Source organism: uncultured Desulfovibrio sp. (assembly GCF_949282365.1).
In the GTDB taxonomy this organism is placed as follows: domain Bacteria; phylum Desulfobacterota; class Desulfovibrionia; order Desulfovibrionales; family Desulfovibrionaceae; genus Desulfovibrio.
In genome coordinates this window covers 1-115,343 of record NZ_CASDOY010000003.1, presented here as the reverse complement: position 1 = coordinate 115,343, position 115,343 = coordinate 1, and the positions used below count along the sequence as shown (strand labels likewise).

Below are 115,343 nucleotides of genomic sequence, written 5' to 3'. Positions count from 1 at the left end.
CCGACGCCTCACTGACGGCACGCATGGAGCGCCTCTGCGCTCCCGGCGGCAGCGGCGGCGTGTTCCCCCGCCTGCGCCAATGGGCGGAACGCATGGCGCGGCTGGCGGGCCTGAAAGCAGACGAAGACCGCCCCGGCAGCGCGCTGGAGCAGGACAGCCTGCTGCGCGCGGCCCGGCAGCAGCTGCCGCATCTGGGTGAAGCCGTGGCCCTGGCCTTTCCCGAACGCCTGGCCCTGCGCAACGGCGAGAACAACGGCATGGCCCAGTATCTCCTGCGCAACGGCAAGGCCGCCATCCTGCCTCTGACGGACGGCCTGGCCCGGCATGAACTGCTGGCCGTGGCGGCCGTGGATGCCGGTACACGCGGACGCATCCGCCTGGCCGCGCCCCTGGAGCGGGACGCGCTGGAAGAGCTTTTCCGGTCGCAGATCACGACCACGGAAACCATGAACGTCAGCCCGGAGGGCCAGATCTGCGCCCGCCGCCAGCGCCGTCTGGACGCCCTGCTGCTGGACGAGACCCCCCTGCCCCGTCCCGATGCCGACCAGTGCGCCCTGGCCCTGTGCGCCTGCATCCGCCGTCAGGGCCTGCGCCTCCTGCCCTGGACGGAAGATCTGCACCAGTGGCTGGCCCGCGTCCGCCTGCTGCGCCGGACATGGGGCGAGCCCTGGCCCGACCTGTCCGAAGACCGGCTGCTGGAGGAGCTGGAAAACTGGCTGGCTCCCCACCTCGGCGACTGCACCGACCTGCGCCAGTGGCCCCCTGCCCGGCTGGCCGACGCCCTGCACGGCCTGCTGGCCCATCCCCTGCCGCGGCAGCTGGAGCGGCTGGCCCCCAGCCACTGGCGCGCGCCTTCGGGACGTCTGCACGCCATCGTCTATGACGGCGAAGGCGGCCCCTTCGTGGCCGCCAAGCTGCAGGAATTCTTCGGCTGTGAGGATACGCCCATGCTCGCCGGCGGGCGCGTGCCCCTGACCCTGCACCTGCTCTCGCCCGCTGGCCGTCCGCTGCAGATCACGCGCGACCTCGGCCACTTCTGGCGCAACGGCTACCCGCAGGTGCGCGCCGAGATGCGCGGCCGCTATCCCCGCCACCCCTGGCCCGACGATCCGCTGACCGCCGAGGCCACGGCCCGCACCAAGCGCCAGCTGGCCCGCGGCAAATAAATCGTTTTTGGGGGAGGGGGGAACCTCTTTGACCAGTGCATGAAGGGATCCCACCTCCCCAAGCCCTTCCCTGAACGCGCGTTATCCGGGAGCATGGAGGCCGCGGACGGACAAGGGCATCCCTCCGCCCACAGTCCCCCGACACAGCGTCCAAAAGACAACGGCAAAAAAACGTGCGTCCGCAAACCACGGCGCTGCAAAACGTGTCTGCTTCAACAGTCAAGGAAGCGCGACCGCCCGTGCGTCCGCATCAAAAGGCCCCCGGTCGCCCCGGGAGCGCACCCCGCCTGCGCGCAGCAGCGTCTCCTGCCGGGGCCTCCTCCGACCGCAGCGCTTCCGGGGAGACCGGCCTGCAAAAACATCCCTGCACCACCTCCATCATGCCACCGGGGGGGACCGGCAACGACGGCTGCCCGACGCATCCTGAGGCCCTGTCCAGCGATCAGAAAAGCGTTTTTGGGGAGGATGGGGGAGTTTGGGGGAAGGCCCTTTTCCCCGCCAGAAAAAGGACCTTCCCCCTCAAATCCATCCCGCCTCTCCCCGGACTCACCACAGGGAACGCACGAAATCGCGTATCCGCACTTCGCTGTAGTAGTCCCTGCCAGATTGGGCAAAACCCACATGCCCGCCGTGCGGGGCCACCTCCAGGCGCAGGACCGCGCTTTTTTCCGCGATGGCAACAGGGTAGCAGGAAGGTGAGCAGAAGGGATCATCCTTGGCCAGCAGCATGTAAAGCGGCAGACGGACGGACGACAACCAGGGCAGCGAACTGTTGCTGCGCCAGTAGTCCAGAGCGCTGGCATAGCCGTAGAGGGGGGCGGTGAAGCGGCCGTCGAATTCCGCGAAGGTACGGAACTTCTCGATGCCTTCCACCGAGGGGTAGTTGGGGAATCGGGCCGCCTTCTCGCGCACCTTGGGGCACATGGTATGCAGGAAATAGCGCAGATAGATGCGGCAGGCGGGCCCGTCCATGACCCGGGCCGCGCCCACGAGATCGCAGGGCACGGAGACCACGGCGGCCGCGCGCACCAGCGGCGGGACCTGTTCCCTGGCCAGATACATGCACGTCTGGTTGCCGCCCATGCTGAAACCGGCCAGCAGGATGGGCCTGTCCCACTGTTCCGCGTAGCGCACCACCACAGCCAGATCTCCGGTCACGCCCATGTGGTACAGGCGGTCCGTGCGGTTGGGCTCGCCGGAGCAGCCGCGCATGTTCCAGGCCAGCACTCGGAAGCCTTCTTCCAGCAGCACGCGGGCCAGACCGAGGATGTATTTGCGGCGGCTGTGTCCTTCCAGACCGTGCGAAAGGATGGCGACCCCGCGCTCCGGCAGGCCCGGCGGAGGCGTATGCACGTCCACGTCCAGAAAATCCCCGTCAGGCGTGTCCAGACGCACGCGACGGCAGCGGGCCTCCTGCGCCGCATCGGGAAAACCCAGATGCCGGAACTTGGCGGACCAGATGGTGTTGACATGGGCATTGCGCAGCCAGAGCGGCGCGCGGTAGCGGCTGGGCAGTATTGGCATGACGGCAGGCCTCGTGTAAGAACCGTGGGATGCAAGCAAACTTCCATCCTAGACCTGTCAGAAAGGCCCTGTCAAACATCGGCTCCCGGAAAACGGACGTCCTCATCCTGGGCGCTGGCGCGGCGGGCCTGATGTGCGCCCGCGAAGCCTCGGCCCACGGTCTGGACGTGACCCTGCTGGAACGCGCGGCCTCTCCGGGGCGCAAGCTCTGCATCAGCGGCGGCGGCAAGGCCAATTTCACCAATCGCCGTCTGGCGGCCCACCACTACGCCGGGGACGATCCCGCCTTTTGCGAGCCCGCCCTGGACGCCTTCACGCCGCAGGACATGGAAGCCCTGGTCCATGCCTGGGGCCTGCCGGTGGAGGAACGCGCCCACGGCCAGCTCTTCCTGGCCGTCCCGGCCAGGCGCCTGCTGGACGCCCTGTGGCAGGACTGCCGCCGGCAGGGCTGCGCGCTGCACTGCCGCACCGATGTGGCAGGGGTGACGCCCCTGCCACACGGTGCGGGCTTCAGTGTCGCCACCTCGCAGGGGCTCTGGCGCTGCCGCCGTCTGGTACTGGCCCTGGGCAGCCCGGCCTGGCCGCAGTGCGGGGCCACGGGCAGCGGCTTCCGGCTGGCGCAGGCCCTGGGGCATCGCCTTGTGGAGCACGCCCCCGCCCTGACGCCCCTGCGCATGGCTCCCGGCTGGCTGGACGACGATCTGTCGGGCATCAGCCTGCCGGTGCGCATCGGCCTGCCGCGGGCCGGGCTTTGCCCCGCGCTGGCCGCGGATGCTGTCTGGCAGGATGACCTGCTCTTCACCCATGACGGCATCAGCGGACCGGCCGCCCTCAAGGCTTCCCTGTTCTGGCGGCCGGGGCAGGAGATCGCCCTGGACTTCCTGCCCGGACATGATCTGGCCGCCCTGCTGGACGGCCCCGGCCAGGGCAGGCAGACCCCACGCGGCCTGCTGCGCCGCCTGCTGCCCCAGCGCCTGGCGGACGTCCTGCTGCCGCCGGAAAGCGCGAACCGCAAGATAGCCGAGCTTTCCCGCGCCGCGCGGCAGCGGATCTGCGCCCGCGTCCACGACTTCCGCGCGCTGCCCGCCGGTCTTGCCGGGCTGAAAAAGGCCGAAGCCTGCCGCGGCGGCGTGGACACCCGGCAGGTGGATCCCTACAGCCTGCAGAGCACGGTGCAGGAACAGCTCTGGATCGTGGGAGAACTGCTGGATGTCACCGGCCTGCTGGGCGGCTACAACCTGCACTGGGCCTGGGCCAGTGGCGTGGCCGCCGGCCGGGCCCTGGCCCTGTTCGCTGGCCGGTAGGGAGCAGTCCCGGCCTCAGGGACTGCCGGGGAACGCAAGCTGCCGGCCCGTGACAGGCTCGTGCCGGGGATGTCCCCGTTCGGTGATCGCCGGGGAGCGGGCGAAAGCTGCCTCTTGTGTGAAGGGAAGGACGCTCCCGGGACAGTGGGCCTCCGCCGCGACCATCCCCGGAGCGTCGTCCCGGGACCGGCGGTTCCCCGCCGCAGGTTCGCGGCAGGCCATCTCCTGCCTGCCGGGGCGGAGCGGGCCCCAAAGCCGCCGCAAGGCGGCCCGACGCTCCGCGATCCCTGCCGGGGCCGTCTCGTGAGGCAGAAAAAGACGCGCCCAGAAGCTCAGGCCTTTTCGGCATGACGGCCTGTCTCCGCGAGACGGGGAAAAACGTGGGGAGGACAGACGATGACGGTGCCGGAGGTCTCCGTGACGCGGGAAAGAACGGCAGCCTTTCCCCCGGACATCCGGTGCGGCACAGGCGCCGGCCACGCGGGACAAGCACGGTGTCCACATCCATTTTCCGCTTGCCCGAGGCATATGCCGCGACCGCGCGGGGCAGACCGACAAAAAAGCCCCGCCGAAGCAGGGCAGGCAACACACACGACAGGGTGGCACGAACAGGCAAGAAATCGCCATGATCGTCGCTTTCCGCCTCCGTCCTCCATGTTTATACAGGAGCTGCAGCCAAGGGCTGACGGAGGTACATCATGAACAGCACACACGGATCCCTGCTTGCACGTCGCCGTTTTCTCACCGGAGGGCTGGCCGTCGGCGCGGCCGCCCTGCTGGGCGCTCCCCTGCACGACATGGCCTGTGCCGCGGCCACGCGACCCTCTTTCGCCGGGGAGGGACAGCGCCGGGCCGATGCCATGCCGCAACGCCGTCTGGGCGCGCTGGAAGTTTCCGCCATCGGCCTGGGCTGTCTGCCCATGGTGGGCTACTATGGCGGCAGCTATGCCAAAAAAGACATGATCGCCCTCATCCGCCGGGCATTTGACAGCGGCGTGACCTTTTTCGATACCGCCGAGGTCTACGGGCCCTATACCAGCGAGGAATGGGTGGGCGAGGCTCTGGCCCCTGTCCGCCATCAGGTCACGATCGCCACCAAGTTCGGTTTCGGCGTCGAAGAAGGCCAGCCCACGGCCCTCAACAGCAGGCCGGACCATATCCGGCGGGCCGTGGAAGGCTCCCTGCGCCGCCTGCGCACCGATCATATCGACCTGCTCTACCAGCACCGTGTCGATCCCAAGGTCCCCATGGAAGACGTGGCCGGTACGGTGCAAGACCTCATCCGGGAAGGCAAGGTCCTGCATTTCGGTCTTTCCGAAGCCAGCGCCCGTTCCATCCGCCGCGCCCACGCCGTGCAGCCGGTCAGCGCCGTCCAGAGCGAATACTCCCTGCTCTGGCGCGAACCGGAGACCAAGATTTTCCCCACCCTGCAGGAACTGGGCATCGGCCTGGTGCCCTACTGCCCCCTGGGGCGTGGCTTCCTGACCGGCGCCATCGACGAACACAGCCGCTTCAGCACGGGGCGCCTCGCCACCCTGCCCCAGTTCACCCCGGAAGCCCTGAAGCACAACATGCCCCTGCCGCACCTGATCCGTGCCTGGGCCGAGCGCAAGCACTGCACCATGTCCCAGTTCGCCATCGCCTGGCTCCTGGCCCAGGCGCCCTGGATCGCGCCCATCCCGGGGACCACGAACCCGGCCCATCTCGACGACTTCCTCGGCGCCGCCGGCGTCAGCCTGACGGCGGAGGAATTGCAGGCCTTCGAGCGGGAGTATGCCCGGATCGAGCTCATGGGGCATCGCGCCGATGCCTTCACGGAAAGCCAGATCGACAAATAAGTCCCCGTCTGCCGGGATCACGGGCGGCAGTAGCGACACCGCCCGGAGACGGCCGCAAGCCTGTGCCCGTAAGCTGGCGTCCGCCCCGCTCACGCCCGGCGCCGTTCAGGAGACGGCAGGGCCTCTGTCCGCGTGCCATGCCGCAGACGGCCGCTCCCGACCGCTGCCGGCCCATCTGCTGGCATGGACGCAAAAAAGGAGCTCCCGCACAGCAGGCAGGAGCTCCTTTTGTTCAGCACAGTGTCCGGGACAGCCTAGCCGCCCAGATAAGCCTCGCGTACGCTGGCATCGGCCAGCAGGCTGGCGGCCGTGTTCTCCATGGCCACGTTGCCCACTTCCAGCACATAACCGCGCGTGGCCAGCTTGAGGGCGGCGCGGGCGTTCTGCTCCACCAGCAGTACGGTCACGCCCTTCTGGTTGATGGCACGCACGGTCTCGAAGATGGAGCGCACCAAGAGCGGTGCCAAGCCTAGCGAAGGTTCATCCAGCAACAGCAGCCGGGGCTCGGCCATGAGCGCACGCCCGATGGCCAGCATCTGCTGCTCGCCGCCGGAAAGCGTGCCCGCCAGCTGCTGCTTGCGCTCGAACAGACGCGGGAAGAGCTCGAAGATCCACTCCAGCGTGCGTTCGCTGCGCGCCTGCTCGCGGATGCAGAACGCGCCCAGGCGCAGGTTCTCCAGTACGGTCATGGCACCGAAGACGCGACGGCCTTCGGGAGACTGGGCGATGCCCATGTTCACCACCTCGTGGCTGGGATACTTGAGCAGGGGCTTGCCGTCGAAGATGATCTCCCCTTCACAGGGCCGCACCAGTCCGCTGATGGACAGCAGGGTCGTGCTCTTGCCCGCGCCATTGGCGCCCAGGATGGTCACGATCTCCCCTTCGTCCACGTGCAGGTCGATACCGTGCAGCACTTCCACGCTGCCGTAACGGACATGTATGTTGGAAAGCGTCAGCAGTGCCATATTACCACGTCTCGGAATCGTCGGAACCCAGGTAGGCCTCGATGACCGCGGGATGGTTGCGGACATGGTCGGGCGTGCCCTGGGCGATGAGGGTGCCGTTTTCCAGCACCACGATATGTTCACAGATCTGCATGACCAGGCGCATGTCGTGTTCGATGAGCAGCACGGTGATGCCCCGGTCGCGGATGGCCGCGATGGTGTCCACCAGGGCCACGGTCTCCTGGTCGTTCATGCCCCCGGCAGGCTCGTCCAGGATCAGCAGGCGCGGATCGGAGGCCAGGGCGCGGGCGATCTCCAGCAGGCGCTGGTTGCCGTAGGAAAGGCTGCTGGCGGCCTCGGCGTAATGGTCGGCCAGGCCCACGAAATCCAGTTCTTCCATGCAGCGTGCCACGGCGGCGCGCTCCTCGCGGCGCTGCCAGGGAGTGTGCAGCATGGAGGACAGCAGGCCGGACTTCAGGCGGCAGTGGCGCCCGGCCAGGACGTTTTCCAGCGCGGGCAGCTTGCCGAACAGGCGGATGCTCTGGAAGGTGCGGGCGATGCCCAGTTCCACGATATTGTGCGGGCGCTTGCCGGTAATGTCCCGGCCGCCGAAATGCACGCTGCCGTGTTCGGGCCGGTAGTTGCCCGTGATGCAGTTGAAGACCGTGGTCTTGCCCGCGCCGTTGGGACCGATGAGCCCCACCACGCTGCCCTGCTCCACCGAGAAGGAAAGCTCGTTGATGGCGATCAGGCCGCCGAAGATCTTGCTGATCTCATGCAGTTCCAGCAGGCTCATGCGCGGCCTCCTTCCTTCTCCCCGGCCCGGACGCTCTCCGTCAGGCGGGCGACGTCGCTGCCGGCGGCGGCGCAGGCACGGGCCTTGATGGCCTCGAGCAGGGCCGCCACGCCGTAGCGGCGGCTCCCGGGCGGCATGAGGCCCTGGGGACGCCAGATCATCATCAGCATCATGGCCAGGCCGAAGATGAGCATGCGCGCGCCGGAGAACTCGCGCAGCAGTTCGGGCAGGCCGATGAACAGGAAGGCGCTCACCAGCACGCCCAGCTGGCTGCCGCCGGAGAGGATGACCACGGCGAAGATGATGACGGATTCCATGAAGTTGAAGGATTCCGGGGCGATGGTGGTCATCTTGGCGGCATAGAGGGTGCCGGCCATACCGGCCCAGAAGGCCCCCAGCACGAAGGCCATGAGCTTGTAATGGGTCACATTGACGCCGCAGCCTTCGGCAGCCACGTCATCTTCCTTGATGTAGTTGAGGGCACGGCCGATGCGCGAGCGCCACAGGCCGTAGAACAGCAGCAGGCTGACGCCCACCATGCCCCAGACCAGATAGTAGAAATGCAGGGGCTTGAAGACGCGGAAACCGAAGATCACGGGACGGCCGATGCCGAAGATGCCGTTGGAACCACCGGTCAGGCCGCCCACGTCATTGATGAGGGCGATGCGCACGATCTCCACGATGCCGATGGTGACGATGAGCAGGTAGTCGCCGCGCAGGTGGATGATGGGCCGGGCCACCACCATGGCGAACAGGGCCGCCGCGCAACCCGCCACAGGCATGGTCAGGAAGATGGGCCACTGGTACATGGTGTTCAGGATGGCCGTGGTGTAGGCGCCCACGGCGAAGAAGGCCGCATGGCCCATATGGAAGATGCCGGCCTGGCCCAGGATGACATTGAGCGAAAGGGCCAGCAGGGCGTAGAGGCCGATGCTGACGCAGACGTCGGTCCAGTAGGGATTGGCGAACAGGGGCAGGGCCAGCAGGACCGCCGCCAGCGCGACGATGACGATGGTGCGCTTCATAATTTGTCGGCCGTCCTTTCGCCCAGGATGCCCGTAGGACGGATGATCAGGATGAGGATCAGCACGGTGAAGGCGATGGCGTCCTTCCAGGCGATGGCGATGTAGCCAGCGGCCAGGGCCTCGATGACGCCCAGCAGCAGGCCGCCCAGCATGGCGCCGGGGATGTTGCCGATACCGCCCAGGATGGCGGCGGTGAAGGCCTTGAGGCCGTAGGACCAGCCCATGGTGAAGTCGATCTGCCCGTAATAGATGCCCACCATGAGGCCGGCGGCACCGCCCAGGCCGGGACCGATGAAGAAAACCAGGGAGATGATGCGGTCCACATTGATGCCCATGAGGCGGGCGGCCCCCTGGTCGATGGCCACGGCGCGCACGGCCGCGCCGATGCGCGTGCGCTGGATGAAGGCCCACAGGGCCAGCATCAGGATCACGCTGGCGGCGATGACCATCAGGCGCACGCCGGGCACGGCGATGCCGAAGATGTCAACGGTGAAGTCCGGGCGCAGCCAGTCTGGATAGACGTAGAAGCGCGCACCGTAGACCAGCATGACGGCGTTCTGGAAAAAGATGGAGGCCCCCAGGGCGGACACCACGGCCGAAAGGCGTCCGGCCTTGCGCAGGGGACGGTAGGCCGTGCGTTCGAGCAGGCAGCCGATGATGGCCACCAGCACGCCCACCATGAGGAAGACCGCCAGCACGGCCACCACAGGCGGCAGCACGCCCGCCAGGTTGCAGCTCACCAGCAGGGTCAGGCCCAGATAGGCGCCGATGGTGAACAAGTCACCATGCGCGAAGTTGATGAGCTTGAGCACACCATAGACCATGGTGTAGCCCAGGGCCACCAGCGCGTAGATGCCGCCTACGGCAAGACCGTTCAGAAGTTGCTGAAAAAATTGTTCCATGTCTCGGTCGTGCGCCACAAGGCGCAGTTTACGGGGCGGGGGCCCTTGCCCGCCGCCCCGCTTCTTGATGACTGTTTATCGGGCCTGGAGCTCGAACTTGCCCGCGTTGTCCACCTTGTAGATACGGTAGAAGTCGCCCACGCGGTCGCCCTTCGCGTCAAAGCCCATCTTGCCGGACAGGGTCGGCAGGTCCTTGAGCTGCTTGAGCCAGGCGGCGATCTTTTCGGGATCGTCGTTGCCCTGGGCGATGGCGGCCTCCAGCACCTTGTAGGCATCGCCGGCCAGCACGGCCCACACGGAAACGGGCACGGTCTGGTAGCGCTCCTTGAAGGCCTTGAGGAAGTTCCTGGCTTCGGCGGTGTCCATGTCCTGGGGCAGGGGCGGGCTCACGAAGAAGTAGCCCGCGGCGGCCTCGGGACCGGCGATCTTGACCAGGTCCTGATGGTTGGCGGCGTCACCGCCCATCATGGGCACGTTCCAGCCCATTTCCTTCTTCTGGCGCAGCAGCATGCCCGTTTCAGGATAATAGCCGGTGAAGAAGATCAGGTCGGGATCGGCGGCCTTCAGCTTGGTCAGGATGGCGGTATAGTCGCGTTCGCCGGGGGTCAGGGCGTCATAGAAGATGATCTTCACGCCGGCCTTTTCCAGGGCCGACTGGCTTTCCTGGGCCAGGCCCTTGGCGTAGGAGGAATTGTCGTGCAGCAGGGCCACACGCTTGTAACCGCCCTTGATGATGGCGGCGGCAGCGGCCTTGCCCTGGGCATCGTCACGCGGACAGGTGCGGAAGAAGAGCGGCAGGCCCTTCTCGGTCAGGCGCACGCTGGTGGAACCGGTGCCGATCTGCACCAGCTCGGACTCGGCCAGGATGTTCTGGGTGGCCTCGGTCACGGCGGAGCCGTAGGTACCGATGACCGCCAGGACACCGGCGGAGGCCAGTTTCTGGGCGGCCAGGGCGGCCGTGCGCGGATCACCGGCATCGTCTTCCACCACCAGGGCCACCTTGTTGCCGTTGATGCCTCCCCTGGCGTTGGTCTCATCCACGAGCAAGGTCACGATATTCTTCATGTCCTGCCCTTCGGAGGCCCATTTGCCCGTCAGCGGGCACATCAGACCGATCTTGATCTCGCCCGCCAGGACCAGAGAAGGCACAAGCAAGGCTACCACTCCCAGCAAAAGCCCGAGCTTTTTCATAAGCTACTCTCCCAAAGATACGAGTTGTTGCAAGCGGACAGCTTATCCCAAAACACACAAAAGAAAAAGCCCTTTCCTTGTGCCCCGCCCGGGGCGGAAAGGGCCTTCCGCGACAGTTGCAAGAGTGGGAAAAAAAGGGCTTTTTTCCGCCTTTCCCCTTCGCCGGGGACGGGACGGGCGGAAAAAAACATGTACCTATTGCGCAGCCACCGTCGCCATGGCCACCAGGGTATCCGTGGTGACGCTGTCGAAACGATGCAGGACCATCGTGGTGTCCGCACCGGCCTTGATGGCCATCTCAAGCTCCAGCGCGACGGCGGCCAGAGCCTTGCCGCCCAGTTCTGCGGCGGCTTCGCGCGTGGCATGGACCATGGCACGGGCTTCTTCCTGCTGTCCGTTCTTCAACGCTACCGAAACCTTGACGGGGGTATCCCGTTCCGTCTCGATGAAGTTCCGCAGCAGCTTCACATAGCGCCCGTGCGTGGTGTCCACGCGCGTCATGGCTTCCTTCCAGTCAAGGATTGCTTCGCTCATAACCTTTCCTGTTCTTGCTCGTTCTTGATGATTCTGTTGGGGATGAAGCGCAACTGTCGCAGAGGACCGGCAGGGATGCCGGGCCGAAAACGCATGGGGATCAGAGGGAAAGCGACGCGGGCAGCACGCTGGTCACCGCCCTGCTCCCGGGCGTCAGGCTGCCGTATCCTGTCAGGCCCAGCGCCGCGGCCCCGTTCACAGTGAGGCAACGTATCAGGGCCTGCGGGGCAACGTCCAGCTTTTCCCGCAAAAAAACGGCTTCCTGCCGCACATCCAGATCCGTGTTGGAGCTGAGGCCGTCCGTGCCCAGGCAGCACAGCAGGTCCGATGCCAGCAGCGCCGGCACCGGTGCGGTGCCCACGGCCAGACAGGCATTGGAGCGGGGGCAGAGGCAGAGGGCGCTGCCGCTGGCCGCCAGGTCCGCCACCTCGGCGGCTTCCAGCTGTACCCCGTGCACGGCCAGGGTCCCGGGCCCCAGCAGGCCCAGCCGCCGTGCATAGGCCAGGGGGCGCAGATGCGGCACGGGCCAGTCCTCGGGCAGCACCATGCCCCGGTAGCAGTCCCACAACGGGCCTTCGCCGTGGAGCAACAGGCGCGTCTCGTCCTCGGATTCCGCCAGATGCAGGGCAAAGACACGGCCGTGCAGGCGGCACCACTGGCGGGCATCCTGCAGCACGCGGGCATCGGTGGAGTACAGGGCGTGGCCTGCCGGTGCGCAGCGGGCGGCCAGCCCGGGGCGCTGTTCCAGCAGCGGACGGCAACGCGGCGGCCAGGGGCGCTCCCCGTCGATGAAGGGGGCCCGGCCGCCGAACCATTCGCAAAAATGGCTCACAGACAGGCCCGCGGCCCGGGCTGCGGCATCCACGTCCAGCAGGCCGTCCCCGGCATAATCCCCCACATGGGCGGTGCCTGCGGCGGCCATGTCCCGGCAGGCCCGCGTCAGGGCCGTAGCGTCATGGGGCTCGCGCAACAGGGCGATGAGGCTGCGCAGCCAGGCCGTGAAGCCCGCACCGAAGAGCGTCCGGCCCGCCGTATGCGAAAGCTGCAGATGGCAGTGGGCATTGATGCAGCCGGGCATCAGGGTCACGTCGCCCATGTCCGTCACCGGGGTCCCGGCGGGCAGGCGCACGCTCTTCCAGGGCAGCACGTCCAGCACCAGGTCGCCGCGCACCAGCAGGGCCGCGTTGTCCAGGCCCCGCAAGGGGCGCAGCAGGTCCCGGCCCGTGGCGGGACGCTCGCCGAGCATGTCCAGGATGGTCCGGGCGCGGATGACGCGGAGCCGGTCGTCGTGCTGGTCAGGCATGGTCCTCACCCCCGGCGCGAGAACTGGCCGCCGGACACATAAAAGGTGTTCTCCACCACGAACAGGGCCTTGGGATCCACCATGAAGACCAGATTCTCCAGGCGCTTGAGCGCCACATTGTTGGTCACGGTGAGCAGGATCTCCCTGTCGCCACCGGAATAGGCGCCCTTGCCCCGGATCAGGGTCACGCCGAAGCGCTCGCTGACCAGGATGGCCTCGCTGATCTCCTCGCCATGATCGGAAATGATCATCACCAGCTTGCGGTGGTTGAACAGGCCCACCACATATTCCAGCGTGTTGGCCGAGATGAACATCATGATGGTGGAAGCGATGATGATGTCCAGCGACAGGCGGAACGCGCCCGCCAGGAAGATACAGATATTGACCGCGAAACTGAACTGCCCGATGGGGATGTTCCAGCGCTGTTTCAGGGCCACGGCGATGATGTCCGTCCCGCCGCTGCTGCCCAGGGTGCGCAGCATCATGCCCACACCGGCGCCGTGCAGCACGCCGGCCGCCACGGCCGCGTACACTTCGTTGTTGATGGGGATCTGGAAGTTGACGAACATGCCGAAAATGGTGGTGCAGATGGTGCCGTAGGCCGTATACAGCAGGAAACGGCGCCCCACGAAGAACCAGCCCCAGACCCAGATGGGGATAGAGAGCAGCAGGTACCAGACCAGTGGCGTCAGCAGGTCGGTGCTGTAGAACACCAGCAGGGCCATGCCCAGGACGCCGCCCGAGAGCATGGAGTGCTGGGCCACCACGCTCGAGATGCATACCGTGACAAAAAAGGCGCCGATGGTCAGCCAGAGCAGGTTCCACCAGACGGATTCCGCCAGCCTGCTGTTGTAGGTCTTCAGTTTCATGGCTCTCCCGGATCGGAGGGTTTACGGGACGGACCTCGTGCCCGGCCGCAAAAAAACAGCCGGAAGGGCCCGCCTGCCGCCGCGCTCCAGGGGGGCGGCAGGCACAGGAGCGCCTTCCGGCAAAACAGCGTTAGAACAGGCCCGCCAGCATGCGCAGGGCCACGATGATCAGGAAGACGGCAAAGCCTTTCTTGAGCTTGGCCGTGGGCAGGGAGTGGGACAGGCGCGCCCCGATGGGCGCCGTCAGGAAGCTGGCGGCGGCGATGCCGAAGAAGGCCGTGAGGTTCACGAAGCCCAGACAGCCAGCCGGCAGGCCGGGCTCGCCCCAGCCGCCCACGATATAGCCCAGGGTGCCGGCCACGGCGATGGGGAAGCCGATGGCCGCCGAGGTGCCCACGGCATGGTGCAGGGGCACGTTGCAGAAGCTCATGAAGGGCACGGAGAGCGTGCCCCCGCCGATGCCCACGAAGCTGGAGACGAGGCCGATGACGCCGCCCACGCCGGCGGTGCCCAGGGCGCCGGGCATCTCGCGGCTGGCCGGAGGACGGTAGTTGGACAGCATCTGGGCGGAGACGAAGCCCAGGAAGCAGATGAAAAAGACCTTCAGGAACAGGGTCGGCATCTGGGTGGCCACCAGACCGCCCAGGAAGGTGCCGAGCAGGATGCCGGGCGTGATGTTGCGGAAGATGTCCCAGTGGACCGCGCCGCGTTTGTGGTGGGCCCGGCTGCTGGAGATGGACGTGATGATGATGCTGGCCAGGGACGTGCCCAGGGCCAGCTGCTGCACATATCCGGCGGGTACGCCCTGGCTGGGAAAGACCGCCACCAGCATGGGCACGATGACGATGCCGCCGCCCACGCCCAGCAGACCGGCCAGCACACCGGCCACGGCGCCGCAGCACAGATAGACAATGATGGAAACGAACATGGCGACCTTCCTCCATGGAAACAGCGCCGGACATGCCGTGACACGCACGCGGCGCGATCCGGCAGGGAAAGAAAAAAGGCGGCCGGCCCCGAGCCCCCCCGCCTTTCGGGAAAGCACCGGACACCCGCCGTCCGCCCGGCGCAATGCCCACAAAAGGTAGACAAAGGCCCCCAAGGCGTCAACAGACTTTTTCCTTTACAAAGCGTCCGGCAGCGTCTAGGTTTTCCCCCATGCAATGTCTGGCAACGTACCGCGGAAATCTGCGCCCTGAGAACGCCATTCGCAGGGGGTCTGCCCGGTTTCCCTTTTTGTCCCGCTTTTGAGCGGGCTTTTTTTTAATCTGCAACCACCACGACGCCATGACTACAGATACTCCGTACCGCTGGCCGCACAAAGACCTGCTGGACGTCACCCAGCTCGACGCACAGGACGTGCGCCATCTGCTGAACGTGGCCGCCAGCTTCCAGGAAATCAACCTGAGACCCGTCAAGAAGGTGCCCACCCTCAAGGGCAAGACCGTGGTGCTCTTCTTCGTGGAGAACAGCACGCGCACCAAGACGTCGTTCGATGTGGCCGGCAAACGCCTGTCGGCGGACACCTACTCCCTGGCCAAGTCCGGTTCCAGCCTCAACAAGGGCGAGAGCCTCAAGGACACGGCCCTGACCCTGCAGGCCATGGGGCCGGACGTCATCGTCATCCGCCATCCCAGCAGCGGCGCGGCCCAGTTCCTGGCCGAGCGCGTCTCCTGCGGCATCGTCAATGGCGGCGACGGCTGGCATGCCCATCCCACCCAGGCCCTGCTGGACAGCTTCGCCCTGCGGCAGGTCTGGGGCGACGCCTTTGCCGGCAAGCAGGTGCTCATCCTGGGCGACATCGCCCACAGCCGCGTGGCCCGCTCCAATGTCCACCTGCTCACCATGCTGGGGGCCAGGGTGCGCCTGTGCGCGCCGCGCACCCTGCTGCCCGCCGGGGTGGAGTCCTGGCCCGTGGACGTGTACGGCGATCTGGACCGGGCCGTGCGCGATACCGACGCCGTCATGTGCCTGCGCCTGCAGCTGGAACGCCAGCAGGCCGGCCTGCTGCCCGACCTCGCCGAATATTCCCGCCGTTTCTGCCTGACCGAACGTCATCTGGAACTCACCCACCCCGGCGTCAAGGTCCTGCATCCCGGCCCCATGAACCGCGGGCTGGAAATTTCCAATGATGTGGCCGACGACCCGCGCAGCCTGGTGCTCGACCAGGTGGCCTCCGGCGTGGCCACCCGCATGGCCGTCCTGTATCTGCTGGCCACCCGCAACGATGGAGGTTGCTAAATGACCCTGTGCATCAAGAACGCCCGTCATCTGGACGCTCCCGTGGACCTGCTGGTGCAGGACGGCAAGATCGTGACCATGACCCCCGCCGGTCATCACGCCGCCCCGGAAGGCAGCCGGATCGTGGACGCCCGCGGCCTGATCCTCATGCCCAGCCTGGTGGATGCCCATGTGCATCTGCGCGAGCCCGGCTTCGAATACAAGGAAGACATCGACACCGGTCTGGAAGCCGCCGCGCACGGCGGGTTCGGCTCGGTCATGTGCATGGCCAACACCAGGCCCGTCAACGACACTGCCAGCGTCACCCGCTTCATGCTGGACCGCGCGGCCCGGACCCATCCCCACGGTCCGCGCCTTTGCCCCATCGCCGCCGCCACCGTGGGCCTGGCCGGGGAGGAGATGGCCCCCCTGCAGGAACTCAAGGAAGCCGGCTGCGTGGCCATCTCCAATGACGGCCGCCCCATGCCCGGCACCGAGCTGCTGCGCCGCGTCATGGAATACGGCGCCGACCTGGGCCTGACCTTCATCGACCATTGCGAGGACAGCACTCTGGCCCGCGGCTGGGTCATGAACGAAGGCCCCCTCAGCGGCAGCCTGGGCGTCAAGGGCCAGCCCCCGGTGGGCGAGGCCGTGCAGGCCGCCCGTGACATCATGCTGGCCGAGTATCTGGATCTGCCCGTGCATATCGCCCACGTCTCCAGCGCCCTCACCGTGGACATCATCGCCTGGGGCAAGGCCCGCGGCGTCAAGGTCACGGCCGAGACCTGCCCCCACTACCTGACCCTGGACGAGTCCGCGCTGGACGGCTACAATACCAACGCCAAGGTCAGCCCGCCGCTGCGCCGCCCCGAAGACCGCGAGGCCCTGCGCCGCGCCATCAAGGACGGCACCATCGACATCCTGGCCACCGACCATGCCCCGCATGCCGCCCATGAGAAGGAACGCACCCTGGACGAGGCCCCCTGCGGCTTCACCGGCATGGACCTGGCCCTGAGCCTGACCTGGCAGCTGGTGCGCGAGGGCGTCATCAGCGAGGCCGACCTGCACCGCCTCTGGAGCGTGCGCCCGGCCGAGATCTTCAAGCTGCCCCTCAACCGCTTCGAGCCCGGGGACCCGGCCGACTTCTTCCTCTTCGATCCTGACGAGAAGTGGACCGTCAGCCGCGAGACCCTGTATTCCAAGAGCCATAATACGCCCTTCCTGGGGCAGGAGCTGCAGGGCCGCGTCCGCCATCACTGGCTGGGCGGCGTGCAGCTGTTCTAGGAGCTGGGCGCGCGAGCGCCCGTACCTTTGCGGGCGAGTCCCGGCCCTGCGGCCGCTGCCCGCGACGCCAGCCCCCTCGCCCCCCATACGGGTCTTCTCGCCGGGGCCGGGACACGCGGACCGTGCAACACCGGCCTTGAGCTGCGCCAACGACAGAAAGGCACCTTTGGGACACAAAGGTGCCTTTCTCATGTCCGCATGCGGTGATGGACCATCCGCGTTTGCGCAAGGCAGCGGGACGAGACATGCGCGCACGTCGCTGGGGCCTTCGCCCGACGCACGCCGCATGCCTGCCCGCCGCCCCCGCCCTCCCCGGACGTTTACCCGCGCCCGCTCCCGCCGGGCGGACCGTCTCGGCGACACTGGCCTTTGCCGCCCGGCAGGGCTATGCTTTTCCCAGTCCAGGACCTTTTCAGGAGGATACCGCCATGCATCTTCGCCAGCCCGCTGTCGCAGGCCGTTTTTATACCGACGCTCCGGCCGATTTGCGTGCCGAAGTGGCGTCGTTCCTGAAACAGGGCGCGTCCCTGCCTGCGGCCGCTCTTGATGACGCGGACGCGGCGCAGCTGGCGGGCCTCATGCTGCCCCACGCCGGGCACATCTACAGCGGCCGCGTCATCGGCGCCACCCTGGCCCATGTGCGTCTGCCCCGGACCCTGTTCATCCTCTGCCCCAACCACACCGGCCTGGGCACGCCCCTGTCCGTCTGGCCCGCCGGGGCCTGGCAGACCCCGCTGGGCCCCGTGCCCGTGGACGGCGAGATGGCCCGCCTGCTCTGCGAAGCCGACGAGGATTTCTGCGCCGATGTCACGGGCCATGCCCGTGAACACAGCATCGAGGTCCTGCTGCCCTTCCTCCAGGTCTGCGCGGGGGACGCTCCCTTCCATATGGTGCCGGTCTGCGTGGGCACCCGGCAGGCGCCCGTGCTCAGGACCGCCGGCCAGCGGCTGGCCCGGGTGCTGGAGCGCTGCCGCGTCCGTGACGGGCAGCCCCCCCTGCTGCTGGTCAGCTCGGACATGAACCACTACGAGGACCAGCAGACCACCCTGCGCAAGGACGAGCTGGCCCTGCAGGCCGCCTTCACGGCCGACGGCGATGCCCTGCTGCAGACCGTACACGCCCGGCGCATCAGCATGTGCGGCGCCGCACCGCTGGCCCTGGCCCTGTACGCCCTGCGCGCCTGGCAGCCCCGCCGGCAGACGCGCCTGAGCCTGGTCCTGCACGAGACCTCCGCCGCCATCTCCGGTGATGCGGGCCATGTGGTGGGCTATGCCGGTCTGCGCATTTTCGCCTGCTGACGTTTTCAGGAAAGATGATCGATCTGCTCGGAATCCCTTATTCCAAGCCTGTTTCCCGGACAGCCACGTTGACACGATACACAGGGCTTGATACATCTGTGATATATGCCGTCAGGCATACCCGACTGCCGTTTTTTTTCACTACGCCAACATGAGGAGGCATGCATGAGTCTCAACAGGCGTGATTTCGTCAAACTGTGTACCGGCACAGTGGCGGGCTTCGGCGTGGCGCAGATGTTCCATCCTGCGGTGCGCGAAGCTCTGGCTGGCACGCTGACCGGCGAGCGCCCCCCTGTCATCTGGTTGCAGGGACAGGGCTGTACCGGTTGTTCGGTTTCACTGCTGAACAACGTCAACCCCTCTATCGCGGATGTGCTGCTGAAGATCATCAGCCTTGAGTACCATCCGACCGTCATGGGCGGTGAAGGCCACGACGCCTACACCCACATGATGAACATTGCCCGGAACTTCAAGGGCAAATTCTTCCTGGCCATCGAGGGCTCCATCCCCCTGGCCAAGGACGGCCGTTACTGTGTGGTCGCCGAAGAAGGCCATACGGAGATCACCATGGCCGACCTGGTCAAAAAGCTGGCTCCTGACGCCGCCGCCGTGCTGGCTCTGGGCACCTGCGCCGCGTACGGCGGCATCCCCGCCGCCAAGGGTTCCGTGACGGAAGCCGTGGGCACCGGCGCCCTGCTCAAGCAGGCCGGCATCAAGACCCCCGTGGTCAACATCCCCGGCTGCCCGCCCCAGCCCGACTGGATCGTGGGCACCATCGCCCTGGCCCTCCAGAAGATCAAGGAAAAGGGTCTGGAAGCCGGCCTGGCTGAAGTCGTCTCCCTGCTGGACAGCGAGGGTCGCCCGCTGCCCTTCTACGGTCGCAACGTGCACGAAAACTGCCCCTACCTGCCCAAGTACGATGAAGGCAAGTTCTCCGCCACCTTCACCGACAAGAGCGGCTGCCGCTATGACCTGGGCTGCAAGGGCCCCGGCGCGTACTGCGACTCGTTTGAACGCAAATGGAACGGTGTCAACTGGTGCGTGGCCAACGCCATCTGCATCGGCTGCACCGAGCCCACGTTCCCTGACGGACAGAGCCCCTTCTACAGCAACTAGGTCACCTGGTGCTGCCGGAAGCGGTCTTCGGCTTTTTCCATTTTTTCTGACGTTCAAAGGAGAGCTTTATGGCCAAGGCCACTATCGCCATCGATCCCGTCACCAGAATCGAGGGCCATCTCAAGGCCCAAGTGGTGGTGGAGAACGGCAAGGTTGTGGACGCCCACCTCACCGGCGGGATGTTCCGCGGTTTTGAACAGATCCTCAAAGGGCGCGACCCGCGCGACTCCACCCAGATCGTGCAGCGCATCTGCGGCGTCTGCCCCACTTCCCACGCCATGGCTTCCGCCCTGGCCCAGGACGACGCCTTCAAGATCAAGGTGACCGGCAACGGCCGCCTCACCCGTAACCTGATCCTGGGCGCCAACTACCTGCAGTCGCACATCCTGCACTTCTATCACCTGGCCGCCCTGGACTTCGTGGCCGGTCCCGACACCGCGCCCTTCGTGCCGCGTTTTGCCCAGCCCGACCTGCGCCTGCCCCCCGAAGCCAACAAGGTGGGCGTGGACCAGTATCTGGAAGCCCTGGAAGTGCGCCGCATCGCCCACGAGATGGTCGCCCTCTTCGGCGGCCGCATGCCCCATGTGCAGGGCATCGTGCCCGGCGGCGCCACGGAAATGCCCACCAAGGAAGCCCTGCTGGAATACGCGGCCCGCTTCAAGAAGGTGCGCCAGTTCATCGCTGAAAAATACCTGCCCATCACCTATATCGTGGGCTCTGTGTACAAGGACCTGTTCAAGCAGGGCCAGGGCGTGCGCAGCTGCTCCTGCTTCGGCGTCTTCCCCATGACCGACGACGGCAAGACCCACCTGCTCAAGGCCGGTGTCTACCTCAACGGCCGTGACGTGCCCTTCGATCCCAAGAAGATCACCGAAGACCTCAAGTACTCCTGGTACGACGGCGCCACCAGCGGCAAGGGTGCCGCTGCCGCCGAGACCAAGCCCGATGTGGACAAGAAGGACGCCTACTCCTTCGTCAAGGCCCCCCGCTACGACGGCGAAGTCGTCGAAGTGGGCCCCGCCGCCCGCATGTGGGTGGCCAATCCCCCGCTGTCCGCGGTGGGCGTGAAGATGCTCAAGGAAAAGTTCGGCATCGAAGCCCGCAACATCCGCGATCTGGGCTGGGATACGGTCTTCTCCATCATGGGCCGCCATGTGGCCCGCGCGGAAGAAGCCCTGCTCATCGCCGATGCCATCGAAGGCTGGCTGAAGGAGATCAAGCCCGGCGCCGAGACCTTCACCCCCTTCGAGATCCCGCAGACCGCCGAAGGCTACGGCTGCTCCGAAGCTCCCCGTGGCTCCCTGGTCCACTACATCCGTGTGAAGGACCAGAAGATCGACAGCTACCAGATCATTTCCGCCACCCTGTGGAACTGCTCGCCGCGTGACGACAAGGGCCGCCGTGGTCCTCTGGAAGAAGCCCTCATCGGCGTGGAGATCCCGGACATCAACAACCCCGTCAATGTGGGGCGCACCATCCGCGCCTTTGACCCGTGACTGGGTTGCGCCGTGCACGTGCTGCACGCTGAGACCGGCGAAGAATCCATCGTGAACCTGGGCTAAGTCCCGCACGCGATCCGTCGCTTCGTCCCCCCTGTCCTTTGCGGCAGGGGGGACTTTTCATTTTGGCCGTGCCACCGTATCCTCTATTCCCCGCTCCCGCCCCGCCACCGGTCACGGGCCGGCGTCCCGCGCCGCGAGCGCCGCGCGGCTGTGGCCGTGAGCGGGCCGCAGCCAAAAACGTGGTGCCGTCCGGCCTTATGGCAGTAGGGACGCGGGTCCATCCGCCTTGACAAGGATACGGGGCGCCTGTCGGCCGGCATGCGGCCGCGGGAAAAGACGCGCAAGGAGAGCTTATGAAACGCATCATCGTGGGCGTCAGCGGCGCCAGCGGCATGCCGCTGGCCTTGTGCCTGCTGCGCCATCTGGCCGCCATGCCCGACGTGGAAAGCCACCTCATCCTTTCTTCCGGGGCCCGTGCCGTGCTGGAGGCCGAATGCCGCCTGGCCCCGGAGGTCCTGGGCGATCTGGCCACGGTCAGCCATGACGCGGCCTGCCTGGGCGCTGCTCCGGCCAGCGGCTCCTGGCAGCATGACGGCATGGTGGTCTGCCCCTGCTCCATGAGCAGCCTGGCCGCCATCGCCACGGGCGCGGGCAGCAACCTGCTGCACCGGGCCGCCGATGTCTGCCTGAAAGAAGACCGCCCGCTGATCCTAGTCCCGCGCGAGAGCCCCCTGAGCGCCATCCATCTGCGCAACATGCTCCAGGCCCGCGAGGCGGGGGCCGTCATCATGCCCTTCATGCCCGCCTTCTATACCGGCGCGGACAGTCTGGAAGGGCTCATGAGCCAGTTCTGCGGCCGTATCTTCGACCGTCTGGGCCTCCCCCACCAGCTCTGCACACGCTGGCAGGGAGGCGAGCCGGCCTGAGCGCTGTTTAGCTGCTCCGGCAGGCCATGCCGGATGCGCCGGCGTGGCGGGGCCCTCATCCCACGCTCTCCGGTCATGGCTCTCCAGGCACGGCTCTCCAGGCAGGCCGCGTTGATGAACGGGCATGCCGAAGGCGTAGGCTCTTCCGCCCCATCCCGGGCAATCTTTGCCGGGAAGCCGCGGCAGGGCCGCTGGAACGGCCTCCGTCGTCGCCCGGAGCGGCCTCCATTGAGGATGATTCCCGTTGGACCGCCCTACCCGCGCCGGTGTACGGCGCATCAAGGGGCCGCAAGGGAAAGGAAAAAGCGATAGAGCGAAAACACGCGGGACGGTCTGTCCTGTCCGGGCGATACACGCCCGCTTCGGGCTCCATGAGGACGAATGCCTCGATACCCCTTCCCGACAGGCACGCGCGCCCATACTTCAAGGCCCGGCCGGGCCTCCACCGGGGACGGTCCGCGCCGGGACAGCTCCCCCGCTGCCCCGGGAACGCAAAAAGGCCGCTCCCGAAAGAGCGGCCCTGGTATGCTGTGTCGTCGAGCGGGCTACCAGCCACGATGATAGTGGCGGTCGCGCTCCTGCTGATTGCCTACGATACCGCCGGCCAGCGCGCCCATACCGGCACCGGCCAGAGCGCCCCAGCCCACGGAACCACCGGAAATGGCGGCCACACCGGCACCGCCCAGCGTGCCGAGGGCTGCGCCGCTGGCCACACCCTGCTGGGTGGGGGACATATTGGTGCAGGCCACGCCCGTCGCCATGAAGGCGGCCATCAAAACGATCGCAAACAGTTTTTTCATAGATGTCTCCACAATACGCATGACGTATCAGCTGCGGGCCACTACTGGTTGGCTGCCGCAAGACGCGGCGTGATCAGCTCGAACCAGAGGACCCCCAGAACAGTGCGGTCCAGCTTGTCGGGATGCGCGGCGTACCAGGCATCGACCTCTTCCACGATGGTGGTGCGCTTCACGTCCTTGAAGGCCTTCATCCAGCCCTTTTCGAACTTGGAAAGGGTGGATACGGGCACTTTGCCGTTCTTGGCGGCCAGTTCGGCTTCCCGGCTGTTGACGAAGTATTCCGTGGCGATGACCATATCCATGCCGAACAGGATGCTCAGCTTGTTCTCCAGGGTGGTCTGCTGCCAGACGGTACCCGTCAGTTGCAGCACGGGATTGTTCCCCTTGCCCTCTTCCGCAGCCTGGGCGCTGACAGCCCCAAGCATGAGCGCCGCTGCCAGACAAAGGCTCATGATAGCTTTTTTCACGCCGGACTCCTTTGCTCTGTTGCCCTTGCGGGCAGTTGAAGGCCCGCCCGCCTGCGGCAGATTCGGACCGATATCAGTACGATAGCCCAAGTGCGCAGGGGATGGCAAGCCTGTGAAGGGACCTTGGCACCGGTCGCGTGAGCGAAGCGTCAGCGTGCCGGGGACAAAACGTGTCCCACGTCCCGTGATCTCCGGTCATGTGCCCTCAGCGCCACGCTTCGTGTCCCGGCCCACCGCCGGCGTGGCCTGCGCTGACGCGCGGTGCCGTCCGCCGGACTTTTATGTCGGGCTGTCCCCGGGCACCGGAGGAAGCCTCATGCAACGTCATGCAGAACCGAGCCAAGTCGCCAAATGCCATACGCCGGGGATGGAGACAGCCGCGCAGGGGACGGAGCAGGCTCAAGGCCTGCCGCGCCGCCCGTCAGCCGGGCGGAATGGTGTGGACAGGACGTGTGGGATGCCGCAAAGCGCCGGTCCAGCCCGGGCCGCGTCGCCTGTGGCCAGGCAGAACGGCCGCGGACAGGATCGCCGCCCGGGCGCAATGCTTGCCCAGAAGAATGCCCGCCCAGAAGAAAGTTTGCCCAGGCGGACAGCACAAAAAAACAGGGCCCTCCCTCAAGGGAGAGCCCCGTCAAAGGCTCGGCTGATGTCTCTCGCAGCATGGCATGCGCCGAAGCAAGGAGGGCACGGCAGCGACCCTGGACCGCGCTCCCGGTACTGCCGGGAGCCCTGCGGGATCGGCCTGGCCGCGAACCTCTTTCCGGCCGGACGGACGCCGGCTGCGCGAACAGTCCCTCCTAGGCCAGAGCCGCCTTCATCATCTCGTGGAAGCGGTCGAAGAGGTAGCGCCCGTCATGGGGACCGGCGGCCGCCTCGGGATGGTACTGCACGCTCATGACCGGCAGGGTCTTGTGGCGCAGACCTTCCAGGGTCTGGTCGTTGAGGTTGATGTGGGTGGCTTCCACATCGTCCAGGCCGTCCAGCACCACATGGAAGCCGTGGTTCTGGGACGAGATCTCGATACGGCCCGTGCCCAGATCCTTGACCGGATGGTTGCAGCCGTGGTGGCCGAACTTCAGCTTGGCCGTGGTGCCGCCCAGGGCGTGGCCGATGAGCTGATGGCCCAGGCAGATGCCGGTGACCGGGAATTCCTTGACCAGCTCGCGGATGATGGCGATCTCGTCCTTGAGGGTGGCCGGGTCTCCGGGGCCGTTGGACAGGAACACGCCCCTGGCGCCGCTGGCGCGGGCCTGGTCCAGCGTGAAGGAAGGCGGCACGGCCAGAGGCTCGAAACCGGCTTCGGCCAGCAGACGCAGGATGTTCCATTTGACGCCGAAGTCATAGACCAGCAGCGGGATGCCCGTGCCCTGCCAGGCATAGGCGCCGTCAGCCCCGAACTGCACGTCCCTGGGGCCTTCGGCCGTGAGGACGTAGGGCTTCTTGGCGGCCACGAAGGGCACCAGGTTCTGGCCTTCCATGCTGGGCAGGGCGCAGGCCTTGGCGCGCAGGCTCTCCACATCCAGGTCGCGGGTGGAGATGACGCCGCGCATGGCGCCGTTGATGCGCAGATGACGGGTCAGGGCGCGGGTGTCCAGACCTTCCATGCCGGGCACGTTCCAGCGCTTGAGGAAGTCCGGCAGGGTCTCCTTGGCGCGCCAGTTGGAAGGCTCCTTGCAGCATTCCTTGACCAGCAGGGCGCGCATGTGCACGCGGCCGGACTCCATGTCCTCGGCGGTGATGCCGTAGTTGCCGATGAGCGGGTAGGTCATGCACACCATCTGCCCGTAATAGGAGGGGTCGGTGAGCACTTCCTGATAACCGGTCATGCCTGTATTGAAAATGACTTCCCCGCCGGTCTCGAAATCGCCGGTGAAGGATTTGCCCTGAAGGCAGAAACCGTCTTCAAGTACCAGTAATGCTTTCATAGCTTACCCCCGCGCTTCCCGCGCGTAGTATTCCTGCAGGCTTTCCACATGCGTGTCTTCACGGCGCTTGCCGATGGCGATGGCCGAGGCCTTGGCACCGGCCACGGTGGTGCAGTAGGGCACGCCGTAGCTCACGGCCGTATGCCGGATGGACTTGGAGTCGCGGGCCGTGTTCTTGCCCGAGGCCGTGTTGATGACCAGGGCCACGTCGCCGTTGATCATGCGGTCCACGATATTGGGACGGCCCTCATAGACCTTGAGCACCTCTTCCACTTCCAGGCCCTGCTCGCGCAGGAAGCGGGCCGTGCCGCTGGTGGCCAGCAGATGGAAGCCCAGATCGGCGAACATGGCCGCCACTTCGGGCAGGATGGGCTTGTCGCGGTCATTGACCGAGAGGAAGACGTTGCCGGACTGCGGCAGGTCCTGGCCGGAAGCCAGCTGGCTCTTGTAGTAGGCTTCGGGGAAGTCCCCGCCCATGCCCATGACTTCGCCGGTGGAGTGCATCTCGGGTCCGAGGATGATGTCCACGCCGGGGAAGCGCTGGAAGGGCAGCACGGCTTCCTTGACGCAGGTGAAGCCGCCGCGGCGCATGCTCCAGGGGTCCAGCTCGTCCAGGGTCTTGCCCAGCATGACCTGGGTGGCCATGTAGGGCAGCGGCACGCCGGTGGCCTTGGACACGAAGGGGGCCGTGCGCGAGGCGCGCGGGTTCACTTCCAGGATGTAGAGGTCGTCGCCCTTGATGGCGAACTGGATGTTCATCAGGCCCACCACCTTGAGCTCGCGGGCCAGGGCTTCGGCCTGGGCGGCGATGAGGGCCACATGGTCGTAGGAGAGCGAGAAGGAGGGCAGCACGCAGGCCGAGTCGCCGGAGTGGATGCCGGCTTCTTCGATATGTTCCATGATGCCGGCCACATAGACGTCCTTGCCGTCGGAGAGGGCGTCCACGTCCACTTCCACGGCATGTTCCAGGAACTTGTCGATGAGGATGGGATGCTCGGGCTTTTCGGGCACCTGCTCGCGGAAGTAGTCCACCAGCTCTTCCTTGTCATAGACCACGGCCATGGCGCGGCCGCCCAGCACATAGCTGGGCCGCACCACCACGGGATAGGTGATGCGCTCGGCCACTTCCAGCGCCTGGTCCAGATCCATGGCGGTGCCGTTGGGCGGCTGGAGCAGGCCCAGCTTCTCGATGAGGGCCTGGAAGCGTTCGCGGTCCTCGGCGCGGTCGATGGCGTCGGGCGAGGTGCCCAGGATGGGCACGCCGGCGCGCATCAGCGGCACGGCCAGGTTCAGCGGAGTCTGGCCGCCGAACTGCACGATGACGCCCTCGGGCTTTTCCTTTTCCACGATGTTCATCACATCTTCAAAGGTCAGGGGCTCGAAGTACAGGCGGTCGGAGGTATCGTAGTCCGTGGACACGGTCTCGGGGTTGGAGTTGACCATGATGGCCATGATGCCCGCGTCGCGCAGGGCGAAGGAGGCATGGCAGCAGCAGTAGTCGAACTCGATGCCCTGGCCGATGCGGTTGGGGCCGCCGCCCAGGATCAGCACCTTGCGGCAGTCCCTGGTCTGCACTTCGTCGCCCTTTTCATAGGTGGAATAATAGTAGGGCGTGTAGGCTTCGAATTCCGCGGCGCAGGTATCCACCAGATAGAAGGTGGGCGTGATGCCCATTTCCCTGCGCAGACGGCGGATGTCGGTCTCGGGGCGTTTCCACATCTCGGCCAGCTGACGGTCGGAGAAGCCGTATTCCTTGGCCTCGCGCAGGATCTCGGGCAGCTCGGGGTTCAGGGGCGTCATGTCGTTGGCCAGGCCGAAGTCGCGGATGCGGTTCTCCATGTCCACGATATCGCGCAGCTGGCGGATGAACCAGGGGTCGATGCCGGAGGCGTCGTGGATCTCCTGCACGCTCACGCCGGCCAGCAGGGCCTGGCGCAGGGTGAAGATGCGGCGCGAATGCGGCTTGCGCAGACCGGCCATGATCTCGGGACGGGACGGCAGCTCGCGGCGGAAGTTGAAGCCCAGGCCCGAAGCGCCGATCTCCATGGAACGCAGGCCCTTCTGCAGGGCTTCCTTGAAGGTGCGGCCGATGCTCATGGCTTCGCCCACGCTCTTCATGGAGGTGGTCAGCTCGTCCTTGGCGCCGGGGAATTTCTCAAAGGTAAAGCGCGGGATCTTGACCACGCAGTAGTCGATGGCCGGTTCGAAGCTGGCCGCGGTCTCGCGGGTGATGTCGTTGCGCAGCTCGTCCAGGGTGTAGCCGATGGCCAGCTTGGCGGCCAGTTTGGCGATGGGGAAACCCGTGGCCTTGGAGGCCAGGGCCGAGGAACGCGACACGCGGGGGTTCATCTCGATGACGACCATCTCGCCGTTGTCGGGATTGATGCCGAACTGCACGTTGCTGCCGCCGGTCTCCACGCCGATCTCGCGCATGATGGCGAAGGAGGCGTCGCGCATCATCTGGTATTCCACATCGGTCAGGGTCTGGGCCGGGGCCACGGTGATGGAGTCGCCGGTATGCACGCCCATGGCGTCCACGTTCTCGATGGAGCAGACGATGACGCAGTTGTCGTTCTTGTCGCGCATGACTTCCATCTCGAACTCTTTCCAGCCCAGCACGCTCTGCTCGATCATGACTTCCGAGACGGGGCTGGCCGACAGGCCGTGGGCGGCCACTTCTTCCAGGTCGGCCATATTGTAGGCGATGCCGCCGCCGGTGCCGCCCAGGGTGAAGGCCGGGCGGATGATGAGCGGGAAGGGCAGCACGTCGCCCAGGGCGCGCACCTCGCTCATGTTGTGGGCAATGCCGCTGGCGGGCACCTTGAGGCCGATGTTCTCCATGGCCTGACGGAACAGCTCGCGGCTTTCGGCTTTTTCGATGACTTCGGCACGCGCGCCGATGAGCTCCACGCCGCACTCCGCCAAAACGCCGCTCTTGGCCAGACCAAGAGCGGCGTTGAGCGCCGTCTGTCCGCCAAGGGTGGGCAGCAGGGCATCCGGGCGTTCCTTGCGGATGATGGCCGCCAGGGTCTGCTGCTCGATGGGTTCGATATAGGTGGCGTCGGCCATGTGGGGGTCGGTCATGATGGTGGCGGGATTGGAGTTGACCAGCACCACCTCGTAACCTTCCTCCTTGAGGGCCTTCACGGCCTGGGAGCCGGAATAGTCGAATTCACAGCCCTGGCCGATGACGATGGGACCTGCGCCGATAACCAGAATTTTGTGTAGATCCGTGCGTTTGGGCATTGGATATTCCTGTATGGTTGGGAAAATCGCAGGGGTGCGGCCCTGCCCCTCCGGGCACCTTTCACGCCGCCACATGGCGCATTGCGCAAAAGTCATCCGGTTAAAACGATTTTTTTTATCCGCTCGCGCCGCCTTCGTCAAGATGCCGGGCAGTTTTCCCGGCGGGCGTCCCGGCGGCGCCCTCCCCTGTCCGCTGCCTGTGCCGCCCCGTCCCAGGCGCCCGCCGCCGGGCTTTCCCCCTTTCGCACTTGCCAAGGCGCGGCTTTTGGAGAATACTCTTGCCTCTCAATCCCTTTTACGAGGCCTTACGATGAACAAAGACATCAAAAAAGTTGTGCTCGCCTATTCCGGCGGCCTGGACACCTCCGTCATCCTCAAGTGGCTGATCGAAACCTACAAGTGCGAGGTCATCACCGTCACCGCCGACCTCGGCCAGCCCGAAGACCTGAGCGGCGTGGAAGCCAAAGCCTACAAGACCGGCGCTTCCAAGGCGTATGTGGTGGACCTGCGCGAAGAAATGGCCCGCGACTTCGTCTTCCCCATGATGCGCGGCGCCGCCCGGTACGAAAACCGCTACATGCTGGGCACCTCCATCGCCCGCCCCATCATCACCAAGGCCCTGGTGGACATCGCCCGCAAGGAAGGCGCTGACGCCATCGCCCACGGCGCCACCGGCAAGGGCAACGACCAGGTGCGCTTCGAGTTCGCCGCCAAGGCCCTGGCCCCGGACCTGAAGGTCATCGCCCCCTGGCGCGAATGGGACCTGATGTCCCGCACCGCCCTCAATGCCTTCGCTGAAAAGCACGGCATCCCGATCTCCAAGGAAGCCAAGCGCTACAGCATGGACGCCAACATGATGCACACCAGCTTCGAAGGCAGCGAACTGGAAGACCCGGCCAACGCGCCCCACGAATCCTGCCACGAACGCTGCGTGCCCGTGGAACAGGCCCCCAACGAGCCCGAGATCATCGAAGTGAGCTTCGAGCACGGCGATCCCGTGGCCGTCAACGGCGAAAAGATGTCGCCCTACACCATCATCAAGACCCTGGCCGAACTGGCCGGCAAGCACGGCATCGGCCGTGACGACATGGTGGAGAACCGCTATGTGGGCATGAAATGCCGCGGCGTGTACGAGAACCCCGCCGGCACCCTGCTCTACGCCCTGCACCGCGACCTGGAAGGCCTGTGCATGGACCGCGAACTGCTGCAGCTGCGCGACATGCTGGCCGTGCCCTACTCCCATGCCGTGTACAACGGCTACTGGTTCTCGCCCGAACGCGAAGCCATGCAGGCCTTCATGGACAAGTCGCAGGAGACCGTCACCGGCACCGTGCGCGCCAAGCTCTACAAGGGCGGCGTGTGGCCCCTGGCCCGCACCTCTCCCTTCTCCCTGTTCTCCGAAGACCTGGCCACCTTCGAAGGCGGCAACTACGACCACAAGGACGCCGCCGGTTTCATCCGCCTCAACTGCCTGCGCCTCGGCATGTACGCCGCGGTCCAGAACAAGCTGGGCAAGTAAGTCCTTCCTCACGGCGGACGGGGCAGCCCGTCCGCCCTGTTTTTCCCTCCGGGAGCCCCGTCCGCGCCACAGCCTTGCGGGATCGCGCTCCCGGTCCTTCGTCATCGCGCCTTTTCCGGGCGCAGACCGGCCCCCGCGGGGCGGAGAGATCTTTCCATGAGCACCAATCAGAGCTGGGGCGGCCGCTTTGCCGAAGGCCCCAGGGAGGCCGTGGCGGCCTATACCGATTCCCAGACCTATGACCGCGCCCTCTACGCCCAGGACATCCGCGGCTCCCAGGCCCATGCCCGCATGCTGGGCCGTCAGGGCGTCATCACCCCGGACGAGGCCCAGCAGATCATCAAGGGCCTCGAGGCCGTGAAGCAGGAGATCGAATCCGGCGCCTTCATCTGGAAACCGGCGCTGGAAGACGTGCACATGAACATCGAGGCCCGCCTCACCGAGCTCATCGGCGACGTGGGCAAAAAACTGCATACCGGCCGCAGCCGCAACGACCAGGTGGGCCTGAGCTTCCGCCTGTTCGTGGCCGACCGCCTGAAGGTCTGGCAGCAGCGCGCCGCCCACCTCTGCGCCACCCTGGTGGCCCGCGCCGACGGCCATCAGGACGACATCCTGCCCGGCTGCACCCACATGCAGCCCGCCCAGCCCGTGAGCCTGGCCCATCACCTGCTGGCCTATGCCTGGATGTTCCGCCGCGACTGCCTGCGCCTGGACGATGTGCTCAAGCGCGTGCGCGTCTCGCCCCTGGGCTCCGCCGCCCTGGCCGGGACCACCTATCCGCTGGACCCGCAGAGCGTGGCCGACGAGGTGGGCTTCAACGGCATCTACGGCAATTCCATGGACGCCGTCTCCGACCGTGATTTCGTGCTGGAGGCCCTGTTCGCCGCTTCCTGCATCATGGCCCACCTCTCCCGCCTCTGCGAAGAGATCATCATCTGGGCCAACCCGGCCTTCGGCTTCGTGCAGCTCTCCGACGGCTATTCCACGGGCTCGTCCATCATGCCCCAGAAGAAGAACCCCGACGTGGCCGAACTGATGCGCGGCAAGACCGGCCGCGTCTACGGCGCGCTCATGGGCATGCTGACCATCATGAAAGGTCTGCCCATGACCTACAACCGCGACCTGCAGGAAGACAAGGAAGGCTTCCTGGATACCGACCGCACCGTGGATGCCTCCCTGATGCTCATGGCCGGCATGCTCGACGAGCTGACCTTCCGCACCGAGCGCATGCGCGCCGCCTGCGCCCGCGGCTTCCTCAACGCCACGGAACTGGCCGACTATCTGGTGGGCAAGGGCCTGCCCTTCCGCGAGGCCCACCACGTCACGGGCCATGCCGTGGCCCTGGCCGAAAAGCAGGGCAAGGGCCTGGAAGACCTTTCGCTGGACGACCTGCGGCAGCTGGACGCCCGCATCGACGAAGACGTCTACGCCGTGCTGGACTACGCCGCCGCCGTGCGCCGCCGCGAGACCCCCGGCGGTACCGGGCCCCGTTCCGTGGCCCGCCAGATCGGGCAGCTGCGTGCGTGGCTGCAGGAGCGCGCATGAGCCCCCGGAAAGCCACCGGCTGGAAAGTGCCCCTGATCTTCTGCGCGGTCATGGGCGCGGCCGTGCTGGGCACCTGGCTGTGGCGCCACCTGGACAAACCCGATGTGCCGCCGCTGGAGCCCGGCCTCGTGGCCGTGGCCCAGACCTACCACATCGATCTGGATGCCGACCCCGAAGGCAAGCTGCTGCGGGAATCCATCACCAATGCGTCCACGGGCTTCGCCAGCCACGACAGCAAGGACGCCCGGCTGGCGGCCCTCATCGACAAGGCCCTGGACATGGGCCGCTTCGACGCCGCCTGCGTGGCCGCCGTACTCCTGTTCGACGAGCACAAACGCGAGGGCAAGCTGATGCGCATCGCCCGCAGCGCCGCCGGCGACTGCGCCACCCTGCCCTGGGGCGCCTTCGCCGCCAGGGCCATGAAGGATCCCGGCGTGCAGACCGACGCCCACTTCCTGCTCAATGCCCGCTGGCGGGAATGCTCCCGGCGCTGAACAGGAGACTACAGCCAAGACGGATGCCCCGGGGGAGGGGGAAGACCTCGCCGAACACGGGAGTTTTCCCTTCCCCCGGGCTTTGTTGTGTTCGATGCCCACGGCTTCCTGCGTCACAACGGGCACGGCCCTGACGGGCCGCCCGGGCTCGCGCTCCCCCTTCTCCGGCGACCTTTCTTGGGGAAAGGAGTTTTTGCAGACGGCAACGCAGGCCTGACCCGTATTGCATCATGCCAAAGGATACCCTGGTCCGCCGGCCCGGAACGCAGCGGTGCCCTCGCGGCTCCGGCGCGGCACACATGTTTTTTTACGCGGCCCGTACAGAGCCCATGACTATCCCCGGATAGCGGCACCGCCCCTTCCCGCCTTTTGCCCGGCCTTTCCCCGCCGTCTCCGCTGCCCACGCCATCTTGCCGTCCCTCCCCCGGCCCAGCAGCCTCTTGCCGTCTTGCAGGGCGCTCCCCCGCTCCTGCCTTGCGGCCCAAAAGAGGACGTCTGTCCCGCATCAACAGGCCCTGCCCGCAAAAAACAGAAATCTTCTTGATTTGTGGCAGACCATAGCGCAGGATTTGTCCAGACTGTTCGCTGTGCCGGGCTGCTGCCCGTCTGGCTCCGAAAGTCAGGAGCAAAGGCCCGGCTGTGCGCCCGGCCTTTGCCGCCGCCGTGCGCTGGCGGCACGGGAAGGAACGGCCCTGGTCCTGCCTCCGTCCAAAGCCGCGTGCGCACGGCCGCATGCCTTCCCCGCAGGCTTTCGGGAAGCGCGTTTCCCTGTCAGGGGGGAAGGAGCTGTCTGTACCGCCACAGACATGACGACGATGTGCGGGGAGCGCACGTCCTCCCAGCAGGACACGCCCCTCCACGGTATCCGGGGAGCGGGGCGGGAGGGCTGCCCGGCGCGCCGCGACACAGTCCCACGATCTGAAGAAAAAATTTGGGCAAGGGCGGTGGGGAGCCCGGAGAGGGAGAGCTGACGCTTCTCCAAAAGGTCTCCTTTTCCCCTCCGTCCCCTCCCCTCCGCCTTCAAGTACAGCACAAGGAGTTATCATGGCCCGGCAGATCTTGCGCATCCGTGATCTGGGACAGTCCACCTTCTGGCAACTGGTGCAGATGGAGGGCCGGCCCGCCCCCCTGACCGGCAAGACGGCCCTGCTGCTGGCCGCTGACGGCGCGGACACGCAGGACGTGCTGACCGCCACGGCCGCGGCCCGTCAACTGGGCATGGACGTGGACCTGCTGCCCCCCCGCCTCTGGACGCAGGACATGGCCACCTGTGACCTGCAGGCCCCGCTCTACGCCCACGCCGATCTCTGCCTGACCGCAGGCCTCAGGGGCAATGCCCTGGACTGTCTGGCCGCCGGCCTGCCCGGTGCCGTGGTCAACGCGGGCAACGACAGGGGCGCGCCGGGCCAGTGTCTGGCGGACCTTTTCCTGCTGGCGGCACGGCACGGCGACTGGGAACACCTGCGTCTGTCCTGGCTGGGCGGCGCCCAGTGCGGTCTGGCCTGCGACCTGATCACGGCCGCCATCTACGCGCCCTTCGAACTGTTCATGGCCCTGCCCGAATGGGGCGAGCCCGACCACGGCCTGCTGGACATGGCCCTGCGGGCTGGGGCCAAGATCTTTTTGAGCCGCGACCCCGAACTGGTGCTGGAAAACGCCCATGCCGTGTACATGGGCCACGGACCGGAACAGTGCGCCTCCTCTCCCCTGACCAGCGGCTGGCCCCTGAGCGACGAGCTGCTGGACCTGGCGACGCCCGATGCCGCCGTGCTTTCCTGGCACGCCCTGTCGCCTGCCGACCGGGCTTCGGAAGCCGCCCTGCGCCGCGCCGCAGCCTTCTGGCCGGAACGGCTGGCCGCCCGTCGCCTCATGGAGGCCCGCCTCTGCGCCCTGGCCTGCGACAGCCTGTAGGAGCCTGCGCATGGACAGCATCTGCACGCCCCCCGACTGCGAGGACATCTTCGCGGAAGAAGCCGGCGGTCCCTGCTGGCCCCGCTGGCTGGAAGGCTCCCGGGTGCCGGACGCGCCGCGCGCCGCGGCCTATGAAGCCACGCCCGCGCATCTGCGCGCCGCCGTCAAGACCGCCCTGGCCCTGCATCATGCCCATCACGGTGATACGGACGTCACCGCCTGCCGGGACGAACGCTTCCCCCGCCGGGGCTTCCGCCGCACGTCCGCGGAAGGACCGGCAGCGCACGCCCTGGTGGCCTTCCCTGCCTCGCTGCGTTCGCCTGCCCGTCTGGCGGCGGCCCTCATGCCCGCCATCCTGGCCGGGGTGCCGCTGACGGGCGCCTTCTGTATCGGCGGCGAGCCTTCGCCCGAAGTGCTGGTGACCCTGGAGCTGGCCGGCGTGGAAGACGCCTTTGCCCTCGCCGCTGGCGACTTCGTGCGCCTGACGGACGAGCTGCCCCGCTGCCGCGTGGTCCTGCTGCACGGCCTGGACAGGGCCGCCCTGCCCGGGCGCTCCCGTTTGCCGGGCCGGGTCTGGAGCGAGGACGCCCTGCCCCTGCTCCTGCTGCCGCAGGCGGATGCCGTGGACGCGGAACTGCTGGCCTTTGCCCACGGCCCGGAGATCGTGGCAAACGCCCTGCGCGGCGCAGACGCCCGGGCCGTCCTCGACGGCGGCACAGCCCCCGGCGACCGCCTGCCCGCCGCCCTGCTGGACGGGGAGGGAGCCGCCCGGCTGGCCGTTGCGCCAGGGGACATGCCCGTGGAGCTGCTGCTCACTCCCGGCTGCGAGGCCTTCTGGCTGCATCCGGGCCTGGGACCGGACTTTTTTCGCTGCCATCACCGGGCCTTCAGCCTGCTGTGAGCTGGCCGAACAGGACCGGAGCAGCGCGACATCACAGTCGCCACGGGTCCCTCCGCTTGCGCGCGGCGGCGGGAAAGCGCATACTTGCGCCACCCCGCCGGAATGTCCCGGTCCATACGCTGACGAGACTGCCATGAAGAACATCCGCAATATCGGCATCATCGCCCACATCGACGCGGGCAAGACCACGCTTTCGGAGCGCATGCTCTACTACAGCCGCAAGATCCACCGTCTGGGCGAGGTCCACGACGGCACCGCCACCATGGACTACATGCCCGAGGAGCAGGAACGCGGCATCACCATCATGTCCGCCTGCACCACCTGCCAGTGGAACGACTGCACCATCAACCTCATCGACACGCCCGGCCATGTGGACTTCACCATCGAGGTGGAACGCTCCCTGCGCGTGCTGGACGGCGCGGTGGGCGTCTTCTGCGGTGTGGCCGGCGTGGAGCCGCAGTCCGAGACGGTCTGGCGGCAGTCCGAGAACTTCGGCGTGCCCAAGATCGCCTTCATCAACAAGATGGACCGCCTGGGCGCGGATTTCGCCCGCGTGCTGGAAGGCATGAAAAAACGCCTGGGCGCCAATCCGCTGCCCCTGACCATCCCCAACGGCCAGGGCGAGGCCTTCGACGGCGTGCTGGACCTGCTGGCCCGCGAGCGTCTTGATTTCGACCAGGCCGATCAGGGCCGCACCGTGACCCGCCGCCCCTGGACGGAGGAGGAGGCCGCCGCGGCCGAGCCCTGGCGGGAACAGCTGCTGGAACATCTGGCCGAGGCCGACGAGACCTTCCTGGAACTCTATCTGGGCGGGGAGTACGGCCCGGACGACGTGCGCGCCGCCCTGCGCCGGGCCACCCTGAGCCGGGCCGTGACCCCGGTGCTCTGCGGTTCGGCCCTGCGCAACAGCGGGGTGCAGCCCGTGCTGGACGCCGTCTGCGGGCTCCTGCCCTCGCCGCTGGACGTGCCCGCGCCCGTGGGCCGCGACAGCGACGGCAACGAGGTGCCCGTGCCCCCCGATCCGGCCGCGCCCGCCGTGGTGCTGATCTTCAAGGTGCTCATGGAGAACGGCCGCAAGCTGTCCTTCGCCCGCGTCTACGCCGGCAGCCTGCGCGAAGGCGACGCCCTGAGCAATGCCGGCGGCAAGGGCGAGGACCGCATCAGCCGCATCTACCGCATGCATGCCGACCGCCGCGAGCAGCTGGAAAGCGCCGCCGCCGGCGAGATCGTGACCCTGGTGGGCCTGCGCGGTGCGCATACCGGCGACACCTACTGCCACAAGAGCCGCCTGCTGGCCCTGGAGGCCATAGACTCCTACGCGCCGGTCATCACCCTGGCCCTGGAACCGCGCAACGCCGACGAAGGCAAGGTGCTGGACGAGGCCCTGGCCCGTTACGCCGCCGAGGACCCCACCCTGGAGGTCCGCACCGACGAGGAGACGGCCTGCCGCATGGTCTCCGGCATGGGCGAGCTGCATCTGGACGTGCTGCTGGAACGCATGACGCGCGAATACGGCATCTCGCCCCGCGCCGGACATCCGCAGGTCATCCTGCGCGAGACCGTGCGCAAGGAGGCCGACGGCGACGGCGAATTCGACCGCGAGCTGGGCAAGGAACATCATTTCGGCCATGTGGCCGTGCATGTGCGCCCCCTGCCGCGCGGCACGGGCAATCGGGTGCTGGTGGGCGACTTTTTGCCCGCCGACGAGAACGAGGCGCGCAAGCTGCTGCCCAGGGCCCTGCTGGACGCCGCCCTGGAAGGCGTGCGCGACGCCCTGCAGAGCGGGGCCCTGACCGGCTATCCCGTGGAGGATGTGGAAGTGGCCCTCACCGCCGTGGAACGCCGCGAAGGCCAGACCACCGTGCCCGGCTGCCACATGGCCGCGGGCATGGCCCTGCGCGAGGCCCTGGCCGCCGCCTCTCCCGTGGCCCTGGAACCGCTCATGAAGGTGGAGATCAGCGTGCCCGACGAATTCCTGGGCGCGGCCATCAGCCTGTTCGGCACGGCCGGGGGCCGGGTGGAAGACCTGGAGGACCGCGCCGGGCTCAAGCATGTGCGCGGTCTGGCGCCGCTGCGCAAGCTGTTCGGTTTTTCCACCTCCCTGCGTTCGGCCACCCAGGGCCGCGCCGGGCTCGTGCTCACCTTTGACCGCTTCGACCTGCCCTGATGAACGACCGTACCCAACCCAAGGCCAAGAAGAGCCTGGGCCAGCACTTCCTGCGCCACGAGAGCATCTGCCGCCGTATCGCCTCCCTGCTGCTGCCCCGGGAAACGGACCGCATCATCGAGATCGGCCCCGGCCCCGGCGCCCTGACCCGGGCCATCGAGGAGCAGCCCCATGCCCGGCTGCTGCTGCTGGAAAAGGACAGCCACTGGGCCGCCGAACGCCAGCGTCTGGGCGCGGAGCGTACCCAGGCCGTGCTGACCGACGCCCTGCGCTTCGACTGGAGCCGCATCACGCCCGACAGGCCCTGGAAGATCATCGGCAACCTGCCCTACAACGTGGCTTCGCCCATGATGTGGGACCTGTTCTCCCGCGCCACGGGCCTGGTGCGCGCGGCCTTCATGGTCCAGAAAGAAGTGGGCCAGCGCCTGGCCGCCGCGCCGGGCAGCGGCCATTACGGGGCCCTGTCGGTCTGGGTGCAGAGCTTCGCCCGGCCGCGCATGGAATTCATCGTGGGCCCGGGGGCCTTCAGCCCGCCGCCCAAGGTGGATTCGGCCGTGCTCTCCTTCGAGCCCCTGCCCCTGGAGCAGCGCCCGGCCCGCCCGGACCTGCTGGCCCTGGTCGTCAAGGTCTGCTTTCAGCAGCGGCGCAAGCAGCTGGGCAGCATCGCCCGACGCTGCCCGCTGGCGCCGTGGCTGGCGGCCGCCATCGAGCAGGCGGGCATCACGCCCGCCCTGCGGCCGGAACAGCTCAGCGTGGCGGACTTCCAGGCGCTCAGCCGTCTGGGGGCTTCCTTGCTTGACAACCCCATGAAAAACTGATTGCCTGACACAAGAGTCACGAAACAGCGCCAGTGATGACCGCCCCGGGCGGACACGGCATGTCACTGGCGAGAGAGGAGGATACCCCAATGACCAAGGCTGACCTGGTTGAAATGATTGCCGCCAAGGCCAATCTGACCAAAGCCGCTGCCGAACGCGCCCTCAATGCCTTCCTGGCTTCCGTGGAAGAATCCCTGGCCAAGGAAGACAAACTGACCCTGACCGGTTTCGGCACCTTCGTGGTGGAGACCCGCAAGGAACGCCAGGGCCGCAACCCCCGCACCGGCGAGACCCTGACCATCCCCGCCTGCAAGATGGTGAAATTCCGTCCCGGCAAGATGCTCAAGGACGCCCTGGACTAGCAGGGCCCCTTTTTCCGAAAAGATAAAACAGGCCCCGCCTGTTTTATCTTTTCCCCACGCCCCTCCGGGCCGCCGCCACCGTTCGGGCCGGCCCTCCCGCCGCCGCAAGGATCACGCCCATGGACAGACAATTCTGCTTCGACGCGCTGGCCGCAGAAGGTTTCCAGCCTGAAATAGACGAAGACGGCGATATCTCCTTCCTCGCCGGGGAGATCTCCCTGTCCCTGCTCCTCGATGACGCGGACGAAGGATTCTTCTCCCTGGTCTGCGCCTTTGAAGTGGACGACATGGACCAGCTGGAACTCTTCTACAGCGCCGCTTCCGAAGCCTCCCGCGCCTACAGGGTCGCCAAGGCCTATATCGGCGAGATCGAGGAGGACTGCTTCGAGATCCGCTTCTGCGTGGAGTCCCTGACCTCGCCGGAACTCTTCCGCCGTCACCTGCGCCGCTATGTCGAGCTTCTGCTGGACATGCAGGAAAGCGTCTTCGACGCCTGCCAGGGTGATGACGACGACGCCGAGTAAGGCCGCAAGGGTCGCTGCCGGCAGGGGCCTGCGCCCTTTGCCGTCACTTCCTGCCTGTGCTGAAAAAAGTGCTTGCTTTTTTTCAGATGCGGGTCTAAAAAACTGTTCTTGACCCTGCGCGAGCAGGGTCCGACGACGTCTGCGTCGTCAGGCCCGGTATGGCCGGAGCTTCCGCAGGAGGGGGTGATATTCGTGCCCGGAGTGTTTCTGAACGAAGACGATTATAACTTCGATATCGCGCTGCGCCGCTTCAAGAAGCAGGTGGAAAAGGCCGGTGTGCTTTCCGAAATGAAAAAGCGCCAGCACTACGAAAAGCCCAGCGTGATGCGCAAGAAGAAAAAGGCTGCTGCCCGTAAGCGCCTGATGAAGAAAATCAGAAAGATGAACATGGCCTAGTTTTTCAGGCCCATGCACGTCACCTTTGAACTGCGGAAGGCCCTTGCGGTCTTCCGCAGTTCCTCTTTTCACCCCTACCCCTCCCAACGCCATGAGCCTGTTTGAAAGCATCGAAAAAGATTACGTCCAGGCCTACAAGGCCAAGGATGCCGTGCGCCTGACCGTCCTGCGCCTGCTCAAGACCGCCGTCAAGAACCGCCTGGTGGAGCTCTGCCGCCCCGGCGGGACCCTGGACGACGCCGAAATGCTCGACCTCATCATCAAGGAAGGCAAGCAGCGCCAGGACTCCATCGAGCAGTACACCGCCGCCAACCGCCAGGATCTGGCCGACAAGGAAGCCGCCGAGCTGGCCGTCATCCAGAGCTACCTGCCCAAGCCCCTGAGCGAGGAAGAACTGACCGCCCTCATCGACGCCACCATCGCTGAAGTGGGCGCCACCTCGCCCCGCGAGATGGGCAAGGTCATCTCCGCCATCATGGCCGGCCACAAGGGCCGCGTGGACGGCAAGGCCCTTTCCGCCGCCGTCAAGGCCCGCCTGACCGCCTAGAGTTTCCATGATCCACAGCCGCACCCTCCACGCGCTCGAATTCCCGCAGATCACGGAGCACCTCGCCGGCCTGTGCCTTTCCCCGGCCGGCCGCGAGCGTGCCCTCGAGCTGCGCCCGCTGGAAGACGCCGCCCGCGTCACCCATGCGGCGCGCCTCTATGACGAATCCGCCGTCTGGGCCGCCCGTCCCATGGGCGAGGGCGGTTTCGCCCTGGGCTCTTTCCCCGATGTGGGCGCTTTTTTGCGCGTGGCCGAAAAGCCCGGCCTGCAGCCCGATACCGACGCCTTCTGGGCCCTGCGCGAGATGCTGCGGCTGGCCAAGGCCGCCCATGCCTCCATCGCCGTGCCCGAGGCCGGGGAGCAGTGGCCGCACCTGCTGGCCCTGGCCCAGGAGGCCCCGCTGCCGGTGCAGCTGACCGCGGCCCTCGTGCGCTGCATCTCCGATGACGGCCAAATCCGCGACGAGAGCTCGCCCGAACTCTTCCAGGTGCGCAGCGAGCTGCGCCGCCTGCACCAGAACTGCATGCGCCGCGTCAAGGACTACGCCATGCAGTACAACATGCTGGCCTGGCTGCAGGACGAGTTCATGACCCTGTCCTCGGACCGCTATGTGCTGCCCCTCAAGGCCAACTTCAAGGGCCGCATGCAGGGCATCATCCACGACTGGTCCCAGACCGGCGAGACCTGCTATTTCGAGCCCATGTTCCTGGTGGAGATCAACAACCGCCTCCAGGAGCTGAAACGCGAGGAGCGCGAGGAAGAACACAAGGTGCTGGCCTATCTGCGCGGCCTGCTGCTGGCCGAGCTGCCCGGGGCGCGCGCCGCCCTGGAGCTTTTGGCCGAGCTGGACGTCCTGCAGGCCAAACGCCGCCTGGCCGCCGAATACGACGGCCGCTGCGTACCGCTCGCGCCTGTGGAGGAAGGCATCTGCCTGCTGGAGACGCGCCACCCCCTGCTGGTGCTCTCCGGACTGCGCGCCCGCAAGGACGAACGCGCCAGAGGCGGCGCCCAGCCGGTGCGCCCCCTGGACATCGTGCTGCGCCCCGGCGAGCGGGCCCTGATCATCACCGGCGGCAATGCCGGCGGCAAGACCGTCTGCCTCAAGACCCTGGGCCTGTGCGTGGCCATGACCTTGAGCGGCCTGCCCGTGCCCGCGGCCGCCGGTTCCCATCTGCCTTGGTTCGGCCGCGTGGACGCCTTCATCGGCGACGAGCAGAGCCTGGAGGACAACGTCTCCACCTTCACGGCCCAGATCCGCCATCTGGCCAAGGCCTGGAAGCATCTGGACAGCACGGGCCTGGTGCTGCTGGACGAATTCGGCGCCGGCACCGACCCGGCCCAGGGCGCGGCGCTGGCCCAGGGCGTGCTGGACGGCCTGCTGGACAAGCACACCTTCGTGCTGGCCGCCACCCACTTCCCGGCCCTCAAGACCTACGCCCTGTCGCGCGAAGGCGCCCGGGCCGCTTCGGTGCTCTTCGACCCGCAGAGCAAGAAGCCCTTGTTCAAGCTGGCCTACGATCAGGTGGGCGCCAGCCAGGCCCTGGACGTGGCCCGCGAGCACGGCCTGCCCGAGAGCATCCTGCGCCGCGCGGAGCATTATCTGTTGCAGGACGGGCAGGACACCACCGCCCTGCTGGGCCGCCTCAACGCCCTGGCCTCCGAACGCGAGCAGGAGATCGCCCGCCTGCGGCAGGAACAGGAAAAAGCCCGCCGCGACGTCCAGGCCATGCGCGAGAAGACAGAGAAGGAACGCCTGCGCCTGCACGACGAAGTGCGCGCCAGGGCCGGCGAGCTCATGCGCGCCTGGAAGGAAGGCCGCGCCACGCACAAACAGGCCCTCAAGGAGATGTCGCGCCTGCGCGCCGATCTGGCCGCGCCCGTGGTGCAGGAAGATACCTCGGTGCTGCCGCAGATCGAACATTTCAGCCCCGGCCAGCAAGTCTTCCACACCGTGTTCAACAAACGCGGCGTGGTGACCGACGTGGACGAGCGCCGCAAGCGCGTGCGCGTGGACCTCAACGGCGTGAGCCTCTGGGCCGCCATGAAGGACGTGCGCCAGAGCGGCCAGCCCGCCGCGGCCCCCCGCGCGCCGCAGCGCGTCTCGCCGGTCAAGGCCGCCATCGCCGGGGACGACGCCCCGGCCCTGCGCCTGGACCTGCGCGGCATGCGCGCCGACCAGGCCCAGGCCGAAGTGGAACGCTTCCTGGACAAGGCCCTGCTTTCCGGCTTCAGTGAAGTGGAGATCGTCCACGGTCGCGGTACCGGCGCCCTGCGCCGCCAGATCCATGATTTCCTGCGTTCCTTCCCGGCCGTGGCCCGTTTCGCCACCGCCCCGGAAGATCGCGGCGGCGATGGCATGACCATCGTCAACCTGCGCTAGCGCGGCCGGACGACCGGCGGGGGCAGCCATGCAGTCCAGAGATGCCATCCGCGCCATCAAGGAGCGGCTCAACATCACGGATATCGTGCGTCGCTATGTGGACCTCAAGCGCAACGGTCCGCGCTGGGTGGCGCCCTGCCCCTTCCATCAGGAGACCAAGCCCAGTTTCACGGTCAATGAGGAACAGGGCCTGTTCTACTGTTTCGGCTGCCAGGCCTCCGGGGACATCTTCGATTTCTACGGCCGCATCAACGGCCTGGATTTCCGCGAGACCCTGGAGCAGCTGGCCGCCGAGGCCGGCATCACCCTGGAGCGCGGGCCCGTGGACAGAAAGCGGCAGGAGGAAGACCGGCAGCGGCGTTCCTCACGACAGACCATGCTGCGCATGTACGAGCTGGCGGCGGCCCATTTCGCCGCGGCCCTCAAGAGCCCGGAAGCCGGGGAATGCCGCGCCTATGTGCAGCGGCGGGGCCTGAGCCCGGAAATCGTGGAACGCTTCGGCCTGGGCTGGGCCCGGCGCGACTGGCACTCGCTGGATCTGGCCCTGCAGCGCGCGGGCTACGACATGCGCCTGGCCGCCGAGGCCGGGCTGGTGGGACGCTCGGAACGGGGCTCGGTCTATGACCGTTTCCGGGGCCGCCTCATCTTCCCCATCAAGAACCTTTCCAACCAGATCATCGCCTTTGGCGGGCGCATCATCGCGGACGAGGACGAAGCCAAGTACATCAACAGTTCCGATACGCCCATCTACAAGAAAGGAGAACATCTCTACGGCCTTGCCCAGGCCAGAAAAGGCATTACAGTAAAGGGACGGGCCCTGCTGACCGAAGGCTACATGGACGTGCTGACCCTGCACCAGTTCGGCTACGACAATGCCGTGGGCGTGCTGGGCACCGCCCTGACCCCGGACCAGATCAAGCGCCTTTCGGGCTTCACCTCGCAGCTCACCCTGCTGTTCGACGGGGACCGCGCCGGCCGCAAGGCCGCCCTGCGCTCCTGCGAGATGCTGCTCTCCCGCGGTCTGGCCTGCACTGTGGTCCTGATGCCCGAGGGCGAGGACATCGACAGCCTGCTGCGTACCCGGGGGCCGGAGGCCTTCGAGGCCCTGCAGGCCCGCGCGCCCGACGGCCTGCGCTTCTGCCTGGACGTGCTGCGCGCCCTGGCCCCGCGCGAGACCGTGGACTGGGCCAAGAATTTTTTGCGCCATGTGGAAGTGCCGGAGCTGGTCAGCCCCTATGTTTCGCGGCTGGCCACCCATCTGCAGCTTTCCGAGACCGAATTGCGTCAGGGCCTGGCCGGCGGCAGGCGTCCCGGCCCCGACGGACAGGACGCGCGCCCCAGCCGGGCGCGGCAGAACATGCGCGACCGCCAGATCATGATGTACGCGGTCCGCTACCCCGACAGGCTGGACGATCTGCGGGATCTGGGGGCCGACCTGGCCCTGCAGTCGGGCATCGCCCGCCAGTTGTGGGACAAACTCGAAGAATGGGGCGCCGACGAGGCCCCCTACCATCTGGACCAGCGCGAAAAAAATTTCTGGTCCTTTTGCCGGGGCGCCGAGGCGGCCCCCCGTGACGACGGCGACAGGGAACTGGCAGCCCTGCGCCACGATCTTGATGCCTATTACGCGGCGAACCAGCGCCAGTCCGTGACGGCCGCCCTGCGGCAGAACACCGGCTCCGGCGACTTTGCCGCCGATTTGGAATATCTTCGCGCACTGCAGGAAACCTTGGAGCAGGGACATGAGCAATCTTAAAGATATCCAGCAGATCCAAAGCCTCATCGCCAAGGGCAAGGGCATGGGCTACCTGACCTTCGACGAGGTCAACAAGGCCCTTCCCGTGGAGATGAACACCCCCGAGCAGTTCGAGGAAATCATCGGCATTTTTGAACAGCTGGAAATCGCCATCGTCGATTCCGAAAAGGACGGCAAGAAGATCTCCGCCACGCCCGCCGAGACCGACGACGACACCATGGACGGCTCCCTGGAGCTGACCGAAGACGAGGAATCCGCCGACTATTCCTCGCGCAGCACCGACCCGGTGCGCATGTACCTGCGCGAGATGGGCGCCGTGCCCCTGCTGGACCGCGACGGCGAAGTGGTCATCGCCAAGAAGATCGAGATGGGCGAACAGGACGTACTCTACGCCCTGGTGGAAGTGCCCGTGGCCGTGGAAGAGCTCATCAACGTAGGCGAGGACCTGCGCCAGAACCGCATCAAGCTCAAGGACGTGGTCAAGACCATCGAGGAAGACGACCCCAGCGAAGACGAGCTCAACCAGCGTTCGCGCGTCATCCTGCTCCTGGACGAGATCAAGCAGATCTTCAAGAAAAAACGCAAGATCTACAAGAAGCTGGACGACTGCAACACCCTTGAGCGCAAGGTGACCGCCATCCAGAAGGAGATCATCAGCTACAAGGAAGAGATCGTCACCCGCCTGCGCGACATCAAGCTGGAAAAGACCCTCATCGACCGCATCATCGAGACGGTGGAAGACTATGTGCGCCAGATGCACAACTGCCAGCGCGACCTTTCCGCCTACATCCTGTCCACCGGCCGCACCCAGGCCGAGATCCAGGAGATGTTCACCGGCCTCGAGCAGCGCACCGTCAATCCCAACGACGCCGCCCGCGAGCTCAAGCTGAGCGTGGACGAGCTCTTCTCCTTCAAGGAGATGATCATCGGCAAAATCGAGATCCTGAGCCGCCTGCAGGAAAAATGCTGCCACAACGTCACCGACCTTGAAGAAGTGCTCTGGCGCATCAAGCGCGGCAACACCGCCGCCATGCGCGCCAAGCAGGAGCTCATCCGCTCCAACCTGCGTCTGGTGGTCTCCATCGCCAAGAAGTACACCAACCGCGGCCTGCAGTTCCTCGACCTGATCCAGGAAGGCAACATCGGCCTCATGAAGGCCGTGGACAAATTCGAATACCAGCGCGGCTACAAGTTCTCCACCTACGCCACCTGGTGGATCCGGCAGGCCATCACCCGCGCCATCGCGGACCAGGCCCGCACCATCCGCATCCCGGTGCACATGATCGAGACCATCAACAAGCTCATCCGCACCTCGCGCTACCTGGTGCAGGAACTGGGCCGCGACCCCACGCCCGAAGAGATCGCCGAGCGCATGGAATATCCGGTGGAAAAGGTCAAGAAGGTACTCAAGATCGCCAAGGAGCCCATCTCGCTGGAAACGCCCATCGGCGACGAGGAAGATTCCAGCCTGGGCGATTTCATCGAGGACAAGAAGGCCGTGGCCCCCGCCGAGGAAGTCATCAATACCAAGCTCTCGGAGCAGCTGGCCGCCGTGCTGGCCGACCTGACCCCCCGCGAGGAACAGGTGCTGCGCAAGCGCTTCGGCATCGCCGAAAAGAGCGACCATACCCTGGAGGAAGTGGGCAAGCTCTTCAACGTCACCCGTGAACGCATCCGCCAGATCGAGGCCAAGGCCCTGCGCAAGCTGCGCCACCCCGTACGCAGCCAGCCCCTGCGCTCCTACTACGAAAACTAGCCATGCTGCGTCGCCTCTGCCTGATCCTTTTTCTGTGCTGTGCCCTCGTGTCCGGCCTCCTGCCCGGCACGGGGCACGCCCAGCCCGATGACCAGCCTGCCGCCCGGCCCGGGCCCCAGACGGACGCCCTGTCTGCCGCTCCGGCCACGGTCCTGCCCGACGCCCTGCCCCATCTGAAGCAGATGGCCGTGCGCGGTAAGACCTCGGTGGCCTCCTGCCTGGACGGGGACACCATGCAGCTCACCGACCGCCGTCGCGTGCGTCTGGCCGGTATCGACACCCCCGAGCTGCGCCCCCGCAAGGGCAAGCCGCAGTTCTACGCCCGTGAGGCCCGCGAGCTGCTCAGCAGCCTGGTCCGTGGCCAGGAAGTGCTGCTCTTCGCCGTGGACGCGGAAGGCAAGGACAAGTACGGCCGCATCGTGGCCGATGTGCGTCTTGGGGACGGGCGCTCGCTCAACGGTATCATGGTGCGTGAAGGCGCGGCCTTCTTCTACCCGCACCAGGGGCTCGACACGGCGTACCAGGACTGGCTGCTGGCCCTGCAGGCCGACGCCATCAGGGAGCGGCGCGGCATGTGGGCCGAGGTGCTCTCCCGCCCCGAAGCCCTGAAGAACTACACGGGCAACCGCAATTCCCTGCGCTTCTTCCCGTCCGACTGCCCGGACGCCCGGAAGATCAAGCCCCGTAACCGCCTCCACTTCGGCACGCTCATGGACGCATTCATGGCCGGCTACGCCCCGGCCCGCGTCTGCCCCTTCTGGCCGGAGGAAAAATGATGGCCCATCAGCCTCCCCTGTCCGATCAGGAAGCCCTGGTCATCTTTTCCGGCGGCCAGGATTCGGGCACCTGCCTGGCCTGGGCCCTGACCCGCTTCGCCCGCGTGCGCACCCTGGGCTTCGATTACGGCCAGCGCCATGCCGTGGAGCTGCGCTGCCGCCGCGAGGTCCGCAGTGCCGTCGCCGCCCTCAGGCCGGAATGGCAGGAGCGTCTGGGTCCCGACTGCCTGCTGGACATCAGCCTGTTCCGCCAGCTGGCCGATACGGCCCTGACCTCGGACATGCCCATCCAACAGCATGACGACGGCATCCCCAACACCTTCGTGCCCGGGCGCAACCTGCTCTTCATCATGCACGCCGCGGCCTGGGCCTACGGCAAGGGCATCCGCCATCTGGTGCTGGGCGTATGCGAGAGCGACTCCTCCGGCTACCCGGACTGCCGCGACGACAGCATCAAGGCCATGCAGGTGGCCCTCAACGCGGGCATGGACAGCCATTTTGTCCTGCACACGCCGCTCATGTGGCTGGACAAGGCCGATACCTGGCGTCTGGCCGAGGAGCTGGGCGGCATGGCCCTGGTGGACGTCATCCTGGAGCAGAGCCATACCTGCTATGAGGGCACGCGCGGCGAGCGCCACCCCTGGGGCTACGGCTGCGGCCAGTGCCCGGCCTGCAGGCTGCGCGCCCACGGCTATGAAGTCTACCTTTCCCGCCACCATCAGAAGTGAGGCCGTCATGGCAGCCAAAAAACAGCTGAGCGCCGCCCAGGGCATGGATGCCGCCTGCATCCTCTTCGAGCTCAACAGCAAGCGCGAACATATCGTCAACCTGGCCTTCGGCGCGGAGATCCCTGAAGCCTGCCTCACCGAACCCGGCGCCCTGCCCGACTTCTGCGCCGAATGGCGGGCCTTCGTCCACGCCACGGTCACGGCCGGGCTCATGCAGCACGCCCCCAATACCGTGCTGGTGGGCTATCTGCGCCGTACGGGCGACCTGCTGGCCGCCACGGCCAAAGCCGAAGGCGCCAGCCGCCACGCCAGACCCGCCCCTGTCAGCGAAGACAGCCTCAATGCCTTCGTGGACGGTCCCTTTGCCGCCTACATGCCCCTGCTGGCACAGGAAAAGCAGCACCAGTGCCCCGTGCTCTTCTGCCGCCGCCTGGGCTATGACGAAGACAGCCGCATCACGCCCGGGACCCTGAAGAAGATCCAGGCCCGCCTGGCCGCGGTCATGGCCCTGGTCATCACCGCCATCTGGGACAAGCTGGACCAGTACGAGATCCTGGCCGATTAGACAGGCGGACGGATCATTTTTTTGCACGAGCGGGAAGAAGGGCTTTTTCCAGCGGGAAAAGCCCCTCTTCCCGCTCTCGTGTTCTCCCCTTTTCCTCCAAAGCGCTGTCCGGGCCGATCCCGGTCGGTGTGGCTCCCAGGCCCCTGCCACGCGCACCGGTCCCCCGGCGGCCCCGGGCGAGGGGGAGCCCACCAGCCTGCACACTCGACAGGCTTCCGTCCCTGCACGCCGGAAAACGATCGGCGGTCCTGCACGCCGCAGGAAAAACCTTGCGCCGGCAGCGGCCGGATGAGGGCCCGCAGGGGCCGTGTCCGTGGCGTCGCACGCTGCGCCTGTCACGACACAGGAGAGCATGGCGAAGGCAGCCGGCCAAAATCCCGGCCTGCGCGCTGCCGGCATCCGTCTGCCCGCAGGCCACATGGACCAGATACGAAAGAGGGCCGGCCCCAACGGAGCCGGCCCTTGCCGTCAGACAGATCGCCAACGCGCTAGATGCGCAGGCTGTCGCGGATGTCTTCCAGGCGGTTCTTGGTGAACATCAGGTAGGAGATGATGAGCTCGCCGGAGTTGAAGGACGAGGTGATGTACAGGGGATCATAGGTGCAGATATCGTCCATGAACTGCATGGCGGCGGCCATGTTCTCGGCATTGTTCTTCTGGGCGATCTCGGGATAGAGGTCGTACAGGGCCTTCACGAAATCACGCACCACCAGCACGATGCCCTGCGCTTCGTAGATGCGGTTGTCCAGGGTGTAGAAGGGGATGTCCTGGGCGTCGTTGAGCAGGCCCAGGGCATAGCCCAGCATGTTCTCGCCCACCACCGTGTTCAGCGCCGCATAGAGGTCGTCGGTCCGGCAGTTGTAGGTGCCCTTGCCGCTGTCCAGCGACTTCTTGTAGTCCTCCACCTGCTTCAGGGCCTTCTTGTAGGAGCCTTCCGCCGAAGGGAACATGAAGCTGCGCGGGTCCACGGCAAAGCCGTTGAGGCGGGCCTGATAGAGGAATTCGCTTTCGCGGTCATTGGCGCCCAGCTTGGCGATCTGGGTGGAATACAGGTCCATGAGCACGCGGGTGGCGTGATAGACGCCGTACTGGCGATAGGCGCGGTTGTCCAGCACGAAGCGGTTGAAGATGATGTCGTTCATGGTCCAGCCAAAGGTGGAGCCCATTTCACGGCGCAGTTGGTTGGTGATGGCATCCACCAGCAGCTTGCCCTTATCGTTCTCGCTCAGGTTCGCTGTCTCGCCCACGCTGTAGGACTGGGGGAACTTTTTGCTGTCGATGACGCCGTAGAACGCCTGGCTGCCCCAGACCAGCAGCAGCAGGCCCACAAAGATGCAGACCTGGATGCCCAGGGTCTTGGCCACGAGGCGGGCCTTTTCAAACATATGCATATCCGTCAGTTTCATGTCATCCTCGCAGGATTGGAGATTTCATTCCATTTTGGCAGACCATACTTCCATAAAAGGGAAATATGGTGACCGGCCTTTCCATACCGGCAAGGCCGGTCAGAGGGCGTTGCCCTCCTACGGCCTAGCAGCACAGGCGTCAGCCAGCCGTCAGGATGCTTTTTCAGAAATAAGCCCGCCCGGGCACCGGTCAAGATGGCGGACCCGCCCGGCACGGCAAAAACGCCCTGCCGAAACAAAAGGGGAAGGGTCCCTGGTCACGGCCGGGACCCTTCCCCCGTCTGCAACTCCCTGTCCTCGTTGACCAGGGCCAGTTCTCACGATTTTACAATTTATTTCAAATAAATAGGAACTATCGACTACGCATGCCCAATAAAGGATGTCTGCCGCATGCCCCACGCTCACCTGAAAAGCGCGCTGGGAAAGGAGGGCCTTGGGGGAAGGGAAAACCTCTCGCATGAGCAACGACCGGATGGCGGCCCGCAGGGCCGTGCCCGTTGGCCGCGAGGCCTTACGGGCATCGACAGCAACGCAAAGGGCTCCCTTCCCCCTCAAAACAAAACCTAGTCCAGAGCCTAGGGCAGGAGGGTCACTTCGTACATGCCGTCCACCAGCAGGTACTTGCGGGCCACTTCGCGCAGCTGCTCCGGCGTCACCTGCGCGACCTTCTCCAGCAGCAGCTTCTGGAAGTCCTGGGGCTGGCCCAGCAGGCGTTCGCCGGCGGCTTCATCGGCCCGGGAGCCCAGGCTCTGGCGGCCGCGGTAGTAGCTGCCCTCCAGACGGTTCATGCCCTTGGCCAGCAGGTCGGCGGGCAGGAGATCGGTCTTGATCTGCTTGATGATGCCGCTGAAGCCCTTGCGGGCCACGTCCAGCCTGTCGGCCGTGGTGCCGATGTAGAAAGCCAGGAAACCGGCCTTGGGCAGGCTGCGGTAAAAAGCCGTCACCGTATAGCCCAGGCCCTGCTGGTCACGCAGGCTGTTGAACAGCAGGCCGCTCTGGCCGGAAAGCACGGATTCCAGCAACATGAGCGCCGGCGCGTCGGGATGGTCCAGGGGCACGCCGGGGAAGGCCAGCAGCAGATGGGCCTGCTGACGACCGGGCAGGGAGAGGGGCAGGCGCTTGTCCTTGCCCCAGCGCGGCTGGGGCACGTCCAGAGCGGCCGCCGAGGGCACGGGCAGGCTGCGGGCAAAGGCCAGCACCTTTTCCCGGTCGAAGTCCCCGGCCACGGACAGTATCCAGGGCTGGGCGTTCTGGCGCTGCCAGAAGTCCAGCACGTGCTTGCGGCCGAAGCGCTCCTGATTCTCCACCGTGCCCAGGCCATCGAAACCGTAGGGCTGTCCGCCGGGGAAGAGGAAGCCGTTGATCTTGGAGCCCATGTAGCTCATGGGATTGTCCTGGCGGCGCAGCAGGGCGGCCTTGAGGGTGTCGGCCTGACGGCGCACGTCCTTTTCCGTGAAGCCGGGCTTGTGCAGCAGATCGTCCAGCAGGGCGAAGTAATCGGCGTTGAAGCGCGCCGGGCCGGTCAGCGAGACCGAGAAGCTCTGCACGCCTGCCGAGGCCGTCAGGGAAGCGGCCCGTTCGGCCACAAAGCGTTCCATGGCATCCAGATCGCGCTCGCCGCAGCCGTCGGTCAGGGTCGCGGCCGTGAGCTGGGCCAGGCCCTGATCGGCGGGCTTGAGCAGCGCATTGCCGCCCGGGCGCAGGATCTCCAGCGAAACATAGGGGATGGTACGGTCCGGCTGCAGGATCACGGTGCGGCCCTGGCCCAGCTCGATAATCTCGCGCTGGCCCACCTTTTCCGCAGCGGCGGCGGCCTTCTGCTGCTCCCCGGCAGGGGCGGGCCAGTTGCGCTGCAGGATGGCTTCCAGATCGGGCAGCTGGGCCTTTTCAGGCGCCAGCACGCGCACGCGCACCTGTCCGGGGCGCAGCCAGAGGTCCTGGGCCTGGCGCAGACGCGCGCTGTCCACGGCCGCCAGGGCATGGCGCACATTGGCCTCGCCCTGCGCACCGCCCAGCTCGAACTGCACCGTGGCCTGCCACGAGGTCAGCCCGTCCAGGGTCTCGCGGGCGCGGTCCATGCCGTCCTCATAGTTGAAGCGGGCGCGCTCGATGACGTCGGGCGTGATCTTGCCCGCATCCAGCGCGGCCAGATCGCGGGTGAACTCCTGCCAGAAAGGCTCCACCTTGTCCGCGTCCAGCTGTGCGACCACATAGAACAGGCCGGCGCGCTTGAGGCTCATGTTGCCCACGCTGATGCTGTCCACCAGCTGCTTTTCGTAACGGTACTTGCGGTAGAACTGCGATGTTCCGTCGCCGCCCAGCGCGTAGGCCAGCACGTCCAGATCGATGGAGCGCTGGTCGCCCAGGGCGGGCGCAGGCAGGGCTACGCCCAGATAGACCTTGTTCCACGGGCCGCGCGTCACCTCGACCCGGGGCCCGCCCGCAGCGTCTTCCAGCTGCACGGGCGCGGGTGCGGGCAGGACGGCATCGTTCTTCAGGTCGCCGAACAGCTCCTCGGCATGGGCCAGCACGGCCCCGGGTTCGATGTCCCCGGCCACCAGCAGCATCATGTTCTGGGGCTGGTACCAGGTGCGGATATAGGCGCGCAGATCATCGGCCGTCACGGCGCGGATGGTCTTTTCGAAGCCGATGATGGGCCGCCCGTAGACCGTATGCGCCAGGGCGGCCACCTGGAGGTCCTCGAACAGGCGGCGGGACGGCGTGTCATCGCCGCCCTTGAGCTCGGAAACGATGACCTCCTTTTCCGATTCCAGCTCGGCAGGGTCCAGAGCGGGATGGAAGGCCATGTCCTTGACCACGTCCATGCCCATCTTCCAGTGCCTGGCGGGCATGTCGGTGATGTACCACGTCTTGTCGAAACTGGTGGCCGCGTTGAGGTAGCCGCCCAGGGATTCCACGTCCCGGGCCACCTGGCCCTTGGGGCGCTTCTCCGTGCCCTTGAAGACCATATGCTCCAGCACATGGCTGATACCCGCCTGTTCAGCGGTCTCGTTGGCGGAGCCCGTGCCCACATAGAGGCGCGTGCAGACCAGCGGGAAGCGGCTGTCCCGGATGATGTAGACCGTCAGGCCGTTCTTGAGGCGGACAAGCATGCTTTCGTTACCGGAAGTTGAAGGATTGGCCGGACCTGTCTGCGCCGCCGCGGCAGCGAGCTGCGGCAGGAGCAGGACAGCCAGCAGAAGGGTGAGCAATGCATGGCGATGCAAACGCTGCATGAGTACTCCTTATGAAGGGTTGGGGGTGCCTGCGGCCCCTCCGAAGACACCCGGGAACTGCATGAGCCGGTCCCCCTGCCTGACGGCAGCCCGGCTCCGCATCCTCCGTTGTGCACAGTAATGTCAGAATGCCCGCCTGACAAGGGCGGCGGCCGCATCCGCGCCAAAAGGCGACGACTCACGATGCGGGGGATGCATGCGGCGTGGCGTCCGCATCCGTGCCGGAAGGCACGCACAGGCCGCTCTCCCGCCGGAGCGCGGCCACCAGGAACGTCCGCCGCCCTTGTGGGGCAAAGCCCTTTTCCCGGTGGGAGCCTGCGACGAAAAGAGGGGGCGCTCCCCTGCGGGAACGTCCCCTCCGCTGTGTGCGTCGCTTCGCCTGGGCTAGCCGCCCAGATAGGCTTCCTTGACCTTGGGGTCCTCCAGCAGTTCCTGGCCGGTGCCTTCCAGCACCACCCGGCCCACTTCGAGGATATAGGCGTAATGGGCCACGGAAAGGGCCGCAAAGGCGTTCTGCTCCACCAGGAGCACGGTCATGCCGTCCTCATTGATGCGGCGGATGATGTTGAAGATCTCCCGGACCAGCAGCGGGGCCAGGCCCAGCGAGGGCTCGTCGAGCATGATCATGTCCGGGCGGCTCATGAGCGCGCGGCCCACGGCCAGCATCTGCTGCTCGCCGCCGGAAAGCGTGCCGCCCTTCTGCCAGTGGCGTTCCTTCAGGCGGGGAAAGAGGGTGTAGACGCGCTCGATGTCCTCGTTGATGCCGTCCTTGTCGGTACGGGAGTAGGCCCCCAGGCGCAGATTCTCCACCACGGTCAGATGCGGCAGGATGCGGCGGCCTTCCGGTGAAAGCGAGATGCCGCGCCGTACCATCTCCTCGGGCTTGAGGCCGATGAGGGAGACGGGCTGGTCCCCTTCCCTGCGGGTCAGCGTGATCTCGCCGCTGATGTTCTTGTTCAGGCCGGCGATGGAGCGGATGATGCTGCTCTTGCCCGCGCCGTTGGCGCCCACCAGGGTGACGATGCTGCCGCGCCTGATGTCCAGGCTGACTCCCTGCACGGCCTCGATGCCGCCGTAACGAACGTAAAGATCCCTGATTTTCAGCATACTACACCACGTCCTCACCCAGATAGGCCCGGATGACCTCGGGATTGCTGCGGATGGCGTCCGGGTCGCCGTGCGCGATGAGCGCGCCGTATTCCATCACCCAGATATACTGGCACACGCCCATGACCACCTTCATGTCATGCTCGATGAGCAGGATGGTCAGGTCGAAGTGGTCGCGGATGGCCTGGATGAAATGCATGAGCTCGATGCTCTCCTGCGGGTTCATGCCCGCGGCGGGCTCGTCCAGCAAAAGCAGGCGCGGTTCCGTGGCCAGGGCGCGGGCGATCTCCAGGCGGCGCTGCGCCCCGTAGGGCAGGCTGCCCGCTTTTTCGTCCATGTACTCGGCCAGATGCAGATGTTCCACCAGGTCGCGGGCCTTGTCCGTGATGGCCTGTTCTTCCCTGTAATACACGGGCAGGCCCAGCGGGGCCATCCACCAGGGGCAGCGGCGGCGCACATGGCAGCCCACCATCACGTTCTCCAGCACGCTCATGTGCGGCGAAAGGCGGATGTTCTGGAAGGTACGGGCCATGCCCATGCGGCAGATCTCGAAGGGCTTGCGGCCGCGGATGCTCTTGCCCGCGAAGCGCACGTCGCCTTCCTGCGGCGTGTAGAAGCCGCTCAGCACGTTGAACACGGTGGTCTTGCCCGCGCCGTTGGGCCCGATGACGCCCACGATGCTGCCCTCTTCCACCGTCAGGGAAAGGTCGCTGACGGCCGTCACGCCGCCGAAGCGCATGGTCACGTTTTCAGCCGTCAGGATGGGCTGGACATTGCTTGCAGCACTCATGCCTTGCGCCTCCCCAGCGAAAAGATGGTTTTCCAGGTGATCTCACGGGTGCCCATGATGCCCTCGCGCCGGAACAGGATGATGGCCAGCAGGATGAGCGAGAAGACCACCATGCGCATGCCGGGGATGCCGGGGATCTCGAACAGGCCGAAGTCCATGGGTTCCTCGATGGCGCGCAGCCATTCCAGCAGGATGGTGACGATGGTGGCGCCCAGCAGGCTGCCGGTCAGCGAGCCCAGGCCGCCGGCCACCACGAACATCAGCACGTTGAAGGTCAGCAGGAAGTTGAACATCTTGGGGTCGATGGTGGACAGGTGGCTGGCCAGCAGCGCCCCGCCCACTCCCGCGAAGAAGGCCCCCACGCAGAAGGAGAGCACCTTGTAGCGGAAGACGTTGATGCCCATGACGCCCGCGGCGATCTCGTTGTCGCGTATGCAGCGCAGGACGTTGCCGAAATTGCTGAACACGAGCCGCGCCAGCACCACCAGGGTGATGACCGTCCAGACATAGCAGGTCAGCAGGGTGGCCTCGCCGGGGATGCCCTTGATGCCGAGGGAGCCGTTGGTGATGGATGTGGCATTGACGATGACCACGCGGATGATCTCGGCGAAGCCTAGGGTGGCGATGCCCAGATAGTCATCCCCCAGCCGCAGCACGGGAACGGCGATGATGAAGGCGAAGATCATGGCCACCACACCGCCGGCGATGACCGCCACCCAGAAGGGCGTATGCAGCACCGAGAAGGGCCAGATGATGGGATCCAGGATCCACATGATCTCTTTCTGGTCCGGCAGCAGGGTACACAGGGCCCCCACATAGGCGCCGATGGCCATGAAACCGGCATGGCCCAGGGAGAACAGGCCCGTGAAGCCGTAGATCAGGTTGAGCGACAGGGCCAGGATGGCGTTGATGAAGATCAGCTTGAGGATGTAGATCTGGTAGTCGCCCATATAGACCTCGGCCTGGGTGAGCGCCAGACCGAAGATGACGATGAGCGCGATATTGAGCAGGGTCGTTTGATTGAAGCGCATTAGATCTTCTCCTCCATGCGCTCGCCCAGCAGACCCGTGGGCTTGAACACAAGCACCAGCACCAGCAGGATGAAGGCGAAGGCATCACGGAAGCCCGAAAGCTCCGGCATGAAGGCCACGGTCATGATTTCCACAAAGCCCAGGGCCACGCCGCCGATGACGGCGCCGGGGATGGAACCGATACCGCCGAACACGGCCGCGATGAAGGCCTTGAGGCCGGGCATGATGCCCATGTAGGGATGCACCTGCGGGTAGCGCAGGGCCCACATGATGCCCGAGGCCGCGGCCAGGGCCGAACCGATGAAGAAGGTGAAGGCGATGATGTTGTCCACCCGCACCCCCAAAAGGCGCGTGGTCTCGATATCCTTGGAGATGGCGCGCATGGCCAGGCCGGGCTTGGTGTGGTGCACGATGTAGAGCAAAAGCGCCACCAGCACGATGGTCATGACCGGCACGAAGGCCGTCAGCTTGAGGATGCGCACATCCCCGAACTGCCAGACCGAGAGCAGCCAGTCAGGCTGCAGCACGGGCCGGGGCTGGCCGGTGAAGACCACCACGGCCAGGCTCTCGATGAAGAAGGAGACGGCGATGGCGCTGATGAGCGCCGAAATGCGGGGGGCGTCGCGCAGGGGCCGGTAGGCCACGCGCTCCACCACCACCCCCAGCACGCTGGCGCCGAGGATGGCGATGATGGCGGCCACACCCCAGGGCCAGCCATAGGCGAAGGTGCCGAAAAAGACGAAGTAAGCCCCGACCATCAGGATGTCGCCGTGGGCAAAGTTGATCAGGCGCAGAATGCCGTAGACCATGGTATAGCCAATGGCGATCAGCGCGTAGAGCGAGCCTAGCGTCAAGGCGTTGAAACAGTGCTGCAAAAACATGTCAAGGGTCATGGGGCCACCTGGAACTAAGCGTTATCCCGCCCCCCCCCGGGGCGCGAAGACGGAACGGCGGGGCGCCATGGCCCCGCCGCACTACAACGGATCTCCCTTACTTGGGAGTGACTTCGGTCAGATAGACGCGCTTGCCGTCCTTGTACTCGATGATGCCCACGGGCATTTCGGCATCATGGGTAGCGTTGATGGTCAGGGTGCCCAGCGGGGTCACCAGATCCTTGGTGGCGGCCAGGGCCTTGGTGATGGCCGCGGGATCGGCGGACTTGGCGCGCTGGATGGCGTCCACGATCAGGAACAGGCAGTTGTAGCCCAGGGCGCCGTTCACGTTGGTTTCCTTTTCAGGATAGGCGGTGTTCCAGGCTTCGGTGAACTTCTTGGCCTCGGCGCTCATGTTGGGCATCTTGGCGTCATAGGGGAAGGTGGTGTGCAGGAAACCTTCCGCGGCCTTGCCGGCCAGCTTCACGGTGTCGGGGTTGTCCATGGCGTCCGCGCCCATCAGGCGGAAGGTGGCGCCCAGTTCGCGGGCCTGCTTCATGATGATGGCGCCTTCAGCGAAATAGGCGGGCATGAAGACGATCTCGGGCTTCTTGGCGATCAGTTCGGTCAGCTGGGCGGTGAAATCCTGGTCGCCGGAGCTGTACTTGAGGTTGGCCACCACTTCGCCGCCCAGCTTCTTGAAGGAGCGGGTGAAGAAGCTGGACAGGCCCACGGCGTAGTCGTTGGTCATGTCCATGAGCACGGCGGCCTTGCGCAGGCCCAGGTTCTCATAGGCATAGGTGGCGGCGGCAGCGCCCTGATAGGGGTCGATGAAGCAGGCGCGGAAGTAATACTTCTTGCCCTGGGTCACCAGCGGGCTGGTGCAGGAGGTGCCCACGCCGGGCACCTTGGCCTTTTCGGCCACTTCGGCGCCGGCCATGGCCAGGGAGGAACCGTAGGTGCCGATCAGGGCCACGACCTTGTCGCGTTCCACCAGACGTTTCACGGCATTGGCGGCTTCCACCTTGTCGGACTTGTTGTCCACCACAACCAGTTCAATGGGACGGCCCAGCACTTCAGGCATTTCCTTCAGGGCCAGCTGCACGCCTTCCAGCTCCAGCTGGCCGCCAAAGGCATTCTGGCCGGTCAGGGGCAGGTACACACCGATCTTGATGGGTTCGGCGGCCAGGGACTGGCCGGCCAGCCCCAGGGTCAGCGCCATCAGGGCCAAGCCAAAGATTTTGCCCAGTTTCATAAATCATCTCCCAGGTCTTGGAGGGTGAAAGATCCTGCCCCGGCGATACGTTTGCGGGGCTACCCCTGTCGAGATACACCAAATCCGCCCATTGCGCAAATCAACGGACGAATTTGGTGACAAAGCCACAGCCTGACAGCGCTGCGGCAGGTATCCGTGCAAAATGATTAACATGCAGTTGAAAAAAGTTATCCTCTTTCAGCGCAAGCGCCAAGGTATTTTTTCCCTCTTTCGCAGTCCGGCCGATTTGACATTTCAACTCATTAAAATAAAATGATTTTTATATGGCGCCCTCCATCGTTTTCGATGCGGGAGGCCGCCCTGCGCCACCCGGCCTGCCCGCCCGGATGCTCCCCAGGGCCGGCGTGAGCGTATTGACGAAGCTGCGGGAAGAAAGGAATAACCTTGTTTTCGGCATCTGCCCGCCACAGTCCCCCGCCCTTCCCGGGCCGCAAGTCCCAAGGAGACCATGTGATGCTTCCCGACAGCAAGAACCGCCAGCGTGCCCGCAGCATCGCCCGCGTCCTCAATGACGACGCCAGCCTCATCAACATCAAGACCTTCGCCATCGCGGCCCGCTACATGAGCTTCAAGGCGGCGGCCCGCCATCTGGGCCTGACCTCCGGCGCCGTCAGCCATCGCATCGCCCGACTGGAAAAGGAACTGGGCTTCCCCCTGTTCAACCGGCTGACCCGGGCCGTTTCCCTGACCCCCGAAGGCGAACGCCTGCGCGACGTCTACCTCAACGCCTTCCAGAAAGTCTATGAGGAGATCGCCCAGCTGCTGCAGGACGATTTCAGCTCCCTGACCATCTATGCCGCGCCCAGTCTGGCCCTGGCCTGGCTCATCCCCCAGCTCGGGGACTTCCAGCAGCGCTACCCCTCCATGCAGCTGCATGTGCGCACCGGCAACGCGCCCATCGACTTCCACAGCGATTCCGCGGTGGACGTGGCCCTCTATTATGCCGAGAGCCACCTCAGCGGCCTGACCTCGCGCAAGTTCATGGACGAAGCCACCCTGCCCGTCTGCTCGCCCGGCTACGCCAAAAAGCACGACCTGATGGGCCATCCCGAAAACCTGCCCGCCTGCACCCTGCTGCACGATTCCGCCGCCTGGCACTATGCCGCCACCACGGCCGAATGGCAGGAATGGGCCGACAGGAACCGGGTGGACATCTCCAACTGCCTGAACTTCATCACCTTCGACCACACCTATGGCGCCTCCGTGGCCGCCAGCCACGGGCTGGGCGTGGCCCTGGGCCGCTGCAGCCTCATCGCGCCCCTGCTGGCGGAAAAAAAGCTGGTCACGCCCTTCCCCGACCTGCCGCCCACCACCGCCTACCGCGCCTACTACGCCGCCTGGCCCCGCCATACCAGCCCCTCGCCCAAGCTCCAGGGCTTTCTGGACTGGCTGGACGAAAAAGGCAGCCGGAGCAACGCAGCCCTGGCCCGGATGATGCACGCCTAGCGGGCAGACATTTTCGGGCGAGGGGGAAAAGGAGACCTTTTTGGAAAAAGGTCCTCCTTTCCCCCTCGCGCTCCCCCCTTTCCTGCCAAAAACTTTTATCGGGCAACAAAAAAGGACGCCGGAACGTCCTTTTTTGTTGCCATCATCATGGCGTGCAAGAAGGGAAGCAGGCGCTTTCCCCCGACCGTGGCCCCTTGCGGAAGGAAAGATGCCCGGGGAACGGGGCCCGGAAGGACAAAAGCGGCGTCGGCAGCGGGCGAGGCTGGCCGCAGGAGCGGGACGGCACACTGCGGGGCACCACAGCAGCGGCAGACAGGGTCTCAAGAGCCCTCCCCGCCACGTTGCGGCAAGCCCGTGACAGGGATCTTCCCGCCCGTGCGCCTAGGCCTGCCAGCGGGCCATATAGCGGGCCAGGAGGCGCAGCGAGGGCCGGGAGAAGCGGTCGAAATCCGCCGTCAGCTCCAGGCCGGGGACCAGGGCCCGCACCACGGGCAATCCCAGATCCCGGCGGCTGATATCCACATAGAGCGGCGTGCGGCCCTGGGCGCGCAGGACCTCCTCCAGCAGACGGCAGGAGGCCTCGGCCGACGGCAGGCTGTAGTCGGGCAGCTCCTCCAGCCAGCGCACCGGCAGACCGCCCAGGGCGGGACCGGTGGGCTCGCCGTAGGGATAGGGCCAGGGCACTTCGGTCAGGGCGGCCAGCGCGGCGCGGCTGCCGCACAGACCGGCACCCGTGGCCTGCGCCACCTCGCCGCGACGGCTCATGACGAAGCAGCGGTACACGGGCACGCCCAGCTCGGTGGTGATGTCCTGGAACTGGACCTGGATGCCGCGGGCCGCGTAATCGTCCAGCAGGGCCTGCAGGCGCTCGTCACGGCTCCTGAGCACGAAGCAGCCTTCGCGGCCGAAGGGCGTGGTGGCTTCGGCATCGCGCTCCACGATCTCCGTGAGCGCCGCCAGCCTGGCCTCGGCCACGGTATTGCCGGAGGCCAGGCCCGTGGAACCGCCGGCCAGGAACAGGGACGGCTCATCCAGATTGCAGAACAGGAAGACCGCCTGGGCGGGCACCAGCACGCTTTTATCGTCCGGGTCCCGCGCCTCCAGCCAGTACAGGGGCACGTCCGGCTCAAGCGGGGCTTCCAGCGGCAGGGCGGACAGGGGCAGGAACTCCCTGCCCCGGGCACGCAGCGCGGCGCAGGAGGCATGGAGCAGCGGCATGGGCCGACGGCGCTCCGTCACCTCGCAGGCTTGCCCCCCGCCGCGGGCCACGCTCACATAGCTGCTGGCCCGTTCCACGATCTCCATGGCATAGGATGCCCGCGTAGCGGCCAGCGAAAGACCGCGCCCGTAGGCTGTGGCCTCGCCGTGCAGGCTGTGGCGCATGCGGCCGCATTCCACAGTCAGCTCCACCTTCCAGGCCCGCAGCAGGGCGATGGGCGAAAGCGAGGCCTGATGGCGCATTTCCTGCCCGGCCAGGATATCGTTCTCCAGCAGGGCGTTCACCGCCTGTTCGAACGTCTCCTGCGCCGGGCGGCGCTCCACGCGGGGCAGCTCCTGCGCCCGCATCCGGGCATGCTCCCGGGCCAGCAGACCGGAGCGCGCTCGCAGCTCCTCCCGGCAGGCCGCCAGCGCCTCCCGGGCGTAAGGCAGGGGCAGTTCCAGCTCGTCCCAGTGCGGCAGCATGTGATGGCGGGCGATATTGTCGGCAAAACGGGCGCTCCAGGCCTGCATGAGCTCAAAATCCTCCCGGCAGGCGGCCCGCAGATAGATCAGGGACGAGGCCTGCGCCAGACGCTGCCGGGCATCGGCAGGGAAAGCGTCGCAGCACGGGGCCAGCTCCGGCACCAGCAGCGCGCATTCCAGCAGCAGCGCGGCCAGGGCCGGGCGGGGGAAACTGTCCGTCCCGGCCTCATAGGCTTCCCCGGCCAGCGCCTTGAGCTCATCCAGCGGCCTGCAGCCCAGCTGACGCAGGCAGTGCTGGCGCAGGAAGTCATCGAAGGGCGTGGCCTCCAGACGTTCCAGCGCCTGGGGCAAGGTCAGGTCTGCCGGAGGCCGGCAGGAAAAATACCCGGTCGTGGCCTGGGTCGTCTCGTGGGTATAGGCATAGACGATGCTTTCGGGAAGGCTGGGCATGGTTGGGGAAGACCTCGTGGCAAAAAAAGGATGGGAACGATGCTCCGGCAAGGGCAGGTCGGCAACGACGCCTGGGAGCCTGCCTCCCGTCCGCCGGAAGTACGGGCGTTGCGGCCAGGGACCGCCATGAGCAGGGATCGCCGGCGACAGCGGAACCCTTTCCGACCGCTGCCCCTGCACCGGACGGCAGCCGCGCCACACGCCTGGACGTGGAGCGGACCACGCCGACAGCCGCAGGACCGTCATCACCGTGACCGCGCAGGTGCGGAAAGGGCTCCGCCCCGCGGGCGGGACATGCCGTGCCGCGGGCCCATGCGCCCCCCGGGACGGGATGCCGCAGCAGGCAGGGACGGGCGGACGTGCGCAGCTATGCGGCTCCGGGCCGCATGACAGCAACGCACGGCAGGCATCATAAGGCGGCCGCCCCGGCGCCACGTCGTGACACGGGACCGGCGCACCATAACAGAAAAGGGGTGGGCCAACAATGACCCACCCCTTGAGGTTCCGTGATACGGAGTGCGGATTAACGCTTCGAGTACTGGTAACGGGCGCGGGCAGCGCGCAGGCCGTACTTTTTGCGTTCCTTCTTGCGCGCGTCGCGGGTCAGGAAGCCGGCCTTCTTCAGGATGGGACGAAGGGCGGGATCCACCAGCAGCAGAGCGCGGGAAATGCCGTGACGCACGGCTTCGGCCTGACCGGCCACGCCACCGCCGGCCACGTTGACGCGCACGTCCAGCTTTTCAGCCAGCTTGGACAGCACGAGGGGCTGACGGATGATCATCTGCAGGGTCTTGCGGGGGAAGTAATCCTCAAAGGCGCGACCGTTCACCGTGATGTTGCCGGAGCCGGCGTAGACGCGGGTGCGGGCAGTGGCGGTCTTGCGGCGGCCGGTGCCGTATTCGAATTTGTCGCTCATGACGTGCGCTCCTTAGTAAGGCAGGGTCAGCGGCTGCGGGTTCTGAGCCGTATGCGGGTGTTCGGGACCCGCGTAGATCTTGAGCTTCTTCAGCATGGCGCGGCCCAGACGGTTCTTGGGCAGCATGCCACGCACAGCGGCCATGAGCACACGCTCGGGCTTGGAAGCCAGCATATCGCCCAGGGAGGTGGTCTTCAGACCGCCCACCCAGCCGGAGTGGCGATAGTAGTTCTTGTGGGCCATCTTGGTGCCGGTCACCTTGATCTTTTCACAGTTGACCACGACGATAAAGTCGCCGTTGTCCATGTGACGGGCGAATTCGGGCTTATGCTTGCCGCGCAGGCGGTGGGCGATCTGGCTGGCCAGACGACCCAGCACCTGATCCTGGGCGTCAACCACGAACCATTCGTGATTGATGTCTTTCGGGGTGGGGCTGAACGTCTTCATCGGGATGAACTCCTCATCTACTTATCTCAGTAGCCATCAAGCGGCGGAAAATCCGTCTGCGACGTGCCGCCTAACGGGTGACGACAGTATCGCTCACAAAGAAAGCGCTCTTTATCGCAAAGCGCGCAACTTGTCAAGCATTCACGACGGAATGCCAAATTTGGGCCGTGTTCCAGACGGCTGCCGGTTGGTTTATACCAGAATGCCCCGGCTGTCATCCTTTTTTTGCCCAAAATCGCTGCCAGCCTGGAACATCCTCCACGCATGCCCGGTGAAGGATGCCCCCGTGCTCGCCTGAAAAGCGCGCCGGGGAAAGGATGGAGGGCTTGGGGGCGGGGAAAACCTCCCGCGCACGCAGCGCCCCAAAGGACGGCCCGCAGGGCCGGGAAGCTACGGGCATCGACAGCAACGCGCGACCGGATGGCGGCCCGCAGGGCCGTGCCCGTTGCGACGAAGGAAGCTACGGGCATCGACAGCAACGCAAGGGCCTTCCCCCTCAAAACAAAACGTCATGGGTCCCGGGCCTAGTGCGCCGTGCCCCAGTCGCGGCCGGTGCCCCAGTCCACCAGCAGGGGCACGGAAAGCTCCCGGCCCGCCGGGCGCACGTCCTGCATCAGGCGGGCCACCAGCGCACCGGCTTCGGCGGCGGCAGCGGCGGGCACTTCCAGCAGCAGCTCGTCGTGTACCTGCAGGAGCAGGCGGGCATCCAGCTCGCGCAGCCGCGCGTCGCGGTCCACGGCCAGCATGGCCAGCTTGATGATGTCCGCTGCCGAGCCCTGGATCACGGTATTGATGGCCTGACGCCGGGCCAGGGCCGCGGCCTGGCCGTTGGCGGAATTGATGTCCGGCAGCAGGCGGCGGCGGCCGCCCAGGGTGGTCACGTGGCCGTGCTGGCGGGCCGAGGCCTCCACGCCCTCATAAAAGGCTTTCAGGCCCTGCAGGCGCTCGAAGTAACGGCTGATGAACTCCCGCGCCTGGGCGGTGCCGATCTTGAGTTCCTGGGCCAGTTTCTGCGCGCCCATGCCGTAGATGAGGCCGAAGTTGATGGTCTTGGCGTTGCGGCGCTGGTCCGGGCTCACCTGATCGGGCGGCAGATCGTAGATCAGGGCCGCCGTGCGGGCGTGGATGTCCTCGCCGTTGCGGAAGGCCTCCAGCAGGGCCGGATCCTGCGAGACGTGGGCCAGCACGCGCAGCTCCACCTGCGAATAGTCGGCCGAGACCAGCAGACGGCCCGGCCCGGCGATGAAGCAGGAGCGCATGCGCTTGCCCAGCGGCCCGCGCACGGGGATGTTCTGCAGGTTGGGATTGCTGGAGGAGAGCCGCCCCGTGGCCGTGGCCTTCTGGTTGAAGGTGGTGTGGATGCGGCCCTGCGGATCCACCAGGCGCGGCAGAGGATCGAGATAGGTGGAGCGCATCTTCTCCAGCTTGCGGTAGTGCAGGATGCTGTCCACCACCGGATGCTGCCCGGCCAGTTTCTCCAGGGTCTGCTGGCTGGTGGAGGCCTGGCCGCCCCGGGTCTTGCGCGGCGCGGGCAGGCCCAGAGCGTTGAACAGCACGTCGCCCAGCTGCTGGGCCGAACGGATGTTGAACTGCGTGCCCGCCAGCTCGTAGACCCGGGCCGTGAGCCGGTCCAGTTCGCCCTGCACGTCATCAAGGAAGGCCCGGAAGGCCGCGGCGTCGATGGCCACCCCGCTCTGTTCCATGGCGGCCAGTACCGGCAGCAGGGGCATCTCCAGCCGCCGGAACAGCTCCAGCAGGCCGTCCTTTTCCATGCGCTGCTCGAACAGGCGCGCCATGGCCAGGCCCAGCAGGGCCGGGCCGGGAGCTTCGACGCCCCTGCCCTCCAGCTCGTGGCGCAGCACGGCTCCCCAGCGGGCGGCCAGACGGGGCCAGCCGTAATCGTTCTCCTCGGGGTTCAGCAGATAGGCGGCCAGCCCCAGGTCGAGGCAGTCCGCCGCGCGTCCGGCCAGGGACCGCCAGCAGGCCGCGGAGGCCAGCAGGCCCTTGAGATCGGCGGTCACCAGGGTGCGCGTGGGAGCCAGCCAGCGGGCCAGTTCCTCCGAGGAACCGGTCCACTGCCATTCGCCGAGGATCTTCCCGCCGGCGTCCTCCACGGCCAGATAGGGCGCTTCCCGGTCCGCATGGGGCCAGATCAGGGCCACGCGCGCGTCGCGGCAATCCGGGAGACCGGCCGTGGAATCCAGCACGGGCGCGCTGTCCTGCGGCGGCTCGTCCAGCAGGCTCATCTGGCTGGTGGCGTGCCCGCCGCGCGCGGGTCGCGGGGCAGCCTGCCCCGCCGCTTGCGGCCTGTCCGCTGCCGCCGTCCCTGCGGTGCGCAGGCTGCCGGCATCCAGGAACTCCTCGGGCAGATCGGCCTCCGCGGCCTGCAGACGGTCCAGAGCGGCCAGCTCGCGCCGCAGGGCGAAGAGCTCGAACTCCTCGGTGAGCATGGCGCAGGCGGCGGCGTCCAGCGGCCGCACGCGCAGGTCCTCCAGCGTGAGCCCGGGGCAGACCGCGCGGCTCAGGGTGGTGAGCTGCCGCCAGATGAACATGTTGTCCAGATGCGCCTGCAACTTGGCCTGCAGCTTGGGCGGCAGCAGGGCGAAATGGTCCCGGATGTCCTCAAGGCTGGGGCAGATGGCGAAGATCTGGCGCGCCGTCTTTGGCCCGATGCCCGGCACGCCGGGGATGTTGTCGCTGGTATCGCCGATGAGGGCCTGCACGTCGGGCCACTGGTCGGGCGCCACACCGCTTTCTTCCCTGAAATCGGCCTCGGTCACGAGCTTTTCCTCTTTCGAGGCCGGGTCCCACATATAGACATTGGCCCCCAGGCATTGCTTGAGGTCCTTGTCGCCGCTGACGATGATCACGGGATGTTCCGCCGCGAAGCGCGCCGCCAGCGAGGCGATGCAGTCGTCGGCCTCGCAGCCCTGCGAGACTTCCAGCCGCAGGCCCAGGGCACGCACCATGCGCTGGATGGGGTCCAGCTGGCGCACCAGGTCTTCGGGCGTGGCCTCGCGGTTGGCTTTGTAGAGGGGGAAGATCTCGTGCCGGAAGTTGGGCCCCTTGCCGTCCTGGACGAAGGCGAAATAGCGGGGACGTTCCTCACGCAGGATGCGCAGCAGCACCCGGCTGACCACCACCAGCGAATTGGTGGGGAAGCCGTCGGAACGCTGCATGTTCCTGTTGGCAAAAAAACCGCGATAGATGAAGGCCGAGCCGTCCATGAGGAAGACGGGCTCTGCGGCAAGGCCGAGGCGTTGTTTCAGCGACATGGTGATCCGGGGTTGAATGTACGTCGAAAACGGGGAAAAGCGGACAGGGGCGGCATCCCCTCCTTGCGAAGCTTTTCTCCTGCGCGTATAGTATAGAGATGGAAACAAGTCCGCAAGTAAGCCTGAACCGGAACGGGGAGCGCCTGGAAGTCAGCGTCTCCGGCAGCTGGGCCATCAACACGCCCTGGCCGCCGCAGTGCGCCGAGGCCCTGCGTCTGGCGCAGGACGGCCGGATACGGCAGCTGCACCTCGCCGCCGCCCGTCTGGAACACTGGGACAGCAGCCTGCTGGTCTTCCTCGTGCAGCTGCACAAGGCCGCCCGCGCCACCCGGGCCGGGATCAGCCAGGACCTGCCCGAAGGCCTGACCCGGCTGCTGCAGCTGGCCTTCGCCATCCCGGCCCAGGCCGGGGCCGCCCGCAGCGGCCGCCGGCAGGGGCTCCTTGCCCGCGTGGGCGGGGCCGTCATGGAGCTGCCGCCCCGTTGCGCGGACTTCCTGGATTTTCTGGGCGATGTCGTGCTGGCCATCTGGCGCCTCATCCTGGGGCGGGCGGGCATGCGCATGCAGGACTTCGTGGAAGCCATGTACGAATGCGGCGTGCGCGCCCTGCCCATCATCTCCATCACCAGCCTGCTCTTCGGCCTGATCCTGGCCTTCGTGGGCGCGGTGCAGCTGACCCAGTTCGGCGCGCAGATCTATGTGGCCGGGCTGGTGGGCATCGGCATGCTGCGCGTCATGGGCGCGGTCATGGTGGGCGTGGTCATGTCCGGGCGCGTGGGCGCGGCCTACGCGGCCATGATCGGCACCATGCAGGTCAACGAGGAAGTGGACGCCCTGACCACCCTGGGCGTCTCGCCCGTGGATTTCCTGGTGCTGCCGCGCATGCTAGCCCTGATGTTCATGGTGCCCCTGCTCACGGTCTACGCCGACCTGATGGGCATCCTGGGCGGCTATGTGGTGGGCGTCACCATGCTGGGCCTCAGCTCCGCCGAATACCTCAACGCCACCATGCAGATGGTCTCCTTCGTCCACGGCCTCATCGGCATCGCCTACGGCACGGTCTTCGGCATCATCATCGCCCTGGCGGGCTGCTATCAGGGCATCCGCTGCGGCCGCAGCGCCCAGGCCGTGGGTCTGGCCACCACCACGGCCGTGGTGCAGTCCATCGTGGGCATCATCATCGCCACGGCCGTCATCACCGTCATCTGCAACGTCCTGGGCATCTGACATGAGCACTCCCCGCCTGCGCGTCCGCGACCTGACCCTGGGCTACGGCTCCTTCGTCCTCATGCGTGACGTGAACTTCGATGTGGCCGCCGACGACGTCTTTTTGATCATGGGCGGTTCCGGCTGCGGCAAGAGTTCGCTCCTGCGTACGCTCATGGGCCTCAAGGAGCCCCAGGCCGGGCAGGTCCTCTACGGGGATACGGACCTCTGGACCTGCAGCGAACGCGAACGCCGCCGCATCCTGCGCCGTACGGGCGTGCTCTTCCAGGGCGGCGCTTTGTGGAGCTCCATGACCCTGGCGGAAAACGTGGGCCTGCCCCTGCAGCAGTACACGGATCTGGAGGACGAGGAGATCCGCGAGCAGGCCTCGCTCAAGCTGGCCCTGGCGGGGCTGGCCGGTTTTGAAGACTATTATCCTTCGGAGATCAGCGGCGGCATGCGCAAGCGGGCCGGTCTGGCCCGGGCGCTGGCCCTGGATCCCGAGATCCTTTTCCTGGACGAGCCCTCCGCCGGCCTGGACCCGGTGAGCGCCCGCATGCTGGACGACCTCATCCTGGAGCTGCGCGACACGCTGGGCACCACCTTCGTCATCGTCTCCCACGAGCTGGCCAGCATCTTCGCCATCGCCAGCAACGGCATCTATCTCGACGTACGGACCCGGCGCGTCACCGCCCAGGGCAATCCCTCCGAACTGGTGCGCGACCCGCACACCGAGCTGCAGGCCCTGCGCTTCCTGACGCGCGGCGAAGCGGGCGGCAGCGCGCAACAGGGCTGAACCCACAGGACATGCTATGGCAAAACAATCTTTCAAGACCGCGGTAGGCGCCTTCGTGATCGGGGGCCTGGCGCTGCTGGTGGCGGGCATCGTCCTGCTGGGCGGCGGCCGCATGTTCCGCGATGATGTCGAATACGTCCTCTACTTCGACGGCTCGGTGAGCGGCCTGAGCATCGGCGCGCCGGTGGTCTTCCGCGGCGTGCCCATGGGGCAGGTCACGCGCATCAGCCTGGAAGCCAATCCGCGTGACGCCAGCATCACCATCCCGGTCTCCATCCGTCTGGATGAAAACAGCATCGTCCGGGCCGGGACCCCGGGCGACATGACGGAGAACTTCCGGCAGGAGATCCTGCGCCGCCTGGTCCAGCGCGGCCTGCGCGCCCGCCTGCAGCTCCAGAGCCTCATCACCGGCCAGTACCGGGTGGAGCTGGACTTTTTGCCCAACACGCCGGCCAACTTCCGTTCGCCCACGCCGGACAGGGAGATCCCCACCCTGCCCTCGCCCATCGATACCCTGCAGCGCACCGTGGCCAGCCTGCCCCTTGAGGAGATGGCCCACACCACGGCGGGCATCCTGCAAAAGCTCAACGCCGCTCTGGCCAACGACGCCCTGGAACGGGGCCTCACGGCCTTTGCCGCCACCTTCGAGGAAGCGCAGCAGCTGCTGGCCGGGATGCAGGATTCCCGGGAGAACCTGGCCCAGGCCCTGCACAAGCTGAACGTGGCGGCCACCTCGGCCCAGCAGGACCTGCCCCAGGCCCTGCAGAGCACGCGGGACGCCATGAACAACGTCTCGTCCGTGTCCCTGGCCACCAAGGCCCTGGTGGAACGCAACGCCCCCGTCACCCAGGAGCTGCGCCGCCTGCTGCAGGAAAGCACTGCCGCCTTCCGCGCCATGCGGGCCTTCCTGGAAGTGCTGGAACGCAATCCCGAAGCCCTGCTCCGCGGCAAACAAGGAAGTCGCCGATGAACAGCCTCCGTCCCCTCTCCCCGCTTTTGATCCTGCTGGCCCTGCTGCTGACCGCCTGCGGCCGCAGCGCGCCCACCCATTTCTATGTACTGGACAGCGGCCAGCCCCCCCTGGCGGCCGACAGCCTGCCCGCCACCAGCCTGAGCATCGCGCCGGTGAGCGTGCCCGACTATCTGGACCGCAGCGGTCTGGTGCGGCGCAGCGAGGGCCGTTCCCGGCTCCAGGTCTCGGAACTGGACATCTGGGCCGAGCCCCTGGGACAGGGGAGCCGGCGCGTGCTGGGCGAAGTGCTGGCGGCACGCCTGCTGCCCCGGGGCGTCAACGTGATCTTTGCCGGCGACCAGACGGGCGACTTTGAGCTGACCGTGGCCCTGGAACGCCTGGACGGCGACACGCCCGGCCGGGTCCGCCTGCAGGCCCGCTGGCAGCTGCGCCGGGGCGACAGCCTGCTGGGGCGCGGTCTCTACGCCGCCGACGAGGACGCCGGGAACACCACGGCCAGTCTTGTGGACGCCCAGAGCCGCCTGCTGCAGGGGCTGGGCGACCATCTGGCCGGCCTGCTGCTGCCCCGGCTCCAGACTGGTCGCCAGGGCCCCGCCATTTCCGGCATCTGACCGGCACCGCCCGCGAAAGGGCCCCTGACGAGGCCCCACCGCCTGGCGTAACTGACTGGCAGGGCCGGGAACGCACAGGAAAACAGCTCCCGACAGCACTTCGCTGGACGAAAACGGGAGTCCCGAGCCTCCCTTTCTTCCATGCAAAAAGGGCCTTCCCCGATACGGGAAAGGCCCTTTGCTTCGTCATATATGGCGGGGACGGCTCAGCCCTGCCTGATCATGACCTTGGCCGGGCGCAGCAGGCGCTCGCCCAGCTTGTAGCCGCTTTGCAGCACACGGGCCACGGCGCCGGCTTCCACGTCGGCCTCGGTATCGAAACCCACGGCCTCGTGCAGCTCGGGCGTGAAGGCTTCGCCGGCCTCGCCCACGGGCGTCAGGCCGTGCCGGGCCACGGCTTCCAGCAGCAGCTTGCGCGTCATGGCCACGCCCTGGAGCATGTCCTTGCAGGCTTCGTCCTTGCTGCCGTACTGCAGGGCCAGGTCCAGATTGTCCAGGGTGGGCAGGAGGTCGTGCATGACCTTTTCCGCCGCATAGCGGATCTGTTCCTCGTGCTCGCGTTTCAGGCGCTTCTTGAAATTGTCCATCTCCGCGGCCGCGCGCAGGCGCGCGTCGTCGGCATCGCGCTTTTCGGTGCAGTTCGGGCACACATGTTCGCGGCACAGGCCTTCCAGGTTTTCCGGCACGGCCTGCCCGGCTTCCGCGGCCTGTCCGGCCTCTTCCCCGGTACAGGTATCTTCCTGCGCTTCCATGTCCTGTGTGTCCTTCATATGCATATCGTTCTTGTCGTGACGATCCATGGTTCCTCCCAGAAATGCACCGGCGTCGTTGGGCCGGCCAGTATTGAGTAAATACGCCCCGGCATGCTGTCAAGGGGCCGACACCTGCGGGAAGCCCCTTCCACGGAAGTCTCGACATTGGCGCGCGCCTTCGCTATACTGCCCCGATGCGCAATCCCGCGCGTCTACGCGCCGTTCGGTGCGTTCTTTCCTTGAGGGATATTCCATGATTTGCCGAATCTTGCATCTCCAGTCCGAGCAGGAATGGATCAAAGCCTCGCAATGGCTCGACGCCCGTTTCAACCCCGGTGACAGCGTCGAGGGCAATGTGCGCGAGATCCTCGCCAATGTCCGTGACAAAGGCGACGAAGCCCTGATCGACTATACCCGCCGTTTCGACTGCCCCGATTTCGCCGCCCCCCTGCGCGTCAGCGAGCAGGACATCGCCTGGGCCGCCGCCTCCATCTCCCCCGAGCATCGCGAACAAATCAGCGAAGCCGCCCACAACATCCGCACCTTCCATCAGGAACAGCTGGAAAAATCCTGGTTCCAGACCCGCCCCGACGGCAGCATCCTGGGCCAGCGCGTGCTGCCTGTGGACAGGGTGGGCCTCTATGTGCCCGGCGGGCAGGGCGGCAATACGCCCCTGCTCTCCAGCATGCTCATGAACGCCATCCCCGCCCTGGTGGCCGGTGTGCCGCGCGTGGCCGTGTGTACCCCGCCGCGCAAGGACGGCAGCATCAACCCGCACATCCTGGCCGCGGCCCATCTGCTGGATATCGACGAGATCTACCGCGTGGGCGGCGCCTGGGCCATCGGCGCCCTGGCCTACGGGACCGAAAGCATCGACCCCGTGGACGTCATCGCCGGCCCCGGCAACATCTATGTGGCCACGGCCAAGCGCCTGGTGCAGGGCACGGTGGGCATCGACATGGTGGCCGGTCCCAGCGAGGTGCTGGTGGTGGCCGACAGCTCCGCCCGTCCCCACTGGCTGGCTGCGGACATGCTTTCCCAGGCCGAGCACGACGTGCTGGCTTCCGCCATCCTGCTGACCGACGACATCACCCTGGCCGAACAGGTGCAGCAAGAGCTGGAAAAGCAGTGCTCCCAGCTGCCCAGGGCCCAGATCGCGGGCAAGTCCCTCATGGACTGGGGCGCCATCGTGGTGGTGCCCAACCTCATGACCGCCGTGGCCATCGCCAACCGCGTGGCTCCCGAACATCTGGAACTGTGCGTGCGCGATCCCTGGGGCCTGATGCCCCACATCCGCCATGCCGGGGCCATCTTCATGGGCCAGCACAGCCCCGAGCCCGTGGGCGACTACTTCGCGGGCCCCAACCATGTGCTGCCCACCCTGCGGACGGCGCGCTTCTCCTCGGCGCTCTCCGTCCAGAACTTCTGCAAGAAGACCAGCATCGTGGCCACCTCCTCGGCCTTTTTGCTGGAAAACGCGCCTGCCATCGCCTCCCTGGCCCGTCTGGAAGGCCTGGAGGCCCACGCCCGTTCCGTGGAGATCCGCAGCAAGCGCTAGTGTGAGAACAAGGTAAGATCAAGACAATGCGCATCACCACCAAGACAGAGATCAGCGCCTACCCGCTGCTGTCCCGCGGCAAGGTCCGCGATATCTATGACGTCGATGAACAGACCCTGCTCATCGTCACCACCGACCGCATGTCGGCCTTCGATGTCATCATGGACAAACCCATCCCCTACAAGGGCGTGATCCTGAACCAGATCACCCTGTTCTGGATGGACAAGTTCAGGGACATCATCCCCAACCATCTGGTGGAGAGCGACGTGGCCCGCTTCCCCGCCGCGCTCGATCCCTGGAAGGACGAGCTGGAAGGCCGTGCGGTCCTGGTCCGCAAGGCCAAGCCCCTGCCTGTGGAATGCATCGTGCGCGGCTACCTGTCCGGCTCCGGCTGGAAGGATTACCAGAAGACCGGCTCCCTCTGCGGCTATCCCCTGCCTGCGGGCCTGCGGGAATCCGACAGGCTGGAGACCCCGCTCTTCACGCCTTCCACCAAGGCCGCCCTGGGCCAGCACGACCAGAACATCACCCCCGACGAGGCCGCCCGCCTGCTGGGCGACGACGTGGCCCGCAAGGTCCGGGACACCACCCTGGCCATCTACGAGGCCGGTCGCCGCTATGCCGCGGGCCGCGGCATCATCGTGGCCGACACCAAGTTCGAATTCGGTTTCGTGGACGGGGAGCTGCGCCTCATCGACGAAGTGCTGACCCCCGATTCCTCCCGCTTCTGGCCCGCCGACCAGTATGAAGCCGGCCGGAGCCAGCCCAGCTTCGACAAACAGTACCTGCGCGACTGGCTCACCTCCCAGCCCTGGGACATGCAGCCGCCCGCGCCCGCCCTGCCCGCCGAGATCGTGGATGCCACGGCCCGCCGCTATCGCGAGGCCTACCACATCCTGACCGGCCGGGAGTTCACCGCCTAATCTGTTTTACCGGCCGCCTGCGCGGCTCCTGGAGGATACTACATGCTGCTTAACGGGAAAAAAGCCCTGATCCTGGGCCTGGCCAACAACAAGAGCATCGCTTACGGCATCGCCAACGCTTTCAAGGAACAGGGCGCCCGCCTTGCCTTCAACTATGTGGGCGACGCCATCAAAAAACGTGTGGAGCCCCTGAGTGAAGAACTGGGCGGCGAGTTCATCTTCCAGTGTGACGTCACCGACGACGCCCAGATCCAGGCCGCCGCGGATCTGGTCAAGGAAAAATGGGGCGAGGTGGACATCCTGGTCCATTCCGTGGCCTTTGCCAATCGCGAGGACCTGAGCGGCCGCTTCCTGGATACGTCCCGCGCCGGTTTCCATCTGGCCCTGGACATCTCCGCCTATTCCCTCACCGGCGTCTGCCGCGCTTTCGAGCCGCTGCTGCATGACGGATCCTCGGTGCTGACCATGACCTACCACGGCTCCACCAAGGTCATCCCCGGCTACAACATCATGGGCGTGGCCAAGGCCGCCCTGGAAGCCTCGGTGCGCTACCTGGCCTACGACATGGGCGAAAAGGGCGTGCGCGTCAACGCCCTGAGCGCCGGTCCCATCAAGACCCTGGCCGCCTCCGCCGTCTCCGGCCTGAAAAACATCTTCACCCGCGTGGAAGAGCACGCCCCCCTGCGCCGCAACGTGACCACCGCCGATGTGGGCGGCGCGGCCGTGTTCCTGGCCTCCGAGCTCTCCCACGGCGTGACCGGCGAAGTCATCTACGTGGACAGCGGCTTCAGCCAGCTGGGCATCTAGCGGCCCGCTGTCCGGGCCTTCCCGCCCGGCGAGCTGTCCCGCAGGCGGTCCGGCGGCGTTGGGGTCATTGCCCCGCGCCGGCGGGCCGCCGGACAACGACGGGCTCCGGGCTCCTGCCCGGCCAGCCTTTCAGGAGACCACATGGACGACATCTTCATGCTCAACCTGGCCGGTATCGTGGCCTTCGCCCTGGCCGTGCTGGGCTTCTTTTACATGCTCGGCAAAAGAAGGCGCGAAGAAGACGACAAGGACGGCAAAAAGGACTAGCGCATGCTGCAAGGCCTGCTCGTCCTCCTGATCCTTGCGCTGGCCTTTGCCCTGTACAAGGGGCGGGCCGGTACGCCCTTTCGCCATCACGCCCCGTGAGTGGGCAGCTGCGACCGTCTCCGGAGGAAGATGGAAGAAGGGCAACATACCGACAATCATCTGGATTTACAGGATAAAAACAAAGAACAAAAATAAAATCCCGCCGACGGCAACTTTTTGCTTGCCAAAGCAGGACTATCTGCCTATAAAAAGCAGGTCTTCACGACACGGAGAGGTGTCCGAGTTGGTCGAAGGAGCACGATTGGAAATCGTGTGTACGTTAAAAGCGTACCAAGAGTTCGAATCTCTTCCTCTCCGCCACGAGAAAGCAACCCGCTGAGGAATCAGCGGGTTTTTTCGTTCAGGCAGGCAACGTCACAGTCTCCCGTTGCCGGGCGGCTGTCTCCGCCCCCTGTCCCTGCACCGCGCGGCGCCGCTGCTGCTGTCTTCGGCCCGCTCGCGGCCAGCGTCTGGAAATGCTCCGGCCAACGGGGCACGGACGACGGGGCACGGGCGGCCAGCGGGCACGGTTGCCTTGTGGCGCCAACGCGTCTCCCCCGGAGCGGTCCCCGTCTAATGCGGTCAGGCCATGTCCGTCCGCGCCGCCTGCGTGCGCGCGGGCCCGGCGACCTCTTTCGGGACGGGCACAGCATCCTGGCCCGGGCGGCGGGCATGCCCCAGGACGGACAGCGGACGGGCGCGGACCTGGGGCCCGCAAGCGACTGCCGCACTCCCCAGACGTGACTCAGGACGGGGACGGGCCTGCGGGGACCTCTCCGCTGTGCCGCATCCCCTGCCCCGCAGCCGCACGAAGCCCGTCCGGCGCGCGACGGTGGCAGGAGAAGGCGCCGTGGCGCCCGGCCCGGCACCTGTCCGCGGGAAAGGCCGCGACGGCCCGGATGCTGCGGCCGTCCCCTGCCGGCGGATGTTTGCAATCCGCACGGATATTTGTCACATTTTTTCACCCCCGGGCAGCCGCGCCATCCGCCCGCCCAAGGCTGCGTTCCGCCGCCGCTCCTCCCCAACCCTGGAAACCGTCATGTGCGCCACCAGACACTCCGCCACCGCCGTCACCACCTCCGGCCCGGACAGGCAGCCCGCCTGGCTGTTCGACCTGCAGGACCACCAGCTGATCCAGCTGGTCAACAGTTTCGTGGCCGCCCGCCATATGGACATCAGCCTGAGCCAGCCCGAAGAGGGCCTGCACCCGCGCGGCATCATCAAGCTGACCACCGACCCCGGCATGCGCATCGCCCGTTCCGTCATCATCCTGCTGGAAAGCCTGGAGGCCGGCGGTCCGCAGGAGCGTTTGCGCGCCCTGCGCCGTCTGCATGACGAAGTCCTCTACTCCGCCCTTTCCAGCCTGCAGAAGAACACGGCCCGCGTGCTGATCCAGATCATGAAGGACCTGGTCCGGGCCGCGCCGCACGTCCATGCGCAGCTGCCCCTGGCCCATGACTTCTATCAGGCCGTGCGCGGCACCCCGCATGTGATCCGCTCGCTGCTGCGCCGCTATCATCTGCTGGAGATGCCCGAAGCCTGGAACCAGCAGGCCTTCGACCATCACGTCCACGACGCCAACACCAAGGGCCGCAAGAGCCCCACCCATCTGGTCATGGATGCCTGGGTCAAGGGCCTGCGCTTCCTCACGGTCATCTATTACAATACCGTGGATCCCGGGGCCGCCAGCGAACTGCTGCGGGCCGCGCGCATCATGGGCATCACCGTGCGCATCGGCATCGAGTTCCGGGCCGCCTTCCATGACAGGCTCATCGAGCTCACCTGGTCGCCGCTCAACGTCAACAGCAGCCGGGCCTTCATCAAGCTGCTCCAGCGTCCCGACATCGCGGCCATCCTTGAGGAATACGCCGAGGTGAACCGCTGGATGCGCCGTCATGTGCTGTGCCTGCTGGACGCCTGGAACGGGCGCCACGCGGCCGCCCTGGCGGGGAAGCTGGGCCTCACGCCCCCGCCGCCCCTGGTGGCGGAAGACTTTTTGCATTTCGTGGGCCAGCGCCAGCCCTCTTCCCTGCATCTGGCCGAATACATCCTGCAGCAATGGCAGCCGGCGCTGGAGCAGGCCCGGGAAGCCCTCCACGCCGATCCCCGTCTTGACGGCCGCGACGGGGAGGCGGCCCGGCTGCGGGCCCGGCTGGAGGCCCTGGAAGGCCTCATGCCCGACACCCTGCGGCAGGACTGGCTGGGCCCGCAGGCCAATCCCGACATCGTTTTCCCCCTGGCGCCCCACAAGGATTTGCCTCCCGTCCTGCTCCGCGCTCCCGAAGCGCTGCTGCAGGCCCTGGTGCCCCTGCACCCCTGCCAGATGATCCTGGGCCTGGAAGATCTGGACGCCCGGGACGTGCTGGAGCTGCTCTGGCGCGGCAAGGGCCTCATCACCCATCTGGAACTGTTCAACCTGCGGACCTGGTCCAAGGGGCAGCTGCAGCATGTGGAAGCCATCAATACCCTGCAACGGGCCATCAACGAAGGCAGCCCCCTGCGCCTCAAGCAGGTGGTGCGGCAGATCGTGCAGGAGGAACCGGCAGATTCCCCCCGCCGCGAGCTGCTGCTGGAAGTGCAGGACAACCTGCTCCAGCTGCGCAGTTTTTATGAACTTTCCTGGCTCGGATCCCGTGTCGGCACCGACTCCACCAGCCGTTCGCACATGACACACGGCATGGGCCTGATCTTCACCGAGACCCTGCCGCCCCAGGCCCGGGCGGCCCTGCGCCGCGAAAAGAGCGGCCAGCGCCTGACCCTGCCCGTACACACCGACATCTACGGCTTCACCCACTATCACGAACCCGCCGTCACGCCCGGCTGGCTGCAGGGCCTGCGCCGTCTGCCCCTGCTGCATCATCTGGGCTGTCGCGTGGTCCGGGGCTGGGGACTGGAAAAAAAGACCACCACCATCAGCCCTGACGGCAATTTGGTGACCCTGGGCGGCGTGGATGCCCGCGGCATCAATGCGGAACAGCACGACCCCGTGCGCATGATGCGCCATACCGCCACCGCCTGGAACGTCCACTACTTCAACAGCAATCTGGTGAACCTGCTCAAGATCGTGCTGGGCTTCATCCCGGCGCAGTGGGCCTTCTGGTATGTGGACAGCTGGTGGATCCTGACCTGGATCGGGGCCCTGCTCTGGTTCGCCATCACGGCCGTGCGCAACGTCCTTCAATCCATGGTGGGCGGCGGGGCCTTTTGCCGTTCCATGCTCCTGTCCTGGAACCGCTATGTGAGCTGGAGCCGCATGGCGGACTCCCTGCTCTACACGGGCATCTCCGTGCCGCTGCTGGAGGTGGTCGTGCGCATGTGGCTGCTGGAGGACTGGCTGGGCATCACGGTCCAGACCAGCGAGCTGGCCGTGTACACGGTCATCGCCATGGTCAACAGCGTCTACATCTCGGGGCACAACATCTTCCGCGGGCTGCCCAAGGAAGCCGTCGTGGGCAACCTGTTCCGCAGCGCCGTCTCCATCCCCCTGTCCATCGTCCTGGGCAAAGGCCTGCTGCTCTGCTTCTTCTGGCTGGGCATCGCCGATCCCGTGGGCGCCCTGCAAAACTGCGCCGCCATCGTCTCCAAGTGCTCCTCGGACATCGTGGCCGCCGTCATCGAAGGCTTTGCGGACCGCAACATGTACCTGCGCATGCGCACGCTGGAATACGACGGCAAGTTCAGCCAGATCTTCAGCAATCTCGTCAGGCTGGCCATGCTCTTCCCCCAGGCGACCATCCGGCGCCTGCTGCTGGAACAGCCCGCCGCCTTCTGGCGGCAGCTGCTGCAAAAGGACCAGGACGCCGCCCGCCAGGCCATCGTCCACCTGCTCGACCTGATGTACATGTGGTACTACCTGCCCCGCTCGCGCGACGTCTTCTGGCGCCGTCTGGACAGCATGCCCACGGAAGAAGTGCAGGGCATCCTGGCCCTGCATTCCCTGCTGCCCCTGCAGCGCGAGATCACCACCCAGGTCCTCGACGGCCTGCTGGGCGACAATTTTGCCAATGCCCTGGCCTTCTATCTGCGCCAGCAGGACAGCTACTGCAAGGAAGTGCTGCATGAGGCCGCGCGCCGGGGCCATGTCCTGAGCCCGGCGGCCTGAGCCCGCTCCGCCGCGCAGACGGTCCATTGCCCGCCGGGCTGCCGGATCCGCAGCCCGGGCCCTTCCCCTTTCCGCCCGACCACGCGGCCCCGCCCCGGCGGGGCCCTTTTCAGGAGTCCCCATGCATATCCGACAAGCCCGCGTCCAGGACCTGCCCGCCATCGCCGCGCTGGAAGCCCGCGGCTTCCCGCCTGCCGAAGCCGCCTCCCCGGAAAGTTTCGCCGCGCGTTTCGCCGTCTTCCCGCACTGTTTTTTCGTGGCCGAGGAAGACGGCCGCATCGTGGGCCACATCAACGGCTGCATGACCGGTCTCGATACCTGCCGGGACGAGCTCTATCACGACGCTTCCCTGCACCGGGACGATGCGCCACATCAGGCCGTCTTCGGGCTGGCGGTGGACCCCGAACGGCGGCATCAGGGCATCGGCACGGCCCTGGTGCGCCATTTTGTGGACATTGCCCGCCAGCGCGGCAAAAAAAGCGTCGTCCTCACCTGCAAGGAAGGCCTGATCCCCTTCTACCGCGCCCTGGGCTTCGTCCTGCTGGGCCGCTCCGACAGCGTGCACGGCCAGGCCTGCTGGTACGACATGCGCTGCCCCCTGTAAAAGACCGGCGGCCGTCCCGCGCAAGAAAACGTTGCGCACAAAACGATTCTCGCCTACTGTCGGCGATCATCCTGTCAACGCTATGAAACATGCAGTGAGGACGTTATGAGCGCACGCAAGAAGCTGGGGCTGCCGCTCCAGATGGGCATCGGCATGGTGCTGGGCATCCTGATCGGGACACTGGCCCCCAAACTCGGCATCAGCGCCGCCCTGTTCAAGCCCTTCGGCGATCTGTTCATCAATCTGGTGCGTATGGTGGTGGTCCCCCTGGTGCTGGCCACCCTCATCTCCGGCGCGGCCAGCGTGGGCGACGTGGGCCGCCTGGGCCGTGTGGCCGCCAAGACCCTGATCTTCTACTTCGCCACCACGGCCCTGGCCGTGGTCATCGGCCTGGCGCTGGGCAATGTCTTCCAGCCCGGCGTGGGCATGGACCTGTCCACCGCCAACCTGACCGCCAAGGAAGTGGCCGCGCCCTCCCTGGTGCAGGTGCTCATGGGCATCGTGCCCCTCAACCCCGTGGACGCCCTGGCCAAGGGCAATATCCTGCAGATCATCTTCTTCGCCGTGCTGGTGGGCATGGCCATCAGCCTCTGCGGCGACAAGGCCAAGCCCGCCGCGGCCTTCTTCGATGCCATGAGCGAAGTCATGATCCGCGTCACCAGCATGGTCATGCTCTATGCGCCCATCGGCGTCTTCGCCCTCATGGCCTACACCGTGTCCAACCACGGGCTGGAAGTGCTGCTGCCGCTCATCAAGCTCATCGGCATCATGTACCTGGGCTGCCTGATCCACGTGATCATCACCTACCTGCCCTGCGTCCGCTATGCCGGTCTCCGGCCCGGCACCTTCTTCCGCGGTTTGAGCGCCCCCCTGCTCACCAGCTTCACCACCTGTTCCAGCGCCGCGGCCCTGTCCACCAACCTGACCTCGGTCCAGAAGCTGGGCGCTTCGCGCAGCGTCTCCAGCTTTTCCATCCCCCTGGGCAATACCATCAACATGGACGGCACCGCCATCTACATGGGCATCGTGACCATCTTCGCCGCCGAGATCTACGGCATTCCCCTGCCCCTGGACCAGCAGCTCTCCGTGCTGCTCATCGCCCTGCTGGCCAGCGTGGGCACCATGGGCGTGCCCGGCGCGGCCCTGATCATGCTCTCCATGATCTTCACCCATGTGGGCATCCCGCTGGAAGCCATCGCCCTGGTGGCCGGCATCGACCGTGTCATGGACATGGCCCGCACCACCATCAACGTGCTGGGCGACGCCACGGCGGCCATCTTCATCTCCCGCATGGAGAACGACTTTGATCCCCAGCGGGGAGCGGCCCTGAGCGAAGACTAGCTCAGGCCCCGTGACGCTTTGTTTTGAGGGGGAAGGAAGGCCCTCGCGTTGCTGTCGATGCCCGTAGCTTCCTGCGTCGCAACGGGCACGGCCCTGCAGGCCGCCATCCGGTCGCGCGTTGCTGTCGATGCCCGTAGCTTCCTGCGTCGCAACGGGCACGGCCCTGCAGGCCGCCCTTTGGGTGGCTGCTTGCTGGGGCTCCCTTCCCCCAAAGCCCCAGCCTTTCCCCCGGGCGCTCTTTCAGACGAGCGCGGGGACATGCGGCAAGCATCCTTCACGGGACATGCGTGGCCGCTCTCCTCTCTTTATTTGAGAAAAATTGTAAAATTGGTGTCGACAGGCCTAGAGCGAGACCAGGCCCAGCCGTATGGCCAGCTTGGTCAGCTCGTTGATGGAGCCCGCGCGCAGCTTGGTCAGCACGCTGTACTTGTGGGTCTCCACGGTCTTGGGACTGATGTTGAGGACGTCGGCGATCTGCCGCACGCTGTAGCCGTCGGCCAGCAGACGGAAGATCTCCTTCTCGCGCGGCGAGAGCATGCCGATGTCCTGTCCGGCCCCGGCATTGCTGAGGCGCTGGCGGTTCTGGCGCATGAGGGCCGCCATGCAGCCGCCGGGATCCGCGCAGCTGAGGAAGACCTCGCCCTGCCGCACGGCATCGATGGCCTGGAGCAGGACCGAGGGCGGGTCGCTCTTGCAGACATGGCCCATGATGCCGAGCTGGATGAGTTCCAGCAGATGCCGCTGGTCCTCGTGCCCGGTATAGATGAGGATGCGCGTTTCCGGCTGTATCTGGAGGATGGCCCGGCTGGCTTCCACGCCGTTCATGCCGGGCATGGAGATGTCCATGATGACCAGGTCGGGCGACAGGGTGGCGGCCAGGCCCACGGCCTCCTTGCCGTCGGGCGCCATGCCGGCCACACGCAAATGGCTGTGGGGGGCCAGCAGGCTGCGGATGCCCTCCATGAGCAATTTGTGATCGTCCACCAGCAGGATGCGGCAAACGTCATGCATGGCTACCTGCCTTTGCGTCGTATGCGGACGGGCCTAGAACAGGAACATGGTGGCCAGTCCGAGGAAGATGAAGAAACCCGCGCCGTCGGTGATGGTGGTCAAAAAGATGCTGGAGGCCTGGGCCGGGTCGCGCCCCAGGGCCCGGAAGATGAGGGGGATGGAGCCGCCGGCCACCGCGCCCAGCATCATGTCGCACAACAGCGCGCCGGCCATGACCATACCCACCAGCGGGTTGCCTGTGAAGCCCCAGGCCCCGCAAAGCGCCAGTATGGCCATGAACAGGCCGGTGACCAGGCCGATCTTGGCCTCGCGCAGCACGGCCATCCAGGCCTTCTTGGTCTCGAAGCGGTCCGTGGCCAGCTGGCGGATCATGACGGCCAGGGCCTGCTGGCCGGTATTGCCGGCCTGATTGGCCACCATGGGCATGAGCACGGCCAGGGCGGCCATCTGGGCGATGGAGCCTTCGAACATGTAGACCACCGACGCCGAAAGCGCCGAATTGACCATGTTCACCACCAGCCAGGGCAGGCGCTTGCGCACGCTCTCCTTCCAGGGCGTGTCCACGCTTTCTTCGGGGTCGGCACCCACCATGCCCAGCATGTCGGCGCTGGCCTCCTCGTGCATGATGTCCATGATATCGTCATAGGTCACCACGCCCATGATGTGGCCTTCGTAATCCACCACGGGCATGGCCAGATAATTGTAGTGCGAAAGCAGGTTGGCCACCTCGCCCTTGTCCATGTCATACGGCACGGAGACAACGCTCTGCCCCGCCACGGCGTCGCCCACGATGGTCCCGGGACGGGCCAGCATCAGGTCGCGCAGCGAAAGCACGCCCACCAGCTTGTCGTTCCTGTCCACCACATAGGCGTAGTAGGGGCTCTCCTTGTCCTCCATCTCGCTGCGGATGTGGCCGATGGCCTCGTCGGCCGTCATGTTCTCTTCCAGCAGGATGAGCTCGGTGTTCATGACACCGGCGGCGGAGTCGGGGTCGAAGTTCAGCAGGTTGCGCAGTTCTTCGGAATCTTCGCGCGTCAGCTTGCCCAGCAGGACATCACGATGCTCCTCGTCCAGCTCGTCCAGCACGTCGGCGGCGTCGTCGGGCTCCATCTCGGCGATGATCTGGGCGGCCACGTCGGCGTCCAGGTTTTCCAGCACGTCCACGGCCACGCTGCCTTCCAGTTCGGCCAGGGCCTCGGCGGCATCCTCCGTGGGCATGTGACGCAGGGCACAGACCTGCTTTTCCAGGCTCAGGTTCTCCAGATGGTCGGCCAGGTCGGCCGGGTGGACGAACTCGGCCTCGTCCCCCGCGTCACGACAGGCCTCCGGGATGCTGATGCCATGCCCGTCATCATCGGGGAGCGGGACCGCGCCCTGCGGCTGTCCGTTCCCGGCCTGCGACACGATCTTTTCTTCTTCATTCATGGCAACAAGCTCCCTCGTCTGTACGCGTGCGGGGCCAGCAGACTGTCCGTCTGGTCCCTGCCGGCCACCCGCCCCGCTGCTGCGCGTGCGGGGCCGCTCCCCGGCCTGTCCCGCGGGCTTCCCCCACAATACGGCGGCAGTATAGCGCAGAATCGCGGCAAACAGAATGCTTTTCTGCGGCATCGTTGTGAAAAAGCTCCCAAACTTGACGCGCCCCAACGGGCCATTTATCACTATGACCATACCGCGCTTCTGCGCTGGGCTTACCATGCACACCATAGACGGGACAAGAAGAATGTTCACCCCCTGGAGTACGTTTTTTTCCGATGAGGGCCGGCGCTGGCTGCGCCGCGCCATCGATCTGGCCCTGGACGAGGACGGCCCCGACCTGACGGCCGAAGGCCTGTTCGCCGCGGACGCCCCCATGCGCGCCGTCATCCGCGCCAAGGAAGATACCCGTGTCGTGGGCCTGCCCGTCATCCATGAGGTCTTCGCGGCCATGGGCGCGCAGCCCCGGGTGGGACTGCTGGTGGAGGAAGCCTCCGCCGTCCGGGCCATGACCGAGGTCGCCCGCATGGAAGGACCGGCCATCGTCCTGCTCAAGGCCGAAAGGGTCATCCTCAACTTCATCACCCATCTTTCGGGCATCGCCAACCTGACGGCGCGCTATGTGCACGAGCTGGAAGGCACGGGCGTGCGCCTGCTGGACACCCGCAAGACCACGCCCGGCCTGCGCTGGCCCGAAAAATACGCCGTCCAGGCCGGCGGTGGCTGCAACCACCGCAAGGACCTGACGGAGATGCTCATGCTCAAGGACAACCACATCGACGCGGCCGGTTCCATCACCCGCGCCGTGGCCCGTCTGCGCGAAAGATACACTCCCTGCCCGCCCATCGAGGTGGAGTGCCGCACCCTGGAGCATGTGCGCGAGGCCGTGGCGGCCCGCGCCGACCGCATCATGATGGACAATATGGGCGCGCCCCTGCTGGGCCAGGCCCTGGCCCTGGTCCCGGCCGCCATCGAGGCCGAGGTCAGCGGCGGCGTGACCCTGGAGACCATCCGTGCCATCGCCCTGACCGGCCCCCGCCGTCCCGACTTCATTTCCGTGGGCCGCCTGACCCACTCCGCCGTGGCTGCCGATTTCAGCATGACCCTGGCCAACGCCTGATCATCCCCAACCCCGAAGGATACCATGTCTCATTTCTCCGACGCCATCACCGCCATCAAGCAGCAACTGGGCGACCGCCTGTGCATCATGGGGCATCATTACCAGCATGACGACGTGGTCCGCCACTGTGACGTGACCGGGGACTCCCTGGAACTGGCCCGCCGCATCGAGGGCATCGACGCCGCGCACATCGTGTTCTGCGGCGTTTACTTCATGGGCGAATCCGCGGCCCTGCTGGCCAAGCCCGGCCAGAGCGTGCACATGCCCGCCTGGGACGCCAACTGCATGATGTCGCTTATGACGCCGGCCGCCCTGGCCCGTACCGTGCTGCTGCAGCTGCAGGCCGCGGGCCGCAAGATCGTGCCCCTGGCCTATGTGAACACCACGCTGGCCCTCAAGGCCGTGGTGGGCGAGTTCGGCGGCGCGGTCTGCACCTCGGCCAATGCCCGCACCATGCTGGCCTGGGCCCTGGAAGAAGCCGGGCCCGACGGGGCGGTGCTCTTCATGCCCGACAAGCATCTGGGCCGCAACACCGGCCTGCAGCTGGGCCTGGGCCCCGATGACTGGCATGTGCTGCGCCTGGGCGGGAAAAAGGGCCTGGCCGGCAGCGAACGCCTGCCCGGCAGCGCCGCCGCCTGCCGCCGCCTGCTGCTCTGGCCGGGCTGCTGCGCCATCCACGGCCGCCTGCGCCCCGAAAGCGTGCAGGCCGCCCGTACGGCCCATCCCGGCTGCCGCGTGCTGGCCCATCCCGAATGCCGTCCCGAGCTCATAAGGCTCTGCGACGGCGCGGGCTCCACCTCCTATCTCATCAGGGAAGCCGAAAAGGCCGCCGCCGCGAAAAGCGGCCCCCTGATCATCGGCACGGAGACCAATCTTGTCCACCGCCTGCGTGACCGCTTTGACGGGCACTGCCGCATCGAGCCGCTGGCGCCCGCCATCTGCCCGGATATGGCCAAGGTCACCGAGGCGAACCTGCTGGCATGTCTGCAAAGCGTCGCTGCCGGCACGGCCCGGACCATGACGCTGCAGGATGAGCAGCGGGCGCCCGCACGGGCATCCCTGACCCGCATGCTCCAGGTATGCGCGGCCCAGCGCTAGCGCGAGACAAAAGGAGTTGAGATGAGCTCGACGCGTCGTCATGTGACCATCCTGATCATAGGTTCCGGCATCGCCGGATGTACTGCCGCCCTCACGCTGGCGGATGCCGGGCGTGATGTCCTGCTCATCAACGCCGGGCCCGATCTGGACGACGGCAACACCCCCCTGGCCCAGGGCGGCATCATCTACAAGGCCGCCGACACCCCCCGCGACGCGGAATCCCGCGCCCTGGAGCATGACATCCTGGTGGCCGGGCACCGCTACAACAACAACCGTGCCGTGCGCTTCCTCTGCCGCCAGGGCCCGGACTGTGTGGACAGCATGCTCATCGAGCGCGCCCGGGTGGAATTCGACCGCAACGAGGACGGCAGCTACAACCTGACCCGCGAAGGGGGCCACGGCGCCCACCGCATCCTGCACAAGGCCGACTATTCCGGCCGCGCCCTCATGGACGGTCTGGCCGCCCAGGTCAGGATCCACCCGCGCATCACCTGTCTGCACAACCATTCGGCCATCGACCTGCTGACCACCCACCACCACGCCAAGAACTCCCAGTACCGCTACGGCGTCAGCAACCGCTGCCTGGGGGCCTATGTGCTCAATGCCGAGACCGGCGAGCCCGAGACCATCCTGGCCGACTGGACCGTCCTGGCCACCGGCGGCGTGGGGCAGGTCTTCCTGCATTCCACCAACTCCCCCGGCTGTGTGGGCGCGGGCATCTCCATGGCTTTCCGCGCCGGTGTGGAGCTGGCCAACCTGGAGTTCATGCAGTTCCACCCCACGGCCCTGTATGAGGAGCGCAGCTACCGCCGCCCGCTCATCACCGAGGCCATGCGCGGCGAAGGCGCCCGCCTGCTGGACGACAAGGGCGAAGCCTTCATGCTGCGCCACGACAAGCGCGGCGACCTGGCCCCGCGCGACGTGGTGGCCCAGGCCATGGTGGAAGAGATGCTGCGCCGCGGCGTGCCCTGCCTGTATCTGGACGTGAGCGGCGTCAAGCAGGACCTGCCCACGCGCTTCCCCACGGTCTTCAACCAGTGCCTGGAGATCGGCATCGACATCCGCAAGGAACCCATCCCCGTGGTGCCGGCGGCCCATTATTTCTGCGGCGGCATCCTCACCGATACCTTCGGCCGCACCTCCATGCCCGGCCTGTACGCCATCGGCGAATGCGCCTGCACCGGCCTGCACGGGGCCAACCGTCTGGCCAGCACCTCCCTGCTGGAAGCGGCCGTCTGGGGCCAGAGCTGCGGCCAGCATCTGGCGCGCGTCACGGCCTCCGGCCGCGAGGCCATCCCCCGCGGGCTGGCGGCCGCCATCCCGGACTGGCGGCATGAAGGCAACGAGCACCATGACGACCCGGCCCTGGTGGCCCAGGACTGGGCCAATATCCGCAACACCATGTGGAACTATGTGGGCATCTCGCGTTCCACGGCGCGTCTGCGCCGGGCCTTCGAGGACCTGCGCGACCTGGTGCGCCATATCCATGACTTCTACAAGGGCACGCGCATCTCCAAGCCGCTGGTGGATCTTTTCCACGGCTCGCAGACGGCCTACGTCATCACCCAGGCCGCCATGCGCAACAAGAACAGCATCGGCTGCCACCACCGCGTGGACTAGGTCCTCCCCCGCATCATGCAGAACGCCGCGGCCCCCGGGCCGCGGCGTTTTCCTTCGTCCGCCTGGGCGGATGTTTTTTCTGTACAAGCGGCCGGAGCCCGGCTATTTTGTCAGGGCTCCTGCCGGGGCCATCCCAATCATTTGCCGAGGAAATGCCATGTCGAAAACAGCTAAGATCCTTGTGGCCGTGCTCATCATCTGTATCCTTGCCGCCGCGGGCGGCCTGTACGCCAGCAAGCCCCTGATGGAACAGGCTGTCCGGGACGCCCTGCACCGTGCCGGTTCCAATGCCGGCGTCTGCAGCGTGGATACGGTGGAGGTCAATCCCCTGACCTTCAATCTGAAGCTCGGCAATCTCCGCTTCTCCGACAAACAGACATTCAATCTGGACATGAAGGAACTCTCCCTGAACGTCAGCCCCCGCTTCGTCCTGGCCTGTGTGCCCGCCCTGCGCGACACCTTCCTGCCTGCCTCGGGTGACGTCACCCTGATCACCAGCGCCGAGGGCCGCGATCTCACCCAGCGTGCCCTGATACCGGGAGAGTCCATGACCTGCAAGACAGAAGCCATCAGCCTGGGCTCGGTGGCCCTGGATGCCGGCGTGCTCAAGCGTCTGCTGAACAGGGAGAAAGTGCCCGGCGATGAGGTCATGCTGGCCATCATCGCGAAAAAGATCACCTACGGGCCCGCCAGCGTCTATGAGAAGGACCGCAAGGGCCAGGACAAGAAGCTGCTCACCGTCGCCAGGGTCAGCATCGAGGGCGTGGACCGGCGCAACTGGAAGCGCCTGGTGTTCGACGACTCCGTGTTCGACTTCGAGCCCGAGTTCGGCTTCACCATGGGCTCCCTGGAGATCCGGGACCTTTTCCTGCCTGATGGCGACTGGTTCAAGCGCTTCCTCGAACTGACCCGGAGTGCCGATGCCGGCAGGATCAGCGAGGAGGAATTCCAGAGCTCCCTCGAAGACCTGTTCCTGACGCTGGTACGGCCGCAGAAGGATGCCACCGGCAAGCAGACGGGCAAGCCCCCCTTCGGCTCGCTGCAGATCAAGGACATCGACGTCATCGATCTGCCCGGAAAGGACGCGAGCCTGTTCCATCTCAGCGAGATGAGCTTCGACTGGCTGGGGATCGCGCCCCATCATTTCAAAAGCAAGCTGTCCTGCGAACTGCCCGCGAAGACCTTCAGCAGTCTGGTCCGCATCCCGGGCAAGGATCGTCTGGTCCTGCACCTGCAGGATGAGAACATCGAAAAGACCGGAGAACCCGGCGGTGACCACTATCGCCAGACGGGCCGGCTGCGTCTGGAAGGCCTGGCCGATCTGGACTACGCCTACAACTTCTTCTGCGACGATCCCAACATGTTCGACGCCGCCCTCTCCGACCTGTCGCTGGACCTGCACGACCACGGCCTGACGGCTGTCCTGGCCTACAATATCGACCCCCGTCCCGAGGCCATGGCGACCATGATGCCCCTGCTGGGCGCCTCCCTCAGCAAGGACTTCGGCGACCTCAAGGATGCGCAAGCCATCCAGACCTTCCTGAACCAGCCCGGCACCCTGTCCATCCGCAGCGAGGATCCGGCCCGGCGCATCCCCTGGCTCCAGTTCCTCGATGCCGCCGCCCTGGGCCGCGCGCTGGTCTTCACCGCGACGCCCGGCGAAAAGTCCCTGGTGGAGCAGATGAAGGCCCTTTCGGCCCAATAGGCCCTGACCGGCCGGAACGCCGCCGCCCGGCCCAGACTGACAGGAACGCTCCCTTCGGGGAGCGTTCCTTTTTTCGTACCAGCGGCAGGCGGCGCCGGACATCCGGCAACAGACAAGGCACCGCCGTCCCGCAGGGCACGGGGCATCATGGTGCTGGCGAAAAATCCTTTTTTCAGCCATAGTCAGCTGTGCGGCAGCGGACAGGGCCTGTCTGTGCGCCCTGCCGGACATTTTGCCCATCGGGAGTCATCATGAAGACACTTTGGCTGAAAAAAGGGGAAGACCGCCGTATCCGCGCCGGCCACCTGTGGATTTTCAGCAACGAGATAGACAGCGACAAAAGTCCCCTGCCCGGCTTCGAGCCCGGCGAGAACGCCACCCTGCGCGACGCGCGCGGGGCCGTGCTGGGCAGCGTCTTCGTCAATCCGCATTCGCTCATCTGCGCCCGCCTCTACAGCCGCAAGGCCGACCTGCCCCTGGACGCGGACCTCTTGCGCCAGCGCCTGCAAAGCGCCCTGAGCCTGCGCCAGCGCCTCTACAACCAGCCCTGGTACCGCCTCTGCCACGGCGAAGGCGACCTTTTGCCCGGTCTGGTCATGGACCGCTTCGGCGACCACCTCACCGTGCAGGTGGGCACCTGGGGCATGGAAGCGCACAAGGAGGAACTGCGCGAGGTCCTGGACGAGCTGCTGCGGCCCCGCTCCATCCTCTGGGACAACGACATCGCCGCCCGCTCCCTGGAAGGCCTGCCCCGCGAGAACCAGAGCGAGGGCCCCGTGCCCGACGTGCTGGAAGTGCCGGAGAACGGCTGCATCTTCCGCGCGCCCCTGCAGGGCGGCCAGAAGACCGGCTGGTTCTATGACCAGCGCCGCAACCGCCGCGAGGCCGCCCGCTATGCCGCGGGCGCCGACGTGCTGGACATCTTCTGCTACGCCGGGGGCTTCGGCGGCACGGCCGCCGCGGCCGGGGCGCGCTCCGTGACCTTCCTGGACGCCTCGCCGCAGGCTCTGGCCCTGGCCACAGAGAACGCGGCCCGCAACGCACCGGAGCTGGCCCGCCACAAGGCCGTCGAAGGCCTGTGCGGCGACGCCTTCGAGCGTCTGGCCGAGCTGGACGCCCAGGGCCGCCGCTTCTCGCTCATCTGCCTCGATCCGCCCGCCTTCATCAAGCGCCGCAAGGATCTTGCCCAGGGCCTGGCCGCCTACCGCAAGATCAACGCCCTGGCCATGCAGCTCTTGACGCCGGGCGGCGTCTTTGTAAGCTGTTCCTGTTCACACCACCTGCCCGCCGAGTCGCTGCGCTCCTGCGTGCAGCAGGCCGCTGCCCGCCGCAAGTGGCAGGCCCGCATCCTCTATGCGGGCGGACAGGGGGCGGACCATCCCGTGCATGCCGCCATGCCCGAGACCGCCTATCTCAAATGTTTCATCGCGCATCTGCTGCCGTAAGCGGCGCATAAAGGACGCATCATGCTCAACAAAAAACGCCTCCTGACTCCCGGTCCCACGCCCCTGCCCGAAGAAGTCCGCCTTGCCCTGGCCCAAGACATGATCCATCATCGCAAAAGCCAGTTCAAGGAGATCATGCAGCGCGTACAGGGCCATCTGCGCGAGCTTTTCGGCACCACGCAGCCTGTCCTGCCCCTTTCCTGCTCCGGCAGCGGCGCCATGACCGCCGCCGTCTACAACCTTTTCGCCCCCGGCGAGAAGGTCCTGGTGGCCGAGGCCGGCAAGTTCGGCGAACGCTGGCTGGAGATCGCCCGCTCCCGCGGCCTGGACTGCACCGTGCTGTCCGCCCCCTGGGGACAGGCCGTCAAGGCCGCGGACGTGGCCGCCGCCCTGGACGCCGATCCCGGCATCCGCGGCGTGCTGATCCAGATGTCCGAGACCTCCACCGGCGTGCTCCATCCCGTGCGCGAGGTGGCCGCCGTCACCCGCAAGCGCGATGTGCTCTGCGTGGTGGACGGCATCTCCGGCGTCAGCCTCTCCCCCTGTCCCATGGACCAGTGGGGCGTGGACTGCCTGCTCACCGGCTCCCAGAAGGGCCTGATGCTGCCCCCCGGTCTGGCCCTGCTGGCCCTTTCCGCCCGCGCCTGGGCCAGGGCCGAGCAGACCGGCACCGGCTGCTTCTATTTCGACCTCTGCCGCGAACGCGACAACGTGCTCAGGAACCAGACCCGTTTCACCACGCCCGTCAACCTCATCGTGGGCCTGGACGTGAGCCTGGAGATGCTGCTGGCCGACGGTCTGGATGCCGTCTACCGCAAGCAGTGGGCCCTGACCCTGTTCACCCGCGCCGCGGTGCAAGCCATGGGCCTGCAACTGCTGGCGGCCGATGACTTCGCCTGGGGCATCACCAGCGTGCTGCTGCCCGAAGGCGTGGACGGCAACGAAGTGCTGCGCCTGGCCGCCGAAAGATACGGCGTCTGCATGGCCGGCGGGCAGGACCAGCTCAAGGGCCGCATCGTGCGCATCGGCCACATGGGCTGGGTGGACTGGGCCGACGTGGCCGCGGGCCTCCACGCCCTGGAACGCGGCATCGTGGACGCCGGCGGCTACATCGGCGCGCGCAACTATCTCGAACAGGGCCTGGCCATCTACCGGGCCGCTCTGGAAGTGGCCCCGGGCACGCCCGTGAGCTGCCCCGCCGTCAGATAGGATCAGGACCGGCCGCCCGGCGGCCGTGTCAGGCCCCGGGGCCGTGCGCCGGTCCCGGGAGCGCATCAGCAGGAGAACAGCATGAGTCAGAACCAGTGCGGCTGCGACGGCAAGGGCCCCCTGCCGGAAGTGACCTTCTCCACCTTCGTCCTTTCCCTGGCCTCCGCCGCCCTCGTGCATCTGGGCGAGGTGGCCGATCCCGAGACCGGCCAGACCGGCCGGCAGCCGGAGCTGGCCCGGCACAGCATCAGCATGCTGGAGATGCTGCACGAAAAAACCACCAAGGGACTGGACGAACAGGAGCGCAAGATGCTGGAAAGCATCCTTTATGAACTGCGCATGAAATACGTCATCAAATGCGGCCCGGACAGCCAATAAAGGAGGGGCAGATGAAAATCTACAAAGTGGGTCTTGTGGGCGTCACCGGCTATACCGGCATGGAACTGGCCCGGCTGCTGGCCGGCCATCCGCGCATGAAACTGGAAATGGCCTGTTCCCGTACCGAATCCGGGCTGCGCCTGGGCGAGTTCTATCCCTTCCTCGAAGGCCTGCCCGGCTCGGACGTGGTCATCAGCATCTTCGACGCCAAGGAAGCCGCCCGCCGCTGCGATCTGGTCTTCCTGGCCGTGCCCCACGGCAAGGCCATGGAAATGGCCGCGGAACTGCTAAAGGCCGGTACCCGGGTCATCGACCTTTCCGCCGACTTCCGCCTGCGCGACGTCAAGGTCTACGAAGACTGGTATGTGCCCCACACCCGGCGCGAACTGCTGCCCGAGGCCGTCTACGGCCTGCCCGAACTCTACGCCGCCGAGACCGCCAAGGCCCGGCTGGTGGCCAATCCCGGCTGCTACCCCTCCTCGGCCATCCTGGGCCTGTACGCGGCCTTCAAGCATGGGCTGATCTCGCCGGACAACATCGTCATCGACTCCAAGTCCGGCACCTCCGGCGCGGGCCGCAAGCCCGTGGTGCCTTCCCTGTTCTGCGAAGTCTACGACACCTTCCGCGCCTACGGGCTGGGCAAACACCGCCATACGCCCGAGATCGAGCAGGAATACAGCCTTGCCGCCGGCTGCGACGTGCGCGTCTCCTTCAATCCGCATCTGGTGCCCATGGTGCGCGGCATCCTGTCCACCATCTACACCACCCTGCGCGATCCCGGCACCACGCTGGACGACGTCCATGCCGCCTATTGCGAGACCTGGGCCCAGAGCCCCTGGGTGCGCGTGCTGCCCAAGGGCAAGCTGCCCGAGACCCGCTTCGTGCGCGGCAGCATGTTCTGCGACCTCGGCCTGGTGGTGGACCCGCGCACCAACCGCCTCATCGTGGTCTCGGCCATCGACAACCTCTGCCGCGGCGCGTCCGGCCAGGCCCTGGCCAATGCCAACCTCATGTGCGGCCTGCCCGTGGATTGCGGCCTCAGCGCCGCACCCATGATGCCCTAAGGCGGGACGGCCATGTCGCTTTCCTCTCCCTATCAGGACCCCGCGCTCTGCCGCGCCCTGCTGGAGCGCCTGCGACGCGCCCTGGACGGCCGCGAGCTGCGCTTCATGGAAGTCTGCGGCACGCACACCGTGGCCATCTTCCAGAGCGGCCTGCGCTCCCTGCTGCCCAGTGAGGTCACGCATCTGTCCGGGCCGGGCTGCCCCGTCTGCGTCACCCATGACGCCGAAGTGGCCGTCTTCCTCGATCTGGCCGGTCGCGACGGCGTCATCATCGCCACCTTCGGCGACCTGCTGCGCGTGCCCGGGCCCGGCGGCCGCAGCCTCAAGCACGCCCAGGCCCAAGGGGCGCGCATCGAGATCGTCTACTCGCCGCTGGACGCCCTGAACCTGGCCGCCGCCAATCCCGGCGACACCGTGGTCTTTCTGGGCATCGGCTTCGAGACCACAGCGCCCACCGTGGCCGCCACCCTCATGATGGCCGAACAGCGCGGGCTGGACAACTTCTGCGTGCTCTCCCTGCACAAGCTGGTGCCGCCCGTGCTGCGCGCCCTGCTGGACGACAAGGAAGGCTGCGGCGTGCAGGCCTTCCTGCTGCCGGGGCACGTCTCCACCATCCTCGGTCTGGAGCCCTACGGCTTCCTGGCCTCGGAATACCGCGTCCCGGCCGTGGTGGGCGGCTTCGAGCCCGCGGACATCCTGCAGGCCCTCTGCATCATGGCCGAGCAGCGCCGCGACGACGCCCCGGCCGTGGTCAACGCCTACCGGCGCGCCGTCAGCGACCAGGGCAACCCCAGGGCCCGCGCCCTGCTGGACACCTACTTCATGCCGTCCGACGCCCTGTGGCGCGGCCTGGGCCGCATCCCGCGCAGCGGGCTGGCCCTGCGCCCCGCCTACGAACGCTTCGACGCCATGAAACGCCTGGACCTCACCCTGCCGGACGTGCCGCCCCTGCCGGGCTGCCGTTGCGGTCAGGTGCTCAAAGGGCGCATCACGCCGCCGCAGTGCCCCCTGTTCGGCAAGGCCTGTACCCCGGCCAGCCCCGTGGGGCCCTGCATGGTCTCCACCGAAGGCAGCTGCGCGGCCTACTACAAGTACATGGCATAGGGCGGGCCGCTGCCGTCCGTCTGCCGTGCAGGCCCATCGCGCGACGGTCCTGCGCGGACGGCGACGGCATCCCGCCTCTGGACAGACGGGGAAGGCCCGCCTTCCCCGTCCTTTCCGGCCCGCGCCGCAGCGACGCCCGGCCGCAACTCCAAGACCACCGGGATCATCATGGACGATCGCATTCTGCTGGATGCGGGCAGCGGCGGACGCGCCTCGCAACGGCTCATCTCCCAGTGCTTCATGCGCCATTTCTCCAACCCCCTGCTGGACCGCATGGACGACGCCGCCCTGCTGGACATCAGGGGCCCGCTGGCCATGAGCACGGACTCCTATACCGTCACCCCCCTGTTCTTCGCCGGGGGCAGCATCGGCACCCTGGCCGTGCACGGCACGGTCAATGACGTGGCCATGCTGGGCGCCCGGCCCCGTTATCTGAGCTGCGCCTGCATCATCGAGGAAGGGCTGGAGCTCTCCATCCTCGACCGTGTGGTGGCCGACATGGCCGCCGCCGCGCAGAGCGCCGGCGTGCATATCGTCACCGGCGACACCAAGGTGGTCCCGCGCGGCATGTGCGACAAGATCTTCATCAATACCACCGGCGTGGGCGAGGTCTTCGCCTCGCCCGTGCCCTCCGGCCACGCCGCCCGTCCCGGCGACGCCGTGCTGGTCAGCGGCGCCCTGGGCGATCACGGCCTCACCGTCATGGGCAGCCGCGAAGGCCTGTCCTTCCTCACCGACGTGGCCTCGGACTCCGCCCCCCTCAACCACATGATCGCCGACATCATCACCGCCTGCGGCGAAGTGCATGTGCTGCGCGACCCCACCCGCGGCGGTCTGGCCACCACCCTCAACGAGATAGCCGAGCAGTCTGCCGTCTGCATCGACATCGAGGAAGACCTGCTGCCCGTGCATGAGAGCGTACGCAACGGCTGCTCCTTCCTGGGGCTCGATCCCCTCTATCTGGCCAATGAGGGCAAATGCATCTGCATCCTGCCCCGGGACAGGGCCGAAGCCGCCCTGCGCGCCATGCAGGCCAGCCCCTACGGCACGGAAGCCGCCATCATCGGCCGCGTGGCCGACGACGGCAAGCCCGGTCAGGTGCGCCTGCGCACCCGCATCGGCGGCCAGCGCCTGCTGGGCATGCTCGAAGGCGCCCAGCTGCCGCGCATCTGCTAGAAAGGAGGGTTTGGGGGAAAAGGACAGGATGCGGGAGAGGTCAGGCTTTCGTGGGCAAAGGATCCTCCCTCCCCCGCGCTCCCTCCCGAAACCTTGTTTGGGCCGCATGGCCGGTCCCCGTCGCCGGTCGGGGGGGAAAGCCCCCTGCACGGGAGGACGCGCTTTTGCGGCGCTTTGCCGGCAGGGGCCCTGCCGCGCAGACCGTGCCTGTTGCCGCTGCGGACAGGCATTTTCTCCGGGAACGCCCGCCAGGCAAGGAAAGGCCGTACGGCGAAGGCCGTTCGGGGAGGGCGGCACGGAGCGCGGACGAACAGCGCTCAGACGCTCCCCCCGTCCCGCTGTCCCGAACGCTGCCGGCGATGCCGGAGCGGGACGGCGCAGCCCGAACAGGGAAGCACAAGGAAAAACACATCATGGATGATGCCGACACGACGCCGTGCGTAACACGACCGCTGCCCCTGGCCCGCTGTTTCGAACAGTACGAGGCCCTGCTGCTGGAAGGCGCGCTGGGCGAGCGCCTCAAGCGGGAATACGCCCTCACGCCCGATCCACATGTGGCGCTGGCCGCCTTTGCACGCACTGAGGCCGGACGCCGCGCCCTGTGCGAACTCTGGCAGGGCTACTGGCAGACAGCGGCCCGTCACGGCCTGCCCTTCCTCGCCACCACGCCCACCCGCCGGGCCAACAGGGAACGGACGCGGCAGGCCGGGGAAGATGCGGGCCTGCTGCGCGACTGCATGGCCCTGCTGGCCGGTCTCAAGGCCCGGTGGGGGCGGACGCCCGCCTATGCCGGCGGCCTGATGGGCTGCAAAGGGGATGCCTATACGGGCGAAGGCGCCCTGGACGAGGAGGGAGCCCGGCGCTTCCATGCCTGGCAGGCCGACATCCTGGCCGATGCCGGAGCGGATTTCCTGTACGCGGGCATCATGCCCACCCTGCCGGAAGCCCTGGGCATGGCGCGGGCCCTGGCCGCCACAGGCCTGCCCTACATCATCAGCTTCACCCTGCTGGCCAGGGGGACGCTGGTGGACGGCACCCCGCTGCATACGGCCATCCGGCACATCGACAGCCGCACGGAACGGCCCCCGCTGTGCTACATGACCAACTGCGTGCATCCCGACATCGTCCGCAAGGCCCTGCTCCAGCCCGTCAACCGTACGGAGCTGGTCCGGCAGCGCTTTCAGGGCATCCAGGCCAATGCCGCGGCCCTGGCGTACGCGGCCATGGACAACGCCACCAGCCTGCTGACCTCCGCACCGGACGATCTGGCCCGCGGCATGCTGGACCTGCGGGAACTGACGGCCATGAAGATCTTTGGCGGCTGCTGCGGCACGGACGGCCGACATCTGGAAGCCATCGCCCGGGGCCTCACCGCCCGGGGCCTCGCGACGCCGGACAGCGGCATGGGAGCCTGACACGCGGCGAGGCGTGCACGCGGCAGGGAACGCCATGGCACACCGGCACAAGGCACCGCCGGCTCCGTGCCAGAGGGCATGGGCCGGAGAGCGGACAGCAAAGGACGCCTTGCGGCGTCCTTTTGTTTTTGGAGTCAAGGAAGCCCAGGCCCCGGACGCGCGAAGCAGCCTTTCCCGGAACCGTGGCCTGACCGGAGCAAAGGACACCGGGCCCGACGGGTCCGGGATGGGGAAGGCCGGGGACGTGCCGCCTCCATCTTGCACGGGCGAAGGCTTTGCGGACGGGCTCAGGCATCCTGTCCCGGGCCTTTCCGGCTCAGGATCAGGGACATATAGGGCGGCGTGCCGTCTTCATCAGCCACGGCAGCCACAGGGGCCAGCCGTTCTTCGGGCTGCTCCACATGGCTGGCCATCAGGCTGCTTTCCAGCCGTCCGCTGCGGCGCAGCGCGGCGACGATGGACGGGAAATTCCGGTAGGCCTTGAGGATGACGGCGGAATCGGCCTGATCCAGCGTTCGGGTCAGGCTCCCTTCGTCACGGATGCCGGGGATGATGCACAGGGTCTCGTGGCTCTCGCACAAAATGGTGCGGGTACGCGCGGCCGCGGCCTGGAAGGACGTGATGCCCGGCACGATCTCCACGGGCAGGGACGGATCCAGCTCCCTGAGCGTTTTCAGCAGATAGCCGAAAGTACTGTAGACCAGCGGGTCGCCGATGGTCAGGAAGGCCGCGTTCTCGCCGCCGCGCAGCACGTCGCGCGTGATGCCCGCCGCCTTTCCCCAGGCCGCCCGCAAGGTGGCCCTGTCGTGCGTCATGGGGAATTCCAGCCGTTGCAGGCGCACATCGGGCCGCAAGTGGGGACGGGCGGTCTCCAGCGCCCGGGAATAGTCATTGCGCGGCGAGGCCGCCGCCAGGATCACGTCCACCCGTCGCAGGGCTTCCACGGCGCGCAGGGTCAGCAGGTCGGGAGCGCCGGGGCCCACGCCCACAGCGTACAGGGTTCCTGTCATGGTCATCTCGTCTCGTTGCGGGCCCACGCCCGGTTACAGACTGTTCCTTTCATCTTTCCACAGGGAAAACGAGGCTAGCCGCCGTTACATGAGAGTACGACACCCCTCCGTCGCTTATCCCTTCAGGGGCGGCCCACGTCCGGCAGGTAACATGCCTGTCCGAAGCTCGGCCACTCAAAAATCTGGCCCGCATCTCTCCCCGGAGACTGACGGTATCCCGCCCTTTCGCCCTTTTTCCCGGAGAACAGCCTTCTGTTTTCCTTTCTTTCTTCGCGAAGACCGGCCTTTACCGATCCTGAAAGCACAGCCCCCAATCAGCTCCAGCCCTCTCCTCCCGGAGACCGCTGGTACAGCAACGCCCAGCGCGACCCAGCCGCCTTCCGCAGACCAGAAAAAGAGCTTTCGGGGGATGGGGGGAGTTTGAGGGAGGGAGGGCTCCTTTGAGCTCCGGCCAAAGGGCCCTTCCCACCCCAACCAAAAACCTCGCTCACTCCCCGCCGCTGCCCTGCGCTTCGCCGTGCAGCCAGCGGGCCAGCAGCTCGGCGGCCTCCACGGAACGCGGACCGGGACGCGCGAAACGGTGCTCGTCCACCACCAGCACGCGGCCCTGACGCACGGCGCTGAGGCCACGGTAATGGGGACGCCGGTCCGGGGCCTGCGGCGCCGGGTTCATGGGGCCCTGCTGCAGGATGTAGGCATCGGGATCCAGCGCCACCAGCACTTCCTCGCTGCAGCGCACCAGCTTTTGCGGCGCGTCCAGCACATTGCGGCCCCCGGCACGGCGGATGATCTCGTCCACGATGCTGTCGCGTCCGGCGGCCAGCAGATTGGGATAGCGCACCTCGTAGAAGACGCGCACCGGCGGCTGTCCCGCGTAGCGCCGTTCCAGAGCCTCCAGACGCTGCTGCCAGCCAGCCACCAGGGCCCCGGCGCGCGCTTCGCGGCCGGTGAGCCTGCCCAGGGCCCGGGTCACGGCGAAAAGCTGCTCAAAGGAGCGCAGCTCGTAGACCAGCACCGGGATGCCCACGGCCTCCAGGGCCTCGGTCTGGGTCAGCACCTCCTGCCGCCCGGCCAGCTGCAGCACCACGTCGGGCCGCCGGGCCGCCACCAGCTCCGCATTGGGGCGCATGTGCGTGCCCACGGCGGGCAGGTCCCGCAGGCCGGGGATGACCGCATCGGCCGCCGTGCGGGCCACGATGGCCTCACGCGCGTCCAGGGCCAGCAGGATCTCGTTGAACGCGCCGTACAGGGCGATGATGCGTTGCGCGGGCCGCTCCAGCCGCAGCGTCACTCCCCGGCTGTCCGTCAGTTCCAGCGCCCGGACGGACGGCACGGAGCCCAGCACCAGACAGAGGCCCAGACACAGCCACAGCCAGAGGCCCGGGCGGGAGCCGGGGGCGACGAATCGCCAGCCCAGGTGCAAAAAACTAGCTGTCACGGGCGGCCTCTCCACAAGGGCGGTCTCCACGGGGGCGGTCTCCCCGGCTGGCCTCCTCACTGACGATATCTTCACGGATGGCGCCTCCACGGGTCGCGTCTCCGGGGGGCATGCCTCCAGGGGCGGCACCTCCGCAGGCGGCCTCCCCGCGATATGCGGGGCCACGGGGACGCAGGGGCAGGGCCTGGGGCAGGCCGTTGGCCGGATGCGCCACCAGGCGCACCTCCACATCATAGAGCGCCCGCAAGCGCTCCGCCGTGAAGCAACGGCGCACCGGCCCGTCGAAGATCACCCGCCCCTCGCGCAGCCCCAACAGGCGCGTGGCGTACTGGGCCGCCAGATTGCAGTCGTGCATCACCAGCAGCAGCGCGGCACCGGCCCTGCGACGGCGCTCCAGCAGATCGAAAAGTTCCAGCATCCGGGCCAGATCCAGCCCGGCGGCCAGCTCGTCCAGCAACAGCACGGGGCTTTGCTGGGCCAGGATGCGGGCCAGGGCCACCCGCTGCAGCTCCCCGCCGGAAAGCTCGCTCACCTGCCGCCCGGCCAGGGCCAGTGCACCGGTCTCCTCAAGGGCGGCGCAGGCCGCGCGACGGTCCCCGACGCTGTAGCCCCCCCACCAGCCCAGCCAGGGGTAGCGGCCCAGCAGGACCAGCTGCAGGGCGGTCATGCCCTGCGGGGCGGCGCTGCGCTGGGAGAGCACGGCCACACGCCGGGCCCGCTCGCGCGGGGAAAGACGGAGGATGTCCTCCCCCTGCAGGCAGACCGTCCCGGCCAGGGGCGGCAGGCTGCCCGCCAGCACGCGCAGCAGGGTCGTCTTGCCGCTGCCGTTGGGCCCCAGCAGGGCCACGGCCTCGCCGGGCTGGAGGGAGATGTCAACCCCGTGCAGGATCTCCCGCCCACTCCGGCCATAGGCGGCCCGGATGCCTGTGGCCCGCAGCATCAGCGCCTCCGTACCAGAAAAGCGAAAAAGGGCCCGCCCAGCAGGGCCGTCACCACGCCCACCGGCAGTTCCTGCCCGCCGGAGAGCGCCACGCGCGCCAGCACGTCCGCCCAGACCAGCAGGATGCCGCCGCCCAGGAAAGCACCGTAGAGCAAGGGACCGTGGGCACTGCCCAGCACCAGGCGCAAGACATGCGGCACCACCAGGCCCACGAAACCGATGACCCCGGCCACCGCCACACAACCGGCGGTCATGCAGCTGGCTCCGGCCAGCAGCCAGAAGCGGCTGCGGCCCACGGCCAGCCCCAGATGCGCGGCCTGTTCATCGCCCAGGGCCAGCAGGTCCAGCTTGCGCCAGCCCGGCAGCACCACCAGCAAGCCCGGCAGCAGGGTGGCCAGCAGGAGCGGCAGGCTGTCCCAGCCACGGCCCTGCAGGCTGCCCATGATCCAGAACACGATGCTGGTGACGGACTCCTCATTGAGGGCCTTGACCAGGGCCACCACGGCGCCCAGAAAGGCCGCCACGGCGATACCCGCCAGGATGACGGTCTCGCGCCGGAAGCTACCCTGTCCGCTGCCCAGCCAGAGCGCCCCGCCCAGAGCCAGCAGCGAGCCCAGCAGGGCCGCGAGGGAGATCGTGGCCGCCGCGGAAAGGCCTGCGGCCAGCCCTCCGGCCCACAGGCCCAGACTGCCGCCCAGCGCGATGGCGATGCTGGCCCCGCAGGCCGCGCCCGCCGAGATGCCCAGGGTGAAGGGATCGGCCAGGGGATTGCGCAGCACGCCCTGCAGGGCCACCCCGGCCACGGCCAGCGCGCCGCCGCAGAGCAGGCCCAGCAGCACGCGCGCCAGACGGATCTGGCCCACCACCAGCTGGATGCTGTCGTCCGCCGGAGCGCAGAGCCCCGGCACGGCTCCCAGGGCCCGCAGCGCATCGCCCACGGCGATGGGCACAGGCCCTGGCAGACAGGCCAGCGGCAGGGAACAGAGCCAGACCCCGGCCAGCAGCAGGGCGCACCAGCGGCGCCGCGATGCGCCGGGGTCATGAAACATCCTTTCTTCTTCCCGCATGGACAGGTACGCGCCCCTGCTTTCCGTATGCTGCGCCGGCTGTGCTCCGGCCGCAAAAAAAGCCTCTCCCACACTTGTGGAAGAGGCCCGTATTCCCTTGCTCCCTCGGCAAGACCCGTGCCGATACCGGTATCGTGGCCCGCAGCCACGGTCCACGGCAGGTATTCCGGCTTGGCCCCCGGCTTCCGGCCTTCCCGTTGCCAGTGGCGCATGAAGGAAGCTGGTCTTGCGGGCCTTACGGCGGCGGGTCCGCTCCCGCTTTGCACGGGATTCCCTTTTGACGCCGGCAGGTTCCGGCGACCATGGACGCGTCCACTCTAGGCAGGGAGCCGCGGCTTGTCAACGTGTGACGAAGAGGGGACATGACGGGCCCAGATCAAGGAGGAAGGGGAAGGCCCCGTGCACCAGCCGGGCTCTCCCCCTTCCCCTCAGCACCAGCGAAGTCTCCGGCCATCCCAGGCATATTGCACGATTTTTACAATTTATTTCAAATAAATAGAGAGCATCTGCCACGCATTCCCAGCGCAGGATGCGTGCCGCAGGATCCCGCGATCTTCGGAAAAAGCGCGCCGGAGAAAGGATGGGGACCTGGGGAAGGCAAAGCCCTCTCGCGCGGGCAGCGACCGGATGGCGGCCGGAGGCCGTGCCCGTTGCGACGAAGGAAGCTACGGGCATCGACAGCAGAGATGCGGGCTTTCCCTTCTCCCCAAACAAGCTGCGGCCAGCGTCCGCCCTAGTCCATACGCCAGATGACGCTGGCCTGACGGCCGGAAGCTTTCACGCAGCGGTACGAGAAGAACTGGCGGTTGCAGCTGGCCGTGCACAGGTCGATGCCGTAGATGTTGCGCGGCAGCAGACCGGCCTGCTCCAGCTGCCAGCGGGTCAGGCCCCACAGGTCCATGGTGCGGCTTTGGTCATCGAACCAGGGCCGGAACCCGTCGCCCCACTCGCTTGCGAAATTGATGAACTCCGCCCGGGCCGGGCCCAGGCTGGGCCCGCGTACGGCCAGCAGATCGCGCGGCTCCACGCCGTAATGCTCGCAGAATCGGCGCACGCCCGAGCCGGGGAAGTCGCAGCGGTTGCCGCGCCAGCCCGCGTGGAGGGCGGCCACGAAACGGCCGCTCTTGTGGGCCAGCAGGATGGGCTGGCAGTCGGCGGTCTTGATGACCAGGCCCAGCCCGGCCTGGGCGGTGGCCATGCCGTCGGCATCGCTGCAGGGCACGGCGTCGGGCTCCACGGCCTCGGGCTCGAAGACCATGGCGTCGCCATGCACCTGATTGAGCTCGGCCATGCGGGCAAGGCCCAGGGCCGTCCGCAGCTCGCGGCGGTTGCCGATGACGCTCTGGCGGTCATCGGCCGTGGCGAGGGAGATGTTGCCGCCGGCATACGGGCCGTCTCCGGCGTCCTGCCGGCGGATCTGGAAGGCGCATCGCACATGGTCCACGCCGGGAAAAACAAAGGGGATGAAACTTACAGGCATGACAATCCTTCTTCGGTACACAGGCAGTCCACGGGCTTGTCCCAGTCCCGGGCAGGCAGGGCGTCCACCACCTGGAAGGCATAGCACAGGCCCACGAGCCGGGGACGGTGCTGACCGGACACGGCGGCCAGGGCCGCCAGGAAGCGGTCATAATAGCCGCCGCCGAAGCCCAGCCTGTTGCCGGAGCGGTCGAAGGCCACGCCGGGCACGATGACCACATCGGGACAAAAATCAGGATGGGCCATCACGCAGGGGGCCATGCCCAGCAGCCCGGCATGGGGCTCCAGCATCTTGTAGGGCCCGGCCGCCATGTCGCCCACGCGGGTGCAGGGGACCAGATCCATGAGGCCGCGCTCCAGCCGCACCCGGGGCAAATAGACGCGCAGGCGGCGCTGCCAGGCATCGGCCAGCAGATAGCCCGTATGCACTTCTTCGGGCAGGGCCACATACAGGGCCACGCGTTCCGCCTGCTGCCAGACGTCCCAGTCCAGCAGGGCCTGCTGGGCCGCGCGGGCCCGTTCCCGCGCCAGCAGCGGATCCTGTTCCCGGCGCAGGACGCGCATGCGGGCGCGCACTTCCTTCTTGGTGTCATCGGGGGAAAGGGACATAGAGGTCTTTCCATCCTTGCTGAAATGTGCCATAGTTCGCGAAGTGACTTTATAACAAAGGAAACACTGCCATGCCAAGCGTCAACGAACAGGATCATCTCTGGATTGCCGTTGGAGACATTCACGACGAGCCCGGGCTGTTTGCCCGTATTCCTGAGCTGGCGCAGGCGGACGGCATCATCGTCACCGGCGACCTGACCATCACGGGCGGCGTCAAGCAGGCCGAGCTGGTCATGGACGTGCTGCGGGCGCACAATCCCCGCATCTGGGCCCAGATCGGCAACATGGACCGCCCCGAAGTGGACGAATGGCTGAGCGGCCTGGGCTGCAACCTGCACACCCAGGTCCACGAGCTCACGCCCGATACGGCCATCTTCGGCATCGGCGCGTCCACGTTCACGCCCTTCGGCACGCCCAGCGAGTTTCCTGAATCCGCTTTTGCCGTCTGGCTGGAAAACAGCTGGCAAAAAGCCCGCAAGTACCCCCACACCGTGCTGGTTTCGCACAATCCGCCCAAGGACAGCGCATGCGACGTGATCCCGGGCAATATCCATGTGGGCTCTACTGCCGTGCGCGAATTCCTTGAAGAAGCCCAGCCCGATGTCTGCCTGTGCGGACATATCCACGAAGCGCGCGCCGTGGACCGGGTGGGTCGCACCATTGTGGTGAATCCGGGCGCTCTGGCCCAGGGCGGCTATGTGCTGCTGCGTTCCCGCGGCGGCGCGCTGTCCGTGGAGCTGCGCGTCCTTGAAAATCGTGATTAGCGGAGCTTTGCGCTCCCGCGGGGGACGGACAGTCTGATCCCGCCCGTCAGGCGCGGCCCGGTGTCGCGCTCTCTGACGTTGCCCCTCCGGCGGCCTTCCCGGCCGTCGGGAGCGCCGCCATGTCTGTGGCGGGCGCCCTCCCCTGTTCCCGTCTCCGCGCCGAGCCCTTCCCGGGCATCCACAGGCCCGTGCCCTGTTGCGGGCATGGCGACCACTGCGGTCGCACGGCCTGTTCCCCCAGTCGGGACAAAGGCTGACAAATTTCACCGCCCAAGGCGGTCAAAAGGATTTTTATGACCCAGGAAAATACGCCGGCCGTGCCTGACACGGCCGCTTCCCCTGACACTTCTGAAGCACCTTCCACTCCCAAACGCCGCACTTCCCGTCGCAGCAGCACCAAGGACGCACCCGCCCAGGAAACGACCAGCCAGGAAACGGCGGTCCCGGAGCAGGATGCCGCCGCAAAGGCGGAAGACGCCGCGGCCACGGCCGCCCAGGACAGCCCCGCGCGCAAGCCGGGACGCAGCCGCAGCAGGAAGAGCGATCCCGCCGCTCCCGACGGTGAGGCCCCGGGCGATGCGGCTCCCGCCAAACCGGCCCGCAGGACCGGCCGGCGCAAAGCCGCCCCTGCCGGAACGGCCGATGCCCCTGACACCGCGAACAGCGTGGCGGACACTGCCCTGCCCGCGACGCCGGAAGACCGGCCCCTGTCCGCGGCAGGCGATGCCGGGACCGCGGCCGGCAAGGCCGCCAGCCCGGCCGACGCTCTGGCGGCCAGTCAGCGGGATCAGCGGACAGCCGATCCCGCCCCCGACCAGACAGACGCTCAGCCGGACAGCCAGACGGATGCTCTGGCGGATGGTCAGGCGGATGGTCAGGCGGACGGCCAGGCAGCCGCCGAAGCCGCACCCCATGCCGCGGCACCCCGTCGCGGGACCCGCCGTTCGCCCGGTGCCCAGCGCCGCCAGCGCACGCCGCACAAGAAGACCGAGAATGCGGACACCGGCGCGGCGGAAGCTGCCGCGCAGGATGCGCCCCGGTCCGCTCCCGAAGCCGGGAGCCAAATGCCCGAACCCATGAAGCTCCCCGACGCCGCCATGGGCGTGCAGGCCGTGACCTCCACCCCCTTGCCCCCTGCCGTGGCCGGGGACGAAGGTGCCGATGCCGCGGCCGCTGCGGACAGCGCCGGCGACGAACAGGACGAGGCCGGGGAACAGCCCCGGCGCAAGAGCCGTCGCGGCCGCCGTGGCGGACGCGGACGCAATCGCAAGAACCGGGAACAGGCCATTGAGGGCACGGAAGACGAAGACGGCAACGACGCCGGCGAGGCCGCCGGGACGGCCTCTCCCGCCGGGGCCGCCAGTGACGAGGAACTGTGGGAAGCCGCCACCGGCGATGTGGAGAGCCTGGACCAGCCCCGTGCCCGCCGTCGCGGCGAAGACGGCGAAGGCAGCAAGAAAGGCAGCGTGCGCGCCGCCGCGGTCAAGGCCAAGGTGGCTGCCGGCAAGCGCCGCATGTTCATCAGCGTGCTGCCCGGCGAGCAGGTGGAAGTGGCCATCGCCGAGGAAGGCCGTCTGCAGGAATATTATCTGGACATGTTCCACCAGCGCAAACTCAAGGGCAACATCTACAAGGGCATCATCCATAATATAGATACCAACCTGCAGGCCGCCTTCGTGAGCTACGGCGCGGGCAAGAACGGCTTTTTGCAGATCGACGAGATCCACCCCGAATACTGGCTGGCCCATCACGAGCCCACCAAGGGCAAGAAATTCCCGCCCATCCAGAAAGTGCTCAAGCCCGGCCAGGAAGTACTGGTGCAGGTGGTCAAGGAGCCCACCGGCAACAAGGGCGCGTTCCTCACCACCTGGCTGTCCCTGGCGGGCCGCTTCCTGGTGCTGACGCCGGGGCAGGAGCAGATCGGCGTCTCGCGCAAGGTGGACAATGACGAGGAGCGCTCGCGTCTGCGCGAGATGATGAACGGCATCGACCCCGGCCAGGGGCTGGGCGTCATCGTGCGCACCGTGAGCGCCGGCACCACCAAGACCACGCTCAAGAACGACCTGCAGTACCTCAAGCGCGTCTGGAAGGACATCCGCAAGAAGGCCACCGAGGTCTCGGCCCCGGCCCTCATCTATCAGGAGCCGGGCCTGCCGCAGCGGGCCGTGCGCGACTACCTGACCGACGATGTCTGCGAGATTTGGGTGGACAACGAAGAAGTGGCCGACAGCATCCGCGAGACCGTTTCCCTGCTCTTCCCGCGCAAGAAGGAGCTGGTGCGCCTGCATACCGACGTGCGCATGCCCCTGTGGGAGCGCTTCAGCCTGCGCCGTCAGCTGGACCAGATCTATTCCCGCGAGGTCACCCTGCCGTCGGGCGGCCGCCTGGTCTTTGACCAGACCGAGGCCCTGATGGCCGTGGACATCAACTCCGGCAAGATCTCCGGCAAGGTCAATTTCGAATCCATGGCCCACCGTACCAATATGGAAGCCGCCGAAGCCATCGCCCGCCAGCTCAAGCTGCGCGACATCGGCGGCCAGGTGGTCATCGACTTCATCGAGATGCGCGACAAGAAGCATGTGCTGGAAGTGGAAAAGACCCTGCGCACGGCCATGAAGAACGACCGCGCCCGCCACGACGTGGGCCGCATGAGTTCCTTCGGCCTGCTGGAACTGGTGCGCCAGCGCACCGGCTCCTCGGCCCTTTCCATCACCATGGAGCCCTGCCCCTTCTGCGGCGGCACGGGCCAGCGTCGCAATCTGGAATGGCAGGCCCTGCAGGCCCTGCGTGAACTGCGCCGTGCCCTGCGCACCCACGGCGGCGACAAGTACGTCTTCGAGACCACGCGGGAACTGGGCCTGTATCTGCTCAACCACAAACGCGACAGCCTGCGCGACATGGAACAGGACTACGGCAAATGTCTGGAAATCAGTATCCGTCCGTAACGGACGGCCCTGTCGAAACTTCCGCGGCCTGCCCTTCGGGGCAGGCCCCTGTATTTGCGCCCGTGAAGGGCGAGCGCAGCCTGTTGCTGCACATCTGCTGCGGCCCCTGCTCCATCATGCCGGTCAAGCGCCTGCAGGACGAGGGCTTCACGGTCACGGCCTGGTACATGAACCCCAACATCCAGCCCCTGATGGAATACCTGCGCCGCCGCGAGGCCGCCGAGGAATGCGCCGCCCGGCTGGGCATCGGGCTCATCTGCCAGGACGATACCTGGGATCTGGTGGCCTGGCTGCGCTCCGTGGCCGGCCGCGACCTGCCCCCGCAGCGCTGCGCCTGGTGCTGTGGCAGCCGCATGCAGGCCGCCGTGGCCTATGCCCGCGCCCACGGCTATGCCCATGTGAGCAGCAGCCTGCTCTACTCCCGTTACCAGCCCCACGACGTCATCCGGGCCGCCGGGGAACATGCCGCCGCCGCGGAAGACGCGCCCCTGAGCCGGGGCCCCCGCTTCGTCTACCGCGATTTCCGCACCGACTGGCAGGCGGGCATCGACCTTTCCCGGGAGTGGGGCATCTACCGCCAGCCCTACTGCGGCTGTGTCTACAGCGAGGCCGAACGCTATGACAAGAAACTGCAGCGCCTGCTAAAAAAATCCTGAAAAAATGCTTTTTCCGCTTGACGGACAGGCCTGTTTTCCGTACAAGAACTTTCGTTGCTTTTGCAGCACTCCCCGATAGCTCAATCGGCAGAGCGGGTGACTGTTAATCACTAGGTTGGCGGTTCAAGTCCGTCTCGGGGAGCCACAAAGGATATCGGGGCTTGCGCGTGAGCGCAGGCCCTTCTTTCCCCAAGCTGCAACAAGCACATCTGAACGATCCCCGATAGCTCAATCGGCAGAGCGGGTGACTGTTAATCACTAGGTTGGCGGTTCAAGTCCGTCTCGGGGAGCCAGACGATCAAGCCCTTGCGATCTTTCGCAAGGGCTTTTTCCGTTTATGGCGCTTCTCGTTGCAAAGGCCGCCCCCCTCTCAAACTCTCCCCCACCCCCGAAAAAACTTTCCTCTGGTCTGTATGGCAGGTCCCCGTCGCTGACTCACGGGGAGGGATTTCGACCCGCAACCAAAGAAAAGATTCTTTGAGGAAGACAGGCACGGTTCCCGTAAAAATTGACGGATAGTCTCCCTTCCGGCGTCAGGCGTTCCGGCCGGGAAGCTCCACGCATTTCGCCAGCTCTTTCCGCGATATTTCTTCGGCTCTCCTGGGCCAGTACACATAGCACAAAGGGATGCCGTAGCGTTGCCGCAGCTGCCGGATATACTTCATGTCCTTAGCCTCGGGAGCGGCATCGCTGACCACCACCAGATTATCCACCCTGTCCGCCTCCAGATAATGGGCGTATTCCAGCAACTGTCCCAGGGCCAGACGGATGGCCTCCCGGGCACTGTCTGCCGGTTTTATTTCCAGAAATCCGGTATAGCCTTTTCTACGGATTGAGATGTCCACCCTGTGATCTTCACAGCGCACCTGATAGCCCTCAGGGCCATAGTCACGCACCAGCTGCCTATACAGACGATTCTGGATGGGAGCCTGTCGGGGCAAGAACTCCTTGGCACTGATGGCCCGACGCAGCCGGGCCGCTTCCGAATACCTGGCCAGCCCCTGTTCTGTAGGCTCCGCCGGTGCAGGCAACTCGTCCAACAAAAGCGCCGCCTCCAAATTGGCGCATTCATAGGCCTTGGTATACCGCCAAGGAGCAGAAATTTCTCGAGGCTCTTTTAGAAGGTGCAAATTTTTCGGAAGAAAGCGTATATTGATAAGGCAAAGGGGATCTTCGTTTACCTTCTTATCTGACAGAGGGGCAACTTTTCCTCCGACCTCTTGTACTTCCTCCCTCATTATAGCCAACCAGCCCTCTTTCTGGAATCGTCTGACGGCCCATGCAGCTTCGTTTGCATCGAGGATATGGACCTTATCCAGATATCCGACCAGCAGTGCTTGCCCGTCGGTATAGGTAAAAAGAAAGACTCTGGCATCCTGACCGCAATACGCATGATTTTGTGTACATAAAGCAGTAATATGCGCATAGCGCCAATTTATATCTGTCCCATCATACCCTTTAAGCAGCCATTCTTTTCTATTAATCCATTCTTCAATGCCGAAATTGTTCTTATCAGGAAAACTTTCTCCATTTCCAAATTTGTCACCTGTTGGGGAGCACCATTGATTTTTATTCTTGCATATCCTGCAAAGTTTGTGTATCATATTTCCCCTCAGAGAAAACTTATCTTGATATACATATCTGAAACGAGATATATTTTGATGCTATCCCAGAGGACGACAGCAGGCAACAGCTATTTTCACCATGCATGATCGCGCAATTCCTGTATATAAAAACGGCATGTCACCTCTTTTTTGTCGGTGACCTCGCTACCGGACGCTACTCCGCTAAATTTTTCCAGTCCATCGTGAAACGGCGGTCTCACCAACGATACGTTCCAGATACAAAAGCGGACATCCCAGTCGAGATGCCCGCTTTTTTCCTGCCCCTCTAGCCAGCGACGGGGACCTGTCAGTAAGACCTTATGAGCGTTTTTTGGGGAGGGGGGAGTTTGAGGGGAGGGGTCCCTCCCTTCAAGTCGTCTTCTCTCTTTCAAGCGCCCGCCTACGGCGTCACCTCATAGCGCTGCAGGCTTTTGGGCACCCACCAGCGGTCGAAATTGTACATGATGCCCGCCAGCGCGGGCTTGATGCCCATAAAACGGTTCTGCACCACAGGCAGGGCGTAGGGCACATAGAGGAAGCAGTAGGGCTGATCCTCGGCCAGCACCTCCTGCACCCGGTGATAAAGCTCCGTACGGCGCCGGCGGTCCGGCGTGGCGCGGGCCTCCTCCAGCAGCCTGTCCAGTTCGGGGTTCTTGTAGTGGATGAAGTTCAGGCCGCCGGGCACGGCCTGCGAGGAATGCCATACGGCGTAGATGTCCGGGTCCTGGGTGATGGTCCAGCCCAGGATGATGGCATCGAAGCGGCCGGTATTGACGAATTCGCGGATGAAGGCCGCCCACTCCACGGTGCGGATCTGCACCTCGATGCCCACGGCCCGCAGCTGGCTCTGGATGATGGTGGCCGTGAGGATGCGCGGCTCGTTGCCCTGGTTGGTCAGGATGGTGAAGGCCAGGGGCTTGCCGTCCTTGTCCAGGATGCCGTCGCCGTCGCTGTCCGTGAAACCGGCCTCGGCCAGCAGCTTGCGGGCCCTGTCGGGGTTGAAGCTGACCGGGCCCAGATGCGGATGGTAGGCCCAGGTGCCCGGCTTGTAGGGCCCGAAGGCCGGTTCGCCCAGGCCCAGCAGCACGCCCTTGACGATGTCGCCGCGGTTGATGGCGCAGGAGATGGCCTGCCGCACCCGCTTGTCCTTGAAGAAGGGATGCTCCAGATTGAAGCCCAGGAAATTGTAGACCGAGGCCAGATAGCGGTACTTGTGGAAGGCCTCGGCCCATTGCTTGCCCGAGGTCTGCCGCAGATACTGCTGCGGGCTCAGTTCCATGACGTCCAAGCGTCCGGCACGGGTCTCCATGAACATGGTGGCCGTATCCGGGATGATGCGGAAGACCACCTCGCTCACATAGGGGCGGCCCAGGAAATAGCTGGGCGAGGCTTCGAGCACGATGCGGCTGCCCGGTTCCCAGCGCTTGAGGCGATAGGGCCCCGCGCCCAGGGGCTTGCGGGCAAAGGGCGTGGTGCGGATGTTCTGACCTTCCAGGACATGCCGGGGCAGGATGGGGTTCATCCAGCTGGACACGGCCCGGGCGAAGAAGCGATCGTAGCGCACTTCGAAGCTGTAGCGGTCCAGGACCCGGAATTCCCTGACCTGGAGGAAATCGTCGGCATAGGGGCTGCCCGTGGCCGGGTCGATGACCAGCTTGTAGGTGAACTCCACGTCCGCCGCCGTCAGTTCCGTGCCGTCCTCCCAGAGGATGCCCCGGCGCAGGCGGAAGCGCAGCAGGCGGCCTTCGTCCTCCATGCTGAAGGTTTCCGCCGCCCAGCATTCCGGTTCCAGATCCTTGTTGAAACGCAGCGGCGCCACATAGAGCAGATCCGCCACCTCATGCGAGGCGGAGTCCGCCGTCAGATAGGGGATGAGGTTGGAGGCCTCGCCGATGCTGCCCAGCAGGATGCGGTCGCCGTAGGCCGGCTGCAGGGCTTCCCGGTCGTCGTCCTCGGCGGCCGACGCCGGCAGGCAGAACAGGAAAAGGAACAGGAAAATGCCCGCCATCATCCTGGCGGACGCCCCTGCGGCACGTCTCCGGCAGGCCGCCGGACGGCCTGCGAGGCCGCTTTCGGTCTTCATAAAATATTTTTTCATAGCTTATGCGCTTCTATTGCCATTGAAGTGATGCTTGTGCTATTAGTCCCGAATCTATACCGCTTTTTTCAACGGTGCCCGCGAGAGAGCCGGGCAGGGAGAGTAAGCATGAGCAGATCAGAACAGAACGTCGTCAGGGAGATGTGCCAGACCTTCCTGCACGACGCCGTCCCGGAGTATATCCGTGATACGGCTTACTATATCCTGTCCGAAGGCGGGGTGCAAAAAATAAATATCCAGGAGGGCGAGACCTGGGAGGCGCAGGGCGTCATCCAGGGCGAGGACCTGCAGGTCTACACGCCCAGCCTGACCTTTTCCATCACGGACCGCAGCACGCGCCACCAGTGCAACTGCTCGGAATCCTTCACCAGCACCTGCCGCCATGTGGCGGCCCTGGCCCTGCGCCTGCTGGAAGAACTGCGCAAGGAACAGGGCGACGCCGAAGAAGTCACGGTCCCGGCCAAGGACTGGCGGCAGAGCTTCCGCTCCTTCTTCTCCACCGACATGGAGCCGGAGCCCGGCAAGCATTACCTCATCTTCCGCTTCGAGCCGGAACAGGGGCGCCTGCTGGTCTCCTTTTTCCGGGGCCGGCAGAACAAATCCGGCCTCTCCAGCGTGCATAACGAGATCACCCTGCAGCAGATCATCAACAATCCCGACTGGTGCGAGTTCTCGCCCCAGCTGCCGCATGTGGCCCGCCAGATCGGCCAGCATCTGGACTATTACGGCCACCGCGTGGAGATCCCCGACGGCCTGACCTCGTGGTTCTTCTGGGCCGTGCGCAAGGAATATTATCTGCTCTGGAAGGATACGGACCGGCCCTGCCGCATCGAGAGCACGCCCTTCACCCTCAAGCTCAAGCCCAATTTCGACGACAGCGGCTTCAGCTTCGACGTGCTGCTCAAGCGCGAAGGGCGCCCTCCCCTGCCCATCCGCGCCAATGGCGCGCCCAGCGACCGCCTGCACGGGGACGACGCCCCCGAGGACGCGCCCATCACCTTCCACGGCCAGATGCCGCTCTGGGTCTGCTACCAGCACAATTTCTATCCCGTGCAGACGGGCCTCTACCCCTCGCTGGTGCATAACCTCATCTATGAACGCCCGGTGGTGCCGCAGGAGGAGATCTCCGAATTCCTGGACCGCGTCTGGACGCGCCTGCCCTCGTCCGAACTCTACGAGCCCCAGGCCTTCCTGCGCATGATGGAGCCCGTCTTCCAGCCGGCCACCTACAATCCCAAGCTCTTCCTGGACGAGGAAGGCAGCCTGCTGACCCTGGAGATCGACAACATCTACCAGACCCGCCACGGCGAGTTCACCCTCAACGGGCCCAACCCCGACTTCCAGACCGGCAGCTACACCTACGAAGGCCAGACCTATCTGGTGCGCCGCCATCAGGAGGAGGAGGCCCAGCTCATGAACGAACTGGCGGGCATGGATTTCCAGGCCCGTTCCAGCAAGCTCTGGTTCCTGGAGCCGGAAGAAGCCATCGCCTTTTTGCTGGATTCCTACCCCACCCTGGTGGAAAACTACCGCGTCTACGGCGAGCGGGCCCTTTCGCGCTACAAGATGCGCACGGCCAAGTCCACCATCTCCGCCGAGGTGGTGAGCAATGAGAAGGAAAAGTGGTTCTCCCTGGAGATCAACGTGGATTACGAGGGCCAGTCCCTGCCCCTGGACAAGATCTGGAAGGCCTGGACCCGCGGCAAGCGCTATGTGCAGCTCAAGGACGGCTCCTACACCAGCCTGCCGGAATCCTGGCTGGAAAAGATCGCCCACAAGCTCACCGCCCTGGGCCTGGACCCCAGCAAACCGCCGCAGACCAAGTTCAAGCAGTTCGAGGCCCCGGTGCTGGACAGCCTGCTGGAAGACCTGCCCGGCGCGCGCACGGACTCCTTCTGGAACAACCTGCGCGAAAAGATCCGCTCCTTCCGCGAGGTGCGGCCCGTGCCGCAGCCCCGGGCCCTGCACGCCAGCCTGCGCAGTTACCAGCTGCAGGGCCTGGCCTACCTCAACTTCCTCTCGGAATACGGCTTCGGCGGCATCCTGGCCGACGAGATGGGCCTGGGCAAGACCGTGCAGACCCTGGCCTTCATCCAGCATATGGTGGAACACCGCTTCGAAGGCCCCAACCTCATCGTGCTGCCCACCTCGGTACTGCCCAACTGGGAGCGCGAAGCGGAAAAATTCGTGCCCGGCCTGCGCCGCCTGACCATCTACGGCACGCGCCGCGAGGGCATGTTCAAGCATATCGCCGAATCGGACCTCATCATCACCACCTACGCCCTGCTGCGGCGCGACCTGGAGGAGATGGAGAAGTACGAGTTCAATACCGTCATCCTGGACGAAGCCCAGAACATCAAGAACCCCAATACCATCACGGCCCGCGCCGTGCGCCGCATCAACGCCCGCATGCGCCTGTGCCTGTCCGGTACGCCCATCGAGAACAACCTCTTCGAGCTCTGGAGCCTGTTCGAATTCCTCATGCCCGGCTTCCTGGGATCGCAGCACGCCTTCCAGCGCGGCATCGTCAAGCCCATCAAGGACGGCGATGCCGAGACCCTGGACTACCTGCGCACCCGCGTGCGGCCCTTCATCCTGCGCCGTACCAAGGCCGAAGTGGCCAAGGACCTGCCGCCCAAGGTGGAGAGCGTCACCTGCTGCGCGCTGGAAGAGGCCCAGGCCGAGCTCTACGCCGCCCTGGCCCGCAAGCTGCGCGCCCAGGTGCTGGCCGACGTGGACGAAAAGGGCCTGGCCAAGAGCCAGATGTCCATCCTGGACGCCCTGCTCAAGCTACGCCAGATCTGCTGCCATCCGCGCCTGCTCAAGATCGACCTGCCCGGCTTCTCCAACAACCTGCCCTCGGGCAAGTTCGACGCCTTCAAGGACATGGTCATGGAGATCGTGGAAGGCGGCCACAAGGTGCTTGTCTTCTCGCAGTTCGTGCAGATGCTCCAGATCATCCGCCAGTGGCTGGAATTCTCGCAGATCCCCTTCTGCTATCTGGACGGCGCCAGCAAGGACCGCTTCGAGCAGGTGGACCGCTTCAACAACAGCCCGGACATCCCCATCTTCCTCATCTCGCTCAAGGCGGGCGGCACGGGCCTGAACCTGACCAGCGCGGACTACGTCATCCACTACGACCCGTGGTGGAACCCCGCCGTGGAAAGCCAGGCCACGGACCGCACCCACCGCATCGGCCAGACGCGGCAGGTCTTCTCCTACAAGCTCATCTGCCAGAACACGGTGGAGGAGAAGATCCTCAAGCTGCAGGAGGCCAAGCGCGGCGTGGCCGAGGCCATCATCCCCGGCCAGGACACCTGGAAGTCCCTGACCCGCGAGGATCTGGAGATGCTCTTCGAAGTCTAGACGCACAGCACACGGCAACGCCGGCGGCGCGCAGGGAGGCGGAGGCTTTCCCCGCGCGCCGTTTTTGCCCTGTGTTGCGGGCGGAGGGGCCGTCATCCTCTTCTGTCCGGCGTTCCGGCCATGTCCAGGGCTCACGGCGTCTTCCGGTCGTCCGTCCGAGCGGCCGCGTCCTGCGCCCATGCCCGCAGGACGCGGAGGCGAGCTTTCGGGACAGGACAGACGGAGCCCCTCCGGGCCGGGGCGGCACAGGATGCGCTTCCCCGCTGTGGGTACCGGCAGCTGTCGCATGACAGCGCAGGCGGGCGGAGGACACGGGAACAGGGCAAAGCCCTCCCCCTTCACCGCAAGGAAGACGGCCCGCAGCAGCGCTCCCCTTGCATGCCCATGCCGGGCAGGCTATGCTGGAGGCATCTCCCCGCCCGGCGCGCAGGGCCTTCCGGCCCGACATGTCCCGTGCCGGTACACGCCGTCCAAGGAGGCAACGCATGGAAGGATCCCCTGTCCCCCGCACCCTGCTCTGGCGCGGAACCCGCTGCCTGCGCAACGATTCCCCTTCCCTGCAGGCCTGCGGGCTCCGCCGCCTCTGCAAACTCTTCGGCATCGACCTGACCGCCCGCAACCGCGAGTCCGGGCTGGTCCATTCCGTCTTCGCCGCCCTGGCCCCGATCCACGGCCTGGACCGGGAACTGGCCCCCATCGCCGCTCTGGCCCACACCCTGACCGGGCTGGGCGCTGGCTCGCCCGACGCGGGCGAGATCCTGCTCACCCATCCCCTGAAGCGCCTCGACCCGGCGCACAACCGGCTGCTGGCCAGGGTCCTGACCATCCTGACCGTAGGCAGGGGACGCCTGGACAGAGGGGAACAGCTGCTGAGCGCCATGGACTGCCCGCCCGGCGATCCCCAGCGCCAGACGGCGCTGGCGCTGGCGGCCGTCGTGCAGGTGGCCCGCTTCGCCCTGCGCTTCGATCCGCTGGAAGTGCGCCTGCCCGGCGAGCCCCCCGTCCTCTTCCTCATCCGGGTCCGCACGCCCCTGCGCCTGCGCAAACAGCTGGTCATCCACGCGCCGCTCTGGGAACGCCTGTACGGCAAGGCCGCACTGGAATGGTTCTGGACCTCCGATGCGGAGGAGACCGAAGCCGCGCCCGTCCCCGCGCCGCCTTCGGGACGCCTGTTCGCCAGCCATTTCAGCGCCTACCTGCAACGCCAGGCCAGGGCCCTGCATGAGCTGGCCCGCAGCGACGGCGCCCTGGACGAGGAGCCCATCCACGACGCCCGCGTCATCCTGCGCAGCCTGCTCTCGGTCTTCGGCAGTCTGCGGCCCCATCTGCGCAAGGACTGGCTGGCCGACATCGTCCCGGACCTGAAGACGGCGCGCAAGCTGCTGGGCGGCGTGCGCGATACGGACGTGCTCCTGGGCCATATCCGGGACTACGCCCTGCGCCCCGCGGACGGACTGCCAGCCCCGGCGGCCGGCGGGCACGGCGAGAGCGACGAGGCCCTGGCGGCCGGCTTCCGGCCGGACGATCTGCCTGCAGGGCTGCGCGGCCTCCACGACGCCCTGCGGCAGGAGCGGGACAGGGCCCTGTCCCGGGCCGCCGCGCATTATGCCTCGGACGCCTACCGGCAGCTGCTGCGCAAGCTGGACGAAAACAGCACGGAAAAGACCTGCCGTCCCGCCCTGGACAGGCGCGGCCGGGCACGGCCCCTGACCCTGGACGACATCATGGCTTCCGGCGTGGACCAGGCGGCACGCGACATCCTTGCCCACGACCGCTGGACGCACGGCCAGCTGGTGCCCGAAGACCTGCTGCACAATATGCGCATCGCCTTCAAGCAACTGCGTTATCTGATGGTCTTTTTCGGCATGCACGGCGGCAAGAACGGCGAACGCCTGATCCGCCTCTGCCGCCGCTGTCAGGAGAGCCTGGGCCTGATGCACGACAATGCCGTGGCCGCGGCCACGGCCCTGCGCCATCTGCAGCGGCTGCCGGAAGAACGGCGGCAGCTGCCGGAGGCCGACGGACTGCAGGACTACGCGGACTGGTGCGAACAGGAGATGCACCGCCACGCCATGGCCTTCCTCACCGACTGGACGGAAAGCGGCCGGGACGATCTGTGCCGTCTGGCGCGCAAGCTCTCCCCACCGCCTGGCAGCGCGCAGCTCCCCTTCAGCGAAGGCGACTAGGCTCAGGACGCATAAGGAAGCCCTTTGCGTTGCTGTCGATGCCCGTAGCTTCCTTCGTCGCAACGGGCACGGCCTCCGGCCGCCATCCGGTCGCGCGTTGCTGTCGATGCCCGTAGCTTCCTTCG

At 66.5% G+C, this 115,343-nt stretch carries 90 protein-coding genes, 3 tRNA genes and 1 riboswitch (1 of these 94 running past the window's edge); of the genes, 57 read left to right on the top strand and 36 right to left on the bottom strand.

Annotated features, from left to right (window positions below):
• Positions 1-1,166: the 3' end of an ATP-dependent helicase HrpB gene (gene hrpB / locus Q1X76_RS02065; RefSeq protein WP_300717742.1), read on the top strand. 1,432 nt of this gene lie to the left of the window's left edge; the window shows 1,166 of its 2,598 coding nt (coding positions 1,433-2,598); its start codon lies off the left edge, out of view; it ends in the stop codon at positions 1,164-1,166.
• A gap of 546 nt (positions 1,167-1,712) precedes the next feature.
• Here hrpB and Q1X76_RS02060 read toward each other — a convergent pair.
• Positions 1,713-2,690 carry an alpha/beta fold hydrolase gene (locus tag Q1X76_RS02060; RefSeq protein WP_300717740.1) on the bottom strand — a complete coding sequence of 326 codons (978 nt, stop codon included), beginning with the start codon at positions 2,688-2,690 and terminating at the stop codon, positions 1,713-1,715.
• Positions 2,691-2,719: 29 nt separating this feature from the next.
• Between Q1X76_RS02060 and Q1X76_RS02055 the strand changes: the two genes are divergently transcribed.
• Positions 2,720-3,994 (top strand): aminoacetone oxidase family FAD-binding enzyme, encoded by a 1,275-nt coding sequence (locus Q1X76_RS02055; RefSeq protein WP_300717739.1) that lies wholly within the window; start codon positions 2,720-2,722, stop codon positions 3,992-3,994.
• A 698-nt stretch (positions 3,995-4,692) separates the two neighbouring features.
• The gene (locus Q1X76_RS02050) at positions 4,693-5,832 is read left to right on the top strand and encodes an aldo/keto reductase (protein ID WP_300717737.1); all 1,140 of its coding nucleotides are present in this window, start codon (positions 4,693-4,695) and stop codon (positions 5,830-5,832) included.
• 254 nt (positions 5,833-6,086) lie between these two features.
• Here Q1X76_RS02050 and Q1X76_RS02045 read toward each other — a convergent pair whose 3' ends face one another.
• The 9 genes from Q1X76_RS02045 to Q1X76_RS02005 form a co-directional block, all read right to left on the bottom strand.
• Positions 6,087-6,797: an ABC transporter ATP-binding protein gene (locus Q1X76_RS02045; protein WP_300717736.1), complete on the bottom strand. Its 711-nt coding sequence runs from the start codon at positions 6,795-6,797 to the stop codon at positions 6,087-6,089.
• Between the two features lies 1 nt (position 6,798).
• Complete coding sequence (locus Q1X76_RS02040; RefSeq protein WP_300717735.1) at positions 6,799-7,572, bottom strand: ABC transporter ATP-binding protein; 774 nt, start codon at positions 7,570-7,572, stop codon at positions 6,799-6,801.
• Positions 7,569-8,597 (bottom strand): branched-chain amino acid ABC transporter permease, encoded by a 1,029-nt coding sequence (locus Q1X76_RS02035; protein WP_300717731.1) that lies wholly within the window; start codon positions 8,595-8,597, stop codon positions 7,569-7,571. Before Q1X76_RS02035 ends, Q1X76_RS02040 begins: the two co-directional genes overlap by 4 nt.
• A complete protein-coding gene (locus tag Q1X76_RS02030; protein WP_300717730.1) occupies positions 8,594-9,499 on the bottom strand; it encodes a branched-chain amino acid ABC transporter permease in 906 nt (301 codons plus the stop codon). Before Q1X76_RS02030 ends, Q1X76_RS02035 begins: the two co-directional genes overlap by 4 nt.
• 75 nt (positions 9,500-9,574) lie before the next feature.
• Positions 9,575-10,690: a branched-chain amino acid ABC transporter substrate-binding protein gene (locus Q1X76_RS02025; RefSeq protein ID WP_300717728.1), complete on the bottom strand. Its 1,116-nt coding sequence runs from the start codon at positions 10,688-10,690 to the stop codon at positions 9,575-9,577.
• A gap of 195 nt (positions 10,691-10,885) precedes the next feature.
• The gene (locus tag Q1X76_RS02020) at positions 10,886-11,224 is read right to left on the bottom strand and encodes a histidine kinase (protein WP_300717726.1); all 339 of its coding nucleotides are present in this window, start codon (positions 11,222-11,224) and stop codon (positions 10,886-10,888) included.
• 100 nt (positions 11,225-11,324) lie between these two features.
• Complete coding sequence (locus Q1X76_RS02015; protein WP_300717725.1) at positions 11,325-12,527, bottom strand: amidohydrolase family protein; 1,203 nt, start codon at positions 12,525-12,527, stop codon at positions 11,325-11,327.
• A gap of 5 nt (positions 12,528-12,532) precedes the next feature.
• Positions 12,533-13,396 carry a YitT family protein gene (locus Q1X76_RS02010; protein ID WP_300717723.1) on the bottom strand — a complete coding sequence of 288 codons (864 nt, stop codon included), beginning with the start codon at positions 13,394-13,396 and terminating at the stop codon, positions 12,533-12,535.
• A gap of 130 nt (positions 13,397-13,526) precedes the next feature.
• Entirely contained in the window at positions 13,527-14,324 is a 798-nt protein-coding gene (locus Q1X76_RS02005) for a sulfite exporter TauE/SafE family protein (protein WP_300717721.1), read from the bottom strand.
• A 359-nt stretch (positions 14,325-14,683) separates the two neighbouring features.
• On the opposite strand from Q1X76_RS02005, the gene Q1X76_RS02000 reads away from it, so the two are divergent.
• The 6 genes from Q1X76_RS02000 (at position 14,684) to Q1X76_RS01975 (ending at position 21,742) form a co-directional block, all read left to right on the top strand.
• Positions 14,684-15,637, top strand: coding sequence for an aspartate carbamoyltransferase catalytic subunit (locus Q1X76_RS02000; protein WP_300717720.1), 954 nt, complete (start codon positions 14,684-14,686; stop codon positions 15,635-15,637).
• Complete coding sequence (locus tag Q1X76_RS01995) at positions 15,638-16,900, top strand: dihydroorotase (protein WP_300717718.1); 1,263 nt, start codon at positions 15,638-15,640, stop codon at positions 16,898-16,900.
• 428 nt (positions 16,901-17,328) lie between these two features.
• Complete coding sequence (amrB, locus tag Q1X76_RS01990) at positions 17,329-18,198, top strand: AmmeMemoRadiSam system protein B (protein ID WP_300717717.1); 870 nt, start codon at positions 17,329-17,331, stop codon at positions 18,196-18,198.
• A gap of 165 nt (positions 18,199-18,363) precedes the next feature.
• On the top strand, positions 18,364-19,314 hold the full coding sequence (gene hysB, locus Q1X76_RS01985) for a NiFeSe hydrogenase small subunit (RefSeq protein ID WP_300717715.1): 951 nt from the start codon (positions 18,364-18,366) through the stop codon (positions 19,312-19,314).
• A 68-nt stretch (positions 19,315-19,382) separates the two neighbouring features.
• Positions 19,383-20,876 carry a NiFeSe hydrogenase large subunit HysA gene (gene hysA, locus Q1X76_RS01980; protein WP_300717713.1) on the top strand — a complete coding sequence of 498 codons (1,494 nt, stop codon included), beginning with the start codon at positions 19,383-19,385 and terminating at the stop codon, positions 20,874-20,876.
• Between the two features lie 293 nt (positions 20,877-21,169).
• Entirely contained in the window at positions 21,170-21,742 is a 573-nt protein-coding gene (locus Q1X76_RS01975; protein ID WP_300717711.1) for a UbiX family flavin prenyltransferase, read from the top strand.
• A gap of 545 nt (positions 21,743-22,287) precedes the next feature.
• Here Q1X76_RS01975 and Q1X76_RS01970 read toward each other — a convergent pair.
• The 4 genes from Q1X76_RS01970 to carB form a co-directional block, all read right to left on the bottom strand.
• Positions 22,288-22,542: a glycine zipper domain-containing protein gene (locus tag Q1X76_RS01970; protein ID WP_300717710.1), complete on the bottom strand. Its 255-nt coding sequence runs from the start codon at positions 22,540-22,542 to the stop codon at positions 22,288-22,290.
• A gap of 41 nt (positions 22,543-22,583) precedes the next feature.
• Positions 22,584-23,009 (bottom strand): hypothetical protein, encoded by a 426-nt coding sequence (locus Q1X76_RS01965; RefSeq protein ID WP_300717709.1) that lies wholly within the window; start codon positions 23,007-23,009, stop codon positions 22,584-22,586.
• 797 nt (positions 23,010-23,806) lie between these two features.
• Entirely contained in the window at positions 23,807-24,934 is a 1,128-nt protein-coding gene (carA, locus tag Q1X76_RS01960) for a glutamine-hydrolyzing carbamoyl-phosphate synthase small subunit (protein WP_300717707.1), read from the bottom strand.
• A 3-nt stretch (positions 24,935-24,937) separates the two neighbouring features.
• Complete coding sequence (gene carB, locus Q1X76_RS01955; RefSeq protein ID WP_300717705.1) at positions 24,938-28,180, bottom strand: carbamoyl-phosphate synthase large subunit; 3,243 nt, start codon at positions 28,178-28,180, stop codon at positions 24,938-24,940.
• Between the two features lie 310 nt (positions 28,181-28,490).
• On the opposite strand from carB, the gene Q1X76_RS01950 reads away from it, so the two are divergent.
• The 17 genes from Q1X76_RS01950 to Q1X76_RS01870 all read left to right on the top strand — a co-directional run bounded on the left by Q1X76_RS01950 (position 28,491) and on the right by Q1X76_RS01870 (position 47,325).
• Positions 28,491-29,699 carry an argininosuccinate synthase gene (locus tag Q1X76_RS01950; RefSeq protein WP_300717704.1) on the top strand — a complete coding sequence of 403 codons (1,209 nt, stop codon included), beginning with the start codon at positions 28,491-28,493 and terminating at the stop codon, positions 29,697-29,699.
• Between the two features lie 156 nt (positions 29,700-29,855).
• Positions 29,856-31,244 carry an argininosuccinate lyase gene (gene argH, locus Q1X76_RS01945; RefSeq protein ID WP_300717703.1) on the top strand — a complete coding sequence of 463 codons (1,389 nt, stop codon included), beginning with the start codon at positions 29,856-29,858 and terminating at the stop codon, positions 31,242-31,244.
• Complete coding sequence (locus Q1X76_RS01940) at positions 31,241-31,738, top strand: hypothetical protein (protein WP_300717701.1); 498 nt, start codon at positions 31,241-31,243, stop codon at positions 31,736-31,738. The genes argH and Q1X76_RS01940 overlap by 4 nt, the downstream gene beginning before the upstream one ends.
• A 1,044-nt stretch (positions 31,739-32,782) precedes the next feature.
• The gene (locus Q1X76_RS01935) at positions 32,783-33,649 is read left to right on the top strand and encodes a hypothetical protein (protein WP_300717699.1); all 867 of its coding nucleotides are present in this window, start codon (positions 32,783-32,785) and stop codon (positions 33,647-33,649) included.
• A 10-nt stretch (positions 33,650-33,659) separates the two neighbouring features.
• Complete coding sequence (locus Q1X76_RS01930) at positions 33,660-34,550, top strand: hypothetical protein (protein ID WP_300717697.1); 891 nt, start codon at positions 33,660-33,662, stop codon at positions 34,548-34,550.
• Positions 34,551-34,683: 133 nt separating this feature from the next.
• On the top strand, positions 34,684-36,717 hold the full coding sequence (fusA, locus tag Q1X76_RS01925) for an elongation factor G (RefSeq protein ID WP_300717696.1): 2,034 nt from the start codon (positions 34,684-34,686) through the stop codon (positions 36,715-36,717).
• Positions 36,717-37,535: a 16S rRNA (adenine(1518)-N(6)/adenine(1519)-N(6))-dimethyltransferase RsmA gene (rsmA, locus tag Q1X76_RS01920; RefSeq protein ID WP_300717695.1), complete on the top strand. Its 819-nt coding sequence runs from the start codon at positions 36,717-36,719 to the stop codon at positions 37,533-37,535. Before fusA ends, rsmA begins: the two co-directional genes overlap by 1 nt.
• 89 nt (positions 37,536-37,624) lie before the next feature.
• Positions 37,625-37,897, top strand: coding sequence for an HU family DNA-binding protein (locus Q1X76_RS01915; RefSeq protein ID WP_300717693.1), 273 nt, complete (start codon positions 37,625-37,627; stop codon positions 37,895-37,897).
• A 119-nt stretch (positions 37,898-38,016) separates the two neighbouring features.
• Positions 38,017-38,421 (top strand): YbjN domain-containing protein, encoded by a 405-nt coding sequence (locus Q1X76_RS01910; protein WP_300717691.1) that lies wholly within the window; start codon positions 38,017-38,019, stop codon positions 38,419-38,421.
• Between the two features lie 192 nt (positions 38,422-38,613).
• Positions 38,614-38,817, top strand: coding sequence for a 30S ribosomal protein S21 (gene rpsU, locus Q1X76_RS01905; protein ID WP_040368982.1), 204 nt, complete (start codon positions 38,614-38,616; stop codon positions 38,815-38,817).
• Between the two features lie 91 nt (positions 38,818-38,908).
• Positions 38,909-39,364 carry a GatB/YqeY domain-containing protein gene (locus Q1X76_RS01900; RefSeq protein WP_300717690.1) on the top strand — a complete coding sequence of 152 codons (456 nt, stop codon included), beginning with the start codon at positions 38,909-38,911 and terminating at the stop codon, positions 39,362-39,364.
• A gap of 7 nt (positions 39,365-39,371) precedes the next feature.
• Positions 39,372-41,744: a Smr/MutS family protein gene (locus Q1X76_RS01895; protein WP_300717688.1), complete on the top strand. Its 2,373-nt coding sequence runs from the start codon at positions 39,372-39,374 to the stop codon at positions 41,742-41,744.
• Positions 41,745-41,772: 28 nt separating this feature from the next.
• Complete coding sequence (gene dnaG / locus Q1X76_RS01890; protein WP_300717687.1) at positions 41,773-43,500, top strand: DNA primase; 1,728 nt, start codon at positions 41,773-41,775, stop codon at positions 43,498-43,500.
• Positions 43,487-45,256: an RNA polymerase sigma factor RpoD gene (rpoD, locus tag Q1X76_RS01885; protein ID WP_300717685.1), complete on the top strand. Its 1,770-nt coding sequence runs from the start codon at positions 43,487-43,489 to the stop codon at positions 45,254-45,256. Before dnaG ends, rpoD begins: the two co-directional genes overlap by 14 nt.
• 2 nt (positions 45,257-45,258) lie before the next feature.
• The gene (locus Q1X76_RS01880; RefSeq protein WP_300717684.1) at positions 45,259-46,032 is read left to right on the top strand and encodes a thermonuclease family protein; all 774 of its coding nucleotides are present in this window, start codon (positions 45,259-45,261) and stop codon (positions 46,030-46,032) included.
• A complete protein-coding gene (queC, locus tag Q1X76_RS01875) occupies positions 46,032-46,760 on the top strand; it encodes a 7-cyano-7-deazaguanine synthase QueC (RefSeq protein ID WP_300717820.1) in 729 nt (242 codons plus the stop codon). The genes Q1X76_RS01880 and queC overlap by 1 nt, the downstream gene beginning before the upstream one ends.
• Positions 46,761-46,767: 7 nt before the next feature.
• Positions 46,768-47,325 carry a serine/threonine protein kinase gene (locus tag Q1X76_RS01870; protein ID WP_300717682.1) on the top strand — a complete coding sequence of 186 codons (558 nt, stop codon included), beginning with the start codon at positions 46,768-46,770 and terminating at the stop codon, positions 47,323-47,325.
• A 488-nt stretch (positions 47,326-47,813) separates the two neighbouring features.
• On the opposite strand, the gene Q1X76_RS01865 is transcribed toward Q1X76_RS01870, so the two are convergent.
• The 7 genes from Q1X76_RS01865 to Q1X76_RS01835 form a co-directional block, all read right to left on the bottom strand.
• Positions 47,814-48,731, bottom strand: a complete 918-nt coding sequence (locus tag Q1X76_RS01865; RefSeq protein WP_300717680.1) for a DUF2333 family protein — start codon at positions 48,729-48,731, stop codon at positions 47,814-47,816.
• 575 nt (positions 48,732-49,306) lie between these two features.
• Complete coding sequence (locus Q1X76_RS01860) at positions 49,307-51,967, bottom strand: pitrilysin family protein (RefSeq protein ID WP_300717679.1); 2,661 nt, start codon at positions 51,965-51,967, stop codon at positions 49,307-49,309.
• Positions 51,968-52,351: 384 nt separating this feature from the next.
• On the bottom strand, positions 52,352-53,074 hold the full coding sequence (locus Q1X76_RS01855) for an ABC transporter ATP-binding protein (RefSeq protein ID WP_300717677.1): 723 nt from the start codon (positions 53,072-53,074) through the stop codon (positions 52,352-52,354).
• Position 53,075: 1 nt separating this feature from the next.
• Positions 53,076-53,864, bottom strand: coding sequence for an ABC transporter ATP-binding protein (locus Q1X76_RS01850; protein WP_300717676.1), 789 nt, complete (start codon positions 53,862-53,864; stop codon positions 53,076-53,078).
• Positions 53,861-54,895, bottom strand: a complete 1,035-nt coding sequence (locus tag Q1X76_RS01845) for a branched-chain amino acid ABC transporter permease (RefSeq protein WP_300717674.1) — start codon at positions 54,893-54,895, stop codon at positions 53,861-53,863. Before Q1X76_RS01845 ends, Q1X76_RS01850 begins: the two co-directional genes overlap by 4 nt.
• Positions 54,895-55,788 carry a branched-chain amino acid ABC transporter permease gene (locus Q1X76_RS01840; protein WP_006004323.1) on the bottom strand — a complete coding sequence of 298 codons (894 nt, stop codon included), beginning with the start codon at positions 55,786-55,788 and terminating at the stop codon, positions 54,895-54,897. The genes Q1X76_RS01845 and Q1X76_RS01840 overlap by 1 nt, the downstream gene beginning before the upstream one ends.
• 97 nt (positions 55,789-55,885) lie before the next feature.
• A complete protein-coding gene (locus tag Q1X76_RS01835) occupies positions 55,886-57,022 on the bottom strand; it encodes an ABC transporter substrate-binding protein (RefSeq protein ID WP_300717673.1) in 1,137 nt (378 codons plus the stop codon).
• A gap of 474 nt (positions 57,023-57,496) precedes the next feature.
• Here Q1X76_RS01835 and Q1X76_RS01830 point away from each other — a divergent pair, with 474 nt between their 5' ends.
• On the top strand, positions 57,497-58,489 hold the full coding sequence (locus tag Q1X76_RS01830) for a LysR substrate-binding domain-containing protein (protein ID WP_300717819.1): 993 nt from the start codon (positions 57,497-57,499) through the stop codon (positions 58,487-58,489).
• Between the two features lie 381 nt (positions 58,490-58,870).
• Here the strand turns inward: Q1X76_RS01830 and Q1X76_RS01825 are convergent, their stop codons facing one another.
• The 4 genes from Q1X76_RS01825 to polA form a co-directional block, all read right to left on the bottom strand.
• Complete coding sequence (locus Q1X76_RS01825) at positions 58,871-60,622, bottom strand: YcaO-like family protein (RefSeq protein ID WP_300717672.1); 1,752 nt, start codon at positions 60,620-60,622, stop codon at positions 58,871-58,873.
• A gap of 523 nt (positions 60,623-61,145) precedes the next feature.
• On the bottom strand, positions 61,146-61,538 hold the full coding sequence (rpsI, locus tag Q1X76_RS01820; RefSeq protein ID WP_006004313.1) for a 30S ribosomal protein S9: 393 nt from the start codon (positions 61,536-61,538) through the stop codon (positions 61,146-61,148).
• Between the two features lie 12 nt (positions 61,539-61,550).
• Positions 61,551-61,985, bottom strand: a complete 435-nt coding sequence (gene rplM, locus Q1X76_RS01815) for a 50S ribosomal protein L13 (RefSeq protein WP_072331677.1) — start codon at positions 61,983-61,985, stop codon at positions 61,551-61,553.
• A gap of 524 nt (positions 61,986-62,509) precedes the next feature.
• A complete protein-coding gene (polA, locus tag Q1X76_RS01810) occupies positions 62,510-65,260 on the bottom strand; it encodes a DNA polymerase I (RefSeq protein ID WP_300717670.1) in 2,751 nt (916 codons plus the stop codon).
• Positions 65,261-65,358: 98 nt separating this feature from the next.
• On the opposite strand from polA, the gene Q1X76_RS01805 reads away from it, so the two are divergent.
• The 4 genes from Q1X76_RS01805 to Q1X76_RS01790 are packed head-to-tail and all read left to right on the top strand — an operon-like array spanning position 65,359 to position 68,845.
• Positions 65,359-66,486, top strand: coding sequence for an ABC transporter permease (locus tag Q1X76_RS01805; protein WP_300717668.1), 1,128 nt, complete (start codon positions 65,359-65,361; stop codon positions 66,484-66,486).
• A gap of 1 nt (position 66,487) precedes the next feature.
• Positions 66,488-67,261 (top strand): ATP-binding cassette domain-containing protein, encoded by a 774-nt coding sequence (locus tag Q1X76_RS01800; protein WP_300717667.1) that lies wholly within the window; start codon positions 66,488-66,490, stop codon positions 67,259-67,261.
• Between the two features lie 16 nt (positions 67,262-67,277).
• A complete protein-coding gene (locus Q1X76_RS01795; RefSeq protein WP_300717665.1) occupies positions 67,278-68,231 on the top strand; it encodes an MlaD family protein in 954 nt (317 codons plus the stop codon).
• Positions 68,228-68,845 (top strand): PqiC family protein, encoded by a 618-nt coding sequence (locus tag Q1X76_RS01790; RefSeq protein WP_300717663.1) that lies wholly within the window; start codon positions 68,228-68,230, stop codon positions 68,843-68,845. Before Q1X76_RS01795 ends, Q1X76_RS01790 begins: the two co-directional genes overlap by 4 nt.
• A 206-nt stretch (positions 68,846-69,051) precedes the next feature.
• On the opposite strand, the gene Q1X76_RS01785 is transcribed toward Q1X76_RS01790, so the two are convergent.
• Positions 69,052-69,597 (bottom strand): nucleotide exchange factor GrpE, encoded by a 546-nt coding sequence (locus Q1X76_RS01785; protein ID WP_300717817.1) that lies wholly within the window; start codon positions 69,595-69,597, stop codon positions 69,052-69,054.
• Between the two features lie 253 nt (positions 69,598-69,850).
• Here Q1X76_RS01785 and hisD point away from each other — a divergent pair, with 253 nt between their 5' ends.
• The 8 genes from hisD to Q1X76_RS01745 all read left to right on the top strand — a co-directional run bounded on the left by hisD (position 69,851) and on the right by Q1X76_RS01745 (position 79,238).
• Positions 69,851-71,155, top strand: a complete 1,305-nt coding sequence (gene hisD / locus Q1X76_RS01780; protein ID WP_300717661.1) for a histidinol dehydrogenase — start codon at positions 69,851-69,853, stop codon at positions 71,153-71,155.
• A 26-nt stretch (positions 71,156-71,181) separates the two neighbouring features.
• On the top strand, positions 71,182-72,078 hold the full coding sequence (locus Q1X76_RS01775; protein WP_300717660.1) for a phosphoribosylaminoimidazolesuccinocarboxamide synthase: 897 nt from the start codon (positions 71,182-71,184) through the stop codon (positions 72,076-72,078).
• Between the two features lie 42 nt (positions 72,079-72,120).
• Entirely contained in the window at positions 72,121-72,885 is a 765-nt protein-coding gene (locus tag Q1X76_RS01770) for an enoyl-ACP reductase (protein WP_300717658.1), read from the top strand.
• 141 nt (positions 72,886-73,026) lie between these two features.
• The gene (locus tag Q1X76_RS01765; protein WP_300717657.1) at positions 73,027-73,152 is read left to right on the top strand and encodes a hypothetical protein; all 126 of its coding nucleotides are present in this window, start codon (positions 73,027-73,029) and stop codon (positions 73,150-73,152) included.
• A 268-nt stretch (positions 73,153-73,420) separates the two neighbouring features.
• Positions 73,421-73,512 (top strand) — tRNA-Ser (locus Q1X76_RS01760).
• A gap of 718 nt (positions 73,513-74,230) precedes the next feature.
• The gene (locus Q1X76_RS01755) at positions 74,231-77,293 is read left to right on the top strand and encodes a hypothetical protein (protein WP_300717654.1); all 3,063 of its coding nucleotides are present in this window, start codon (positions 74,231-74,233) and stop codon (positions 77,291-77,293) included.
• A 121-nt stretch (positions 77,294-77,414) separates the two neighbouring features.
• Positions 77,415-77,897 (top strand): GNAT family N-acetyltransferase, encoded by a 483-nt coding sequence (locus Q1X76_RS01750; protein ID WP_300717653.1) that lies wholly within the window; start codon positions 77,415-77,417, stop codon positions 77,895-77,897.
• 105 nt (positions 77,898-78,002) lie between these two features.
• The gene (locus Q1X76_RS01745; protein ID WP_300717652.1) at positions 78,003-79,238 is read left to right on the top strand and encodes a dicarboxylate/amino acid:cation symporter; all 1,236 of its coding nucleotides are present in this window, start codon (positions 78,003-78,005) and stop codon (positions 79,236-79,238) included.
• A 342-nt stretch (positions 79,239-79,580) separates the two neighbouring features.
• On the opposite strand, the gene Q1X76_RS01740 is transcribed toward Q1X76_RS01745, so the two are convergent.
• Complete coding sequence (locus Q1X76_RS01740) at positions 79,581-80,249, bottom strand: response regulator transcription factor (RefSeq protein ID WP_300717650.1); 669 nt, start codon at positions 80,247-80,249, stop codon at positions 79,581-79,583.
• Between the two features lie 33 nt (positions 80,250-80,282).
• On the bottom strand, positions 80,283-81,674 hold the full coding sequence (gene mgtE, locus Q1X76_RS01735) for a magnesium transporter (RefSeq protein ID WP_300717649.1): 1,392 nt from the start codon (positions 81,672-81,674) through the stop codon (positions 80,283-80,285).
• A gap of 295 nt (positions 81,675-81,969) precedes the next feature.
• Here mgtE and nadC point away from each other — a divergent pair, with 295 nt between their 5' ends.
• The 11 genes from nadC (at position 81,970) to Q1X76_RS01680 (ending at position 95,056) form a co-directional block, all read left to right on the top strand.
• The gene (gene nadC / locus Q1X76_RS01730) at positions 81,970-82,842 is read left to right on the top strand and encodes a carboxylating nicotinate-nucleotide diphosphorylase (protein WP_300717815.1); all 873 of its coding nucleotides are present in this window, start codon (positions 81,970-81,972) and stop codon (positions 82,840-82,842) included.
• A gap of 24 nt (positions 82,843-82,866) precedes the next feature.
• Positions 82,867-83,940 (top strand): quinolinate synthase NadA, encoded by a 1,074-nt coding sequence (gene nadA, locus Q1X76_RS01725; RefSeq protein WP_300717648.1) that lies wholly within the window; start codon positions 82,867-82,869, stop codon positions 83,938-83,940.
• A 21-nt stretch (positions 83,941-83,961) separates the two neighbouring features.
• Positions 83,962-85,560, top strand: coding sequence for an L-aspartate oxidase (gene nadB / locus Q1X76_RS01720; protein WP_300717646.1), 1,599 nt, complete (start codon positions 83,962-83,964; stop codon positions 85,558-85,560).
• 157 nt (positions 85,561-85,717) lie between these two features.
• Complete coding sequence (locus Q1X76_RS01715; protein WP_300717644.1) at positions 85,718-87,265, top strand: hypothetical protein; 1,548 nt, start codon at positions 85,718-85,720, stop codon at positions 87,263-87,265.
• 251 nt (positions 87,266-87,516) lie between these two features.
• On the top strand, positions 87,517-88,710 hold the full coding sequence (locus Q1X76_RS01710) for a class I SAM-dependent rRNA methyltransferase (RefSeq protein ID WP_300717643.1): 1,194 nt from the start codon (positions 87,517-87,519) through the stop codon (positions 88,708-88,710).
• 21 nt (positions 88,711-88,731) lie between these two features.
• Positions 88,732-89,919, top strand: a complete 1,188-nt coding sequence (locus tag Q1X76_RS01705) for an alanine--glyoxylate aminotransferase family protein (protein WP_300717641.1) — start codon at positions 88,732-88,734, stop codon at positions 89,917-89,919.
• 81 nt (positions 89,920-90,000) lie between these two features.
• On the top strand, positions 90,001-90,297 hold the full coding sequence (locus Q1X76_RS01700) for a DUF1844 domain-containing protein (protein ID WP_300717640.1): 297 nt from the start codon (positions 90,001-90,003) through the stop codon (positions 90,295-90,297).
• Positions 90,298-90,308: 11 nt separating this feature from the next.
• Positions 90,309-91,361, top strand: coding sequence for an N-acetyl-gamma-glutamyl-phosphate reductase (gene argC / locus Q1X76_RS01695; protein WP_300717638.1), 1,053 nt, complete (start codon positions 90,309-90,311; stop codon positions 91,359-91,361).
• Positions 91,362-91,373: 12 nt separating this feature from the next.
• Positions 91,374-92,465, top strand: a complete 1,092-nt coding sequence (gene hypD, locus Q1X76_RS01690) for a hydrogenase formation protein HypD (RefSeq protein ID WP_300717636.1) — start codon at positions 91,374-91,376, stop codon at positions 92,463-92,465.
• Positions 92,466-92,633: 168 nt separating this feature from the next.
• The gene (gene hypE, locus Q1X76_RS01685) at positions 92,634-93,641 is read left to right on the top strand and encodes a hydrogenase expression/formation protein HypE (RefSeq protein ID WP_300717634.1); all 1,008 of its coding nucleotides are present in this window, start codon (positions 92,634-92,636) and stop codon (positions 93,639-93,641) included.
• A 413-nt stretch (positions 93,642-94,054) separates the two neighbouring features.
• The gene (locus Q1X76_RS01680) at positions 94,055-95,056 is read left to right on the top strand and encodes a homocysteine S-methyltransferase family protein (RefSeq protein ID WP_300717632.1); all 1,002 of its coding nucleotides are present in this window, start codon (positions 94,055-94,057) and stop codon (positions 95,054-95,056) included.
• Between the two features lie 287 nt (positions 95,057-95,343).
• On the opposite strand, the gene cobI is transcribed toward Q1X76_RS01680, so the two are convergent.
• The 6 genes from cobI to Q1X76_RS01650 form a co-directional block, all read right to left on the bottom strand.
• Positions 95,344-96,066 (bottom strand): precorrin-2 C(20)-methyltransferase, encoded by a 723-nt coding sequence (gene cobI / locus Q1X76_RS01675; RefSeq protein WP_300717814.1) that lies wholly within the window; start codon positions 96,064-96,066, stop codon positions 95,344-95,346.
• Positions 96,067-96,553: 487 nt separating this feature from the next.
• Positions 96,554-97,504, bottom strand: a complete 951-nt coding sequence (locus tag Q1X76_RS01670) for an ABC transporter substrate-binding protein (protein WP_300717630.1) — start codon at positions 97,502-97,504, stop codon at positions 96,554-96,556.
• Entirely contained in the window at positions 97,494-98,444 is a 951-nt protein-coding gene (locus Q1X76_RS01665) for an ABC transporter ATP-binding protein (protein WP_300717629.1), read from the bottom strand. The genes Q1X76_RS01670 and Q1X76_RS01665 overlap by 11 nt, the downstream gene beginning before the upstream one ends.
• Positions 98,444-99,493 carry an iron ABC transporter permease gene (locus tag Q1X76_RS01660; RefSeq protein WP_300717627.1) on the bottom strand — a complete coding sequence of 350 codons (1,050 nt, stop codon included), beginning with the start codon at positions 99,491-99,493 and terminating at the stop codon, positions 98,444-98,446. The genes Q1X76_RS01665 and Q1X76_RS01660 overlap by 1 nt, the downstream gene beginning before the upstream one ends.
• A gap of 156 nt (positions 99,494-99,649) precedes the next feature.
• Positions 99,650-99,831: riboswitch (cobalamin riboswitch) on the bottom strand.
• A gap of 413 nt (positions 99,832-100,244) precedes the next feature.
• Entirely contained in the window at positions 100,245-100,991 is a 747-nt protein-coding gene (locus Q1X76_RS01655) for a polyphenol oxidase family protein (RefSeq protein WP_300717625.1), read from the bottom strand.
• On the bottom strand, positions 100,982-101,599 hold the full coding sequence (locus tag Q1X76_RS01650; protein ID WP_300717623.1) for a 5-formyltetrahydrofolate cyclo-ligase: 618 nt from the start codon (positions 101,597-101,599) through the stop codon (positions 100,982-100,984). The genes Q1X76_RS01655 and Q1X76_RS01650 overlap by 10 nt, the downstream gene beginning before the upstream one ends.
• 71 nt (positions 101,600-101,670) lie before the next feature.
• Between Q1X76_RS01650 and Q1X76_RS01645 the strand changes: the two genes are divergently transcribed.
• From Q1X76_RS01645 to Q1X76_RS01625, 5 genes are all read left to right on the top strand, one after another.
• Positions 101,671-102,363, top strand: coding sequence for a metallophosphoesterase (locus tag Q1X76_RS01645; protein WP_300717622.1), 693 nt, complete (start codon positions 101,671-101,673; stop codon positions 102,361-102,363).
• A gap of 293 nt (positions 102,364-102,656) precedes the next feature.
• On the top strand, positions 102,657-105,308 hold the full coding sequence (locus tag Q1X76_RS01640; protein ID WP_300717620.1) for an Rne/Rng family ribonuclease: 2,652 nt from the start codon (positions 102,657-102,659) through the stop codon (positions 105,306-105,308).
• Positions 105,281-105,964 (top strand): epoxyqueuosine reductase QueH, encoded by a 684-nt coding sequence (locus Q1X76_RS01635; protein ID WP_300717619.1) that lies wholly within the window; start codon positions 105,281-105,283, stop codon positions 105,962-105,964. The genes Q1X76_RS01640 and Q1X76_RS01635 overlap by 28 nt, the downstream gene beginning before the upstream one ends.
• A gap of 69 nt (positions 105,965-106,033) precedes the next feature.
• A tRNA-Asn gene (locus tag Q1X76_RS01630) sits at positions 106,034-106,109 on the top strand.
• Positions 106,110-106,181: 72 nt separating this feature from the next.
• Positions 106,182-106,257, top strand: a tRNA-Asn gene (locus tag Q1X76_RS01625).
• A gap of 240 nt (positions 106,258-106,497) precedes the next feature.
• On the opposite strand, the gene Q1X76_RS01620 is transcribed toward Q1X76_RS01625, so the two are convergent.
• Both Q1X76_RS01620 and Q1X76_RS01615 read right to left on the bottom strand, forming a co-directional pair.
• On the bottom strand, positions 106,498-107,568 hold the full coding sequence (locus Q1X76_RS01620) for a hypothetical protein (protein ID WP_300717617.1): 1,071 nt from the start codon (positions 107,566-107,568) through the stop codon (positions 106,498-106,500).
• 400 nt (positions 107,569-107,968) lie between these two features.
• Positions 107,969-109,579 (bottom strand): peptide-binding protein, encoded by a 1,611-nt coding sequence (locus Q1X76_RS01615; protein WP_300717615.1) that lies wholly within the window; start codon positions 109,577-109,579, stop codon positions 107,969-107,971.
• 195 nt (positions 109,580-109,774) lie between these two features.
• Here Q1X76_RS01615 and Q1X76_RS01610 point away from each other — a divergent pair, with 195 nt between their 5' ends.
• Together Q1X76_RS01610 and Q1X76_RS01605 are read left to right on the top strand one after the other, a co-directional pair.
• Positions 109,775-113,032: a DEAD/DEAH box helicase gene (locus Q1X76_RS01610; protein WP_300717614.1), complete on the top strand. Its 3,258-nt coding sequence runs from the start codon at positions 109,775-109,777 to the stop codon at positions 113,030-113,032.
• Positions 113,033-113,517: 485 nt separating this feature from the next.
• A complete protein-coding gene (locus Q1X76_RS01605; protein WP_300717613.1) occupies positions 113,518-115,218 on the top strand; it encodes a CHAD domain-containing protein in 1,701 nt (566 codons plus the stop codon).
• Positions 115,219-115,343: the final 125 nt, after the last annotated feature.

Coding starts and splice junctions, on each gene's coding strand:
- Q1X76_RS02060 (WP_300717740.1), bottom strand. CDS start 2,690: ATGCCAATACTGCCCAGCCGCTACCGCGCGCCGCTCTGGCTGCGCAAT.
- Q1X76_RS02055 (WP_300717739.1), top strand. CDS start 2,720: ATGCAAGCAAACTTCCATCCTAGACCTGTCAGAAAGGCCCTGTCAAAC.
- Q1X76_RS02050 (WP_300717737.1), top strand. CDS start 4,693: ATGAACAGCACACACGGATCCCTGCTTGCACGTCGCCGTTTTCTCACC.
- Q1X76_RS02045 (WP_300717736.1), bottom strand. CDS start 6,797: ATGGCACTGCTGACGCTTTCCAACATACATGTCCGTTACGGCAGCGTG.
- Q1X76_RS02040 (WP_300717735.1), bottom strand. CDS start 7,572: ATGAGCCTGCTGGAACTGCATGAGATCAGCAAGATCTTCGGCGGCCTG.
- Q1X76_RS02035 (WP_300717731.1), bottom strand. CDS start 8,597: ATGAAGCGCACCATCGTCATCGTCGCGCTGGCGGCGGTCCTGCTGGCC.
- Q1X76_RS02030 (WP_300717730.1), bottom strand. CDS start 9,499: ATGGAACAATTTTTTCAGCAACTTCTGAACGGTCTTGCCGTAGGCGGC.
- Q1X76_RS02025 (WP_300717728.1), bottom strand. CDS start 10,690: ATGAAAAAGCTCGGGCTTTTGCTGGGAGTGGTAGCCTTGCTTGTGCCT.
- Q1X76_RS02020 (WP_300717726.1), bottom strand. CDS start 11,224: ATGAGCGAAGCAATCCTTGACTGGAAGGAAGCCATGACGCGCGTGGAC.
- Q1X76_RS02015 (WP_300717725.1), bottom strand. CDS start 12,527: ATGCCTGACCAGCACGACGACCGGCTCCGCGTCATCCGCGCCCGGACC.
- Q1X76_RS02010 (WP_300717723.1), bottom strand. CDS start 13,396: ATGAAACTGAAGACCTACAACAGCAGGCTGGCGGAATCCGTCTGGTGG.
- Q1X76_RS02005 (WP_300717721.1), bottom strand. CDS start 14,324: ATGTTCGTTTCCATCATTGTCTATCTGTGCTGCGGCGCCGTGGCCGGT.
- Q1X76_RS02000 (WP_300717720.1), top strand. CDS start 14,684: ATGACTACAGATACTCCGTACCGCTGGCCGCACAAAGACCTGCTGGAC.
- Q1X76_RS01995 (WP_300717718.1), top strand. CDS start 15,638: ATGACCCTGTGCATCAAGAACGCCCGTCATCTGGACGCTCCCGTGGAC.
- amrB (WP_300717717.1), top strand. CDS start 17,329: ATGCATCTTCGCCAGCCCGCTGTCGCAGGCCGTTTTTATACCGACGCT.
- hysB (WP_300717715.1), top strand. CDS start 18,364: ATGAGTCTCAACAGGCGTGATTTCGTCAAACTGTGTACCGGCACAGTG.
- Q1X76_RS01975 (WP_300717711.1), top strand. CDS start 21,170: ATGAAACGCATCATCGTGGGCGTCAGCGGCGCCAGCGGCATGCCGCTG.
- Q1X76_RS01970 (WP_300717710.1), bottom strand. CDS start 22,542: ATGAAAAAACTGTTTGCGATCGTTTTGATGGCCGCCTTCATGGCGACG.
- carA (WP_300717707.1), bottom strand. CDS start 24,934: ATGAAAGCATTACTGGTACTTGAAGACGGTTTCTGCCTTCAGGGCAAA.
- carB (WP_300717705.1), bottom strand. CDS start 28,180: ATGCCCAAACGCACGGATCTACACAAAATTCTGGTTATCGGCGCAGGT.
- Q1X76_RS01950 (WP_300717704.1), top strand. CDS start 28,491: ATGAACAAAGACATCAAAAAAGTTGTGCTCGCCTATTCCGGCGGCCTG.
- argH (WP_300717703.1), top strand. CDS start 29,856: ATGAGCACCAATCAGAGCTGGGGCGGCCGCTTTGCCGAAGGCCCCAGG.
- Q1X76_RS01940 (WP_300717701.1), top strand. CDS start 31,241: ATGAGCCCCCGGAAAGCCACCGGCTGGAAAGTGCCCCTGATCTTCTGC.
- Q1X76_RS01935 (WP_300717699.1), top strand. CDS start 32,783: ATGGCCCGGCAGATCTTGCGCATCCGTGATCTGGGACAGTCCACCTTC.
- Q1X76_RS01930 (WP_300717697.1), top strand. CDS start 33,660: ATGGACAGCATCTGCACGCCCCCCGACTGCGAGGACATCTTCGCGGAA.
- fusA (WP_300717696.1), top strand. CDS start 34,684: ATGAAGAACATCCGCAATATCGGCATCATCGCCCACATCGACGCGGGC.
- rsmA (WP_300717695.1), top strand. CDS start 36,717: ATGAACGACCGTACCCAACCCAAGGCCAAGAAGAGCCTGGGCCAGCAC.
- Q1X76_RS01915 (WP_300717693.1), top strand. CDS start 37,625: ATGACCAAGGCTGACCTGGTTGAAATGATTGCCGCCAAGGCCAATCTG.
- Q1X76_RS01910 (WP_300717691.1), top strand. CDS start 38,017: ATGGACAGACAATTCTGCTTCGACGCGCTGGCCGCAGAAGGTTTCCAG.
- Q1X76_RS01900 (WP_300717690.1), top strand. CDS start 38,909: ATGAGCCTGTTTGAAAGCATCGAAAAAGATTACGTCCAGGCCTACAAG.
- Q1X76_RS01895 (WP_300717688.1), top strand. CDS start 39,372: ATGATCCACAGCCGCACCCTCCACGCGCTCGAATTCCCGCAGATCACG.
- dnaG (WP_300717687.1), top strand. CDS start 41,773: ATGCAGTCCAGAGATGCCATCCGCGCCATCAAGGAGCGGCTCAACATC.
- rpoD (WP_300717685.1), top strand. CDS start 43,487: ATGAGCAATCTTAAAGATATCCAGCAGATCCAAAGCCTCATCGCCAAG.
- Q1X76_RS01880 (WP_300717684.1), top strand. CDS start 45,259: ATGCTGCGTCGCCTCTGCCTGATCCTTTTTCTGTGCTGTGCCCTCGTG.
- queC (WP_300717820.1), top strand. CDS start 46,032: ATGGCCCATCAGCCTCCCCTGTCCGATCAGGAAGCCCTGGTCATCTTT.
- Q1X76_RS01870 (WP_300717682.1), top strand. CDS start 46,768: ATGGCAGCCAAAAAACAGCTGAGCGCCGCCCAGGGCATGGATGCCGCC.
- Q1X76_RS01865 (WP_300717680.1), bottom strand. CDS start 48,731: ATGAAACTGACGGATATGCATATGTTTGAAAAGGCCCGCCTCGTGGCC.
- Q1X76_RS01860 (WP_300717679.1), bottom strand. CDS start 51,967: ATGCAGCGTTTGCATCGCCATGCATTGCTCACCCTTCTGCTGGCTGTC.
- Q1X76_RS01855 (WP_300717677.1), bottom strand. CDS start 53,074: ATGCTGAAAATCAGGGATCTTTACGTTCGTTACGGCGGCATCGAGGCC.
- Q1X76_RS01850 (WP_300717676.1), bottom strand. CDS start 53,864: ATGAGTGCTGCAAGCAATGTCCAGCCCATCCTGACGGCTGAAAACGTG.
- Q1X76_RS01845 (WP_300717674.1), bottom strand. CDS start 54,895: ATGCGCTTCAATCAAACGACCCTGCTCAATATCGCGCTCATCGTCATC.
- Q1X76_RS01840 (WP_006004323.1), bottom strand. CDS start 55,788: ATGACCCTTGACATGTTTTTGCAGCACTGTTTCAACGCCTTGACGCTA.
- Q1X76_RS01835 (WP_300717673.1), bottom strand. CDS start 57,022: ATGAAACTGGGCAAAATCTTTGGCTTGGCCCTGATGGCGCTGACCCTG.
- Q1X76_RS01830 (WP_300717819.1), top strand. CDS start 57,497: ATGCTTCCCGACAGCAAGAACCGCCAGCGTGCCCGCAGCATCGCCCGC.
- Q1X76_RS01825 (WP_300717672.1), bottom strand. CDS start 60,622: ATGCCCAGCCTTCCCGAAAGCATCGTCTATGCCTATACCCACGAGACG.
- rpsI (WP_006004313.1), bottom strand. CDS start 61,538: ATGAGCGACAAATTCGAATACGGCACCGGCCGCCGCAAGACCGCCACT.
- rplM (WP_072331677.1), bottom strand. CDS start 61,985: ATGAAGACGTTCAGCCCCACCCCGAAAGACATCAATCACGAATGGTTC.
- polA (WP_300717670.1), bottom strand. CDS start 65,260: ATGTCGCTGAAACAACGCCTCGGCCTTGCCGCAGAGCCCGTCTTCCTC.
- Q1X76_RS01805 (WP_300717668.1), top strand. CDS start 65,359: ATGGAAACAAGTCCGCAAGTAAGCCTGAACCGGAACGGGGAGCGCCTG.
- Q1X76_RS01800 (WP_300717667.1), top strand. CDS start 66,488: ATGAGCACTCCCCGCCTGCGCGTCCGCGACCTGACCCTGGGCTACGGC.
- Q1X76_RS01795 (WP_300717665.1), top strand. CDS start 67,278: ATGGCAAAACAATCTTTCAAGACCGCGGTAGGCGCCTTCGTGATCGGG.
- Q1X76_RS01790 (WP_300717663.1), top strand. CDS start 68,228: ATGAACAGCCTCCGTCCCCTCTCCCCGCTTTTGATCCTGCTGGCCCTG.
- Q1X76_RS01785 (WP_300717817.1), bottom strand. CDS start 69,597: ATGGAAGCGCAGGAAGATACCTGTACCGGGGAAGAGGCCGGACAGGCC.
- hisD (WP_300717661.1), top strand. CDS start 69,851: ATGATTTGCCGAATCTTGCATCTCCAGTCCGAGCAGGAATGGATCAAA.
- Q1X76_RS01775 (WP_300717660.1), top strand. CDS start 71,182: ATGCGCATCACCACCAAGACAGAGATCAGCGCCTACCCGCTGCTGTCC.
- Q1X76_RS01770 (WP_300717658.1), top strand. CDS start 72,121: ATGCTGCTTAACGGGAAAAAAGCCCTGATCCTGGGCCTGGCCAACAAC.
- Q1X76_RS01765 (WP_300717657.1), top strand. CDS start 73,027: ATGGACGACATCTTCATGCTCAACCTGGCCGGTATCGTGGCCTTCGCC.
- Q1X76_RS01755 (WP_300717654.1), top strand. CDS start 74,231: ATGTGCGCCACCAGACACTCCGCCACCGCCGTCACCACCTCCGGCCCG.
- Q1X76_RS01750 (WP_300717653.1), top strand. CDS start 77,415: ATGCATATCCGACAAGCCCGCGTCCAGGACCTGCCCGCCATCGCCGCG.
- Q1X76_RS01745 (WP_300717652.1), top strand. CDS start 78,003: ATGAGCGCACGCAAGAAGCTGGGGCTGCCGCTCCAGATGGGCATCGGC.
- Q1X76_RS01740 (WP_300717650.1), bottom strand. CDS start 80,249: ATGCATGACGTTTGCCGCATCCTGCTGGTGGACGATCACAAATTGCTC.
- mgtE (WP_300717649.1), bottom strand. CDS start 81,674: ATGAATGAAGAAGAAAAGATCGTGTCGCAGGCCGGGAACGGACAGCCG.
- nadC (WP_300717815.1), top strand. CDS start 81,970: ATGTTCACCCCCTGGAGTACGTTTTTTTCCGATGAGGGCCGGCGCTGG.
- nadA (WP_300717648.1), top strand. CDS start 82,867: ATGTCTCATTTCTCCGACGCCATCACCGCCATCAAGCAGCAACTGGGC.
- nadB (WP_300717646.1), top strand. CDS start 83,962: ATGAGCTCGACGCGTCGTCATGTGACCATCCTGATCATAGGTTCCGGC.
- Q1X76_RS01715 (WP_300717644.1), top strand. CDS start 85,718: ATGTCGAAAACAGCTAAGATCCTTGTGGCCGTGCTCATCATCTGTATC.
- Q1X76_RS01710 (WP_300717643.1), top strand. CDS start 87,517: ATGAAGACACTTTGGCTGAAAAAAGGGGAAGACCGCCGTATCCGCGCC.
- Q1X76_RS01705 (WP_300717641.1), top strand. CDS start 88,732: ATGCTCAACAAAAAACGCCTCCTGACTCCCGGTCCCACGCCCCTGCCC.
- Q1X76_RS01700 (WP_300717640.1), top strand. CDS start 90,001: ATGAGTCAGAACCAGTGCGGCTGCGACGGCAAGGGCCCCCTGCCGGAA.
- argC (WP_300717638.1), top strand. CDS start 90,309: ATGAAAATCTACAAAGTGGGTCTTGTGGGCGTCACCGGCTATACCGGC.
- hypD (WP_300717636.1), top strand. CDS start 91,374: ATGTCGCTTTCCTCTCCCTATCAGGACCCCGCGCTCTGCCGCGCCCTG.
- hypE (WP_300717634.1), top strand. CDS start 92,634: ATGGACGATCGCATTCTGCTGGATGCGGGCAGCGGCGGACGCGCCTCG.
- Q1X76_RS01680 (WP_300717632.1), top strand. CDS start 94,055: ATGGATGATGCCGACACGACGCCGTGCGTAACACGACCGCTGCCCCTG.
- cobI (WP_300717814.1), bottom strand. CDS start 96,066: ATGACAGGAACCCTGTACGCTGTGGGCGTGGGCCCCGGCGCTCCCGAC.
- Q1X76_RS01665 (WP_300717629.1), bottom strand. CDS start 98,444: ATGCTGCGGGCCACAGGCATCCGGGCCGCCTATGGCCGGAGTGGGCGG.
- Q1X76_RS01660 (WP_300717627.1), bottom strand. CDS start 99,493: ATGTTTCATGACCCCGGCGCATCGCGGCGCCGCTGGTGCGCCCTGCTG.
- Q1X76_RS01655 (WP_300717625.1), bottom strand. CDS start 100,991: ATGCCTGTAAGTTTCATCCCCTTTGTTTTTCCCGGCGTGGACCATGTG.
- Q1X76_RS01650 (WP_300717623.1), bottom strand. CDS start 101,599: ATGTCCCTTTCCCCCGATGACACCAAGAAGGAAGTGCGCGCCCGCATG.
- Q1X76_RS01645 (WP_300717622.1), top strand. CDS start 101,671: ATGCCAAGCGTCAACGAACAGGATCATCTCTGGATTGCCGTTGGAGAC.
- Q1X76_RS01640 (WP_300717620.1), top strand. CDS start 102,657: ATGACCCAGGAAAATACGCCGGCCGTGCCTGACACGGCCGCTTCCCCT.
- Q1X76_RS01635 (WP_300717619.1), top strand. CDS start 105,281: ATGTCTGGAAATCAGTATCCGTCCGTAACGGACGGCCCTGTCGAAACT.
- Q1X76_RS01620 (WP_300717617.1), bottom strand. CDS start 107,568: ATGATACACAAACTTTGCAGGATATGCAAGAATAAAAATCAATGGTGC.
- Q1X76_RS01615 (WP_300717615.1), bottom strand. CDS start 109,579: ATGATGGCGGGCATTTTCCTGTTCCTTTTCCTGTTCTGCCTGCCGGCG.
- Q1X76_RS01610 (WP_300717614.1), top strand. CDS start 109,775: ATGAGCAGATCAGAACAGAACGTCGTCAGGGAGATGTGCCAGACCTTC.
- Q1X76_RS01605 (WP_300717613.1), top strand. CDS start 113,518: ATGGAAGGATCCCCTGTCCCCCGCACCCTGCTCTGGCGCGGAACCCGC.